At 37.7% G+C, this 115,343-nt stretch carries 95 protein-coding genes, 1 tRNA gene, 1 pseudogene, 1 riboswitch and 2 other annotated features (1 of these 100 running past the window's edge); of the genes and pseudogenes, 62 read left to right on the forward strand and 35 right to left on the reverse strand.

The genetic code is table 11. The features are described 5' to 3' along the window. Positions 1 to 50: 50 nt before the first annotated feature. Positions 51 to 122, forward strand: a tRNA-Glu gene (locus MWJ95_RS11050). Positions 123 to 272: 150 nt separating this feature from the next. On the opposite strand, the gene MWJ95_RS11055 is transcribed toward MWJ95_RS11050, so the two are convergent. Next, positions 273 to 911 (reverse strand): NAD(P)H-binding protein, encoded by a 639-nt coding sequence (locus MWJ95_RS11055; protein ID WP_249105580.1) that lies wholly within the window; start codon positions 909 to 911, stop codon positions 273 to 275. Between the two features lie 157 nt (positions 912 to 1,068). Here MWJ95_RS11055 and MWJ95_RS11060 point away from each other — a divergent pair, with 157 nt between their 5' ends. The 4 genes from MWJ95_RS11060 (at position 1,069) to MWJ95_RS11075 (ending at position 4,784) form a co-directional block, all read left to right on the forward strand. Beyond that, the gene (locus MWJ95_RS11060) at positions 1,069 to 2,280 is read left to right on the forward strand and encodes a diaminopropionate ammonia-lyase (RefSeq protein ID WP_249073020.1); all 1,212 of its coding nucleotides are present in this window, start codon (positions 1,069 to 1,071) and stop codon (positions 2,278 to 2,280) included. Between the two features lie 178 nt (positions 2,281 to 2,458). After that, entirely contained in the window at positions 2,459 to 3,220 is a 762-nt protein-coding gene (locus MWJ95_RS11065) for a MerR family transcriptional regulator (RefSeq protein ID WP_249105583.1), read from the forward strand. A gap of 139 nt (positions 3,221 to 3,359) precedes the next feature. Then, the gene (locus MWJ95_RS11070) at positions 3,360 to 3,809 is read left to right on the forward strand and encodes a TraR/DksA C4-type zinc finger protein (RefSeq protein ID WP_249073018.1); all 450 of its coding nucleotides are present in this window, start codon (positions 3,360 to 3,362) and stop codon (positions 3,807 to 3,809) included. 48 nt (positions 3,810 to 3,857) lie between these two features. Beyond that, on the forward strand, positions 3,858 to 4,784 hold the full coding sequence (locus tag MWJ95_RS11075; RefSeq protein WP_249105584.1) for a dipeptidase: 927 nt from the start codon (positions 3,858 to 3,860) through the stop codon (positions 4,782 to 4,784). A 13-nt stretch (positions 4,785 to 4,797) separates the two neighbouring features. Here the strand turns inward: MWJ95_RS11075 and MWJ95_RS11080 are convergent, their stop codons facing one another. Further along, the gene (locus MWJ95_RS11080; protein WP_249105586.1) at positions 4,798 to 5,718 is read right to left on the reverse strand and encodes a 1,4-dihydroxy-2-naphthoate polyprenyltransferase; all 921 of its coding nucleotides are present in this window, start codon (positions 5,716 to 5,718) and stop codon (positions 4,798 to 4,800) included. An 834-nt stretch (positions 5,719 to 6,552) separates the two neighbouring features. Here MWJ95_RS11080 and MWJ95_RS11085 point away from each other — a divergent pair. The 6 genes from MWJ95_RS11085 to MWJ95_RS11110 all read left to right on the forward strand — a co-directional run bounded on the left by MWJ95_RS11085 (position 6,553) and on the right by MWJ95_RS11110 (position 13,320). Further along, the gene (locus MWJ95_RS11085; RefSeq protein ID WP_249105588.1) at positions 6,553 to 7,938 is read left to right on the forward strand and encodes an isochorismate synthase; all 1,386 of its coding nucleotides are present in this window, start codon (positions 6,553 to 6,555) and stop codon (positions 7,936 to 7,938) included. Further along, the gene (gene menD, locus MWJ95_RS11090; RefSeq protein ID WP_249073014.1) at positions 7,931 to 9,655 is read left to right on the forward strand and encodes a 2-succinyl-5-enolpyruvyl-6-hydroxy-3-cyclohexene-1-carboxylic-acid synthase; all 1,725 of its coding nucleotides are present in this window, start codon (positions 7,931 to 7,933) and stop codon (positions 9,653 to 9,655) included. Before MWJ95_RS11085 ends, menD begins: the two co-directional genes overlap by 8 nt. Next, a complete protein-coding gene (menH, locus tag MWJ95_RS11095) occupies positions 9,643 to 10,467 on the forward strand; it encodes a 2-succinyl-6-hydroxy-2,4-cyclohexadiene-1-carboxylate synthase (protein WP_249105589.1) in 825 nt (274 codons plus the stop codon). The genes menD and menH overlap by 13 nt, the downstream gene beginning before the upstream one ends. Before the next feature lie 228 nt (positions 10,468 to 10,695). Beyond that, entirely contained in the window at positions 10,696 to 11,514 is an 819-nt protein-coding gene (menB, locus tag MWJ95_RS11100; RefSeq protein WP_249073012.1) for a 1,4-dihydroxy-2-naphthoyl-CoA synthase, read from the forward strand. A gap of 98 nt (positions 11,515 to 11,612) precedes the next feature. Then, positions 11,613 to 11,813 (forward strand): hypothetical protein, encoded by a 201-nt coding sequence (locus MWJ95_RS11105; protein ID WP_249105591.1) that lies wholly within the window; start codon positions 11,613 to 11,615, stop codon positions 11,811 to 11,813. Positions 11,814 to 11,892: 79 nt separating this feature from the next. After that, positions 11,893 to 13,320 carry an o-succinylbenzoate--CoA ligase gene (locus MWJ95_RS11110; RefSeq protein ID WP_249073010.1) on the forward strand — a complete coding sequence of 476 codons (1,428 nt, stop codon included), beginning with the start codon at positions 11,893 to 11,895 and terminating at the stop codon, positions 13,318 to 13,320. 40 nt (positions 13,321 to 13,360) lie between these two features. Here MWJ95_RS11110 and MWJ95_RS11115 read toward each other — a convergent pair whose 3' ends face one another. Then, positions 13,361 to 13,534, reverse strand: a complete 174-nt coding sequence (locus tag MWJ95_RS11115; protein WP_249105593.1) for a hypothetical protein — start codon at positions 13,532 to 13,534, stop codon at positions 13,361 to 13,363. A 472-nt stretch (positions 13,535 to 14,006) separates the two neighbouring features. On the opposite strand from MWJ95_RS11115, the gene MWJ95_RS11120 reads away from it, so the two are divergent. Further along, positions 14,007 to 15,206 (forward strand): transglutaminase domain-containing protein, encoded by a 1,200-nt coding sequence (locus MWJ95_RS11120; protein ID WP_249105595.1) that lies wholly within the window; start codon positions 14,007 to 14,009, stop codon positions 15,204 to 15,206. Here the strand turns inward: MWJ95_RS11120 and MWJ95_RS11125 are convergent. The 4 genes from MWJ95_RS11125 to ytzI form a co-directional block, all read right to left on the reverse strand. Beyond that, entirely contained in the window at positions 15,169 to 16,164 is a 996-nt protein-coding gene (locus MWJ95_RS11125) for a metal ABC transporter solute-binding protein, Zn/Mn family (RefSeq protein WP_249073008.1), read from the reverse strand. The genes MWJ95_RS11120 and MWJ95_RS11125 overlap by 38 nt on opposite strands. Before the next feature lie 107 nt (positions 16,165 to 16,271). Continuing rightward, positions 16,272 to 16,505, reverse strand: a complete 234-nt coding sequence (gene yidD / locus MWJ95_RS11130) for a membrane protein insertion efficiency factor YidD (RefSeq protein ID WP_053485074.1) — start codon at positions 16,503 to 16,505, stop codon at positions 16,272 to 16,274. Continuing rightward, positions 16,502 to 16,663 carry a hypothetical protein gene (locus tag MWJ95_RS11135; RefSeq protein WP_249073007.1) on the reverse strand — a complete coding sequence of 54 codons (162 nt, stop codon included), beginning with the start codon at positions 16,661 to 16,663 and terminating at the stop codon, positions 16,502 to 16,504. The genes yidD and MWJ95_RS11135 overlap by 4 nt, the downstream gene beginning before the upstream one ends. Before the next feature lie 70 nt (positions 16,664 to 16,733). Then, a complete protein-coding gene (ytzI, locus tag MWJ95_RS11140; RefSeq protein ID WP_249073006.1) occupies positions 16,734 to 16,880 on the reverse strand; it encodes a YtzI protein in 147 nt (48 codons plus the stop codon). 140 nt (positions 16,881 to 17,020) lie between these two features. Here ytzI and MWJ95_RS11145 point away from each other — a divergent pair, with 140 nt between their 5' ends. The 4 genes and pseudogenes from MWJ95_RS11145 (at position 17,021) to MWJ95_RS11160 (ending at position 19,872) form a co-directional block, all read left to right on the forward strand. Next, positions 17,021 to 17,338 (forward strand): transposase, encoded by a 318-nt coding sequence (locus MWJ95_RS11145; RefSeq protein ID WP_249105597.1) that lies wholly within the window; start codon positions 17,021 to 17,023, stop codon positions 17,336 to 17,338. Positions 17,339 to 17,629: 291 nt separating this feature from the next. After that, positions 17,630 to 18,094 carry an NUDIX domain-containing protein gene (locus tag MWJ95_RS11150; protein WP_249073004.1) on the forward strand — a complete coding sequence of 155 codons (465 nt, stop codon included), beginning with the start codon at positions 17,630 to 17,632 and terminating at the stop codon, positions 18,092 to 18,094. After that, positions 18,078 to 18,854: an alpha/beta hydrolase family protein gene (locus tag MWJ95_RS11155; RefSeq protein ID WP_374110116.1), complete on the forward strand. Its 777-nt coding sequence runs from the start codon at positions 18,078 to 18,080 to the stop codon at positions 18,852 to 18,854. Before MWJ95_RS11150 ends, MWJ95_RS11155 begins: the two co-directional genes overlap by 17 nt. A gap of 70 nt (positions 18,855 to 18,924) precedes the next feature. After that, a pseudogene (locus MWJ95_RS11160) lies at positions 18,925 to 19,872 on the forward strand (MBL fold metallo-hydrolase). A gap of 84 nt (positions 19,873 to 19,956) precedes the next feature. Here MWJ95_RS11160 and MWJ95_RS11165 read toward each other — a convergent pair. Then, positions 19,957 to 20,913, reverse strand: coding sequence for an alpha/beta hydrolase (locus tag MWJ95_RS11165; RefSeq protein ID WP_249105601.1), 957 nt, complete (start codon positions 20,911 to 20,913; stop codon positions 19,957 to 19,959). A gap of 624 nt (positions 20,914 to 21,537) precedes the next feature. Next, a complete protein-coding gene (gene pckA, locus MWJ95_RS11170; RefSeq protein ID WP_249073000.1) occupies positions 21,538 to 23,124 on the reverse strand; it encodes a phosphoenolpyruvate carboxykinase (ATP) in 1,587 nt (528 codons plus the stop codon). 659 nt (positions 23,125 to 23,783) lie between these two features. Next, a riboswitch (SAM riboswitch) is annotated at positions 23,784 to 23,902 on the forward strand. Positions 23,903 to 24,236: 334 nt separating this feature from the next. Between pckA and metK the strand changes: the two genes are divergently transcribed. Then, the gene (metK, locus tag MWJ95_RS11175) at positions 24,237 to 25,433 is read left to right on the forward strand and encodes a methionine adenosyltransferase (protein ID WP_249105603.1); all 1,197 of its coding nucleotides are present in this window, start codon (positions 24,237 to 24,239) and stop codon (positions 25,431 to 25,433) included. A gap of 183 nt (positions 25,434 to 25,616) precedes the next feature. Here metK and MWJ95_RS11180 read toward each other — a convergent pair whose 3' ends face one another. Next, positions 25,617 to 26,135 carry a gamma carbonic anhydrase gene (locus MWJ95_RS11180; RefSeq protein ID WP_249072998.1) on the reverse strand — a complete coding sequence of 173 codons (519 nt, stop codon included), beginning with the start codon at positions 26,133 to 26,135 and terminating at the stop codon, positions 25,617 to 25,619. Positions 26,136 to 26,270: 135 nt separating this feature from the next. On the opposite strand from MWJ95_RS11180, the gene MWJ95_RS11185 reads away from it, so the two are divergent. The 3 genes from MWJ95_RS11185 (at position 26,271) to MWJ95_RS11195 (ending at position 29,883) form a co-directional block, all read left to right on the forward strand. Continuing rightward, positions 26,271 to 27,077: an alpha/beta hydrolase gene (locus MWJ95_RS11185; RefSeq protein WP_249072997.1), complete on the forward strand. Its 807-nt coding sequence runs from the start codon at positions 26,271 to 26,273 to the stop codon at positions 27,075 to 27,077. Between the two features lie 126 nt (positions 27,078 to 27,203). Then, entirely contained in the window at positions 27,204 to 28,712 is a 1,509-nt protein-coding gene (locus tag MWJ95_RS11190; protein WP_249072996.1) for an alanine/glycine:cation symporter family protein, read from the forward strand. A gap of 532 nt (positions 28,713 to 29,244) precedes the next feature. Continuing rightward, positions 29,245 to 29,883, forward strand: a complete 639-nt coding sequence (locus tag MWJ95_RS11195) for a superoxide dismutase (RefSeq protein ID WP_249072995.1) — start codon at positions 29,245 to 29,247, stop codon at positions 29,881 to 29,883. 291 nt (positions 29,884 to 30,174) lie between these two features. On the opposite strand, the gene mnmM is transcribed toward MWJ95_RS11195, so the two are convergent. Both mnmM and mnmL read right to left on the reverse strand, forming a co-directional pair. Next, positions 30,175 to 30,753 (reverse strand): tRNA 5-(aminomethyl)-2-thiouridylate-methyltransferase MnmM, encoded by a 579-nt coding sequence (mnmM, locus tag MWJ95_RS11200; RefSeq protein ID WP_249072994.1) that lies wholly within the window; start codon positions 30,751 to 30,753, stop codon positions 30,175 to 30,177. Next, on the reverse strand, positions 30,750 to 31,706 hold the full coding sequence (mnmL, locus tag MWJ95_RS11205) for a tRNA modification radical SAM protein MnmL/YtqA (protein WP_223556943.1): 957 nt from the start codon (positions 31,704 to 31,706) through the stop codon (positions 30,750 to 30,752). Before mnmL ends, mnmM begins: the two co-directional genes overlap by 4 nt. Positions 31,707 to 31,921: 215 nt before the next feature. Between mnmL and MWJ95_RS11210 the strand changes: the two genes are divergently transcribed. The 6 genes from MWJ95_RS11210 to MWJ95_RS11235 all read left to right on the forward strand — a co-directional run bounded on the left by MWJ95_RS11210 (position 31,922) and on the right by MWJ95_RS11235 (position 39,896). Continuing rightward, a complete protein-coding gene (locus MWJ95_RS11210) occupies positions 31,922 to 33,100 on the forward strand; it encodes an MDR family MFS transporter (protein WP_249072993.1) in 1,179 nt (392 codons plus the stop codon). A gap of 142 nt (positions 33,101 to 33,242) precedes the next feature. After that, complete coding sequence (locus MWJ95_RS11215; protein WP_283164619.1) at positions 33,243 to 33,620, forward strand: ArsR/SmtB family transcription factor; 378 nt, start codon at positions 33,243 to 33,245, stop codon at positions 33,618 to 33,620. 50 nt (positions 33,621 to 33,670) lie between these two features. Further along, complete coding sequence (locus MWJ95_RS11220; RefSeq protein ID WP_249105605.1) at positions 33,671 to 35,437, forward strand: SulP family inorganic anion transporter; 1,767 nt, start codon at positions 33,671 to 33,673, stop codon at positions 35,435 to 35,437. Between the two features lie 189 nt (positions 35,438 to 35,626). Continuing rightward, positions 35,627 to 35,838, forward strand: a binding site (T-box leader). Between the two features lie 93 nt (positions 35,839 to 35,931). Continuing rightward, positions 35,932 to 38,349: a leucine--tRNA ligase gene (gene leuS, locus MWJ95_RS11225; RefSeq protein ID WP_249105606.1), complete on the forward strand. Its 2,418-nt coding sequence runs from the start codon at positions 35,932 to 35,934 to the stop codon at positions 38,347 to 38,349. A 103-nt stretch (positions 38,350 to 38,452) separates the two neighbouring features. Next, positions 38,453 to 38,974: a sigma-70 family RNA polymerase sigma factor gene (locus MWJ95_RS11230; protein ID WP_249105608.1), complete on the forward strand. Its 522-nt coding sequence runs from the start codon at positions 38,453 to 38,455 to the stop codon at positions 38,972 to 38,974. Next, a complete protein-coding gene (locus tag MWJ95_RS11235; RefSeq protein WP_249072988.1) occupies positions 38,961 to 39,896 on the forward strand; it encodes a hypothetical protein in 936 nt (311 codons plus the stop codon). The genes MWJ95_RS11230 and MWJ95_RS11235 overlap by 14 nt, the downstream gene beginning before the upstream one ends. 39 nt (positions 39,897 to 39,935) lie before the next feature. Here the strand turns inward: MWJ95_RS11235 and MWJ95_RS11240 are convergent, their stop codons facing one another. The 7 genes from MWJ95_RS11240 to MWJ95_RS11270 all read right to left on the reverse strand — a co-directional run bounded on the left by MWJ95_RS11240 (position 39,936) and on the right by MWJ95_RS11270 (position 47,795). Next, a complete protein-coding gene (locus tag MWJ95_RS11240) occupies positions 39,936 to 41,132 on the reverse strand; it encodes an MFS transporter (RefSeq protein WP_249072987.1) in 1,197 nt (398 codons plus the stop codon). 10 nt (positions 41,133 to 41,142) lie between these two features. Further along, positions 41,143 to 42,411 carry a TRAP transporter large permease gene (locus MWJ95_RS11245; protein ID WP_249072986.1) on the reverse strand — a complete coding sequence of 423 codons (1,269 nt, stop codon included), beginning with the start codon at positions 42,409 to 42,411 and terminating at the stop codon, positions 41,143 to 41,145. Continuing rightward, positions 42,392 to 42,889 (reverse strand): TRAP transporter small permease, encoded by a 498-nt coding sequence (locus tag MWJ95_RS11250; protein ID WP_249072985.1) that lies wholly within the window; start codon positions 42,887 to 42,889, stop codon positions 42,392 to 42,394. Before MWJ95_RS11250 ends, MWJ95_RS11245 begins: the two co-directional genes overlap by 20 nt. Before the next feature lie 237 nt (positions 42,890 to 43,126). Then, positions 43,127 to 44,170: a DctP family TRAP transporter solute-binding subunit gene (locus MWJ95_RS11255; protein WP_249072984.1), complete on the reverse strand. Its 1,044-nt coding sequence runs from the start codon at positions 44,168 to 44,170 to the stop codon at positions 43,127 to 43,129. A 57-nt stretch (positions 44,171 to 44,227) separates the two neighbouring features. Next, a complete protein-coding gene (locus MWJ95_RS11260) occupies positions 44,228 to 45,100 on the reverse strand; it encodes a DctP family TRAP transporter solute-binding subunit (protein WP_249105610.1) in 873 nt (290 codons plus the stop codon). A 542-nt stretch (positions 45,101 to 45,642) separates the two neighbouring features. Further along, positions 45,643 to 46,311, reverse strand: a complete 669-nt coding sequence (locus MWJ95_RS11265) for a response regulator (RefSeq protein ID WP_249072982.1) — start codon at positions 46,309 to 46,311, stop codon at positions 45,643 to 45,645. Beyond that, the gene (locus MWJ95_RS11270; RefSeq protein ID WP_249072981.1) at positions 46,308 to 47,795 is read right to left on the reverse strand and encodes an ATP-binding protein; all 1,488 of its coding nucleotides are present in this window, start codon (positions 47,793 to 47,795) and stop codon (positions 46,308 to 46,310) included. The genes MWJ95_RS11265 and MWJ95_RS11270 overlap by 4 nt, the downstream gene beginning before the upstream one ends. Positions 47,796 to 48,746: 951 nt before the next feature. Here MWJ95_RS11270 and MWJ95_RS11275 point away from each other — a divergent pair. Further along, on the forward strand, positions 48,747 to 50,018 hold the full coding sequence (locus tag MWJ95_RS11275; RefSeq protein WP_249072980.1) for an L-lactate MFS transporter: 1,272 nt from the start codon (positions 48,747 to 48,749) through the stop codon (positions 50,016 to 50,018). 435 nt (positions 50,019 to 50,453) lie between these two features. After that, complete coding sequence (locus MWJ95_RS11280; RefSeq protein WP_249072979.1) at positions 50,454 to 51,146, forward strand: AIM24 family protein; 693 nt, start codon at positions 50,454 to 50,456, stop codon at positions 51,144 to 51,146. Positions 51,147 to 51,323: 177 nt separating this feature from the next. On the opposite strand, the gene MWJ95_RS11285 is transcribed toward MWJ95_RS11280, so the two are convergent. Beyond that, complete coding sequence (locus MWJ95_RS11285) at positions 51,324 to 52,574, reverse strand: BaiN/RdsA family NAD(P)/FAD-dependent oxidoreductase (RefSeq protein ID WP_249072978.1); 1,251 nt, start codon at positions 52,572 to 52,574, stop codon at positions 51,324 to 51,326. 228 nt (positions 52,575 to 52,802) lie between these two features. Here MWJ95_RS11285 and MWJ95_RS11290 point away from each other — a divergent pair, with 228 nt between their 5' ends. The 5 genes from MWJ95_RS11290 (at position 52,803) to MWJ95_RS11310 (ending at position 59,400) form a co-directional block, all read left to right on the forward strand. Next, positions 52,803 to 52,976, forward strand: a complete 174-nt coding sequence (locus tag MWJ95_RS11290) for a hypothetical protein (protein WP_249105612.1) — start codon at positions 52,803 to 52,805, stop codon at positions 52,974 to 52,976. 165 nt (positions 52,977 to 53,141) lie between these two features. Next, positions 53,142 to 54,989 (forward strand): asparagine synthase (glutamine-hydrolyzing), encoded by a 1,848-nt coding sequence (asnB, locus tag MWJ95_RS11295; protein ID WP_249072977.1) that lies wholly within the window; start codon positions 53,142 to 53,144, stop codon positions 54,987 to 54,989. A gap of 406 nt (positions 54,990 to 55,395) precedes the next feature. Further along, positions 55,396 to 57,009, forward strand: a complete 1,614-nt coding sequence (locus MWJ95_RS11300; protein WP_249072976.1) for a putative polysaccharide biosynthesis protein — start codon at positions 55,396 to 55,398, stop codon at positions 57,007 to 57,009. A gap of 9 nt (positions 57,010 to 57,018) precedes the next feature. After that, positions 57,019 to 57,732, forward strand: a complete 714-nt coding sequence (locus MWJ95_RS11305; RefSeq protein WP_249105614.1) for a pseudouridine synthase — start codon at positions 57,019 to 57,021, stop codon at positions 57,730 to 57,732. A 153-nt stretch (positions 57,733 to 57,885) separates the two neighbouring features. Continuing rightward, entirely contained in the window at positions 57,886 to 59,400 is a 1,515-nt protein-coding gene (locus MWJ95_RS11310) for a GGDEF domain-containing protein (protein ID WP_249105616.1), read from the forward strand. Positions 59,401 to 59,540: 140 nt separating this feature from the next. Here the strand turns inward: MWJ95_RS11310 and MWJ95_RS11315 are convergent, their stop codons facing one another. Further along, a complete protein-coding gene (locus tag MWJ95_RS11315) occupies positions 59,541 to 60,716 on the reverse strand; it encodes an MDR family MFS transporter (protein WP_249105618.1) in 1,176 nt (391 codons plus the stop codon). A 772-nt stretch (positions 60,717 to 61,488) separates the two neighbouring features. Beyond that, positions 61,489 to 61,710 (reverse strand): DeoR family transcriptional regulator, encoded by a 222-nt coding sequence (locus tag MWJ95_RS11320; RefSeq protein WP_049667439.1) that lies wholly within the window; start codon positions 61,708 to 61,710, stop codon positions 61,489 to 61,491. 355 nt (positions 61,711 to 62,065) lie between these two features. Here MWJ95_RS11320 and pepV point away from each other — a divergent pair, with 355 nt between their 5' ends. The 7 genes from pepV (at position 62,066) to MWJ95_RS11355 (ending at position 69,974) form a co-directional block, all read left to right on the forward strand. Further along, positions 62,066 to 63,472 carry a dipeptidase PepV gene (pepV, locus tag MWJ95_RS11325; RefSeq protein ID WP_249105621.1) on the forward strand — a complete coding sequence of 469 codons (1,407 nt, stop codon included), beginning with the start codon at positions 62,066 to 62,068 and terminating at the stop codon, positions 63,470 to 63,472. A gap of 28 nt (positions 63,473 to 63,500) precedes the next feature. Next, positions 63,501 to 64,355, forward strand: coding sequence for a D-amino-acid transaminase (gene dat / locus MWJ95_RS11330; RefSeq protein WP_249072971.1), 855 nt, complete (start codon positions 63,501 to 63,503; stop codon positions 64,353 to 64,355). A 303-nt stretch (positions 64,356 to 64,658) separates the two neighbouring features. After that, positions 64,659 to 65,663 carry a nuclease-related domain-containing protein gene (locus MWJ95_RS11335; protein ID WP_249072970.1) on the forward strand — a complete coding sequence of 335 codons (1,005 nt, stop codon included), beginning with the start codon at positions 64,659 to 64,661 and terminating at the stop codon, positions 65,661 to 65,663. 3 nt (positions 65,664 to 65,666) lie between these two features. Then, a complete protein-coding gene (locus tag MWJ95_RS11340; RefSeq protein ID WP_249072969.1) occupies positions 65,667 to 66,605 on the forward strand; it encodes a diacylglycerol/lipid kinase family protein in 939 nt (312 codons plus the stop codon). Between the two features lie 83 nt (positions 66,606 to 66,688). Next, positions 66,689 to 67,336 (forward strand): tRNA (guanosine(46)-N7)-methyltransferase TrmB, encoded by a 648-nt coding sequence (trmB, locus tag MWJ95_RS11345; RefSeq protein ID WP_249105622.1) that lies wholly within the window; start codon positions 66,689 to 66,691, stop codon positions 67,334 to 67,336. A gap of 12 nt (positions 67,337 to 67,348) precedes the next feature. Then, entirely contained in the window at positions 67,349 to 68,212 is an 864-nt protein-coding gene (locus tag MWJ95_RS11350) for a YtnP family quorum-quenching lactonase (protein ID WP_249072967.1), read from the forward strand. A gap of 535 nt (positions 68,213 to 68,747) precedes the next feature. Further along, entirely contained in the window at positions 68,748 to 69,974 is a 1,227-nt protein-coding gene (locus tag MWJ95_RS11355; RefSeq protein WP_249072966.1) for a carboxylate--amine ligase, read from the forward strand. Between the two features lie 847 nt (positions 69,975 to 70,821). Here the strand turns inward: MWJ95_RS11355 and MWJ95_RS11360 are convergent. Continuing rightward, on the reverse strand, positions 70,822 to 71,136 hold the full coding sequence (locus MWJ95_RS11360) for a hypothetical protein (protein WP_249072965.1): 315 nt from the start codon (positions 71,134 to 71,136) through the stop codon (positions 70,822 to 70,824). Positions 71,137 to 71,448: 312 nt separating this feature from the next. Between MWJ95_RS11360 and MWJ95_RS11365 the strand changes: the two genes are divergently transcribed. From MWJ95_RS11365 to MWJ95_RS11400, 8 genes are all read left to right on the forward strand, one after another. After that, entirely contained in the window at positions 71,449 to 72,525 is a 1,077-nt protein-coding gene (locus MWJ95_RS11365) for a M42 family metallopeptidase (protein WP_249072964.1), read from the forward strand. A 72-nt stretch (positions 72,526 to 72,597) separates the two neighbouring features. Beyond that, positions 72,598 to 73,119, forward strand: coding sequence for a DUF84 family protein (locus MWJ95_RS11370; protein ID WP_249072963.1), 522 nt, complete (start codon positions 72,598 to 72,600; stop codon positions 73,117 to 73,119). A gap of 467 nt (positions 73,120 to 73,586) precedes the next feature. Further along, positions 73,587 to 74,411: a DUF1444 domain-containing protein gene (locus MWJ95_RS11375; protein WP_249072962.1), complete on the forward strand. Its 825-nt coding sequence runs from the start codon at positions 73,587 to 73,589 to the stop codon at positions 74,409 to 74,411. Further along, positions 74,408 to 75,022, forward strand: a complete 615-nt coding sequence (gene ytpR, locus MWJ95_RS11380; RefSeq protein WP_249072961.1) for a YtpR family tRNA-binding protein — start codon at positions 74,408 to 74,410, stop codon at positions 75,020 to 75,022. Before MWJ95_RS11375 ends, ytpR begins: the two co-directional genes overlap by 4 nt. 412 nt (positions 75,023 to 75,434) lie before the next feature. Beyond that, the gene (locus MWJ95_RS11385; RefSeq protein ID WP_249105624.1) at positions 75,435 to 78,776 is read left to right on the forward strand and encodes a DNA translocase FtsK; all 3,342 of its coding nucleotides are present in this window, start codon (positions 75,435 to 75,437) and stop codon (positions 78,774 to 78,776) included. 227 nt (positions 78,777 to 79,003) lie between these two features. Further along, a complete protein-coding gene (murC, locus tag MWJ95_RS11390; protein WP_249072959.1) occupies positions 79,004 to 80,317 on the forward strand; it encodes a UDP-N-acetylmuramate--L-alanine ligase in 1,314 nt (437 codons plus the stop codon). A gap of 109 nt (positions 80,318 to 80,426) precedes the next feature. Next, positions 80,427 to 80,933 (forward strand): DUF948 domain-containing protein, encoded by a 507-nt coding sequence (locus MWJ95_RS11395; protein ID WP_249072958.1) that lies wholly within the window; start codon positions 80,427 to 80,429, stop codon positions 80,931 to 80,933. 133 nt (positions 80,934 to 81,066) lie between these two features. Next, entirely contained in the window at positions 81,067 to 81,567 is a 501-nt protein-coding gene (locus MWJ95_RS11400; protein WP_249072957.1) for a YtxH domain-containing protein, read from the forward strand. Positions 81,568 to 81,619: 52 nt separating this feature from the next. Here the strand turns inward: MWJ95_RS11400 and MWJ95_RS11405 are convergent, their stop codons facing one another. Further along, positions 81,620 to 83,773 carry a cell division FtsA domain-containing protein gene (locus MWJ95_RS11405; RefSeq protein ID WP_249072956.1) on the reverse strand — a complete coding sequence of 718 codons (2,154 nt, stop codon included), beginning with the start codon at positions 83,771 to 83,773 and terminating at the stop codon, positions 81,620 to 81,622. A gap of 181 nt (positions 83,774 to 83,954) precedes the next feature. On the opposite strand from MWJ95_RS11405, the gene MWJ95_RS11410 reads away from it, so the two are divergent. Both MWJ95_RS11410 and ccpA read left to right on the forward strand, forming a co-directional pair. After that, entirely contained in the window at positions 83,955 to 85,040 is a 1,086-nt protein-coding gene (locus MWJ95_RS11410; protein WP_249072955.1) for a bifunctional 3-deoxy-7-phosphoheptulonate synthase/chorismate mutase, read from the forward strand. Between the two features lie 364 nt (positions 85,041 to 85,404). Next, positions 85,405 to 86,409, forward strand: coding sequence for a catabolite control protein A (gene ccpA / locus MWJ95_RS11415; protein WP_049667456.1), 1,005 nt, complete (start codon positions 85,405 to 85,407; stop codon positions 86,407 to 86,409). 106 nt (positions 86,410 to 86,515) lie between these two features. Here ccpA and MWJ95_RS11420 read toward each other — a convergent pair whose 3' ends face one another. The 3 genes from MWJ95_RS11420 to MWJ95_RS11430 are packed head-to-tail and all read right to left on the reverse strand — an operon-like array spanning position 86,516 to position 88,980. Continuing rightward, positions 86,516 to 87,676, reverse strand: a complete 1,161-nt coding sequence (locus tag MWJ95_RS11420; protein ID WP_249072954.1) for an acetoin utilization protein AcuC — start codon at positions 87,674 to 87,676, stop codon at positions 86,516 to 86,518. Beyond that, positions 87,676 to 88,323: an acetoin utilization AcuB family protein gene (locus MWJ95_RS11425; RefSeq protein ID WP_249072953.1), complete on the reverse strand. Its 648-nt coding sequence runs from the start codon at positions 88,321 to 88,323 to the stop codon at positions 87,676 to 87,678. The genes MWJ95_RS11420 and MWJ95_RS11425 overlap by 1 nt, the downstream gene beginning before the upstream one ends. 24 nt (positions 88,324 to 88,347) lie before the next feature. Beyond that, the gene (locus MWJ95_RS11430) at positions 88,348 to 88,980 is read right to left on the reverse strand and encodes a GNAT family N-acetyltransferase (protein ID WP_197144858.1); all 633 of its coding nucleotides are present in this window, start codon (positions 88,978 to 88,980) and stop codon (positions 88,348 to 88,350) included. A gap of 343 nt (positions 88,981 to 89,323) precedes the next feature. Between MWJ95_RS11430 and acsA the strand changes: the two genes are divergently transcribed. Beyond that, a complete protein-coding gene (gene acsA / locus MWJ95_RS11435) occupies positions 89,324 to 91,051 on the forward strand; it encodes an acetate--CoA ligase (protein ID WP_481817351.1) in 1,728 nt (575 codons plus the stop codon). A gap of 80 nt (positions 91,052 to 91,131) precedes the next feature. Here the strand turns inward: acsA and MWJ95_RS11440 are convergent, their stop codons facing one another. Further along, positions 91,132 to 91,503 carry a hypothetical protein gene (locus MWJ95_RS11440; protein ID WP_249105627.1) on the reverse strand — a complete coding sequence of 124 codons (372 nt, stop codon included), beginning with the start codon at positions 91,501 to 91,503 and terminating at the stop codon, positions 91,132 to 91,134. Between the two features lie 203 nt (positions 91,504 to 91,706). On the opposite strand from MWJ95_RS11440, the gene argC reads away from it, so the two are divergent. From argC to MWJ95_RS11460, 4 genes are all read left to right on the forward strand, one after another. Then, the gene (gene argC, locus MWJ95_RS11445) at positions 91,707 to 92,741 is read left to right on the forward strand and encodes an N-acetyl-gamma-glutamyl-phosphate reductase (RefSeq protein WP_249072951.1); all 1,035 of its coding nucleotides are present in this window, start codon (positions 91,707 to 91,709) and stop codon (positions 92,739 to 92,741) included. 21 nt (positions 92,742 to 92,762) lie between these two features. Then, the gene (gene argJ, locus MWJ95_RS11450) at positions 92,763 to 93,995 is read left to right on the forward strand and encodes a bifunctional ornithine acetyltransferase/N-acetylglutamate synthase (RefSeq protein ID WP_249105628.1); all 1,233 of its coding nucleotides are present in this window, start codon (positions 92,763 to 92,765) and stop codon (positions 93,993 to 93,995) included. After that, entirely contained in the window at positions 93,958 to 94,728 is a 771-nt protein-coding gene (argB, locus tag MWJ95_RS11455) for an acetylglutamate kinase (RefSeq protein WP_249072949.1), read from the forward strand. The genes argJ and argB overlap by 38 nt, the downstream gene beginning before the upstream one ends. Before the next feature lie 74 nt (positions 94,729 to 94,802). Further along, the gene (locus MWJ95_RS11460) at positions 94,803 to 95,933 is read left to right on the forward strand and encodes an acetylornithine transaminase (protein ID WP_249105630.1); all 1,131 of its coding nucleotides are present in this window, start codon (positions 94,803 to 94,805) and stop codon (positions 95,931 to 95,933) included. A gap of 472 nt (positions 95,934 to 96,405) precedes the next feature. On the opposite strand, the gene MWJ95_RS11465 is transcribed toward MWJ95_RS11460, so the two are convergent. Together MWJ95_RS11465 and MWJ95_RS11470 are read right to left on the reverse strand one after the other, a co-directional pair. Beyond that, entirely contained in the window at positions 96,406 to 97,287 is an 882-nt protein-coding gene (locus tag MWJ95_RS11465) for an NAD-dependent epimerase/dehydratase family protein (protein ID WP_249072947.1), read from the reverse strand. Between the two features lie 93 nt (positions 97,288 to 97,380). After that, the gene (locus MWJ95_RS11470; RefSeq protein ID WP_249072946.1) at positions 97,381 to 100,470 is read right to left on the reverse strand and encodes a transglycosylase domain-containing protein; all 3,090 of its coding nucleotides are present in this window, start codon (positions 100,468 to 100,470) and stop codon (positions 97,381 to 97,383) included. 102 nt (positions 100,471 to 100,572) lie between these two features. Then, positions 100,573 to 100,776, forward strand: a binding site (T-box leader). A gap of 73 nt (positions 100,777 to 100,849) precedes the next feature. Between MWJ95_RS11470 and tyrS the strand changes: the two genes are divergently transcribed. Next, complete coding sequence (gene tyrS / locus MWJ95_RS11475; protein WP_249105633.1) at positions 100,850 to 102,118, forward strand: tyrosine--tRNA ligase; 1,269 nt, start codon at positions 100,850 to 100,852, stop codon at positions 102,116 to 102,118. 356 nt (positions 102,119 to 102,474) lie between these two features. On the opposite strand, the gene MWJ95_RS11480 is transcribed toward tyrS, so the two are convergent. After that, positions 102,475 to 103,284 (reverse strand): cobalamin-binding protein, encoded by an 810-nt coding sequence (locus MWJ95_RS11480; protein WP_249106046.1) that lies wholly within the window; start codon positions 103,282 to 103,284, stop codon positions 102,475 to 102,477. A gap of 226 nt (positions 103,285 to 103,510) precedes the next feature. After that, entirely contained in the window at positions 103,511 to 104,716 is a 1,206-nt protein-coding gene (locus MWJ95_RS11485; protein ID WP_249072943.1) for an iron-containing alcohol dehydrogenase, read from the reverse strand. A gap of 540 nt (positions 104,717 to 105,256) precedes the next feature. On the opposite strand from MWJ95_RS11485, the gene MWJ95_RS11490 reads away from it, so the two are divergent. Together MWJ95_RS11490 and MWJ95_RS24630 are read left to right on the forward strand one after the other, a co-directional pair. Then, the gene (locus MWJ95_RS11490) at positions 105,257 to 105,844 is read left to right on the forward strand and encodes a TetR/AcrR family transcriptional regulator (RefSeq protein ID WP_249072942.1); all 588 of its coding nucleotides are present in this window, start codon (positions 105,257 to 105,259) and stop codon (positions 105,842 to 105,844) included. 2 nt (positions 105,845 to 105,846) lie between these two features. After that, positions 105,847 to 106,719, forward strand: coding sequence for a CPBP family glutamic-type intramembrane protease (locus MWJ95_RS24630; RefSeq protein WP_249072941.1), 873 nt, complete (start codon positions 105,847 to 105,849; stop codon positions 106,717 to 106,719). A 502-nt stretch (positions 106,720 to 107,221) separates the two neighbouring features. Here MWJ95_RS24630 and rpsD read toward each other — a convergent pair. Beyond that, the gene (rpsD, locus tag MWJ95_RS11500) at positions 107,222 to 107,824 is read right to left on the reverse strand and encodes a 30S ribosomal protein S4 (protein ID WP_132357222.1); all 603 of its coding nucleotides are present in this window, start codon (positions 107,822 to 107,824) and stop codon (positions 107,222 to 107,224) included. Positions 107,825 to 108,273: 449 nt separating this feature from the next. On the opposite strand from rpsD, the gene MWJ95_RS11505 reads away from it, so the two are divergent. Beyond that, positions 108,274 to 110,160 (forward strand): sensor domain-containing diguanylate cyclase, encoded by a 1,887-nt coding sequence (locus MWJ95_RS11505; RefSeq protein WP_249105635.1) that lies wholly within the window; start codon positions 108,274 to 108,276, stop codon positions 110,158 to 110,160. Positions 110,161 to 110,302: 142 nt separating this feature from the next. Here the strand turns inward: MWJ95_RS11505 and MWJ95_RS11510 are convergent, their stop codons facing one another. Further along, positions 110,303 to 110,782, reverse strand: a complete 480-nt coding sequence (locus tag MWJ95_RS11510) for a GAF domain-containing protein (protein ID WP_249072939.1) — start codon at positions 110,780 to 110,782, stop codon at positions 110,303 to 110,305. Positions 110,783 to 110,806: 24 nt separating this feature from the next. Beyond that, positions 110,807 to 111,601, reverse strand: a complete 795-nt coding sequence (hisJ, locus tag MWJ95_RS11515) for a histidinol-phosphatase HisJ (RefSeq protein ID WP_249072938.1) — start codon at positions 111,599 to 111,601, stop codon at positions 110,807 to 110,809. Between the two features lie 189 nt (positions 111,602 to 111,790). Here hisJ and ezrA point away from each other — a divergent pair, with 189 nt between their 5' ends. The 3 genes from ezrA to MWJ95_RS11530 form a co-directional block, all read left to right on the forward strand. Continuing rightward, complete coding sequence (gene ezrA, locus MWJ95_RS11520; protein ID WP_249072937.1) at positions 111,791 to 113,494, forward strand: septation ring formation regulator EzrA; 1,704 nt, start codon at positions 111,791 to 111,793, stop codon at positions 113,492 to 113,494. A 93-nt stretch (positions 113,495 to 113,587) separates the two neighbouring features. Then, positions 113,588 to 114,052, forward strand: a complete 465-nt coding sequence (locus MWJ95_RS11525) for a GNAT family N-acetyltransferase (protein ID WP_249105637.1) — start codon at positions 113,588 to 113,590, stop codon at positions 114,050 to 114,052. 478 nt (positions 114,053 to 114,530) lie between these two features. After that, positions 114,531 to 115,343 carry the 5' portion of a cysteine desulfurase family protein gene (locus MWJ95_RS11530; RefSeq protein ID WP_249105638.1) on the forward strand. It continues 342 nt past the right edge of the window, so 813 of the gene's 1,155 nt are visible here — the first part of the coding sequence; its start codon is at positions 114,531 to 114,533; its stop codon lies beyond the right edge, outside the window.

A 115,343-nucleotide genomic window follows, 5' to 3' on the forward strand; every position in this document is an offset into this window, starting at 1 on the left:
GTAGGTCGGGTAACCGGCGCGAGGGTTCAAATCCCTCCTTCTCCGCCATTGGCCCGTTGGTCAAGTGGTTAAGACACTGCCCTTTCACGGCGGTAACACGGGTTCGAATCCCGTACGGGTCATACTAAAATGCAGTAGATGGTAACTACATCTACTGCATTTTTTTTTTGATACTTTATCAAACTATGTGCTAAGGTGTTATTATATTTTCCACTAAAGGGATTTTTAGCATTCACAAAGAAAGCTTTTCTCATTTATCTCCCATAACACCACTAATGGGAGATAAACGGTGCTTTGTGCACATATTTTGAATGATCTATATGATCAATGATAAAGGTAGCTATATCTTGATTCGTTATTTTTGTACCAGGCATATCCGTGAGGTTTTCTTTTATCTGATTGGATGTTAAGCTATCTTTTACAAACGGCAATCTAATTAGTGTCCAGTTAATCTGTTTATTATTTAATAAAAATTCCCATTCCAATTTCTTATCTTGCAACATTTTCGAAAAGAAAACTTCAAACATCTTTGCGCCAAAACGATTCATCATGCTTTTTTTGTCCTCTTTAATCGTTAAAGAGCCTCCGGAAACTCCTATATAGCGACTAATGTTTTGATCTTCCATCACATTAAAGATAGTAGTAGTAACTTTGCTATAAATAGGTTCCTCTTTAGATGGTTGTCCAAATGTATTAATAACAACTTGGCAATCTTTAAGTAGTTCTCGGATGTTTTCTATATCCTGTACTTGCCCTTTTACGATTTCAATTGCATCATTTTTATACAGTAACTTTTCCGGATTTCTAACAAGCATTCGAACGTGATATCCTTTTTGAATTGCTTGCGTTGCTATATGCCTTCCTACTTTTCCTGTTCCTCCAATGATCGCTATCTTATAGGGGTTATCCATTATATACCTCCAAATAAATATAATGGTATATATACGAGTGATCTCATCAAAAAGATTCAAATTTTTGCTTTTTACTAAAGTTTGTAATATTTGTGGTATTTTGTTTTGTGATTCTATAAGCTAAGATGAAAATAGAGCAAAAACTAGGGGGATATGGATGGGAAAATTATTATGGACGAACAACCAACAATATTTGTTACAGAAGAACGTGGAACAAGCAGTATCTTTACTACATAACTTTTCACTGGAACAAGTGAATTGTGTTGGTAGATTTCAGCGTACATATGAGAAATTTGAAAGCACACCATTACATAATTTAAATGCTTTTGCATCGCTTGTTGGAGTACAAGGTATGTTTGTTAAAGATGAATCTTATCGATTTGGTTTAAATGCATTTAAAGTATTAGGTGGCGTATATGCAATTGGTCAGTACGTAGCGAAAAAGTTAGATAGAAAAATTGATGAGCTATCGTTTGAGCAGCTTAAATCACCAGAAGTAAAGGAGCAGCTAGGGGACTTAACCTTTATTTCTACGACAGATGGTAATCATGGTCGTGGAGTAGCTTGGGCTGCTAGAGAGCTTGGTTTGAAAGCACGCATTTATATGCCAGCCGGTAGTGCAGAGGAGCGCCTCCAAAATATTAAAAATGAAGGTGCATATGCTGAAATAACGACAATGAATTATGATGATACAGTTCGTTATACTTCACAGTTAGCAGCAGAAAATGACTGGGTCATTATTCAGGATACGATGTGGGAAGGCTATGAGGAAATTCCGTTATGGATTATGCAAGGCTATACAACTCTAATAAAAGAAGCTACCCTGCAGTTGGAAAAAGCACCTACCCATGTATTTTTACAGGCTGGGGTTGGATCTTTTGCAGGGGCAGTTGTAGCTTTTTTACAACAGTATTATGAGCAAGAGATTACAGTTGTCTTGGTTGAGCCTTTTGTAGCGAATTGCTATTATGAGAGCTTTAAGGCAGGAACTGAGCATTTTGTAACGGTTGGTGGAGAGATGCAAACAATTATGGCAGGTCTTGCTTGTGGTGAGCCGAATCCACTTGCTTGGGATTTATTGAAGACTTATACGAAGGTGAGCATTTGCTGCGATGAGGAAGTTGCAGCTACAGGTATGCGCATTCTTGGAAATCCATTAGCAACAGACCCACGAATTATTGCTGGGGAATCGGGAGCTGCCCCGGTTGGATGTTTTTATGAATTGATGACAAATGAGCACTATACAGAGCTGAAGGATACACTACAATTAGATGAAAATTCTCGGGTATTGTTTATTAATACTGAAGGTGACACAGATGTAGGTAACTATAGAAATATTGTGTGGCATGGCAAGTATGCAAAAAGGTAATTGAAGAAATAGAGCAAACTAGTGATTTAAAACGTTCTAGTTTGCTTTTTTCATTCATTCCATAGGTGAGCACTTAGTCGGAATGGAATCAATTCAACAATGAGTCAATTTTTTTTATTTTTTTCTTGACCTTCACGTTGCGTAAAGATTTACAGTAGTTTTACTGGAGGTGAAAAGTATGGAATATACAATTCAAGAGCTCGCTCAATTATCCGGAGTTAGCACAAGAACACTTCGTTATTACGATGAAATTGGACTACTGAAACCGGCAAGAACCAATGAGGTAGGCTATCGTTTTTATGGACAGTTTGAAGTTGATATGCTTCAGCAAATTTTATTTTATAGAACATTAGATATGAAGTTAGCAAACATTAAGGAAATTATACAGGCACCTGATTTTCAACAAACTGAGGCACTCAAAACTCATCGTGTCGTTTTACTGAAACGCAAGGAGCAGCTGGAAAAAATTTTACAAACAGTGGAAAAAACTATTCAATCTATTGAGGAGGAACAACCAATGACAAACGAAGAGAAATTTAACGGTTTAAAAGAGAAACTAATCGAGGAAAATGAAAAGCAATATGGTCAAGAAATTCGTGCAAATTATGGTGACAAGACTGTTGATGCATCGAATGCTAAGTTGATGAATATGACCGAGGAACAGTATGAGGCTATGCAGCAGCTAGAACAGCAATTATTTGCCCGTTTAAAAGAGGCGATGGCAATCGGTGATACAACCAATGATGTGGCGATGGAGGTAGCAGAGCTTCATAAACGTTGGCTTAGCTTTTCATGGTCACAATATTCTAAGGAAGCGCATGCAGGTATAGCACAGAGGTATGTAGCGGATGAACGTTTTTCAGCTTATTACGATGAACGTGTTACGAAAGGAGCAGCACAATTTTTACATGATGCCATTCTCAATTTCACGTTGGCCTAATGATAGCTCGCTTCGCTTTCGCTACAGAAAACATTTGTGAATAAATAATTATACAAAAAAATAAGTGATTCCTTCTCATGCTTTAATGTTTTAGAAATATTAATTTAGGAAAAAATGAAAGCATGAGGAGGAGATTTTTTTGGACCCACAAGTATTAGAAAAATTCAGAAGGCAATTAGAGCAAGAGCTAAAGGAAATAGAACAACAAATTGAAGAATCAGAGCGTCCAGTAGCGACAGAGCTTTCTAATTATGACAATCACCCAGCTGACAATGCAAGTGATTTAACGGATAAGCTTACGGAAATGGTGATTGATGAGCACCGCGGTGATCATGCTGAAGAAATAAAACATGCATTGCAGGCGATGGAGGATGGTACTTATGGCAAATGCGCTATATGTAGTGAAGAGATTCCTATTGGTCGCTTAGAAGCTAAGCCGGAAGCATTGACATGTGTTGAGCATGCAGAAAAAATGGATGACGATTTAAGGCCGGTTGAGGAAGATGTGTTGTCTTCTACGCCAAAATCAGATGATTTCATAGAACTTGAGGAGTTTGGCTCTTCTGACACACCTCAAGATAAAAGTTAGTAAGCATTTTCACTCACAGGCAGTATAATAGCTGTATGAGGTGAGAGTATGGATATAATTGATTTACACTGTGATGCGCTATTGAAATTAACAACTTTAGAAGCAGCGAAATTTGAAGATGATGCTCGATTGCAAGCTAATCGGGAGAGATTACAATTAGGGCTTGTGAAGGCACAAGTATTTGCTATTTTTATTAATCCTAAAACCCCGCAAAGTATGCAGTTTTTAGAGGCAGTGCGGCAAATTGAAGCCTTCCATACGCATGTATTACAAACTGAGGGTATGGTGCATATTACGGATTGGTCGCAATTAGATACTTTAGCGCCGCATGAAATAGGTGCAATTTTAAGCTTAGAGGGCTGTGGTCCAATCGGAGAAGATTTAGCAAAGCTCTCTGCGATATTAGATGCAGGTGTGAAGCTTGTTGGTCTAACGTGGAATGAAGAAAATGCTGCGGCCCACGGTGCTGAACAGGATGCAAGCCTTGGTTTAAAACCATTTGGTAAAGAGGTTATAAACTTGCTCAATGAGAGAGATATTATTATTGATGTCTCACATTTAAATGAGCAGAGCTTCTGGGATGTCTTGCCATTAGCGAAGCATATTATTGCGAGCCATAGTAATGCACGTGCAATTTGCGATCATCCAAGAAATTTAACGGATGCGCAGGCAAAAGCGCTTGTCGAGCATGGAGGGCATATTCATGTCGTTTACTACCCGCATTTTATCCATGACAATGCTACGATAGATGATTTAGTAGCGCATGTGAAACATCTAGCGAATATCGTAGGGGTAGAGCACCTAGGAGTAGGTTCTGACTTTGATGGAATAGATGCAACTGTAAAAGGATTAGCACACGCTGGAGAGGCACAGAATTTGTTAGAGGCATTACGTGAGCATTTTTCAAATGAAGAAGTTCTTGGTATTGCAAGTAATAATTTTCGACACTATGTAAAAAATGTAGCAACCTGTTAAGGTTGCTACATTTTTAATAAAAGAAACATTGAATTAACAAACCAATTCCTAAGAGGAAGCCGAAGAATGTATTTGTTTGCGCTGTAAATTTCATCGCAGGCATCACTTCTTTCGCTTCTTTTTTATCGCGGAAAATTTGAATCGCACGAAGTGGCTTTGGAACACTTAAGAAAATGATTAGAGCCCAAAAAGTAATACCATCAATGGCTACAAGAGCAATGACCCATAAGTACGAAACGATAAAAAAGCCAGATAGCACAGAAATGGCATTATCTCGGCCTACTAAGATAGCAAGCGTTTTTCGACCACCCTCTGTATCGCCAACGATATCTCGGATATTGTTGGACAGCATGATAGCCCCTACTAAAATCATACTTGGTATTGAAAGTAAAACAGCATCAAGTGTCACAGTAAGCGTTTGAATATAAAAGGCGATTAAGACAATACCCATTCCCATAACAGCGCCGGATACTAGTTCTCCGAATGGTGAATAGGCTATTGGATAAGGTCCTCCAGTATATAAAAAACCAATTAGCATACAAACAAGTCCGACAGCAGCAAGCCACCAAGAGGTTGAGGCACATATGTAAATGCCAAGTAGCATGGCAATTGCATAGAAGCTTAAGGCAATCATCATAATTGTTTTTGGTTGAACACCGTGACGTACAATCGTTCCGCCGATACCGACAGAATTTTCATTGTCTAATCCTAGTTTGTAATCGTAATATTCATTGAACATATTTGTTGCTGCTTGTATAAGCATACTCGCAATGAGCATAGCAAAAAATAGTCCAAAATCAATTGGTTGTTTTTCAATTGCTAGGGCAATTGCTGTTCCTAAAAATACTGGAACGAATGAAGCGGTTAAAGTATGTGGACGTGTTAAATGCCACCAAACTTTAAAACCCCTATCAGCTTCAATGACTTTGGTCATAAGGTCTTTCTCTCCTTCAAATGTTGTAGACTATTCTTATTTTATACGAAGAATGAGAAATTGGGTAGGTTCACAGCTTATTACATACAGTTCAAGTGAAAAAAATGATACAATAGAACATGCATTTATGAACTGAAAATAATAATTAAGATAATAGCAACAGTACGAAGAATAGGCTAGCAATAAAAAAATGACGGCTATATTAAGAAAAAAATATGATGTGAAAAAGTACAAATGCTTATGTCAATATGCAAAGTTTTGGTCAATTTGTTTTAAAGAAAAGGTTCATCACCAAAAGTTTGGATTAAAACGTCTACTTTGTAAATAAGTTGATCTTCGTTACGACTGGGCGCCCCCAGGAAGCTCTGCTTTGTGCGACAGCAACAAATGTTTTATCTGTAGCGAAAGCTAAGCGTCAGCAGCAATGTTTTATCTGTAGCGAAAGCAAAGCGGCAGCAACAAATGTTTTAACTGTGCGAAAGCGAAGCGGCAGCAACAAATGTTTTAACTGTGCGAAAGCGAAGCGGCAGCAACAAGTGTTTTAACTGTGCGAAAGCGAAGCGACAGCAACAAATGTTTTAACTGTGCGAAAGCGAAGCGACAGCAACAAATGTTTTAACTGTGCGAAAGCGAAGCGACAGCAACAAATGTTTTAACTGTGCGAAAGCGAAGCGACAGCAACAAAGTGCCCAGTTGGAATGGAAATCAACACACGTTTTGGTGATGATCCAAAGAAAAGCCAAAGCAGTTGATATTTATGAGAAAGTGTAGAACGAGTACAAAACATAACGTGCGTCATTCATTATGTACATTGCAACAACGGAGGTAATTTTCATGCAACAGAAGTGGTACCAAGCCACAGAGGTAGAAGTGGACTCTTTGGGCCAAAGCCTTCATTTTTATATGGAAACTATTGAGGTAAGTCGCTTATCGGCGCTTGCATTTTATGCGGCGGGTGAGGAGCACTATAAAGGTGAACGATTTTATTGGCAAAATAGAGAAAAAACAATGACATTAGTCGGGCTAGGACATGCCTATACAATTCAACATAACGCCAAAAATGATCGCTTCGATGCAGTTGAAGCGGAATGGAAAAATTTAACGAAAAACTGTGTTAAGGGACAAAGTGAGCTACAACCGATTTTGTTTGGCGGATTTACATTCGATCCACAAAATGATGTAACTGGGGAGTGGACAGACTTTCCAGAGGCTTATTTTGCACTTGCAACCTATCAACTTGTCATCCGTGATGACAAAGCGTTTGTAAGTATTCACCTTATTTCAAAAGATGGGCAGGCAGAATCTCAATTTGAAGCGCTTCGTAAAGAGCGAGATCATTTAATTCATGCTGCTCAGGTAAAAGAAGTAAAAACATATTCAAAGCCTGAAATCACAAGTTATTTTGAGCCATATAAAGAGCCATATTTAGCTTCAATCGAACAAGTAACAGCATTGATTAAGCAAAAGAAGGCAGATAAAGTTGTAATTGCACGCTCACTAGCATTGCAATTTAAAGAACAAGTTTCTTCACCACAGGTACTATCACAAATTATTCACGAGCAGCCAGAGAGCTATTTATTTGGTTTAGAGCATCAAGAATTATTGTTCTTTGGTGCGTCCCCTGAACGTCTTGTAAAAGTAGAAAAGGGCCGCGCCTTTTCATCTTGTGTTGCAGGCTCTATTAAACGTGGTAAGACAGCAGAGGAAGATGAAGCTTATGGACAAAGCTTATTAAATGATTCGAAAAATGGCGGCGAGCATCAATATGTGGTCGATATGATTGCGGAAACTTTCCGTAAAAATTGTGTCGAGATGACAATACCGGATAGCCCTCGTCTACTAAAAATTAGAGATATACAACACTTATATACACCTGTTGAAGGTCAGTTAAATAGTGAGGCGACAATATTACAACTGACAAAATCTTTGCATCCAACACCAGCTTTAGGTGGTGTACCAAGAATAGAGGCAATGGCAGCTATACGTAAATACGAGCCTATGAATCGTGGGCTTTACGCTGCTCCAATTGGTTGGGTAGATGCTGAAGGTAATGGGGAATTTGCAGTGGCCATTCGTTCGGCTGCTTTACTTAATGATAAAGCTTATTTATATGCAGGTGGCGGTATTGTAGCAGATTCAGAGCCACAATCTGAATATGAGGAAACATTAGTGAAATTCCGTCCAATGCTTCGTGCGCTAGGAGGACAATTACATGAGTGAACGAAAAATTTTAACGGACTATGTTTATAAAATGGTAGCATCGCTAGTGCAAGCTGGTGTTGAAAACGTTGTTGTCAGCCCTGGCTCACGTTCGACACCTTTAGCGTATGCATTTGCTTCAACAAAGCAGCTCAATATGTATCGCCAGGTTGATGAACGATCTGCTGCCTTTTTTGCGCTAGGGATTGCAAAGGCTACAGCAAAACCTGTTGTTCTTTTATGTACATCGGGAACTGCTGCTGCAAACTATTTCCCTGCTATTGTTGAGGCAAGCTATGCCCGTGTGCCGTTAATTGTCATGACAGCTGATCGTCCACATGAATTGCGAGAGGTGGGAGCACCACAGGCTATTAATCAACCGAATTTATATGGGTCACAAGTCAAATGGAGCGTGGATTTCCCGTTGGCAGATGGTGCAGCCCCAACATTGCCGTTTATCGAGCGCCATATTGCACGTGCAGTGGCAGTGGCAATGAGCGCACCATTTGGACCCGTGCATATTAATGTACCGTTCAGAGAACCTTTGTTGATTGATTTTCGAGAGGAACTTCCAGAAGCGACATTCAAGCATAGTAGTATGGGGCAGTTAATACCTTCAATGGAAACTCAACAAGAGTTATCGAAGATTTTAAGTTCAACCAAAAGAGGCTTTATTATTATTGGTGAGTTAGCACTCGGTACAGATTTAACCGTTATGTGGGAGTTTGTTCGTCAATTAAAATGGCCGGTCATTGTCGAGAGTTTATCCAATATGCGCTCAGCTGTCCCAGAGGATTGTCTGCCATATGTAATTACGACGTATGATGCCATTATGAAAAGTGAAGATTTTAAAAAATTAGTTGAACCAGAGACGGTACTACGTTTAGGAGCACAGCCCGTTTCTAAATTTATCATGCAATTTATTACTAAATCTCAGCCAAAAGCTTATATTGTTGTCGATGAGGATCCAATGTTCCGTGATGCTACAGGTGTGTCTACTCATTTTGTGCATGCAAGTATTGGGGAGTGGCTCACGCAATTAGAAATCTCTGAAACAGCTCTAGAATCGGAGTATTTAGCTGAGTGGCAGGATGCTAATGATATTGCACTTGAATATATTGAACATTATGCTGAGGGTGCGATTGATGAGGGAGCAATGGTAAGTCGATTACTAAAAATGATTCCTAATGGCAGTGATATTTTTGTTAGTAGCAGTATGCCAGTGCGTGATATTGATACGTTTTTAATGGCAACACCAAAAGATATTCGTATAATTGCGAATCGTGGAACGAATGGTATTGATGGTGTCGTATCAACTGCCATGGGCTTTAGTCAAGGAAATAACCGAGAAACCTACTTGCTGATTGGTGATTTAGCCTTTTTACATGATGTCAACGGTCTCATTGCTTCAAGATATCAGGAATGCAATTTGACAGTTATTGTTATGAATAATGATGGCGGCGGTATTTTCTCTTATTTACCACAATCTACAGTTGAGGCACATTATGAAGATTTGTTTGGTACGCCAACTGCCCTGAAATTCCATGATATTGCCAATATGTACGATATGGACTATCTACGCGTAGATGATATTTCAGAGCTATCAGTAAGATTCACTACTATGAAAAAACGACCAATGCGCTTAATTGAAATTTTCACGAATCGAGAGGAAAATGTGTATGCGCATCGGGCACTATGGAATCGAATTAATGCAGGGTTAAAAGCATGGCAAAGCTAAGGATTCGAGGGCTTGAAACATACGTAGAAATCTGGAATGAAGAAGCGGAGCAAACGCTCGTTGCATTGCATGGTTTTACAGGTAGTTCGGCTACATGGCGAAATTTGGCGAAAGCTCTACATAGTGTACGGGTTATTGCTATTGATTTAATTGGGCATGGTCAAACTGCAATACCTCAGCAAATAAGCCGTTTCTCTATGCAAGAACAAATCCGAGATTTGGAAGAAGTTTTTTGCCAGCTGCAGCTCAAAAAATTTACGCTGCTAGGTTATTCGATGGGAGGAAGAGTGGCATTATCGTATGCAATTTCTTACCCTGAACGCATTGAAAAGTTAATTTTAGAAAGCGCTTCGCCAGGTTTACGAACTTCAAAGGAACGTTCTGAACGTTGTGAGAGGGATAACGCTCTAGCTGAAAAAATAATGAATAACGGTTTGTTATCATTTGTTCATGCATGGGAAAACATTCCTTTGTTTGAATCTCAAAAGCGTTTACCAAACAATGTACAAGAGGCGATTCGGTTAGAACGTCTTTCTCAGAAGGAGGAAGGCTTGGCAGGTAGCTTACAAGGGATTGGTACAGGCAGTCAGCCATCAAATTGGATGTCGTTGGAGAAGCTTGAATTTCCTGTTCTTTTAATAACAGGTTCACTGGATGCGAAATTTTGTAAAATCGCACAAGAAATGAAAGCGTTATTAAAAAATGCCAAGCATACGACAGTAATTGACGCAGGGCATGCAATTCATGTGGAAAATCCCGCTGAGTTTGCTACAATAGTAGAGGAGTATTTAACTTCTTTCAACAGTAGCTGAAAGGGGAACTCAGGCTAAGAACTTCACATCCTGTGAAAACGCCTGAGTGACCAGCATCATGCTGGCCTAAAGCCTCCGGCGGATGTCACGGAATCGGAAAGGAATTCTCTGTGCTTGAACAAAGCCGATTCCAGACGCAATTATGCCGAGGCATAATTGTTGTAATAAAATTTTTACGTTATCGCCTCGATTTAGAACGAGACGAATTTATGATTAGGGGGCAATTCAATGACACGTCAATGGACTAGTTTACATACTTATGAAGACATTAAGTATGAGTTCTTTAACGGTATCGCAAAAATTACGATTAACCGTCCAGAAGTGCGTAACGCATTCCGACCAAAAACGGTTATGGAAATGATCGACGCTTTTTCACGTGCACGTGATGACAAAAATGTTGGAGTTATCATTTTAACTGGTGAAGGTGAACATGCCTTCTGTTCAGGTGGAGACCAAAAAGTACGCGGTCATGGCGGCTATGTTGGTGAAGATGAAATTCCACGTTTAAACGTTCTTGATTTACAACGTTTAATCCGTGTTATTCCAAAACCTGTAGTAGCGATGGTAGCAGGTTATGCAATCGGTGGAGGACACGTATTACACGTTGTCTGTGACTTAACAATTGCAGCTGACAACGCTCGTTTTGGACAAACTGGACCAAAAGTTGGTTCATTCGATGCTGGGTATGGCTCAGGCTATCTTGCACGTATTATTGGTCACAAAAAGGCGCGTGAAATTTGGTACCTTTGCCGTCAATATGATGCACAGCAAGCACTTGATATGGGATTAGTTAATACAGTTGTTCCTTATGAGCAATTGGAAGATGAAACTGTACAATGGTGTGAAGAAATGCTACAAATGTCACCAACTGCCCTACGCTTCTTAAAAGCAGCAATGAATGCAGATACAGACGGTTTAGCAGGTCTTCAACAAATGGCTGGCGACGCAACTCTTCTTTACTACACAACAGATGAAGCTAAAGAAGGTCGTGACGCATTTAAAGAAAAACGTCAACCAGATTTCGGTCAATTCCCAAGATTCCCTTGATTATCTGAAACGTTCAACGGCTCGTATCTTAATGAGATACGAGCTTTTTGTATATCTAAAGGGCCGAGACGGGTAGACTCTTTAGAGTGATGAACAGAATGTTTAAAGCGGCGGAACAACATGGTTTGGCGCCGGAATATCTGGCTTTAGCGGCGGAAGCACCGGCTTTAGCGGCGGAAGATCTTGCTTTAGCGGCGGAACAACCTGCTTTAGTGGCGGACCACCCTGTTTTGACGGCGGAACATCATACCGAAACGACAGAACCCATGCAAAGCAAACGGATTGCCTCATCGGAGTAATAAATAAATTTCGTAACTGACAGATAGACGGATGCTGTCATGAAACGGTAAGATTAAGGCTGATTGGAGGAAAAAATTGATGTATCTAAATTGGATTTTACAGCGAGCATATTTAACACCTTTACGAAATGGTTTAACATATAACGGGCAGACTTGGACATTTCAAGAATTAAATGATTTATCTTTAAAACGTGCTCGTCAACTTACAGCACTAGATATTAAGCAAGGCGATCGTATTGCAATAATGGGGCCGAGTAAGCCAACTCTTGTCATTATGATGTATGCATGTATGCATTTACAATGTGAAATGGTTATGCTAAATCGTAGGTTAACACAGGATGAAATTGCCTATCAGCTAGAGGATTCGGGGGCTATGGCAGTATTAATTGCGGACGAGGATATTGAAAAATTACCACCACATACATCTTATTATTTGTTTTCTACTATAGAAAAAAGTACAGAAACGGCTATTAATATAACGAAAGAATGGTCTTTAAACCAAACAACATCGATTATGTACACATCTGGTACGACTGGTTTTCCAAAGGGCGTTTGTCAAACAGTAGGAAATCACCAGGCAAGTGCAACTGCCTCCGTTTTAAATTTGGGTTTACATGTGGATGATACTTGGTTATGCGCTGTCCCACTTTTTCATATTAGTGGCTTTTCAATTTTAGTGCGTTCACTGTTGTATGGCAATAAAGTGCATTTATATGATCAATTTGATGCAGAAGCCATTTCTAAAAATATAATAGATGGCGAGGTTACGCATATGTCAGTAGTCGGTGTCACATTGGAAAGAATTCTACATACCCTTGAACAGAAACACGCACAAGCCTCACCGAAGTTTAAAATGATGCTAGCGGGTGGTGGACCTGTGCCAGTAGATTATTTAAAGAGAGCTCATGCATTAAATTTAGCTGTAGCTCAAACGTATGGTATGACTGAAACATCGTCACAAACTGCAACATTAGCAAATGAAGATGCGATGCGGAAAATTGGTTCAGCCGGAAAACCTTTATTTTTTAATCAAATTCGCATTGCTGAGCCAAATGACAATGGTGAAGGAGAAATTTGCATACGTGGCCCACATGTTACACCAGGGTACATTGGTCGTTTTGCCCAAAAAGATGCAACGATTGATGGCTGGCTCCATACTGGGGATATTGGCTATATAGATGAAGAAGGTTATTTGTTCGTCATTGATCGTCGGGCTGATTTAATTATTTCAGGTGGTGAAAATATTTACCCTGCTGAAATTGAAAATGTGCTACTTACCCATCCAGCTGTTAAGGAAGCAGGAGTGTGCGGCATCGATGATGATAAGTGGGGACAGGTACCAATCGCCTTTGTTGTATTAAAAGAAGAAACACAGGTGGACCAATTACAAGCATTTTGTCAAAAGAAGCTAGCGAAATATAAAATACCAAAAGAGATTATTGTTACGGACGAGCTCCCACGAAATGGCGCCAATAAGCTACTTCGTAGAAAATTAATGGACAAATAACAAAATGATTATGAACGTCTAGGCGATTTCCGTTGCAGGGCTACTCACTTTGTAGCTGACGCTTCGCTTTCGCTACAGAAAACATTTGTAGCTGACGCTTCGCTTTCGCTACAGAAAACATTTGTAGCTGACGCTTCGCTTTCGCTACAGAAAACATTTGTAGCTGATGTTTCGCTATCGGAACGAAGGCTAAGTGCGTCACGTCCTGTGACAATGACTTCGTGGGCGTAGAATTTTTAATTTGTGCAATTAAGAAAGAACGCTATATGAAAAAGTAAAGGGATTCACGCACAGTTTTGTGTGTGAATCCTTTTTGCTCTTTGGAAGGTGGATGTCGATAAAAATTAAAAGTTAGGTGATAAAACGTGAAAGTTGGTCGATAAAATTCAGAAGTTGGTAGATAAAACGTGAAAGTTGGTAGATAAAATTTAAAAGTTGGGCGATAACTCCTGAAAGCGAAGCGACAGCAGCTATAAAGCGCCCAGCCGGAACGGACATCAACTGCTCGTTTTGCATCTAAAAAATAGTTTTTTTCAACAGAATAAAGGGAAGCCTTCATTTATAAGAAGGCTTCTTTTATTCATTTTAAGAGTCATTTTTAGTAAACTTTTAGGATTAAATTAATCATTCATTAACATAATAAAAAATGACAGGCATAAACTAGTTAGTAAAGGAGAATGACTCAGATGAGAAAATATATATATAATGTTGTCATTATAGTATTTGTTCTACAAATGAGTCATGTGCAAGTATTCGCAAACTATGAAGAAAAGAATATTGCAACTGCCAATTCAATAGAATCACTACAATATCTAATTCAAGAACAAGTCATACAATTATCTACTAAATTTGACATTCGTTATACTGGTAAAACATCGGAAATAGAAGATGAACTATCAGAGCTTATTAAACATGCGATTCAGGATCCATATATTTATGCCAATATTTCTAGTTTTAAATGGAAATATGATGGCTATGCAAATAATATTGTCATTAGATTTGAGTTTACCTATCATATTTCACAAGAAGAGGAGGCAATTGTAGAACAGACTTTGACGAATATTATTGCGCCTATGCATGGATTAAGTGAATTGCAGAAAATACAGGCTGCACATGATTTTATCGTTTTAACTACTGAATATTCTAAGGAAACCAAAGGAAGTCAATATTCTCCCTATACATTACTTACAGAAAACAAGGGAGTTTGTCAGGCATATGCCCTAGTGCTTTATCGAATGTTAGAGGTGCTAGGCTTAGAGGTACAATATGTGCCAGGAAAAGTAGGGGAACAACTGCATGCCTGGGTGTTGGTGAAGCTTGACAATGCATGGTACCATATCGATGTTACTTGGGATGATCCATTACCTGATCGTAAGGGTGAGGTACGTTATAATTATTTTTTAGTTTCTGATCGCCAACTAGCACAGGATCACACTTGGGACTATACGAGTTTCCCAGCAGCTACAAGCGAAGCCTATATGGATTTACAAAAAACGAATAAGGTTGATGTTCTTTCTAAACCAATAATAGGTAGTCATTTTACCTTTGATAAAGGGCTAGCTGTTTTAAGTAAAAATAAACAAACAGTAAAACAATTAATAGAACAGCCTAGATTGTTTTTCAAAGGTAATAAAAGCGATTATCCTGTTCAGGTCCATTTAAATGAATGGGATCCAATTATTTTAGAAAGGAATATAGCCCAAGTAAATCGAAGGATCATACAACATGCTATCGATAAGAAAAATGGGCTTAGTAGTATTTATAGAACGGAAAAACGAATGCCGCAAGAAAAGTACGTCATAATAAAGGAGGTACCCCAAACGATTTTCGGGGTACCTCCTTACTCATTTATTTGTGAGCGTCTAATGCGGTATTTAAAGTGTTAATATTTTTTTTCATAAGCGTGAAGTAAGTTTCATTATTCTTTACATCGTCTGCTGTTAAAACGCTTAAATTGTGTAAGACAAGAGACTCTGCTCCAACCTCTTTTTGGATAACCTCAGCTAGTTTAGAAGAGACATTTTGCTCGAATAAAATGTAGTGGACATGCAAATCATTTGCTTTATCAACAATCGCCGTAAGTTCTTTTTGAGAAGGCTCATTTTGTGAGTTTAAACCTGCTATTGGAACTTGTTTTAAGCCGTATTGTCCTGCGATATAGCCAAATGCTGCATGTGATACGAAGAACGTCTTCTCTTGCGCTTTATCCGCCATAGCTTTAAATTCGCTGTCTAAATCCTGTAGTTCTTTTACCAATGCCTCATAGTTAGCTGTAAATGTAGCTTTTTGTTCTGGCATTTTTTCAACTAGAGTGTTTTTAATGGAAAGTGCTAAGTCTTGACTGATAGTTGGTGATAACCAAACATGTGGATCTACATTACCGTGATCATGATCATCATGCCCATGTCCGTCTTCGTGATCATGATGTGCTTCTTCTTCATCATCATGTGTGTGACCAGTGCTTATAGCTAATTTTTCATCTGAAACCTGATCTGCAGTTGCCACCATGGTTACATCTTCATTTGCTAGAGTTTTTTTGGCATTTTCAACAAAGCCCTCTAGCCCTAAGCCGATATAGAAAAATATATTAGCATCTGCTAATTTCATCATATCCTTTTGTGTTGGCTCGAATGTGTGCTCATTGGCGCCGGCAGGGTAAATAGAAGAAACCTCTACAAAATCGCCACCGATTCGTTGTGCAAAATAACTTAATGGATAAACAGTTGTGTAAATTGTTAATTTATCCTTTGTCTCTGACTGTTTGGATGTAGATGATTTATCCCCACAGGCAGCAGTGAATAGGGCAAGAACTGCAACTAAACATAACAACAATACTTTTTTCATTTAATAGTTTACCTCTTTCAAATAGTAATCATTACGATTTATTATTTAGAACATTTTCTATGATAGCGCACATCTGAAAAAAGTACAAGAAAAATGACCTTCGAAAATTAATTCTTTTTCGAAGGCCACTTTTCAGGTACTGGATCAAAGCCTCCAGGATGAAATGGTTGGCATTTTGATATACGTTTAATCGTTAAATAGAATCCTTTAATGGCACCGTGTTTTTGAAAAGCTTCAAGTCCATAGGAAGAGCATGTAGGATGGAAGCGACAAGATGGAGGTGTCATGGGTGATATAAATTTTCTATAAAACTTAATGAGCCATATAAAGGGATATTTCATATTTGTTTATCCTTTTGTTGAGTATTTATTTGCTTAGGCTTCGCATCGATAGTTTGTGTAAAGAAATTGCTTTTTTTCTTTAACAAGACAATGACAGAAACGCCAAACATAAGCATCATCATTGCAATCATAATGATTATTGGTAATGGTACTCCCATTGTGTTCACTCCAAATTCTATTTGTTAATAATATTATAAAAGAATATCTTAAAAAATTGTAGAAATTGAACTAGTCATCATCTTGATGAAAACTTTGCTGAGGTTTTTCATCAACTGTATGTTTAAAAGCATACGCACGATTAACACTAATAATAGTCGCAACCGTTACTAAAATAACGATAATTGCAGCTACTATTAAAAGCGTGATTAAACTCATGGGCATTCACTCCGTTCCTTATTCATCACTACCTATTATAAATTAGATAATATGACTTAGTTGTGAAGGAAGTTTGACATTCCAGCGAATAAAACAGCACTTTTACCACCATACTATGGTAAAAGGAGTGTTTTGTAGAGATGGATCGTCAGCGTGTATATTTTTCACTTGCCAATAGAACCTATTATACAAATCCATATGCAGGACCGTGGAACTTTGAACTCAACATCGATCGCCAAGCATTAGATGTATTTGAAAAGATTTTTCAGCAAATGCAGATGTTGGAGATTGCCAATGCATGGCGTGCACAATTGCCATATATACAATATCATCTTGATCAGGAAAATGATGAAATTGATTTACGATTAAAAAAAATCTATGCACTTGTTCATGAGTACGGGGATAGTGATACGAAAGCATTTGTTGAACAACTTCCGTATTTCAATAAACGTGTCTAAAAGTAGGGTCACTGAAAACATCAGTGACTCTTTTATTATGGATGAAAGCGAATTTATAAACTGATTAGCGATCACTCAATGGATTAACCATTGTCATTTGCGCACGTTGAAGTAGAGAAATTTCAATTTGTTGCGCTGTTGCTGTTTGTCATCGAATAAACATACTATTAGGTGTTTATGCTTTCTATTGCACTGGGGTTGGAAATAAGTGATTTTATTTGTTGATTGTAGCTATATGATTCCACTATAGTGAAATAAAAGAATATCGTTGTAATGAAGGAGTTGAAGAGCATGTTTTCATTTACAGATTTAAATGGTTTACAAGTGGATTTAAGTTTTAAAAGAGGGGAATTAGACATTGAGCCTAAGCATGTACTTGTTTTATTAAAACATGAAAATAAATGGTTATGTACGATTCATAAACGACGCGGTGTTGAGGTTCCAGGCGGAAAGCAAGAATCTGGAGAAACATTGGAGCAGGCAGCGATCAGAGAAGTATTCGAGGAGACCGGTGTTCATGTGAAAAAACTTAGATGGTTTGCAGAGTACGCAGTTTATGATGACATCTTATTTTGTAAAACGGTCTTTACCGCACAGTTTGCAGGGCAGGAGGACATTGACTTCGATTTAGAAACTTCAGGGATGACTTGGCTAACGGATGAAGAATTTACGAATCACCCAAATTTAAGCTTTCATATGAAAGATGAAGGTATGCAGAAAATGCTTGAGGAGTTGAAGCATTATGACCAATGGTAAGATCGTTGAAAAGCGTCCTTATCCATCTCCTAATCCAGCTATTCGTTTAACGGAAATCACGTATATGTCACAGGGGTTACGTGTAAAGGGATTACTAGCGGAGCCTAGGGCAGAGGGTACATATGATGGCTTTTTATATTTACGAGGAGGTATGCAAAGCATTGGTATGGTTAGACCTTCACGTGTCGCACAGTTTGCAGCTCAAGGCTTTATCGTGTTTGCTCCGTATTACCGCGGCAATCGTGGTGGAGAAGGTCGAGATGAGTTTGCAGGAGCTGATCGTTATGATGCTGTATACGCCGTAGACGTGCTAAAACAGTTTTGTAATGATAATATTCATGTCTTTGGTTTTTCACGTGGTGGTATTATGGCACTTTGGACTGCCATCTTACGCAGAGATATTACATCAGTTGTGACGTGGGCAGGAGTATCGGATGCTACAGCTACATATTGGGAGCGGACAGATATGCGTAGGATGATGAAGCGTGTTATTGGTGGAACGCCTAATCGTGTACCAGAGGCTTATGATACGCGAACACCACTTTTTGAGGTAGAGCATATTACAGCTCCAGTATTAATCATTCATGGATATCGTGATGAAAATGTAGATATAGAACATGCAAGACAGTTAGAATTCTATTTAAAGGATGCAAATAAAATATATGAGACATGGTATGATCTTCGCTATGCCCATCAGTATCCACCGGCTAAAAATAGAGCAACAGTACATGCACTTTGTGAGTGGATGAAACGTCAATAAAATATGAGAGGGGAGTAATGTGAAATACATAAGTAAAAGAAGCAAGATTATTATTATAGGATTCGTATTGATGATCTTCGCTTCCACCTTTGTTAAGTATTTTACACCTTCAGCAGATATTCAGCAATACAAGGCATATTACGCTCCAAAAACACAGCAAAAAACAATAAAGCAAGGTGAGATAAAGGTCACATTTTTAGGAACATCCTCTTTATTATTTGACGATGGTCACACACAATTAATGATTGATGGTTTTATTTCTAGGCCGCCTTTATTAAATATGTTGCCTTTCAGTACTGTAAAAACGGATGCAGATACTGTCAATAAAGCCTTTAAGAAAATGGGGATTGAAAATAATAAGCTTCGGGGATTGTTTATCGCTCATACACATTATGATCATGCTTTAGATTTAGCGTATATCGCTAAACAAACTGGGACGCATGTATATGGTTCGGGATCCGCAATTAATATAGGACTTGGTAATGGTATAAATATGAAACAGATGTCTGTGTACGAAGTAAATACGGCTATGCAGTTTGGTGATTTTACTGTTACTGTTCTTCAATCGAAGCATTCACCAACCTTTGACGAAGGAGAAAAAATTAAGGAACCACTTAAACAACCAGCAAAAGCTCTAGATTATCATGAAGATTCTTCATACGATTTTTTGATTACGCACAACAATAAAACATTCTTTGTTAAGCCAAGTGCTAACTATATAGAAGGGGCATTAAATGACATTCATGCTGATGTTTTATTTTTAGGTATAGGAGTATTAGGAGCTCAAGCTCAAGATTTTCAAAATATGTATTATGAGCAAACCGTGCGGAAAGTATAACCGAAGCTTATTATTCCAATACATTGGGATAACTTCAACAAACCTTTAACAGATGCTCTTGAAGCATTGCCTAAATTTGCAGATAACACAAAAGAAGGATTAGATTTTATCATTCAGAGAACAAAAGCAGATAAAATTGATTTACAAATACTTCAAGGTTTCCAGAGTATTTATTTCTAGAAATTTCACTCCATTATTTTGTTTGAAAAAACCGTTTAGGTGCTTTATGGAAGGCACCTAAACGGTAGTAAAAAGGATATTTATTTATTTTATATATTTTGCTAAAAAGTTATTAATAGTTTTCCAATAAGCGTCTCCAGCAACGCTTTCAGCATCACCATGTCCGGCACCTTCAACTATAAATTTCTCCTTCGGTACATTGGCTGCCTCATATACTTCGTTAAGCATCTCAGATGGAACAAATGTATCATTACTTCCATGAATGAATAGCATAGGTGTTTTCGATTTCGCTACTTGCTTGACGCTATCGGCTTCACCAAGTGTAAAGTCAGCTCTTAACTTCGTAACAATTGAAGAAAAGTGCATTATAGGAAGTTCAGGTAAATTAAAGATTGCTTGCAATTGATAAGAGAATTCATCCCAAACTGAGGAATAACCGCAATCCTCAATAATAGCCTTAACATTGCCAGGTAGATCCTCTCCTGAGGCCATCATCACTGTAGCACCTCCCATGGAAACACCATACAAAACAATTTCGGCGTTTTTATCAGAATGGATAACATTATTAATCCAAGAGACTACATCAAGCCGATCATGCCAACCCATACCAATATAGTCACCCTCACTTTTTCCATGAGCCCTTGCATCAGGTACGAGAACATTATAGCCTGTATCATAAAAATGCTTAGCATACTTTGTCATTTGAGAACCTTCAGATGAATATCCATGGAAAACAATTGCCCATTTATTTGTTTCATTTGTATTTTTAAGCGTATAGGCATGTAATTTCAAATCATCGAAAGACTGTATATAAGAGTCCTTGTATTTCTCTTTAAACCACTTTTCGCGTTCTTCTTTTTCTTTCGCATCCTTAGGACTCTCAGCAATGGAATTGTGAGGAGCGTCAAGCACAGCGGATTTATCTGTATTAGGATTTAAGGCTAGGTTATAAAAATAATTCCCTGCAAAAAATCCGACCCCAACAAACAATACTAATAGAAGACTGATAATGATAATAATCACTTTAAATTTTCTTTTCATATATTTCCCCCTAAAACTACTATTATGAATTATACACAAAGTTAACAATATGGAAAGTAGGCTTTTCTAAAATAGGGGAAGAGTAGGAAAGGGAGTGACTTAAAAAGTCCAATTTTATAGTGTTAAAAATATGGTAAAAAGATATCTTTGGATTGTTGGACATGTTAAATGGGGAGATTTCCGTTCCAGGCTACTCGTAGCTTCAGAGCAAGGCTTCCTGTGGGCGAGCCGCTTCCTCCGCTAAAAGAACGAAGGCTAAGTGCGTCACGTCCGGCTTCAGATCTCGCCAGGTAGCCCTTCCACTCCAATTTGTGCGATTAAGAATGAACGCTATAGAAAGGGATTCACGTACAGTTTTGTGTGTGAATCCTTTTTGCTCTTCGGAAGATGGATGTCGATAAAAATTAAAAGTTGGGCGATAACTCCTGAAAAGGTCCCGCTCAAACTAAAAAGTTGGATGTCATTTTTTAAAACGTAGTCGCGATAGGGGAAAGAAGGCTAAAACCATCACGGAAATCAACCCCTCGCTTTGCTGAAGAGCCATACTTTATTTGAAATAGAGGGTAATATTCTTTCAAAACAAAAAAAGGGAACGATTGAAATCGTTCCCTTTGTCTTAGTAAATTATTTTAATGGACCGCCAAGTTTAGTGATGGCTTCAGAAACATTTGAGAATTTCTTGAAGTTTTCGTTGAATAGTCCAGCAAGTTCAGCAGCTTTTTTATCATAAGCAGCTTTGTCCGCCCATGCATCACGAGGGTTAAGCACTTCGGATGGTACACCTTCAATAGAAGTTGGAATGTTTAAACCGAATACTGAATCTTGAGTTGTTTCGACATTAGCTAATTTGCCATCAATTGCAGCACGTACCATTGCACGAGTATAAGAAAGCTTCATACGGCTACCAGTACCATATTCGCCACCAGTCCAACCAGTGTTCACTAAGAATACTTGTGCACCGTGCTCGTCAATTTTTTGACCTAACATTTCAGCATAAACTGTTGCTGGAAGTGGAAGGAATGGAGAACCGAAGCAAGTTGAGAATACTGGTTCTGGCTCTGTTACACCACGCTCTGTACCAGCAAGTTTAGATGTGAAACCGCTTAGGAAGTGGTACATTGCTTGCTCTTTTGTTAATTTACTGATTGGAGGTAATACACCAAATGCATCAGCCGTTAAGAAGATGATTGTTTTTGGGTGACCTGCAACAGATGGATCAACAATATTTTCAATGTATTGGATTGGATAAGCTACACGTGTATTTTCTGTTAATGAACCATCATCATAGTCACAAATGCGAGTTTCTGGATCAACCGCTACGTTTTCTAAAACAGAACCGAAGCGGATTGCGTTGTAGATTTCTGGTTCTTTTTCAGCAGAAAGGTTAATTGTTTTTGCATAGCAACCGCCCTCAATGTTGAATACACCGTTATCAGACCAACCGTGTTCATCGTCACCGATAAGCTTACGGTCAGGGTCAGCTGATAAAGTAGTTTTACCAGTACCAGACAAACCGAAGAATAATGCAACATCACCAGCTTCGCCAACGTTTGCTGAGCAGTGCATTGATAGGATGCCTTGTTGTGGTAATAAGTAGTTCATAATACCGAAAATAGATTTTTTGATTTCACCAGCGTATTCAGTACCACCGATTAGGATAATTTTCTTTTCAAGTGATACAATGATGAATGTTTCAGAAGCAGTACCATCAACGACAGGGTCTGCTTTAAAGTTAGGAGCAGAGATAACTGTGAAATCAGCAACATGAGAAGCTAATTCTTCTTTAGTTGGACGGATAAATAATTGATGAGCGAAAAGGTTGTGCCAAGCATATTCATTGATTACTTGGATGCTTAATTGTGAATCTTTGTCAGCACCAGCAAAGCCTTTGAATACGAATAATTCGTCACGTTCTTTTAAATATTTTACTACTTTTACATATAAGTTATCGAACACTTCAGAAGAAATTGGTCGGTTAACTTTACCCCAGTCAATTTTATCCTTTGTGCTTTCTTCTTCTACCGTATATTTATCTTTAGGTGAACGACCAGTGTATTTGCCAGTTTCTGCACGAACTGCGCCATCTACTGTTAACATAGCTTCACCACGAGAAGTAGCTTTTTCAGCTAATTGTGGTACTGAAAGTTGAACATTAATGTTACCGCCGCTTAATAATTCCTTCAGTTCGTTTGCAATTTCTACTGAATTCATCGATTAAATACCATCCTTTTTTATAGTATTCCCTTGAGTCTGAGGGAGATTTTCTTAATTTCAAAAATAGTATAACACAATTGCTTAAATAATCTATACTAATTAAGAAATTATTTTTTAGATTTTATTACTTTTCAAGAAAACGACAAAAAGTATATTCATTCGTTTTGATCATGCTTTTTACCCTATATATATTAAGTGATCACACATTCACTTTCGACACAGCAAAATTGTGTTTAGAACATGAGGTTCGCACAGGATGTGAAGTAATTAGCGTGTTTTTAGTTGGAGCTTGTCTTCGACTGAAAAGGGGCTAAAATATCATATTCATCCACCACATGTTCTGTAGCTGATGCTCTGCGTTCGCTACAAAAAATGCTGTAAGGGGTTACACATATGTTAACACATGATGTGAGGTGGAGAGTAGGGATTATTTTGTTTAAATTTACAGCATAATCCAAATTAATTTCTTGATAAATCTCATAGTTTTTTTATATGAATACAAACAATTATGCCTCAGCAATTTTGCCAGGAATGTCTTTGTGCTTGCCTTAGGTGTTTTTTGCGCGAAAGCGTAGTGCAGACATAGCGGTAGTGCATAAGTGAAAAATATTTGACAATGTTCGACCTTTTACGTATTATGAGATATTGAACGGATACTCTTATCCCGAGCTGGTGGAGGGTCAGGCCCTGTGAAACCCGGCAACCTGCATGAACTATTTCACGACATGCGTTGGTGCCAACCTGATGCAAGGGGATACCCCTTGAACGATAAGAGTGAAAGGTTACGAAGTCATTATTCCTTTCCTCATGTTAAGTAAGCGTGAGAAAAGGATTTTTTTATTGTTAAAAACGAATTAAAGGTAAGTATATAGTCCTTTCCTTATTATAATGACGGATCTTTCGAAATCCTCGTGTTAAAAGCAGAGCTGTTTATTTGTGCGAAAGTGTAGCGACAGCAACAAATGTTTACTGTGCGAAAGCGAAGTGCAAACGTAGCGACAGCAACAACGGCTTGAGGGTTCAATTCCTTAGGAGTGAACTTGACATGGGTAATGAGTACCGTATTAATTCGCAAATATTATTTGTAAAAGTAATAGGAGGAAAACCAAATGACAAACCGTCGACTGTTTACATCAGAGAGTGTAACAGAAGGACATCCAGACAAAATTTGTGACCAAATCTCGGATGCCATTTTAGATGCTATTTTAGCAGAAGATCCAAACGCACGTGTAGCGTGTGAAACAACAGTAACAACAGGCTTAGCATTAGTATCAGGAGAAATTACTACTTCTACTTATGTAGATATAAAAGGCATAGTTCGTGATACTGTAGCCGAAATTGGTTATACACGTGGGAAATATGGCTTTGATGCAGAAAATCTAGCAGTACTTGTTGCGATCGGTGAGCAATCACCTGATATTGCTCAAGGTGTTGATCAAGCATTAGAGGCGCGTGAAGGCTCAATGACAGACGCTGACATTGAAGCAATTGGCGCTGGTGACCAAGGTTTAATGTTCGGTTATGCATGTAACGAAACGCCAGAGCTTATGCCATTGCCAATTAGTTTAGCCCATAAATTAGCTCGTCGTTTAACGGAAGTACGTAAGTCAGGTGAATTAGCATATTTACGTCCAGATGGAAAAACTCAAGTAACGGTTGAATATGATGAAAATAATGTACCAGTGCGCGTTGATACGATTGTCATTTCAACACAGCATGATGAAGAAGCTACGCTTGAGCAAATTCAAGCAGACTTAAAAGAATTTGTAATTGCTCCAGTTGTTCAAAAAGAATTACTAGATGCCGATACTAAATATTTCATCAACCCAACAGGTCGATTCGTCATTGGTGGTCCAAAAGGGGATGCTGGTCTAACTGGACGTAAAATCATCGTTGATACATACGGTGGCTATGCACGTCATGGTGGAGGTGCTTTCTCAGGTAAGGACGCAACTAAGGTTGACCGTTCAGCAGCATATGCAGCACGCTATGTGGCAAAAAATATCGTAGCAGCTGGTTTAGCAGATCGAGCTGAAGTACAACTAGCTTATGCGATTGGTGTTGCTCAACCTGTATCTATTGCTGTTGATACATTTGGGACAGGAAGAGTTACGGAAAGTGAAATTGTAAAATGGGTACGCGACTTATTTGATTTACGCCCTGCTGGGATTATTAAAATGCTTAACCTTCGTCGCCCAATTTATAAGCAAACTGCAGCATATGGTCATTTTGGTCGTACTGATTTAAATGTACCTTGGGAACAAACTGACAAAGCTGACGCATTAAAAGAAAAAGCAGGTTTATAAACTATTCAGCTAAAGTGATGAAGTAGCTAGGAAACTATATTAAAATACTAATACAGAAAGGGGCTCAACATTGTAAGCCCCTTTCGCTGTTTTTTTTTACGAAAAAAAATAAACTCCTACTCCTAATCATGGATGGCTCGGTTGCCCAAGCAAACGTGGAGCTACTTAGTTTAGAAATAGCTATTAATGTTTTGGTTGAAGAGATTTATAGTATTGGCCTTTTTCTACATATTCACGTATGATGCGTTCCATATCTTCTTTATCTTCTTCATTTAATTCTCTTACAACCTTTGCGGGCCGACCAAGTGCTAAGCTATTTGGAGGAATGACTTTTCCTGGAGGTACAAGGCTACCTGCCCCAATGAATGCACCCTCTCCAATCTCCGCTCCATCTAAAACTATTGAGCCCATACCTATTAGGGCTTTTTTTCGAATCGTACAGCTATGTAAAGTTACTTGATGTCCTACTGTTACTTCATCTTCAATAATTAGTGGATATTTTGGGCTTTGATGCAAGCAACAGAGGTCTTGAATACTAACTCTTTTTCCGATAATTGTTGGTGATACATCCCCACGAATAACTGTGTTAAACCAAATTGTTGTTTCAGCACCTATTGTAACGTCACCAGTAACGGTTGCATAATCGGCAATAAAAACAGAAGGATCGATATTTGGTGTTTTCCCTTTAAATGGATAGATCATTAGAATCGCCTCTTTTCTTTCTATGATGTAATATTATCGTATCAAATACACAACTTGATGGAAATATAAAATTAAAATGATCAAGATATTCAGATATAATCAATGTGTAATTATTTTTTAGGAGGACTGTGTGAAATGTGGAAATGGGAAGCTGATGGACAAGCAAAGGCTGTGGTTGCTATTCTTCATGGTGCATATGAAAATCACCGTTGGTATGCATGGCTAATAGAAAAACTTAGGTTGGAAGGCTTCCACATAGTCATGGGGGATTTACCTAATCATGGAGTAAATATAGGGTTTTCTCGTGTTCACGATGAAGATTTTAAAGAATACAACAAATATACAAGGCATCTAATGGAGAAAGCTTTTTCGTATAATTTACCTGTCTTTTTAATAGGACATGGGCTTGGTGCAACACTAATACTACATACCATGCAAAAACGAAAATATGAATGTGCGGGAATTATTTTAACTTCACCGTGGCTTCATTTAAAGCTTTTGCCAGGTAAACTATCAAATGCTTTAACTAGTTTAAGTGCCCTGACGGCAAATGTGAAACTGACTCATGAAATCACATTAGAGTCTTTAACGCGTAGTTTAGAAGGTAAAGATGAAATGAAGGATGAGGTCCCTTTTTCGTCAGTCGTTTCAGTGAAATGGTACCGAGAGCTACAGCAAATGATGCGCAATTTAGTGTTGTTGCCTAAGGCTGAATTCCCTAATATGCCGATGTTAGTGATGACAGCTGAAAAAGATAATATTACTGAAACTAAACAAACGCGTAATTGGCTACATCAGATGGAATTTACAGAGTTTCAATTCAAAGAATGGGCAAACTGTTATCACAATCTATTCCATGAAGTAGAGCGTGACGAGATTTTTGTTTATATACGTGATTTCATTAACAATGCGCTTCGAAGAATTGGCTATATAATTGAATAGTGATTTACCTCTCCAATTAACTAGAAAATTACTAACTTTTTGTTACTTGAATATAATGTTGTAATTTTCTGAAAAGTGTAATACTATAATGACTTGAAGTAAGTTTTTTTAAATTGGAGGGGTAAAATGGAAACAATCGTTGGGAAAATTAATGAGATTTTATGGGGACCTTGGTTTATTTATGGCATTTTGTTAATTGGGCTCTTTTTTTCAATCATTACAAGGTTCCTACAAGTAAGACACATTAAAGATATGTTTGTTTTAATGTTTAAAGGTGAAAAGTCGGAAAAGGGGATTTCATCTTTCCAAGCGATGTCTATCGCATTATCTGGACGGGTAGGTACAGGTAATATTGCCGGTACTGCTACAGCAATCGGGATGGGGGGACCTGGTGCTGTTTTTTGGATGTGGGCAATCGCATTTATCGGGGCAGCAACTGCTTACGTTGAGTCGACGTTGGCTCAAATTTATAAAGAAGAGAAAGATACAGAATATCGTGGCGGGCCAGCTTTTTACATAGAAAAAGGAATGGGGCAAAAGTGGTTTGCAGTTATTTTTGCTGTTGCCGCATTAGCTGCCATGTTAATTTTAATGCCGGGTGTTCAATCGAATGCAATTGCGACAGCAGTTGAAAACGCTTTCGATGTTAAGACTTGGATTACAGGACTTATTATTGTTGTATTATTAGGTGCTATTATTATCGGTGGGATTAAATGGATTGCCAATGCTGCACAGATCATTGTACCGTTTATGGCATTAGCATATATTCTGATGGCCATCATCATTATTGCAATGAATATTAAAGAAGTACCAGCTGTCATCTCATTAATTTTTTCTAGTGCATTTGGCGCGCAAGAAATCTTTGGTGGTATTATAGGCTCCGCCATTGCATGGGGGGTTAAACGCGGCATTTATTCAAATGAAGCAGGTCAAGGAACAGGAGCGCATCCGGCGGCAGCAGCAGAAGTATCACATCCTGCTAAACAAGGTATCGTCCAAGCAGCTTCTGTGTATATTGATACTCTATTAATTTGTTCAGCTACAGCATTTATGATTTTATTTACAGGTATGTTTAATGTACAAGATGAAAAAGCAGCAGAAGGTACTGATCCATACGTTTATGTTGGTGAATTCAATAAAGGTGGATTAACTGGGGAAGAGCAAATCACATTTGCGAAAAGTATTAAAGAAGGTGCAGCATACACACAATATGCAGTTGATTCTTCATTACCAGGTTTTGGTGGACCATTCGTAGCGATTGCATTATTCTTCTTTGCTTTTACGACAATCATGGCGTATTACTACATTGCCGAAACAAACGTGGCTTATTTATTCTCCGGCACTTCAGAAAAAGTCGTCATATGGCTGGCTAAAATTGCAATTTTAGTTTCTGCATTTTATGGTACAATCCGCACATCCGATCTTGCTTGGGCAATGGGGGATGTTGGGTTAGGACTAATGGTTTGGATTAACGTTTTAGCGATTTTAATTATAATGAAGCCTGCCATAGTTGCATTAAAGGACTATGAGAAACAGAAAAAGGAAGGAAAAGATCCTGTTTTTGATCCTCGTAAACTAGGCATTAAAGGTGCAGATTTCTGGATAGATTATAATGAAAAACGTAAAAATAAATAGACAATAAAGAGAAAGCTATCTAATAGATTTTAATATTCTATTAGATAGCTTTTTTATTTCTATAAAAAAGGCTCATCATCATAACGTGTGGTTGATTTCTGTTCCGACTGGGCGCCACTTCGCTTTTGCGCGAAAGCATAGTGCTAACGTAGCTGCAGCAAAAGGTTTTCATATGTGCGAAAGCGGAGCGTCAGCAACAGCATCGATGTTGGTTACGAAGGCGTTATCACAGGATGTGATGATTTTAGCTTTCGTTCCCCTATCGCTAATCCCCAAGGAGTCGCCCAGCCTCCACTCCAATCAACTTATATACAAAGCATATGTTTTAATAAGTGTCATCCACAACTTTTGGCGATGGGCAATAAAAAAGATTAATACTCTGTTCTTGTTTCCCGTTCAGTCGTTTACATATTTCGGTAAAGAGCTAAAAAAGAAAATAAAATTTTTATTGACGGCAATAGAAAAAGAAGGTATATTTTGTCTAAAGGAAATTAATTTTCCTTTAAGAAACATTTTGGGAGGGGGTGAAAAAATGACTGTGTTCCATTTACCGAAACTATCATATGATTATGATCAGTTGGAGCCATATATCGATGCTAGAACGTTAGAAATACATCATTCTAAGCATCATGCTACGTATGTAAATAATTTAAATGTGGCCTTAGAAGATCATCAGGATTTACAAAATAAGTCGTTGGAAGATTTATTAAGCAACCTGGATTCGCTTCCAGCTGACATACAAACAGCTGTACAAAATAATGGTGGAGGTCACTATTGCCACAGTTTATTTTGGGAATTGATGAGTCCCAGTGGCGGTGGTGAAGCAAATGCTGATGTTGGAAAGGCGATTGATTATTATTTTCAAACGTTCGATCATTTTCAGGATCAGCTTTCTAAAGCAGCGATTTCCCGCTTTGGTAGTGGATATGGCTGGCTAGTGCTAGATGGCGAACAATTATCCATTATGAGTACTGCTAACCAAGACACACCTTTAAAAGAAGGGAAAATTCCTTTACTCGTTATTGATGTATGGGAGCATGCCTATTATTTGAAATATCAAAATCGTCGACCTGAATTTGTTACGAATTGGTGGAATACTGTCGATTGGGATAAAGTCAATCAGCGATATGTGGATGCAATGAAACAACAAACACTTTTAAAATCTAACTAAGCTAAGTTAATAAAGGTAATTTGACATGAAAGTAATAATTAAGTACTCCTTCCTATCCCCCGCGCCATCGGGGGATATTTTCTTTTTACTAAAAAAGCATGATTCCAATAGCTATTGGAATCATGCCTTATATAAATTTAACTTCTTTTAGCAGAAGTCTCCCATCTCTAAAAGTGGTGAGAAAATGCGGTTTTAAGTCACTTTTCAGCAGGTGTCCAAACATCTGCTGAAAGAAGAACATTCTGGACGCAATAATGCCCCGAGGCATTATTGAATATGGAAACAATCTAACTAACTTAATGAATAATCTTTCATTTTTTCTAAAGCAATCACAAAGGGAGGGTCATTTTGTTGATTTAGAAACTCGTATTTTAATACATGGACATATTTTTGGGGAAGTTGACTAACATATTCTATCACTGCATCTCGTTCTTCCTTGCCACCCGGATGACCGTGATAAATGACAAGGACAATAAGTCCACCGATTTTGAGCAGCTTTAGCAAATCTTCAATTGCTTGAATCGTTGTATTTGGTTGTGTGACGATGTCGTGATCACTGCCAGGCAAGTATCCAAGATTGAAAATGGCAGCAGCTACCGGCTTGTGAACATAGTTGGCGACTTCTTGATGCCCCCTATGTAAAACAAGTGCACGGTGCTCTAATCCATTATCTAAAAGGCGATGGAGAGTTGCATCCACAGCGCTCTTTTGAACATCAAATGCGTACACTTGACCTTCATCGCCGACAAGCTGTGCTAAAAATAATGTGTCATGGCCGTTCCCTGCAGTGGCATCCACTACAGTGTCGCCCTCTTCAACTGCATCTTTTATTAGCTGCTGTGCATATTGTAAAACACGTTGTAGCTTCATTTGGCAACCTCAGCTTTATAAAATTTCCCTTGCCAGCTTCCACGGCGTTCAAGTTCAGCATCAATTCCATTTAAAACTTCCCATTTATTAACGCTCCACATCGGCCCAATCATTAAATCAATTGGTCCATCTCCTGTAATACGATGAATAACCATATCTGGTGGTAAAATTTCAAGCTGATCTGCTACTAGCTTTGTATAAACTTCCTGATCTAAAAATTCTAACATACCCTTTTCATATTGCTTCACCATTGGTGTACCTTTTAAAAGGTGCAGTAAATGAATTTTAATGCCTTGTACATCAAGCTTTGCGACTTCACGAGCAGTTTCCATCATCATGTCATAGTCTTCAAGTGGGAGACCATTAATAATATGCGAGCATACGCGAATGCCGTGCTTGCGTAGCTTTTCAACACCTTCAACATATGTTGCATAATCGTGGGCACGGTTGATAAGATTTGCTGTTTTTTCATGCACAGTTTGAAGGCCGAGCTCAATCCATAAATAGGTGCGCTCGTTTAATTCAGCTAAGTATTCAACGACATCATCTGGCAGACAATCTGGGCGAGTTGCGATTGATAAACCAACAACACCCTCTTGAGCCAATGCTGCTTCAAATTTTTCTTTTAATACAGGTAGCGGGGCATGTGTATTTGTATATGCTTGGAAGTAGGCCATGTATTTGCCGTCCTTCCATTTTTGATGCATTTTGTCACGAATTTCAGCAAATTGTACCTCGATAGGATCCACTTTGTTACCTGCGAAATCACCTGAACCGGCAGCACTACAAAACGTACATCCTCCAAAGGCAACGGTACCATCACGATTTGGGCAGTCAAAGCCTGCGTCTAGTGCTACTTTAAAAACTTTATGACCAAATTGCTCACGTAAATAACGATTCCATGTATAATATCTTTTCCCATCTGAAGGAAAAGGAAAGTTTGTTTCTGTCATTTGTTTCACTCCTCTAGCGTTATATTTTATCATGTGCTGGTGTTTCCGTCATGAGGGAAGAATTTAATAATATGACAATGTACGAAACGAAAGCGGAGTGAATCATGAGGAGGACGAAAAATATATGTAAAAAGAGTAAAATTATTTTTCTTGTGCTTTTGTATTTTTCAACATAAACTAACTATTTAGAGTAGCGAAATAATGGAGGTCATTCAATGCCAAAAAGTGTTTGGTTTTTAATTATCGGAATGCTTGTGAACACGACGGGCAATTCATTTTTATGGCCTTTAAATGCCATTTATATGCACGATTATTTAGGGAAGTCACTTGCGATGGCTGGCTTTGTGTTGATGTTGAATTCTGCTGCTGGCGTATTAGGGAATCTCTTAGGTGGTTACTTATTTGATAGAATAGGTGGCTATAAATCAACAATGTTTGGCATTCTTCTGACCATTGCCTCATTAATGGCTTTAACGATTTGGCACGGCTGGCCACATTATGTGTGGATTTTAACGATACTCGGCTTTAGCGGGGGGATTGTATTCCCAGGAATGTTTGCATTAGCTGGAACTGCATGGCCTGAGGGTGGACGAAAGGCATTTAACGCAATTTATTTAGCGCAAAATCTAGGAGTAGCAATTGGTCCTGCACTCGCCGGTGTTGTGGCTGCATACCAATTTGACTACGTCTTTAAGGTCAACTTAGCCATGTATATTGTGTTCTTTTTTATAGCGTTTTTTACTTTTAAACGATTAGAAGCGGGGAGCATTGCACCGAAAAATGTCATAAGTGAAAGTAAGCGCATAATTAATAAAGCACCTTTTTATGCATTATTAATTATCAGTTCTTCCTCTATACTATGCTGGGTAGCATATTCACAATGGAGTGCGACTATTTCTTCCTATACGCAAGACCTAGGTTTAGGATTAAAACAGTACAGCTTACTTTGGACTATTAATGGGCTACTTATTGTTTTAGGGCAACCCCTAATTGCACCACTAGTGAAACGTTGGGAAAATAAATTGAAGCGTCAATTAGTATTTGGTGTAACACTTATCGCAATATCCTTTGGAATCATTGCATTTGCGAGTGATTTTAAAATGTTTGGAGCAGCAATGGTTGTGCTAACTTTTGGTGAAATGTTTTACACACCTGCGTTACCTACCATCGCTAACCAGCTTGCACCTAAAGGGCGTCAAGGCTTTTATCAAGGGATTATTAATAGTGCAGCAACAACAGGTCGTATGATTGGCCCTCTGTTTGGTGGTATTATGGTCGATCAGTTTGGCATGATTGCACTTGTATTAATCCTCGTCATTATCGTATTGTTTGCGATTATTCCATGCCTTATCTATGATTATCCTTTACGAAAAAATAAAACAGTGACAGATTAATAGATTGAATTAACAGAAATATTTCCGAAACGAGCAATAAATGTGTGAGAAGCACGTTTTTGCTCGTTTTTTTTATGTTTGATATTGAAAGTTAGCCTATAGTAGCGTACAATCAATCGTACATATTCAAATATTTGAATATATGAATTCGAAGGTCTGTGGAGGGATTTATGTGGAAGAGGGCTTGCAGCAATTTAAGGCAGATTTTTTTAAAGCTTTAGCACATCCATTACGAATAAGAATATTGGAATTACTAGTAGACGGTAAGAAAAATGTCAATGAAATTCAAAGCTGCTTAGAAAAAGAGGGCTCAGCTGTTTCTCAGCAATTAAGTGTATTACGAGGCAAAAATATTGTGTATGGGACGAAAGAGGGGAAAAAAGTTTACTATTCTTTAAGCGATCCGATGATTGGAGAATTACTTGGTGTAGCAAAAGATATTTTCAACAATCACTTAATAAATACAATTACAAGATTAGAAGAAATGACTAGTAATGAAGATCAAGAAGAGGATATGTAAACTGGGGGTTTGATGAACCTTGCTTATTATTTTGAAGGGAAGATTTATAGATGAAGTCACTGTTTACAGGGCGATTTGAAGGATATTCTATTCATCATTTGAAGAAAGATTTAATTTCAGGGACAATTGTCGGGATTGTAGCAATACCACTGGCAATGTCCTTTGCTATTGCGTCGGGTGTTAAGCCTGAGTATGGAATATATACAGCTATTATTGCTGGAATACTAATTTCCCTTTTGGGTGGCTCGAAATATCAAATCGGGGGACCTACAGGTGCGTTTGTACCAATTTTATTGGGGATAGTCATTTCGTATGGCTACGAAAACTTACTTGTCGCAGGATTAATGGCAGGGATTATTTTATGCTTAATGGGTATGTTTAAACTTGGCTCATTAATTAAGTTTATACCTCGTCCCGTGACAATAGGTTTTACAGCAGGGATTGCTGTTATTATTTTTACCGGTCAAATCGCTAATTTCTTAGGTTTGACAGCTATGAAAAGACATGAGTATTTTATTGACAATGTAAAAGAAATTGTTATGCATATTGGTACGATCAACGCTTATAGTGTTTTAACGGCAGTCATTAGTCTTATCATTATTTTAATAACACCGAAAGTTTTACCCAAAGTGCCTGGTGCGTTAGCTGGTATTGTTGTTTCTACACTAGTTGCAACGTTCTTTTTTTCTGGACAAGTTGCCACAATAGCAACTGCCTATGGTCAAATTCCAAATACATTACCTAATTTCGCTATTCCTGAGATCACATTAGAGCGAATTCAGCTCCTTATTGGACCGGCATTTGTCATCGCGATGCTCGGTAGTATTGAATCACTTCTATCAGCAGTAGTAGCGGATGGAATGACAAATACAAAACATAATAGTAATCGAGAACTTGTTGGGCAAGGCATTGCTAATATTGTCACACCTTTCTTTGGAGGGATTCCTGCAACGGGTGCTATTGCCCGTACAGCGACAAATATTAAAACAGGTGCAGTATCGCCATTATCCGGTGTTATTCATGGTGTATTTGTATTAGTCACTTTATTATTATTAGCACCTTTTGCTTCACATATCCCATTAGCAAGTATGGCTCCAGTTTTAATGGTTGTGGCTTGGAATATGAGTGAGCAAAAGCATTTTGCGCATATTATAAAGTTAAAATCAGGCGATTCTCTCGTTTTAACCATTACGTTTCTTCTAACCGTTTTTACAAGTTTAACATTAGCTGTAGAGGTTGGGCTCGTGTTAGCAGTCGTATTATTTGCGAAGCGTATGAGTGAAAAGCTTATCGTAACAAAAGTATTACCAGACCATTCGTTAAAGAGTGGAAAAGTGCAATCGCATGTTGTTCATCAGAAGCGTGACTGTCCTCAAATTAGTATTTATACAATTGAAGGTCCGCTTTTCTTTGGTGCAGCCCAAAATTTTGAGCATGTAATTGTAAGCTCTATTCAGCAACAACAAAAAGTTTTAATATTACGTATGAGTAAAGTGCCCTTTATGGATTCAACAGGAGAGGCATATTTTAGCAATATCATTCAAAATTTTAAAACACAGGGAGGTACTATTTTAGTTACGGGTGTTCAAGATGAATTGAAATCAGCGCTACAAAACAATGGCTTATATACTGCCATTGGTGAAGAGAATTTCTATCATCATACAGGAGATGCGATTAATAAAGCTTTAAGCTATTTAGATACAAATAAATGTATTGGTTGTTCGCATTTTGCTTTTCGTGAATGTCAGAAGTTATCCTCCTTACCAGAGGAAAAAGCGGATTTAATTTCTTTCAGCAAAAGTCTTCCACCTCTATAGTTGATAGATGAATGCAGATGAATACCAGTACCTGTCGCTACGCTTTCGGTACAGAAAACACTTGCTGAAGGAAATGAAAGCCTCCGAACGTAATTATGTAGGGGCATGATTAATTTGTTCAATAATGGGTAGTATGTAAACAAAGTCTTGTGCTTTTTAGTACTTTCCATTAGAATAAATGCAATACATGTAAAGACAGTGATGAGGAATAGTAAATTTGTAATTCTTTTTAGAGAGCTAGCGGTTGGTGGGAGCTAGTAAGAAAGCAAATTGAACTCGCCTTCTGAGTCTGCCCGCGTGAAACAGCGCGTGCCGTTACTTCCGCGTTAAGGAAGCTAGAGCCGAGTGTGATCACTAATTTGGGTGGTACCGCGGGAGATACGAATTCTCTCGTCCCTTTCTGATAAAGGAAGGGGCGAGTTTTTTTATTTTTTAAATATTTTGTCAATTACTACTGAAGTGAAAAGCATGACACATTTAAAGGAGGAATAATCATGAGTTTTAATCATCAACAAATCGAAAAAAAGTGGCAGCAATATTGGGCTGATCATAAAACTTTCAAAACTGAAAATGAAACAGAAAAACCAAAATTTTATGCGTTAGATATGTTCCCATACCCATCTGGTGCAGGTCTTCATGTAGGACATCCAGAGGGCTACACAGCGACAGACATTCTTTCACGCTTTAAACGTATGCAAGGCTATAACGTTCTTCATCCTATGGGCTGGGATGCATTCGGTTTACCGGCTGAACAATATGCACTTGATACAGGAAATGACCCAGCAGAATTTACAGCGAAAAATATCGCGACATTCAAACGTCAAATCCAAGAGCTAGGCTTTAGCTATGATTGGGATCGTGAAATTAACACAACAGATCCAGAATATTATAAATGGACACAATGGATCTTTATCCAACTTTATAAAAAAGGCTTAGCTTATGTAGATGAAGTAGCTGTAAACTGGTGTCCAGCACTTGGAACAGTACTTGCAAACGAAGAAGTTATTGATGGAAAGTCAGAGCGTGGTGGTCATCCTGTAGAACGTCGTCCGATGAAGCAATGGATGCTTAAAATTACGGCCTTTGCTGATCGTTTAATCGACGACTTAGAGGAAGTGGATTGGCCAGAGTCTATTAAGGATATGCAACGCAACTGGATTGGTCGTTCGGAAGGTGCAGAAGTAACATTTAGTATAGATGGTACAGATGAAAACTTCACGGTGTTTACAACTCGTCCTGATACATTATTTGGTGCTACATATTGTGTTATTGCACCTGAGCATAAATTAGTGGAGCAAATTACAACTGCTGAACAACGTCAAGCTGTAGAAGCTTATTTAGATAAAGTAAAATTGAAATCTGATTTAGAGCGTACAGATTTAGCAAAAGAAAAAACAGGCGTATTTACAGGTGCTTATGCAGTTAATCCGATTAACGGTAAGAAAATGCCAATTTGGATTGCAGACTACGTATTAGTATCATATGGTACAGGTGCAATCATGGCGGTTCCCGCACATGATGAGCGCGACTATGAATTTGCAAAAGAATTCGGCCTAGAGATTATTTCTGTCCTTGAAGGTGGAGACATTAGCAAGGAAGCATTCACAGGGGATGGTAAGCACATTAACTCTGACTTCCTTAATGGGTTAAACAAAGAGGACGGTATTGCTAAAGCAATTGAATGGCTTGAGGAAAAAGGTGTAGGAGAGAAGAAAATCTCTTACCGTCTTCGTGACTGGTTATTCTCTCGTCAACGTTACTGGGGTGAGCCAATTCCTATGATTCATTGGGAAGATGGTACAACGACGCCAGTACCGGAATCAGAATTACCATTAGTGCTACCTAAAACGGATAATATTCGTCCTTCAGGTACTGGTGAATCGCCATTAGCAAATATTGCGGAATGGGTAAATGTTGTTGATCCTGAAACAGGTAAAAAAGGTCGTCGCGAAACGAATACAATGCCACAGTGGGCAGGTTCTAGCTGGTACTTCTTACGCTATATTGACCCAACAAATAAAGAAGCAATTGCAGATCCTGAGTTACTAAAACGCTGGTTACCAGTTGATATTTATATCGGTGGGGCAGAGCATGCAGTATTACACTTGCTTTACGCTCGCTTCTGGCACAAAGTTCTATACGATTTAGGCGTTGTACACACGAAAGAGCCATTCCACAAATTATTTAACCAAGGGATGATTCTTGGTGAAGGTAATGAAAAAATGTCTAAATCAAAAGGCAATGTCGTTAACCCTGATGAAATTATTGCTTCACACGGTGCTGATACACTACGTTTATATGAAATGTTTATGGGTCCACTTGAAGCCTCTGTTGCATGGTCAACAAATGGTTTAGACGGGGCACGTCGCTTCTTAGATCGTATTTGGCGTCTATTTGTCAATGAAGAAGATGGTACAATCGCTGCAAAAATTCAAGCTTCTGATGATAAAACACTTGAAAAGTCATATCATCAAACTGTGAAAAAAGTAACAGAGGATTACGAGGGTATTCGCTTCAATACTGCTATTTCACAAATGATGGTATTCATCAATGATTGCTACAAAGCGGATGTTATTCCAACAGAATACGCTGAAGGCTTTGTGAAAATGCTAGCTCCAATGGTTCCACACCTTGCTGAAGAACTATGGCAGATATTAGGCCATGATGAAACACTTTCATATAAGGAATGGCCATCGTATGATGAGGCTAAACTTGTTGATGATGAGGTTGAAATTGCCGTACAAGTGCTTGGCAAAGTACGTGCAAAAATCATCGTAGCGAAAGATGCTTCAAAAGAAGAAATCGAAAAAGTAGCACTTGCAGATAGCAAAGTACAAGAGTATACGGCAGGCAAAAACTTAGTAAAAATTATTGTCATTCCAGGCAAGCTTGTTAATATCGTTGTTAAATAATAATGTAAAAAGTGTCCAATATTTGGGCACTTTTTTCTTTTCTACTGAAACCAACTGAGATTTCGATACGACTATAGTGTGAATGGGAACAGGAGGTGTTTGTTTGAGTGAGCATTTAGCAAGGGTTATGGAAGAGCATGGTGAATATTGTCTTCGAGTAGCTTATCTATATGTTAAAGATTGGGCTATTGCAGAAGAAATTGTTCAAGATGTATTTTTTGCTTATTATCGGCAACAGGAGCACTTTGAACAACGATCCTCACTAAAAACATATTTAGTCAAAATAACAGTACATAAAAGTCATGACTATCTACGAAGCTGGAAAAATAAGCGTCATATTTTATTTGAAAAGCTGCACATTGGAGTCAGTAAACGATCGGCTGAAACAAATTTACTTGAAAAGGATGAGCGAAGAATTGTAACAGCAGCTTTGCTTGAGCTTCCAATCATCTATCGAGAAGTCATCATTCTTTATTATTACCAAGAATTAAAGGTGCGAGAAATAGCAGAGGTTCTGGCATGTACAGAAAATACAGTGAAAACAAGATTGCGTAGAGCTAGACAAATTTTGCAGGAAAAACTGGACAAAAGCCATTGGGAGGTGCTAGAAGATGACATCTTTTAAGGATAAACTGGATAAAGAGCTTGGAGAAGCCCCGCGTTTCTCACAACAATTGCAGGACCGTATTTTGCTAAATGTATCTCAGGAAGATAAACAACCTCGTAGTTGGCAATATCCAACGATTTTCATTGGAGCAGTCGTGACAATCCTCTTCTTGATGGTAATTGGCCCGTGGAAGCAAGTAGATACATCTAGGCATGCGACGATTGTTGAGCTAGCTCAACATGAGGTTAAACAGTTTACGAGTGCGTATAATTGGGATGAAGATTCCTTTAAGGCTGGAAGAACTGGGTGGATCTTAGGGCAACAAACTTATAAAAAAGAGTCGGAAACAACGCTCATTGCAAATGCACTTCAAAAGGCAGTAATATCGAAGAAGGATAATGATTATTATGCATTTCGTGATGTATGGGTGGAGTTTGACAACGGGCAAGTTGTGCGGCTAAAAGTGTTCTTAAACGATGAGCAGCTAGCTTTTAGCGATCGACATACAAATCTCTTTTACAAAGTGGAAGATGGCGATACTGCGTCGTCATTTATTGCTCTTATGCAAAAAGATAAAAAAAATATTAGTTTCGGTGAGATGCTTACATTTTTATTAATTGTTCTCTTTCTAGGTTGGCTTTTAGAAAAAGCAATTCGGAAAAAGTATAGCATTCCAGAGGATCCGAAGTATATAAATACAGGCCATCAAAGTACAACGTATATTGCTAAGTTTATACAAGGATTGGCTTTAATTTTAGCTAATATATATGGGTGGTTTATATATACAGCTGCAATAGTCGGATTTTTAGCTGTCTCCATGATCAGCAAAATTGCCATTGACTATTATTATGGGCGTGAGGAAAAAAGACATTATACATCAATTGGTTTATTTATTGCACTAGTTCCACTAATCATCATTGTATTTATTATTTATTTTTAATGAAAAGGAAAGAGATGCTCGAATGATTACAGAGCATCTCTAATTTCTACCTTTCTTACGTAATGTGTAATGTAAAAAAATTATATACACGATAGGAAGAAAAACTGTAATAAAGACAATTCCCTGCCATTTGAAGAGTGGCCATATCGGACTGAGTAATGTACTTCCAGAAGCAACCCCAACATAATAGGATACAAGATACAAACTGGAAGCACTTCCCTTTTGATGGCTGGCTGTTTGACTAACTGTTGCAGAAGTTAAAGCATGCGCGGTAAAAAAGCCTAAGCATGCAATACAAAGCCCGACAATAATAATGAAAAGGGACGTACTTAATGTTAATAATATGCCACTAACTAATAACAACACCCCAAATGTTTGGATTACATTTATCCCCACTTTACCCGCGAGTGAATTAGCAATCGGTGAACCAATAATTCCTAACCCATACGCTAAAAAAATAAACGATATCGTTTTTAATGAAAGTAAGAATGGAGGTTCAGTTAAATAGTATGGAATAAATGACCACATGCCAGTAAATGATAACTGCAAAATAATACCTAGTCCAAAAAGAATAATTAAATTTGGATTTTTTAAATGAAGCCAAAATCCGTATAAATCGTTATGGATCGTACGATTACTCTTCGAAAAGTTTCGAGATTTTGGTAAGGTAAGCCAAACTATTATGAAAATAATAAAACCGAATAGCGCTAATGAGAAAAACGCTGTTTCCCAAGAAAATTGTTCTGTTATATAGCCCATCATGAGCCGTCCAATTGTCCCACCTAATGCATTACAAGAAATATAAAGGGCAGTAGCAAGACCCATTGATTGGTGATTGACCTCTTCACTAATATAGGCGAGTGCTGCTGCGGGAACACCGGCTATTGCAAAACCTTGGATAAAACGTAAAAAAATGATGAAATAAAAAGAATCTGTTAAAGGCATAAATAGAAACGGAATAATCGTTAGAATAACAGATAAACGAATAAATAATAATCTTCCGTGTCGGTCAGATAGAAATCCTAAAACGATTAATCCAATGATTACTGATACAGTAGTTACGGACATGGACAGACTTGCGTAAGAAACAGAGATTTGAAAGTGCTCTGTAAAGAAGGGGAGTAGGGGTTGTACCGAGTACATTGCTGCGAATACAAACACCGAAGCTCCTCCTAGACTAGTGACAATTATCCAAAATTGACGGTCTTTAATCGAATAGCCCTTTGTAAAGTCCATAAATAATCCTTTACTTCATGTGTTCTGGTAACCAGAGTGATAATTGAGGTATTAAAACAACGATTGCTAAAAAGATAATCATTAATACGATAAACGGAATTACACCTTTCACAACTTCTCCTAGCTTCTCTTTGGCAATCCCACTTACAACAAAGAGGTTTAGTCCAACAGGTGGTGTAATCATGCCAAGCTCCATGTTAATCGTCATAATAATCGCAAAGTGAAGTAGGTTGATATCGAAATGTGCAAGTATTGGTAAAAGGATAGGTAAGGTAATTAATATAATTGATACAGCTTCTAAGAACATACCCATGAAAAAGAATAGAATATTAACGATAATCATGAAGATCCACTTGTTTAAATCGCTTTCTGCAATCCAGGCACCAACTTGTTGTGGTACTTGTGCATTCGTTAAGTATAGTCCAAACAGGGAAGCGGCACCGATGATTAAGAATATCATCGCTGTAATGTTAATAGATTCTACTAAAACTTCACGGAAGTCTTTTAACTTCATTTCACGATAGATGAAAAGTGAAACGATTAAACCGTAGAATACGGCAATAACTGCTGATTCCGTTGGTGTAACAACGCCTGAATAGATGGTTCCTAAAATTAAGAATGGTAAAAAAGCGCCCCAAATAGCTTTTAACGATTTACGACCACGTTCACTCCAACTAGCTGGCTTATCTCCTTTAAAGCCATTGCGTTTAGCGTAAACAATTGCTGCAACAATTAAAATCCCTGTTAATGCTAGTCCTGGAATGATACCAGCAATAAATAATTTACCAATGGATTGCTCTGAGGTAATACCGTAAATAATTAACGGAACACTCGGTGGAATTAATATCCCTAGTGTACCACCAGCAGCAACAAGTCCCATCGAATAACGTTTTTTATAGCCAGCAGAAATCATAGCAGGGATCATGATAGAACCAATCGCTGCAGCAGTTGCAGGTGAAGAACCAGAAATCGCTGCGAAAATGGCACAGGCAATGATTGTCACAACCGCAAGTCCTCCTGGAAGATGTCCGATCCATGAACGTAACGCTTCAATCAAATATTTAGAAATCCCACCACGCGCCATTAGTACCCCTGCAAGGACGAATCCTGGAATCGCCATCATCGGGAAAGAGTCGAGAGCCGTAAAAATACGTTGAGGAATCATATTCATATTGAAATCGATTTGGAAAAACACAAGGATTGTCGATAGTGCCAAACTTATTGCAACAGGTACTCGTAAGAATAGTAATAGAAAGAAACTAAGTAAGAGGATTAGCATATTCTTCGTCCTTTCCTCGTAGAATATTGACTAATCTTTCTACGAATCTTAGTAAAAATAAAGCCCCTGAAATAGGTAGAACTAAGTAAACGATCCACATGGGTATTCCAATATCAAGTGATATCATGCCTGATGTATAACGATTTTCCACTAAGATAAAGCCGTAATACGTATAAATTAAACAAAAAACAATACTTAGTCCTGTGGCTACTAAATCTAATACACGTTTCATTGAAGGTTTTAATTTATCATATAAAATATCTACTTGAATATGTTGATTGTGACGAAGGGCTAAGCCAAATCCAAAAAATGTACCCCAAATTATAGAATAACGTGCTAATTCTTCTACCCATGCCTGTGGTTCATTAAAAATGTAACGCATGATGACGCCGTAAAAAATAAGAGAAACACCTGCTACAAAAAAAGTTCCCGCAAGAATCTCTTCTAAGTAGCCCCATACTTTATGCAAGGCTTTCATTCTTTTGCCTCCTTCATTTGATGCATGTACAAAAGGGTACGATTTTCTACTATAAGTGCAGATGAATTTTAAAGTGCATCCAAGCACCCATTTGTACAGGTTCAATGTTCAATGTAAGTAATTTACGTATTTTTATTAAAAAGAATCTGCGAGAATTCTGAGGGAGCTTGCGGCATACCCATAGGAATGAGCAGATTCTTTTTGTTTGAGTTATTCAATTCTTACTATTTAAAAAATTTATTTTAAATCTCGGATACCATTGATTAATTCTTCTGTAATAGAATCACTGAACTCTTCATAAACTGGTTCAAGTTTTGTTTTAATTGCTTCTTTTTGAGCGTCATCTAACTCAATTACTTCAATACCAGAGTTTTTAATGTTCTCAAATGATTTGGCATTTTCTTCAGCGGCTAAATCCCAAGCTAATTTTGTTGCCTCATCTAAGGACTCTTCAACTGCTTTTAATAAATCTGCAGGGATTTTGTCCCAGAAAGATTTGTTAACAAAGATTGCGTAGTCAAGGCGACCATGTTGAGATACTGAGAAGTACTTTTGGACTTCTTGATATTTTTGAGTATCAAAGTTATTGAATGTATTTTCTTGTCCATCAACTGTCCCTTGTTGTAGAGCAGCGTATGTTTCGCCGAACGCGATTGTTGCAGAACCAGCATTTAAAGCTTTGAATTGTGCTTCTAGCACTTTACCAGCTTGAGCACGGAATTTTAAACCTTTAAAATCTTCAACATTTACAAGTGGATGCTTATTGTTTGAGAAATGTTTAAAGCCATTTTCCCAGAACACTAAGCCTTTAATATCATTAGCTGCTAACTGATCAGATTCCAGAATTAATTTAGCAACGTCAGATTTAAAGAATTTACGTACATGTTCGTCGCTTTCAAAAAGATAAGGCATATCAACATATTGCCAACGTGGATCGATTTTCACCATTTTTGTTACCGAAGGGGCGATCATATGAACATTCCCAGATACTAGTGCATCTAGCTCGTCATTATCCCCATATAATTGTGATGAAGGATACACCTCAACTTTAACTTTACCCTCTGTCTTTTCATCTACTAATTTAGCGAAAGCATCTGCAGCTTTTCCTTTAACACTATCAATAGATGTTACATGTGAAAATTTAATGATAAGAGGTTTTTCTTTTGTATATCCACCGTCACCTTCTACTGGAGCAGAAGCGTTCCCTTTTTTGTCGCCACTACAAGCTGCAAGTGCGAGAACAAGAACAGCCATAAGTGACATAAAAAGCCATTTTTTCATTACATATCCCCCTAAAAAGTTTAATTATAGTTAAAAGGACAACCTTTTGAACCCAAGTTAATGATGTGTTTGATATTTAGGAAGTGCCTGTATATATTTTTCCCCGAAACTGTCTGTGTAATAGTCATAGACGGGATCAAAGGCAGACGCCCATTTCTCAATATCTTCATCAGATAAGTAGTGGATTTTAATACAATTGCAAGCTTCCATTTCTTTTAGCCACTGTGCCGTTAATTCTTCTGCAAGCTGCCATTCCCACTCCTGCACTTCCTCAAGTGTTTCGATGAGTAGAATTTGCACATCCTTTGGTAGAGAGTTCCAAAATTCGTGGTTCATCAGTGGTAAATAACCGAGATAGCCATGATTACTTATCGTTAAGTAGTCTTGTAAAGAGTATAAATTTTTGCTTGTAATATTAGTGAGCGTGTTTTCCTGACCATCTATTTTGCCTTTTTGTAGCTGATTGAAAACTGTATTGAAATCAATGCGTTTTGGGATGGCTCCAACGCTAGAGAATTGTTTTGCTAAAATATCACTTGGCATAATCCGCATGCGTAAGCCATTCAAGTCGCGGACATTTTCAATAGGGTGGATATTGTTGCTAAGCTGTTTAAATCCACTATCCCATATGCCCATAGAATACAAATTGTGTGCATTTAACTTTGTCATTAAAGATTGACCAATCTCACTTTCGACATATGTATGAACTTCGTCTGCGTTTTTAAATGCATACGGTAAATCCATGACTGACCATTCTGGTACAAGCGTTGTAATTTTTGAAATAGCAGGTGCAATCATTTGGATATCACCACGTAACAGTGCATCCATTTCTTCACCATCTTTATAAAGAACACCATTTGGAAACACCTGAATTTCGACGTACCCACGACTCCGTTCTTTAATTAGCTCTGCAAATTTTACAGCTGCCATTCCTTTAGGTGTATTTTCACCAACTACGTGTGAAAAACGAATAACGATTTGTTCCTCGTGACTTAGCTGCTCATTGTCGGTAGGGTAAACCTGTTTCTTGGCATGAAGCTAACAGAATTGTTAGGAAAATGAGAGCGCTAACAAAATTGAGCTTGAAACGATTACTTCCTATACAAATTCACTCCTGACCTTATAAGATATGAACGCTTATCATTGTAATTCATCTGAATAAATAAACAATATTTTGGTTTTAATGGACATTTTGGTATTTGTGGTATATAACAATTTATTATTTCAATAAACTGTTGCAAAACAGATGGCGGAGTAATATAGGGGATAAAATAGAGGGCATATCAGCATAACAACGGAATGATTTCCGTTCCAATTGATACTAGCAGATGATGAAATAAAAGAAAAAATCTGCCCTATTCCTTTAAAGAAGTTTTGAATAAGCTTTCAAGCCATTAGTATCTTTAAAGGAGGCAGATTCTTGATATTTAATTTAGGGAAGTTTAACTTATCTGTTTGGGTACAGCTGCATTTTATTTAATAGAATAGTATTTAGTTGGACGACCAACTGTCCCATATTGTAATTCGATTTTGACAGTTCCTTTAGTAGCTAAAAAGTCTAAATATTTCCTTACAGTTACTCTTGCCATTCCAACATTTTGTGCAAGTTGCTCTGATGTAATAGATGCTTGATGGGCTGTTAAATATGTAAGAATTTGTTGCATAGTTATCGTGTTAAGTCCTTTTGGAAGTTCTGTTGATTCGTGTTGAATGCCAAGCCACTTATCGATGTCCTCTTGCCTAAAAGCTTCTGAATTTGGTAGCTTCTTTGTTGAGTTTTTATATTGCTGTAAAGCCTTTTCGAAGCGTTCAAAGCGAAATGGCTTTATAAGATAATCGATTGCTCCAAGTCGAAGTGCCTCCTGTACGGTTGGTGCATCTTTTGCCGCTGTAATCATGATAATATCTGAAGGAATACGGTCTGCTCGAAGCTTTAAGAATAATTCCATTCCGGTCATATCAGGTAAAAACATATCAAGTAAAATCAGATTGGGTTTTTTGTTTTTAATTTTCTTATAAGCATCACGTCCGTTAACGGATTCACCTACTAGCTGAAAACCATTCAATTTATTTAAAAAACCTTTATTTACTTCAAGTACCATTGGATCATCCTCTACGATAAAAACTGAAAGATTACTCATTGTTCTCCAGTCACCCCTACTTCTATTGTAATAATTGTCCCAATATCAACTGTTGATTCTACTTGAATAACTCCGTTATTTGACTCTACAAGCTGTTTAACAAGGGCAAGACCGATCCCATGACCTTCTTTTTGTTTCGTACTAAAACCATAATCGAAAATTCGCTGTGGCATCCCATCAATCCCTTTACCACTATCCTGTACTTCAATAAATAAATGATGGTTATTGCCGATTATAGTTAAGTGAACATCTTTATGAACACATTCGAAACATGCCTCCATAGCGTTGTCCAATAAATTACCGATAATGGTTACTATATCGCCACTTGAAAAACCACTCTTAAAATCGATTAAGTTCGAGTCCTCGTCAATCGTTAGCTCTACTCCGAGCTCCTTTGCTCGAGAAAATTTACCAAGCAATAATCCTTGAATTGAATAATCATGAATTTTGTCATGTAAGCTTTGAATAATTTCTTCCTCAACAGTTATCTCATCAATTATAAGACTCAAGGCGTCATCATTACGCTCCAACTGAATAAGTCCTGCAATGCTATGTAGACGGTTCATATATTCGTGTTGCTGTGCACGTAAGGAATCTACGAGTATTTTAATGCCTGTTAATTCTTCGGCTAACATATTAGCTTCTTTCCGATCGGTTAGCATAATAAGGTAGCCAGCATTTTGCTCCATTATGCGAATCGGGAAGGTGCGTACTAAGTACATTTGCTCAAACAACAAAAGTGGTCGATATACTTCATGCTGTTGCAGGGTATCCTCTGCAAGCCAAGTCCCTTTAAACAAAGTTTTTCGTGTAATCTTTTGTCCGAAGAAATGAGTATACTGCCTTGCTAGTCGATTAATGAATGAAACATTTCCACTTTCATCTGTAGCTAATATTCCAATGTCCATCGCCTGGATAATGCCTGAGCGTTCTTCCAACAATCGTGCTATCTCAAATGGTTCCAAGTTAAATGTCTGCCGTTTTAAGTGATTAGCAACTAAAATGGAACCACCTAATCCAATGGCTAAACCCGAAAAAAGAGATATTAATATATCGAATTGATATTCGCCTAGAAGGTTGTACCACTTTGGTGCAAGTAGTCCAACAGTTATGACGCCAACTTGCTTTGTCCCTTCTTCATTCATAATAGGTGCAAACGCTCGTATGGAATAGCCAAGAACGCCATGTGCTTTCGATATGTATTCGTGCTGTGAAAAAGCTTCAATTTCGTCTCCACCTTCAAACACTGTGCCAAGCTTACTTTCAGATGGATGAGAATAACGAATTCGATTCATATCAATAATGACTATATAATCGACATCTGTTGATAAACGAATGCGCTCTGCAATAGGTTGAATAATTTCAAATCCCGATGGTTTGCCTACATTATTTTGAACATCGGTAAGCTGTGAGACAGTTCGCGCAATAGCGAGGGCATGTGCACCAAATTCTTTTTCTAATGCCCCTGCCAAATTATGAATCATAATGGCTCCACTTGTTGCGATTGAAAAAATAACAATAATGAATGAAAAAATAAACATTTTTAGACGTAGAGAAATATTTTTCATAGCAACGTAAAAGGAAAGACATATTAAGCTTCCTTCAATTAAATTAACACCTCTTTAATTAAGAAAATTTTGAATAATCATCTTCGAATTGAATAATAGCCGTATAAGAAAGCATCGAAAGTTACTTAAGTGACGACACTGGGAATTTCTCTCTATTATAAATTATTAGTTTACTGTAATACAATATGGTTAAATATTACTGTTTTTATTTGTGAACCATAGTAAATGTTTAATATAACTAATTGGTTTAGTTAGTTATACATTTAAAAAAGGTCTATTTAAAATAAAAATATATATATTTGAATAATAAAAATGAGAAGGTAATGATTATTCGCTTTTTAATATGCAAAATATATATTGGGTTTATTTAATTGGTTATCCATTAAAAGCAAGATATATCATTTGGAGGTGTTTTTTGATCACTTTTTACACGAAAGAAATTCGTTGATTTAAGTTTTAAAATTCTCTTTTTCTCAAGAAATTTCTACATAATGAATATTTGTTTGTAATCTTTTAAAGAAACATAAAAAAATAAGTGAGTTAGAAAGATCGGAATATACATTGATTGCATGTGAAAATATGCACAAAATTAATTATATCGAAATAATTTATGTAGAGTTTGATAATAGAGTAGAAAAATAATATTAGCTAAAAAATGTTGTGGTTTTCGTATAATAAACGGCTATTTACTTAGAGAGAGTAAGGTTTTCGTTATAAGATTATTAGGATGGAAAATAAAATACTTTTTCGAGAAATAATATTTTTTGAAAAAACATCTTGCATTTGAATAATTCTAAGTGGTAAATTATTTTCATGGACGTTCATAAAACTTTCACAGGTAGCAAAAGAGGGGAGAAAAGAGAATTTATGAATAAAAATAGATGGTTAATTGCATTATCCGCAATCGCTATTCATCTTTCGATCGGTGGAGCATATGCATACAGTGTATATAAGCTACCGATTGTCACAGAAATGGGATGGAGCGAAACAAATGTAACGGTTGCCTTTACAATAATGATGGGGCTTGCTGGTTTTTCCGCAGCATTATTTGGTAACTTAGTAGAAAAGATGGGACCACGTAAATCCGCGATGGTAGCAGCTGTTCTATTTGGAGCAGGACAAGCTGGTGCGGGTGTAGCGATTTCAATGGATTCCGTAACAATGTACTGGTTAACATATGGTTTACTAAGTGGATTGGGTATGGGTATTGGTTATATTGCGCCTGTATCGACATTAGTAAAATGGTTCCCGGATCGCCGCGGATTAGCAACAGGTATGGCTGTACTTGGATTTGGTTCAGGAGCACTTATTACAGCACCAGTCGCAGCTAACTTAATGGAGGCTGTTGGTATTTCTACAACGTACTTTATTTTAGGGGCAAGTTATTTCACGTTAATGATTTTAGGGGCTTCATATATAGCACCGCCTAAGCCTGGTTATATGCCAGCGAATATGAAGGCTGCTGCAGATAATGGTAAAGAAGTAGTGAAGAAAGATTTAGCTGTCATGTCAGCACGTGAAGCTGTAAAAACTAAGCATTTCTGGATGCTTTGGTCGATGCATTTAGTAAACGTAACAGCAGGTATTATGATGATTTCTGTTGCATCTCCAATGGCTCAAGAAATTGTAGGATTATCAGTTGCGGGAGCCGCAGCAATGGTAGGGATAATGGGATTATTTAATGGTGGTGGTCGTTTAGTATGGGCTGCTGTGTCTGACTATATTGGTCGTTCGAACGTCTTTGTAATTTTCTTTATCGCACAGCTAGTTACATTTATCGTCTTACCGCATACAACAAACGTTATTATTTTCCAAGCACTTATTTTCTTAGTTGTTAGTTGCTATGGTGGAGGTTTCTCGAATCTACCAGCATTTGCAAGTGATTTATTCGGTACGAAACAACTTGGAGTTATTCATGGTTATTTATTAACGACTTGGTCATTAGGTGGTATTTTTGGTCCGCTTTTAGTAAGCACTATTAAAAACTCTTATGGAAGTTATATTCCAGTATTCTATGTGTTTACAGGGTTAATTGCTGCTTCATTAATTATTTCATTAACTTTACGTGCAGATGTACGTAAACGAACAGCATTAAAAGAAGCTTCTGAAAAGGTTGGAGACGTCTCCGCAACACAATAAATTATACTTTCAATTCGCACTTGAAGGTATTGGCCATATGAGTGTCATTTCGCACATGACGCTTGTATGGTCTTTTTTTGTGCAACTGTTGTTATATAACACTTGATCAATCTCTGTTTAATGTATAACAGTTGGTATCGGATGTCAATATCATTACTGGAAATAAAGTGATTTCGCTACTAAAAGAGAAATTTTGTAACGGAAAGCAAATGCGAGGTTCATTAATTGATTTTCAAGAGGGTGACCGAACAACTGACGTTTTTAGTCATTTCGCCATGAACGAAACGATTCATAATGAAAGCGTAAATTGGTTACCGTTTCATGAATAAAAGATTCAACTGTTTTATTCAATTATTCGTTTTTTTACTTCTTTGATTTGATTGAATCTTTTCGAAAATTAAAACGTATATAAAATAAATAAGGAGGCAATGTGATATGGGGAAATTTTCTTTAAACGATTTTATTAATAAAACACAGCAGGACGACAACGAAAATGAATATTTCGAGTTAGAAACTGAGCGTGTATTAGAGGTCAACCTAAATGGCGAGGTTTGGTCGAAAATGGGCGCAATGATTTCTTATGTAGGAGATATTAAGTTTGAGCGTGAACGTGTACTGGAGCATGGCCTTGGTAAAATGTTCAAAAAGGCATTAACAGGTGAAGGTACGCAACTTATGAAAGCGAAAGGTAAGGGACGACTTTATTTAGCGGATCAAGGGAAAAAAATAACGGTCTTCGATTTAAAAGATGAAAGCATTTGCGTAAACGGTAATGATTTACTTGCCTTTGAGCCAAGTATTGATTGGGATATTCACTTAATGCGTAAAATGGCAGGCGTCATGTCAGGTGGATTGTTTAATGTAACTTTACAAGGAAAAGGAAAGGTAGCCATTACAACTCATTTCGAACCGTTAACATTGTTAGTGAAGCCTGGTGAAACGGTCTATACTGATCCGCATGCCACAGTAGCATGGTCAGGTAATTTGGCACCAGAGTTTAAAACAGATATTAGCTTCCGAACATTTATCGGTCGTGGTAGTGGTGAATCCATTCAAATGGCATTTTCAGGTGAAGGATTTGTCATCATTCAACCATACGAGGAAGTCTATATGTCTAAAGAAGGCTAAAAAAAGCGTGTCCTTATTTTCGGGACACGCTTTTTATTAGAATCGCTGATAATTCGTTGAATATCGCTGATAAAGGACTTAGAATCGCTGATAAGCCATTGGAATCGCTGATAAGCCGTTCAATATCGCTGATAACTCCCGAAAAATCGCTGATAAAATTCTGAGATACCGAGTATATTACAGTCCTGCGTTCATCCCTGCAATTCGTCCTGTCACAAGAGCAGATGTTATATTATAGCCACCTGTGTAGCCATGAATATCAAGAATTTCTCCGCAGAAAAATAAACCAGCCTTTTTCTTTGAAGCCATTGTCTTTGGTTCAATTTCTTTAACAGAGACGCCGCCTCCAGTGACGAATGCTTTTTCAAGGGACTGCGTACCACTAACTGTCATCGTGAAATTAACGAGAAGTTTAGCTAAATTGCGGATTTTTTCCTGTGATAATTCAGTACCTGTCAATTGTACATCGATGTCTGCGCGCTCACATAAAAATAGAAGCCAACGTTCAGGTGTTATTCCTTTCCAAACGTTTTTTACCGCTTTTTTGGGATCTTCTTTAATGAGTCTGTTTAAATATTGCAGACATGTTTCTTCATTATAATCAACAAGTGCTTGAATACGCATTGTCACAGGCTCGTAACCTGTTTTCATTAATTCTTTCACGACAAATTGACTACAGCGTAAAACAGCAGGACCGCTTAATCCAAAATGAGTAAAGAGCATGTCCATTTGATGTGTTACGAGCACTTTGCCTTTTTTGTTTAAAACAGAGACAGCGACATTCCGTAACGCAAGTCCCTGTAGCTCACGTGCTTGAATAAAATCTTCTTTCGATAGAACAGGAACCTCAGTAGGGAATAGTGTAGTAATTGTATGGCCAGCACGCTCTGCCCATGGATAACCGTCTCCTGTTGAGCCAGTTTGTGGAACAGCTTTCCCACCAACTGCCACGATTACTGCTTCACTACGAATTTCTGTACCATCCGAAAGGCGTACCCCGAGAATTTTTTCCTCATCCATTAGCAGTTTATTGACGGGGGTATTTAAGCGTACTTCTACATGCAGCCTCTGAAGCTGACGAATAAGTGCATCTACAACATCTTGCGCGCGGTTCGATACAGGGAACATACGCCCATGATCTTCCTCTTTTAATGCTACACCGAGTCCTTCGAAAAATGTGATAATATCCTCATTATTGTAAACTGTGAATGGGCTGTAAAGAAAACGGCCATTTCCAGGTATGTGTTTAACTATTTCTTCAACTGGCAATCGATTTGTGACATTACAGCGACCGCCGCCTGAAATGGCTAATTTTTTGCCGAGCTTCGTCCCTTTTTCTAATAATAATACTTTCTTTTTACGCTCTCCAGCAGCGATAGCAGCCATTAAACCAGAGGGGCCACCACCGATAACGATAACATCGTACATATATTTAAACTCACTTTCTTTTCAAATTAGGAATCTTTCCTATTATACATGAAGTCTATATAGAGGGGCTTCTTTCACATTGAAAATACAACAAAAGTATTTTATAATTTCTTATCTTCTACTTTAAGTAGCTCGTCACCATAACGTGGAGTTGATTTCCGTTCCGACTGGGCGCTTTGCCGCTGACGCTTCGCTTTCGCGCAGAGCAGAGCTTCCTGGGGGCGTCCGATGAGCCGCTTCGCTTCGCTGCAGGGTCTCATCTGTGACGCTAATCCCCAAGGAGTCGCCCAGTCTCCACTACAATCAACTTATACACATGACATACTTTTTATCACAATGTCATCCAAAACTTTCGGTGATGAGCTATCAGGTGTGAATTTTAGATGGAAGATTGAAAATTGAAGTGTTTTTAAGAGAGATAAAGTGCTCATTGGTTGGACGAATAATCAGTGTTGAATAACCTCACTGATGAAAGTTTTGCTTTATCTATATTGTCAGTATGAAATGAATGTCTTTTCATGCTATTATGGTAAAGGTTATGCACTAAATTATGAGGTGAAAAATAGAATGTGCGGATTTATAGGCTATATTAATGGAACAAATGTCATCGATCATCATCAAACGATCGAAAATATGATGAATACAATTATTCACCGTGGACCTGACAGCGGCGGGATTCACAGTGATGATACAGTAACGTTAGGATTCCGTCGATTAAGTATTATCGACTTATCAGACGTGGCAAATCAGCCATTGTACAGCGCTGATGGTAACATCGTTCTCGTATTTAACGGAGAGATTTTCAACTTCCAAGAGCTACGTGCTGATTTGGTTGAAAAAGGTCACAACTTTAAAACTCAGTCTGATAGTGAAGTTATTATTTATGGTTATGTTGAATACGGTGTTGAATTTGTGAAAAAACTACGCGGAATGTTCGCATTCTGTATTTGGGATAAAAAGAATGATTTACAATTTATCGCTCGTGATGGCTTTGGTATTAAGCCGCTGTATTACACAGAAAACACAACGGATGGTACTTTTATTTTCGGTTCAGAAATTAAATCATTTTTACCACACCCATCATTTATTAAAGAGTTAAATAAAGATGCGTTGCGTCCATATTTAACGTTCCAATATTCTTCAATGGATGAAACTTTCTTTAAAGGTGTGTACAAATTACCACCAGCACACTATATCCTTATTAAAAATGGACAAAAGCAAATTGTGCAGTATTGGGATAAAAAATTCCATGCAAAAGAAGCTCCAATTGAAAAATATGTTGAAGACATTCGTACGACAGTGAAAGAATCTGTAGAAGCTCATCAAATAAGTGATGTAAAGGTTGGTTCTTTCTTATCAGGTGGTATTGATTCAAGTTATATTACTTCATTATTACGCCCTGATAAATCCTTCTCTGTTGGTTTCTCCGACTACGAGGATATGTTTAATGAAACAAATCTAGCAAAAGATTTATCTGATACATTAAATATTCAAAATGAGCGTAAATATATTTCGGCAGATGAGTGTTTTGAAGCATTACCAAAAATTCAGTGGCATATGGACGAGCCGCAATCAAACCCATCTTCTGTACCACTTTACTTCCTTTCTGAGTTAGCATCGAAGGATGTAACCGTAGTACTTTCAGGTGAAGGTGCGGACGAAATATTCGGTGGCTATGCATGGTATCAAAACTCTGGCAAAATGCAAAAATATGAGAAGGTACCTTTTGGTATCCGTAAAGCGTTACGTGGCCTAGCAGAGGCGTTACCTAAAAATCAATATACGAACTTCCTTGTTAAAGGTGGTCAAACCGTAGAAGAACGCTTCATTGGGGAAGCGGTTGTATGGGATGAAGAAGATGCATTAAATGTCTTGAAGCCAGACTATAAAAATGGTCCATCTGTAAAATCGATTACTAAACGTATTTACGATGAAGTTCCAGGTGATGATGATGTTACTAAAATGCAGTATCTTGATTTAAATCTTTGGATGCCTGGCGACATTTTATTAAAAGCGGATAAAATGAGTATGGCTCATTCGATTGAATTGCGTGTACCGTTTTTAGATAAAGAAGTGATGGAATTAGCGAAAGACATCCCATCAAGATATCGTGTCAATGATATTGATACGAAATATGTTCTTCGTCAAGCTGCACATCAGGAATTACCTGAAGAATGGGCAAAACGTCCAAAGCTTGGTTTCCCAGTGCCAATTCGTCACTGGTTGCGTGAAGAAAAGTATTATAAGTTGGTAAAAGAAATGTTTACAACTGATTTTGCCAATGAATTCTTTGATACAAAACAATTAGTAGGCTATCTAGATGAGCACTATGAAGGTAAGGCAAATCGTGGACGTTATATTTGGACAGTCTATGTGTTCCTAGTATGGTATAAACAATTTTTCGTAGATATGTAATAAAGAAGTAGCTTTAATCGGTGGGGGTTTTCTTAATCTCCACCGATTATTTTAAGCCTTCTATTTCCGTAGGGGACATAACCGTTATTTTTATTGATTCTCTAGAACTTTTTCATGTATTTATGCGTCTGTTTACCTATAAATATGTTAAGATTACAGTTGGTTTACTTATTTAATATTTTACTAGGAAGTGCTTTTCTTGCTGCTTTGCTGAATTTGGTTAAGATAGTGCGGTAGTTTTAACAATGAATAAGAACCGTTTTTTATATGGCAGCGTTTGCAAGTTCTTAAAAGGGCCCAGGTAGTAGAAGAAACCTCAGAGGCGCCTTTTAAACGGAAAAGTTTTACAATTTTTCCTAAGTGTTACGATAATGAAAATTGATTTTACGATGAATGGATGGGTACAATGTCCAATTTAATGAAAGGTACTGCGATATTAACAATGGGGATGTTTTTATCGAAGGTACTCGGATTAATTTATATTTTTCCGTTTTATGCGATTGTGGGTGAGGAAAATGTTGCCCTCTATCAATATGCATATATTCCCTATTCTATAATGCTAGCAATAGCTATCTCGGGTGCACCAATTGCTGTATCCAAATTTGTTTCTAAATACAATGCATTGGGTGATTACCAATCAGGCCGCAAGCTAATGAAATCTGGCATAGTTATAATGATGTGTACTGGGTTCGCGGCGTTTATTGCTCTCTTTATACTAGCTACGCCAATAGCGGGTCTAGTGATAAAAAGTGATGAACAGGCATTTACGGTAGCGCAAATAGCCTCAGTTATTCGCTGGGTTAGCTTTGCATTAATTGTTGTGCCATTTATGAGTCTTTGGCGGGGCTTTTTCCAAGGTTATGACAAAATGGAGCCTACAGCGGTTTCTCAGTTAGTTGAGCAAATTGTTCGTATTGTTGTGTTATTGGGTGGTTCTTTCTTAGTTGTGGTAGTTTTCAAAGGGAAACCAGAAACAGCTGTTTCCTTTGCAGTATTTGCTGCATTTATTGGGGCAATTGGTGGGTTGCTAGTACTTTACTATTATTGGAAGAAGTATCAACCTGAATTTGATTTACTGCGCAGTCAAAGTGTGACGTCTACACAGCTACCAATGTCCAACATATATAAAGAAGTAATTACGTATTCAATTCCGATGGTATTTGTAGGCGTAGCCAATCCGTTGTTCCAATTAGTGGATATGCTAACATTTAATGGAGCTATGATATCTATAGGCTTAGCTGAAGTAACGGATAAGTATTTATCAATGATTAACTTTACAACACAAAAGGTTGTCATTATCCCAGTAATGTTAGCTACAGGTTTTTCGTCGGCACTAGTACCAACGATTACAAAGTACTTTACGCAAGGTGAATATTTATCGCTACGACATGCAATGGATAAAACATATCAAATATTAATTTTTATTACATTGCCTGCGGTAGTTGGAATTTCATTATTATCGAATGAAATTTACTTTATGCTCTATACTGAAAGTGAGATGGGGGCTATGATTTTAGCCCATTATGCACCTGTTGCTATTTTATTTGCTTTATTCCAAGTGACAGCAGCTCTTTTACAGGGCATTGACTTCCAAAAGTGGATTGTCTTAAGCTTATTAACTGGAATTTTCGTCAAGCTAGCGATTAACATTCCGTTAATTCGTTGGATGGAGGCAGATGGCGCACTTCTTGCTACAGCTATTGGCTATAGTGTTTCAATTATCATTAATATGCTTGTGTTACGACATACACTGAACTACAAATCAGAAATGGTTATTCGTCGTGTCATGCTCATTTCTCTTTTGACAGCGGCAATGGCGGTAAGTGTACTAATCGTTCATAAACTTTTAGAATTATTAATGGGTCCTGTAGATGGTAAATTCTCTGCATTAGTGTATTCTGTTATTTGTGCTGGAGTAGGTATAGCAGTGTATGGCTTCTTGTCTTTACGTCTAGGCTTAGCACAAAAGCTTCTCGGTGAACGCTTAACAAGAATTACGAACAAACTGGGATTTAAATAGGAGGTACGAATGCGATTAGATAAATTACTGTCGAATATGGGTTATGGGTCACGCAAGGAAGTTAAGCAGCTTCTAAAGCAAAAAGCAGTGACAGTGGATGGTGCGTATGTGAAGGATGCAGCATTACATGTTGATCCTGAAAAGCAGGAGATCTCCGTATTTGATGAACGTGTGATGTATACAGAATTTGTATACTTCATGATGAACAAGCCTCCTGGGGTTATTTCTGCAACGGAAGATTTACGAGATGAAACGGTCATCGATTTATTAGATCCTTTACATCAACACTTCCAGCCTTTCCCTGTTGGTCGTTTGGATAAAGATACAGAGGGATTATTGTTGATAACAAATGATGGCGTTTTAGCACATAATTTATTGTCTCCTAAAAAACATGTACCGAAGGTTTACTATGCTCAAATAGAAGGAATTGTGACTGAGGACGATTGTGAAAAATTTGCTCAGGGTGTTGAGCTTGACGATGGCTATGTAACAAAACCAGGAGAGCTTATTATATTAAAATCTGCTCAGCAATCAGAAATTGAGTTAACGATTCAAGAAGGTAAGTTTCATCAGGTGAAGCGTATGTTTGAGGCAGTAGGAAAACGTGTAACCTATTTAAAACGCCTATCGATGGGCAGCCTAAATCTAGATGACAGTCTAGAATTAGGTGAATATCGAGAATTAACTGCTGAAGAGCTAGCCTACTTAAAAAATAGGGAGTAATGGATGCCTCGATGCTAACGAAGATTAGCATCGAGGCATTTTTTATATACATACATATACCAGTAACGGTATAATTAAAATAGTCTATCATACTAATTAATCTCTAAATGTTTCTGAAAAAAATGATGGTGAAAATAAGTAGAGGACAAGTTAATGAAAAACTTAAGAATTAAATTACTAATATCTTTAATTGCTTTTGCATTAATACTCGTTGCTGTAATTTCTTATGTCAACAGGCAAATACTCGTAGCTGATATAGAAAAACAAGAAGTTTTGAATAGAACATTAATAGAAAATCATATTCTGACAGATATGCAAACAGTAGATAATGCCCATTCTTATTTTGATAAGAATCTTTCTAACAAAATGGAAGAAGTACTACAAAAATTAATTACATCATATGAAGAAAATCCATATTTAGCAAAGTGGGATTTACAGAAAATAAAAAACGAGTATGAAATGGATGTATATATACTCGATCAATCAAATACCGTAATTTATACAACCTTTGAAAAAGATAAAGGCTTAAATTTTTCCCAATGCTGCCATCGTTTTTCTGCTTTATTAGACGAACGTCGATCAAGTGGGGAATACTACACTGATGGTATTGATATTTCAACAACTACTGGGGGATATCGGAAATTTGGATATTTGGCAACTCCTGATAAGAAATATTTATTTGAGGTTGGTATAGATTTACTAGAGGATCCTGTATTTCAAACCTTTAACTTCGGAAAGACGGCTGACTATCTAATTGATAAATATCCTGATTTATTAGAAGTACAAACGATAAATGCGGGAGGGGTTTTCTTTGACGATTCTCGTAAAAAAACTGTAAATGATCAATCTGAAATATTTCAAGAACATTTTATGTTAGCAAAAAAAACGATGAAGCCAACGGAATATCAAAAGAAGTTTAAAAATGGCTATATCGAGAGATATCGTTTTTTACCATATCAAGCAGAAGAAAATCGAGGAGAGTCCTCTAAAAGGATTGTTTATGTAAAGTATGGCAATTTAACAGAGGTGAGAGCGCTAACTAAAAATACAAAGCAGTTTCAGATCCTGCTTTGTATTGCCTTAGCAACTTCTTTCATCATGCTATTAGTCATCAACAAACTTCTATCCAAAACATTTCAACTCGCAACTTATGATCCATTAACGAATGTTTATAATCGTGCTACCTATATTAGAAAAATGGATGATTTAATAAGAAAAAGGAAGACAAATCAACCTGGCTTATTGCTGCTAGATTTAGATAATTTTAAACAAGTAAATGATCAGTTTGGCCATGTTGAAGGGGATAAGATCCTTATTGAAACAGCAAAAATTTTAAAACAAGAAGTAGGGACAAACGGCTTTGTTGTTAGATTTGGAGGGGATGAATTCGCAATTGTTTTATACGATACGAGAGATGAATATATGGAAAAATTAGCGAATTCGATTTTGGAGAAAATTCATCACTTGAAATATGCGGATCAAGTTTCTATTGATAGTTGGTCCGTACTTTCAGTTAGTATGGGTGGTGCCAATTGCATACATCCAGATGAGACAGAAAGAAGCCTATTTGAACGTGCAGATAAGGCGTTGTATCAATCAAAGAATGCGGGTAAAGACCAATATACTAGTTATAAAGAGATTGCTGAAGAAAAAAGCAAAAGCTATTAAAAAAGTTTAAAAAAATTATATGTTCGCTCCATTCCTACTAGTGAGACTAAGCAAGTATTTCAAATGCTTGATGTCGCTGATGGAAATGGAGCAATTTTTTTGTCTGCAAATAATGCCTGGAAAAACGCATCGGGTACACTTTATGTTTGTTGCGGCTTAAGCTTTGATCTATAAAATATACAACTGCATAAAACAAGAACAGCTATAACCGCAAACATTGCGTTCATATAATGTGTTAGTAACCACCCACCAATAATTGGTCCAATAAAGCCACCTAGATTTTTAAATTGAGCTGCTCCCAAATAGATTCCCTTTTGTGTATCAGGGGCAATCTCATCAATCATGATACTCATAGTCGGAAAGGCGAAGATTTCACCAATCGTGAATATAATCATAGCGATCATATATAGGGGATAGTTATTGGAGAAGCCGAATAATAAAAGACCAAATGCCAAAAACAGAATCCCTACTAATAGAGTAGCTGTCGATGAAAAACGTTCAGAAAGTATACTTATCGGTAATTGTAGTAATAACACAACTGCTGCATTTAGCGAAATGAGGAGAGAATAGAGCTTCGCACCATCTTCAATTTTAAGTTCAATGATTTGTGGCAGTGTTGAGTCAAATTGAGAGTAACCAATATTTATTATAATCGCCCCAAAAATAAAACTTAGTAGTACACGATTCGTCAATAGAATCGTAAAGGTTTGCAGTATTTTAGTTGGGGCTGAAGCTTTTTGTTGTTGCATTTCATAGCGATTTAAAACGAAAAATAAAAATACGGCATAAATAATATACATTGCCCCTGTCAGCATGAATGGAATATTTGGACTGGACAATTGAGAAATATAAACACCAATAATAGGACCGATTACAGCCGCTATGTTAATCGCTGTGTAACGAAGTGAAAACAATCTTTTTCGATTTTCGGCAGGAGTAAAATCAATCATTAATGCTTGTGTCGAGGGTTCAAAGAAGGAGCGACATAAGCCATTCAGTGCGTTTAATATGACGAAGAACCAAACTGTATGGGCTGTTGCAAAGCCAAAGAACACAAAGCTCCAAACAACAATAGTCAGTAAAATGACGCTTTTCCTACCAAATCGGTCAGTCAAATAACCCCCAAAGAACCCTCCAACAGTGGAGATTAACGGTGCAATACCAATTGTCAAACCTATTTGTAAAGGGGATGCTTCAATTTCATTATGTAAGTAAATTGCTAAAAAGGGCATTGCCATTAAACTTGCAATACGAGTGAAAATAGTCCCCCCTAAAATAATCCAAACTAGGGGATGAAACAGTTTAGGAAGTTTCATAGAAAATCCTCCTCTCAAAAAGTAGAATGTTTCGATTTTAACGGATTGTTAATGAATTGTAAATAGTCGGAAAATATCTGGGGAATGAATGTTATAAAAATGAATTTAGCAAATATAGGGGGATTTAGGGAGATGCTTAGTGTAAATAAGGTTAATCACCATAACGTGGGGTTGATTTCCGTTCCGGCTGTGCGCTTTCCTGGGGGCGTCCGATGAGCCGCTTCACTCGCTTTGCTCGCTCCAGGGTCTCATCTGTGACGCTAATCCCCAAGGAGTCGCCCAGCCTCCACTCCAATCAACTATCTCAAAGCATACGCTTTAATAAAAATCATTCCTAGTTTTAGTGATGAGCAAAAAATGATTTCATCAATATAGTAATATAGTTCATAACAATAACGTGGGGTTGATTTCCGTTCCGGCTGTGTGCTTTGTAGCTGCCGCTTCGCTTTCGCTACAGAAAACATTTGTTGCTGTCGCTACGCTTTCGCACAGATAAAACATTGTAGCTGCCGCTTTGCTTTCGCGCAGAGCAAAGCTTCCTGGGGGCATAGCATAAGTTTTAACAAATGGCATCAAACAACGAAAGATTAATTAATGCAAAAGGTTAAGTCATCAAAAAATTGAATGACTGAAATGGAGGAACAGAATTTTATAAGAAACTAATGACAATTAAACATAATGCCTACAAAATAGTAGAGAACAAAAAAAGAATGACCACGACGAAAGGTCATTCTTTTCCCATTCAAAATGCTTTACGTATTATACGTAAAAACTAAGACGTCAATTTTACTTTTTTCTTCGTCGTTGTCCATTTGCCTCGACTTGGACTCATCACCAAATCGTTAAAGGCTAACACGTTCAAATCTCTTTGAACGGTGCGAGGAGTGATACTAAACTCTTCGACTAAATCCTGTGTAGACACGGTTCCTTTGTCTAAAATAAACATGTACACATCTTTAATACGATTAAGCATTCGATCAGTAGTTGGTTTCATAAATGAACCACTCCTTCATCTTAATTCTCTTGGCAAAGACTAGCGGACGACAATATGTGCGGAGTGCACTTAGGCTAATAAGTAGCTGCCTTAGACATCCCCTTTTCTAATTTTATATTCAGAAAAATTATTCTGATGACTTCATTATATAGAAAAGCTAGCCATTTTTCTAGTGAATGCAAGGGAAATTTACAATTAAAACATAAAATTTATACTGTATTTTGTGGGAATAAGTGAAAAACGTGCTATATGTGGTAGCGTTAGTAATATGATTTTGAAAAGTTGTAAGAAAGACGATTGTAATTTATGTTGTAAAGAGTAGAATAATGTTAATACATTGAAGGAGGTCCATCGTATGGATTGGTTACAAGCTGCAAAGGAAAGGCAAGATGAATTAATACAAGAGTTACAGGAGCTTGTGCAAATTAATAGTGTTCTCGATGAGAATACGATTACTACTGAAGTACCTTTTGGGGATGGTCCACTGAAGGCTCTTGAATGGTTATTAGCAAAGGGCCAAGCTGAAGGACTGCAAACTAAAAATATCGATAATTATGCAGGTCACATACAGATGGGTGAAGGTGATGATTTATTAGGTATTTTATGTCACGTTGACGTAGTACCAGTTGGTGATGAAGCAGATTGGACATACCCACCATTTAGCGGCACTGTAGCAGATGGTAAGCTATTTGCTCGTGGCGCAATAGATGATAAAGGCCCAACAATTGCGGCATGGATGGCCATGAAACTTGTCAAAGATGCAGGCATTGAGCTTAATAAAAGAGTGCGTATGATTATCGGGACAGATGAAGAAACAGGCTTCCGCTGTGTCGACCACTATTTTAAAAATGAGGAAATGCCGGCGATTGGATTTGCACCAGATGCGGATTTCCCGCTCATCAATGCTGAAAAAGGCATTGCAGAGCTAGTGTTCTCTCAAAATAAAACAGACGATGCTTCGAAAGAACAGCTATTACTATTTAATGCTGGAAAGCGACCAAATATGGTACCTGATTTTGCAAAAGCAACAGTGCAGTTCGTTTCCTCACAATTCGAACAGAATTTTCACACATTTTTAAGCAAAAATCAGCTAGAAGGCTCTTTATTAATCGAGGGTTCTCGCTATATAATAACTATCAAAGGTAAGGCAGCCCATGCAATGGAACCGGAGAAAGGTGTCAATGCCGCTGTTTATCTTACAGCATTTTTACAACAAGAGTTGACGACAGAGGTAAGTAAACAATTTGTCGACTTTACCGCAGATGTTTTTTATCAAGACCATTATGGTAATAAGCTTGATTTACAATTTGAGGATGAAATGTCTGGTAAAACTACATTGAATCCAGGCATTGTAAACTATGATGTCTCTAAAGGCGGCAGCATGGTTATTAGCATGCGCTATTCTGTCACATATCCGTTTGATGAAAAAATCACGGAAGCACAACGTTTAGCTGTGGCAAAAGGATTTTCATTGGATATTCAAGATGACTCAAAGCCTCATTATGTAAGTGAGGATGATGCATTTATCCAGACTTTAGCAGGTATCTATAGACGTCAAACAGGAGATTATGAAACGCCTTTACTTTCTACAGGTGGTGGTACGTATGCACGTGTGATGAAAAAAGGTGTGGCATTTGGCATGCTGTTCCCGGGTGAACCTGACGTGGCGCATCGTGCGGACGAGTTTGTCGTCATTGAAAATCTCATTAAAGCAACAGCTATTTATGCTGAAGCAATTGTTGAACTTGCAGGAAACAAATAAATTAAATATGAAAAGGATGAATTTAAATATGGCATATTCATTATGGAATGATCAAATCGTTGAAGAAGGATCAATCGCAGTATCTCCAGAAGACAGAGGTTACCAATTTGGTGACGGTATTTATGAAGTGATTAAAGTTTATAACGGAAACATGTTCACAGCACAAGAACACATTGATCGTTTCTATGCAAGTGCCGAAAAAATTCGTCTTGTTATACCTTATACTAAGGATGTATTACACAAATTATTACACGAACTTATCGAAAAAAATAATTTGGAAACGGGCCATGTTTACTTCCAAATCACACGTGGTACAACTGCTCGTAATCATATTTTCCCTGATGCAAGTGTTCCAGCTGTATTAACAGGAAATGTTAAAGCTGGCGAGCGTTCATATGAAAATTTCGAAAAAGGTGTTAAGGCTACCTTCGTAGAGGATATTCGATGGTTACGTTGTGATATTAAATCATTAAACTTATTAGGTGCTGTACTGGCAAAACAGGAAGCATCTGAAAAAGGCTGCTACGAAGCTATTTTACATCGTGGTGACATCGTAACAGAATGTTCATCAGCAAATGTTTACGGCATTAAAGATGGTAAGCTTTATACACACCCTGCCAATAACTTCATTTTAAACGGTATTACACGCCAAGTTATTTTAAAATGTGCTGAGGAAATTAATTTACCAGTTATTGAAGAACCAATGACTAAGGCTGATGTATTATCAATGGATGAGGTAATTGTCTCATCTGTATCTTCTGAAGTAACACCTGTTATCGATGTTGATGGAAACAAAATTGGTGCTGGAGTTCCAGGAGAGTGGACTCGTAAATTACAACAAGCGTTCGAAGCGAAATTACCGCTTTCTATTAATGCGAAATAAGAATCTTCTAAGAGAACTACCTTAAACTTGGGTAGTTCTCTTTTTCTATAGAACAAATTATGGATGTTTTCTCCTGAAACGTCATGTAAAATAAATAAGATGGACTACAGAATAATTACTATCGGGATTTAAAGAAAAAGTCCAAATGTCGATGTAATGAATGCAAATGTCTATTTATCTATAATTCAACAACGCGACAGCTATAAGGCGAAATTGATATTGCGATTGGTTTGCCTTCCAAGCAATAGTGGCAAAATAAGCAAATTAGATATAGGGCGAGTAAGATTGGAGTGACCAAAACACATGGCACAATTGGTGAAATTACAAGATTATATTTCACGCTATCAAATTGATTTAGCAAGATACCCAACACAATTTGTACGCTTAAAGCAAAGTCAATGGGAGCGTGTTAAGCGACAGTGGGAGTTGGGAGAAGAAATTAGTGAGTGGCAACATACCGACGACGATTCAGAAAATGATTCTTTCGCAGAAAAAAAGAGATTCTCTTTATTCAAAAAAATATTCGCTGGTCGTCAGAAGGAAGAAAATGAAGACGTTGAACAGATAGAAATATCGAATGAACTAGTGAGTGATGAAGATATCATACCGGAGGAAGAAACGACTTTAACATTTGAACCTAAAATTGTCTATACACCGCAATCTATTCATGAATTAAAACGAATGTTTATCGATCAATTTTTCCATTTCCAAATGAAGTGGGCAAGTTCAACACTACGTGAAAAGTCGTATGTAGATCCTCGTTTTATGCGTGATCCCTTACTACGAAATTTGTTGCAAAAATTACCAGATAACTATTTGCTTTTTTATTATCCTATTTTACAAATTAGAAAAGCGCCTATAGAGCTTGATGTTGTGCTAATGTCACCGACAGAATGTATTTGTATAACAGTGCTACAAGCGGAAAATCAAGCAGTTTATGTGGGAGGCAGTGAACGATTCTGGATTAAAAAAGTAGGGACGAAGGATACGAAAGTCCTTAATCCGATGATAAGTTTAAATCGAATGGAGTCTGTTTTAACTCAATTATTTAAGCAGGACAATATAGATATGCCGATACGGAAGGTTATTTTAACACAGAATGGCTATTTCGATTATCCAGGGTCTCCTTACGGAATTCAATTTGTTGATCGTCGAAATTATGGAGAGTGGATGGAGCAATTAAGGAAAGTTTCCTCTCCCATGAAGCATATGCAAATTCGTGCTTCTCAAACGATTTTAAACAATGTACAAACAACATCCTTTAATCGTGATATTTGGAAGCAATCTTCTCAAACAGCTGGGGATTAGTGAATGCAAGTATTATTTATTGTGAATGAAGCAGCGGGACATGGAAAAGGTAAGAAAGTTTGGTATCGCCTTCAACAGCATTTAACAATTAACTATGAAGTTGCTTTTACAGAGTATGAGGGACATGGACAGGAACTTGCAAAAAATTGGGCGCAAGATGCTCAAACAAAAAAATTAATCGTTATTGTTGGCGGTGATGGCACAATACATGAGGTTGTTAGTGGCATTGTACATAATAAATTTATAGTGATTGGTGTAGTCCGTGCTGGCTCTGGGAATGATTTCGCACGATACTTTACTACATTTAAAAATGCTTCTCAAATTGAAAGCTATCTTTCAAAAGAAATGGCTAGCCTCCCGATGGATGTTGGTACTGTTCAGTTTGAAGATCTACAGCAGGAGATATTTGTCAACAATGCTGGTGTGGGCTTTGATGCGTATGTTACAAAACGTATTAATAAATCACGTTTGAAGTTTTACCTCAACAAAATAGGGCTCGGTAAGCTATCCTATGCAGCGGCTGTTGTAAGAGGGCTATTTAGCTTTAAATGCTTTAATGTTACTATCCGTACTGGCAATCAAGAATGGCAATTTCAACAGGCGTGGTTTGTTGCGATGAGCAATCAACCTTTTTTCGGAGGAGGGATGAAAATTTCTCCCTCTTCAAAACCTGACGATGAACAAATCGAAATAACAATCGTTCACGGTATTTCACGCCTCAAATTGCTACTAGTTTTTGTTACAGTGTTTTTTGAAAAGCATACAAAATTTAAAGAAATTACTTTTTTGCAAGGCAATCAATTTACTATTTTCATGCACGAAGATGACGTGGATTGTCATACGGATGGTAACTATATTGGAGAAATTAAAGAGCGAACTAGGATTCATTGCGCAGTGCAACGTAATGCTTGGCAGGTTAAATCAGAGGAAAATATTGAATGAAATTATTTCATGCGAATTTTATGGTAATAAGTTATACTATAAAAAATCAATAATATTTCACAAGAAAGAAATGAGGAAAAAAATTGAGATTAAGAAATAAGCCTTGGGCGGAGGAAATGATTACGAATCATCCAGAGGTGATTGTTCCAAATCCTGAAGACTTTAAAGGAAATTGGAAGGCTGTTTTCGGAAATGACAACCCACTACATATTGAAGTAGGTACTGGGAAAGGACAATTTGTCACAGGTATGGCCTTACAAAATCCGGATATAAATTATATTGGTATTGAGCTTTATGACAGTGTCATTGTTTGTGCTTTGGAAAAAGTTTTAGAGGCTAAATCTCCAGCGAATTTACGACTATTAAAAGTAAATGGCGCAGATTTAAATAAATTTTTTGAAAAAAATGATGTAGATCGTGTGTATCTGAATTTCTCAGATCCTTGGCCAAAAACGCGCCATGCTAAGCGACGTTTAACGCACGGGGATTTTTTGAAATTATATGAGTCGATTTTAGTGGATGAGGGGGAAATCCATTTTAAAACGGACAACCGTGGTTTGTTTGAGTATTCGTTAATGAGTATATCTGAATATGGTATGTTACTTAAGTATGTATCACTCGACCTACATGCGAATATGCCTGAGGATAATGTTATGACTGAATATGAGCAGAAATTTTCAGCTAAAGGACAGCCAATTTATCGTCTAGAATCGCAATTCTTATCTAAATAGGGGGAGTATGGGATGGATCAGTTAAAATTTCACAGTATGTCATTATCATGGCTAAACGGGGGTGTCACTTGCCTTGATGGCGGTGCTATGTTTGGCGTTGTACCAAAACCACTTTGGTCACGCAAATATCCAGTCAATGAAAAAAATCAAATCGAGTTACCAACTGAGCCGATTTTAATTCAATATGGAGGCAAAAACTATATTGTTGATACAGGCGTTGGCTTTAACAAATTAAACGAAAAACAATTACGTAATTTTGGGGTAACTGAAGAATCAACATTAGCGGCTAGCTTACAGGAGCTAGGATTAACAACAGCAGATATTGATGCAGTATTAATGACGCATTTACATTTTGATCATGCTGGAGGTTTAACGCAATGGGAAGATGATGTGCTTGTCCCAACATTCCCAAATGCTAAAATCTTTGTAACGAAAATCGAGTGGGACGAAATGCGCGAGCCAAATATTCGCTCGAAAAATACGTATTGGAAAGAAAACTGGGAGCCAGTTCAGCACTTAGTAGAAACGTATGAAGGTACATTAGAGGTAGCGCCAGGCATCGAAATGATCCATACGGGTGGTCATAGTGATGGACATGCCATTATAAAACTGACTCAAAATGGTGAGGTATTATTGCATATGGCGGATATTATGCCAACACATGCCCATCAAAATCCACTATGGGTTTTAGCGTATGACGATTATCCAATGACGAGTGTCTATGCGAAGGAACGTATAATGAAAGAAGCACTTGCGAATGGCTACGGCTTTATCTTCTACCATGATGCCTATTACCGCATGATTAAATGGGATGAAACAGGTAAAGAAATTGTAGATAAGCTAGAACGCAGTAGACAAGCTGTTATTACATTTTAATTAATAGAACGTGTGAACCGTATGTGTTCGCACGTTTTTTTATTGCTGTGTAGAAAATTATTGAACAATGAAATTAAGGTAATGAAACAGGTGTATTTATTGGTAAAATATAGGTTTATTATTGACTGATAAAAGGGATACTTTTGATATTTTGTTAATGTATGATTATTTTAACTGATTGTAGCGTAGGGCTACTCGACTCCCGCGGGAAAGCGAGACAGACGAGACCCTGGACAGAGCGAAGCGGAGGAAGCGGCTCGACGCTCGCCCGCAGGAAGCTTTGCTCTGTGCGAAAGCGAAGCGACAGCAACAAAGCGAGTAGCCCGTAGCGGAAATCAGAGCCTTTTAACTAATTAGAGTAGATAAAAATGGTTAATCAACAAGCTTGGTAATTAAATAAAGTATGGTACTTTGGCAAAACTCTGTTATGGTTTATAGCCTAATACCCCATTTTTTTGTCACTTTTTTCGTGAACATTTTGCAAAATATGATACACTAAAAGCTATACTAAAACACAAAAGAGAGTTGAAATTACATGGCAACTGAGCAACCATTTTTACCAGTATTACTAGGATCAGATATGAATGCATATGGTATGGCACGTGCATTTTATGAGGCATATGGCATTAAACCACTTGTATTAGGGCGTTCACATTTAACGGCAACGCAAGACAGTCATATCATAAATTTCCAAGAGATTGATCGCTTAAATGAACAGGATGTGTTTGCACCTGCACTTGCAAAGGTAGCAAAACAATATTCTGATAAAAAACTATTATTGTTAGCTTGTGGAGATGATTATGCAAAGCTTATTATCAAAAATAAGCCAGCACTACAGGAACATTTTACAGTGCCATATATTGACGAATCACTAATGGATGAAATTTTATTAAAAGAAAATTTCTATAAAATGTGTGATAAGTACGATTTTAAATATCCGGGTACGACGACTGTAACAGCAGACAATTACGAAAACTTTACACCACCATTTGATTACCCAATTATTTTAAAGGCTTCGAATTCGGTAGAATACTGGGCATGTAAATTCCCAGGTAAGAAAAAAGTGTTCATTGCAAATGATGAAGCTGAAAAAACAGCTATTTTAAAAGCAATCTATAGTTCAACTTATCAGGATACTATGATTATTCAAGAATTCATTCCAGGTGATGATTCGTATATGCGTGTATTAAACGCGTATGTAGGGAAAGATGGCAAAGTGAAGCTAATGTGTCTTGGAAACCCGATCTTAGAAGAACATTCCCCTGAAGGAATCGGTAGTTATGCAGCAATTGTTACAACATACGATAAAGAATTAATGGATCAAGTACGCTTCTTCTTAGAGGATATCGGTTATACAGGATTTGCTAACTTCGATATGAAATATGATATGCGTGACAAACAGTATAAGCTGTTTGAAATTAATTTACGTAATGGACGTTCTAGTTATTATGTAACAGCAAGTGGTCATAATTTAATGAAATATGTAGCTGATGACCATATGTTAAATATTGAACAGGAAGTAACTTATGTTCAGGACAAGCATTTATGGATGGTTATTCCTAAGGGTGTCCTATTCAAATATGCATCCAATGAAAAGCTTAAGCTAGAAGCAAAAAAATTGATTCGTGAAGGGAAATACACAAACTCACTTTACTATAATCAAGATATGAATGCGAAACGTTGGATGAAGCTAACGTTAAATAATTTAAATTATTATCGAAAGTATAAAAAGTACTTTAACAATAAAGGATTGACTGAGTAAAACAAAGAAGCCATCTCCAATAACAGAGATGGCTTCTTTCTTATGGTGTCAATGAGATTAACAAGTATATTAAATATAGCTATGGTTATTCGGCAAAGCGAGAGGGTGATTTCCGTTCAAGGCTACTCGCTTTGGCTGACGCTTCGCTTTCGCACAGAAAACATCTGCTCCGTGCAGGGTCTCGCCTGTCTCGCTTTCCCACGGGAGTCGAGTAGCCTTCCACTCCAATTTGTGAATGAACGCTATATGATAAAGTAAAAGGATTCACGCACAATTTTGTATGTGAATCCTTTTTGCTCTTCGGAAGGTGGATGTCGATAAAAATTAAAAGTTAGGTGATAAAACGTGAAAGTTGGTAGATAAAATTCAGAAGTTGGTAGATAAAATTCAAAAGTTGGTAGATAAAATTTTAAAGTTGGGCGATAACTCCTGAAAAGGTCCCGCTCAAACTAAAAAGGTAAATGTCATTTTGTTAAAACGTATGTCACGCGGATAAGTTGATTGGAGTGGAGACTGAGCGACTCCTTGGGGATCAGCAATAGAGGAACGAAGGCTAAAACCATCACATCCTGTGATAACGCCATCGTGACCAAATCCTGCTGCTTCCGCTGCGCACCTGTTGGCCCAAGCGGCTCATCGGACGCCCCCAGGAAGCTCTGCTCTGTGCGAAAGCGAAGTGACAGCAACAACAAAGCGTCCAGCCGGAATGGAAATCAACCCCTATTGCAGAAGGACCAACTTTAATGTGACCTTAATTTGATTGAAATAATAGTCTTTCAACAACATGAAAGAAACCATCTCAAATAACTGAGATGGTTTCTTTTATATCGCTTATTACTGAGTAAGGTTATACTTCTTGTAGATCTACTACTACTCCAGAGCGAGCGTCAGCGGCAAATTCAAATGTTTGCATTTCGCCCTCATTCATACGAGAGATACCTCCACGGTATACTGGAATATTCATAATGCCGTTTGAGAAATTGTCTGTTTTCATAAAAATCCAAGAACCGTCAATCGGTGAATCTTTTTTAAATTCCTTTTTTATGTTTTCGAGTACTTGTCCTGCAGGTACATACGGAGAAACCTTTTCACTTGCTTCTTTAACAATGACTGCGGCAGCTAAGCCAGTAGCAACACCAATTAAAAAATCGCGTAATTTCATGCTTTTTTCCTCCTTTTTCTATAGCTTCATTTTACCATAGCATACAGAGTGAATGCACGTTCACACTTTAGTACTTTTTAGGAAAGTATCAATATTTTGAATGTAGAACTCAATTCCTCCTTCTCTAATTTGCTCTGGTACGTCGCTTTCGTATAATAAATATTTCAGCAAATTTAGGATAACCTTTGAAGATGAACGATACTCGCATTTATCTCGCTAGTCATTGGAAAATGGGAGTTTTCTGCTGAATATAGATAAATATGTTACAATTGGGCAAGGAAGAATATTCTACTTCGTGGGGAGAGAGTCATCATGAATGAGGAAACATTACAATTATTTAAAACATTAACAGAATTACCGGGCGCGCCGGGTAATGAACATGCGGTACGTGCGTTCATGCGTTCTGAATTGGAAAAGTACTCGGATGAGATTGTTCAGGATAATTTAGGGGGTATTTTCGGTGTGAAGCATAGTGAAGTTGCTGATGCACCAAAAGTGTTAGTTGCTGGTCATATGGATGAAGTGGCATTCATGGTTACATCTATTACCGATAACGGGATGATCCGCTTTCAAACATTAGGTGGCTGGTGGAACCAGGTTATGCTCGCGCAACGTGTTGAAGTATTTACTAAAAATGGTGCGATTCCTGGTGTGATTTCATCAATACCACCACATTTATTAACAGATGCAGAACGTTCTAAACCGATGGATATCAAAAACATGCTAATAGATGTAGGTGCAGACAATAAAGATGATGCTATAGCACTTGGCGTTCGTCCTGGTCAATCAATTATCCCTGTTTGCCCATTTACACCAATGGCCAATCCGAAAAAAATTATGGCCAAAGCTTGGGATAACCGCTATGGTTGTGGATTGGCAATTGAATTGATGAAAGAAGTAAAGGATGAGAAGTTGGCTTCACATTTATATGCAGGTGCGAATGTTATGGAAGAGGTTGGTTTACGTGGCGCACAAGTGTCTGCCAATATGATTAAACCGGATTTATTCTTTGCTCTTGATGCATCACCTGCAAATGATATGTCAGGTGAAAAAAATCAATTTGGTCAGCTTGGAAAAGGGACATTATTACGTATTCTTGACCGTACGATGGTTACGCATAAAGGCATGCGAGAGTTCATCTTAGATACTGCCGAAACGAATCATATACCGTATCAATATTTTGTATCACAAGGTGGTACGGATGCCGGACGTGTACATACGTCAAATGACGGTGTTCCTAGTGCAGTAATTGGAATTTGCTCACGCTATATTCATACATCTGCTTCTATTATTCATATTGATGACTATGCTGCTGCAAAAGCATTAATTGTGGAATTAGTGAAAAAAGCAGATCGTTCGACATTAGCAACGATTCGCGCAAACGTGTAAAGTATACCGCCAAAAGAAGTTAAAAGGTGCCTTTAGGGGCATCTTTTTCTATGCGAAGAAAGGGGGATAAAAATGAACATCGCTATTGGTACAACAAACAAAGCAAAAACAGAGGCAGTTGAAGTTATAGCTAGAAAATATTTTGATAAACCAAATTTCACGCACATAAAGGCTGCCTCACAAGTATCTGATCAGCCGATTACTCATGAAGAAACGCGATTGGGAGCAATAAACCGTTCGAAAAACGCTATCAAAGAGACGGGTGCGCAATTATCGTTTGGGTTAGAGGGTGGTGTGACTGAAATTGATGGTGTTATGTACGTCTGTAATTGGGGAGCACTTTCAGTTTCAAATGGCACAACTTTTACAGCTGCTGGCGCACAAATTATATTACCAGAAGAAATTGCCCAGGAAATAAGAGCTGGGAAGGAACTTGGGCCCGTAATGGAGCACTATACACAACGCCGAGATATTCGACAAGGTGCGGGAGCTGTGGGTGTTTTCACACAAGGGTTAGTAAGTCGTCAAATGATGTTCGAACATATAGTTTCGCTTCTTATTGGCCAATATTTATTCGCAGTAGCACATGAGTAGTATCTATTGATTCATGAGAATGGCATAGTGAAGTTGCAACTTTAAAAAAATTTTTTTAAAATAGAAAAAGCAAGGGACTATATCTTTGCACTTTCGATAGGTCTTATATGCTCAATTTTAGAACTTGCTGTAATCAAACGATCAAATAAACAAGAACGTCCTTTTCAGACGAATAAATGAAGATAATTTACGCAAGATGACGAAAGTCGATCATTCGGTTAAGATTAAATAATTGGATAGTTTTGAACAGAACGGTTCACAAACATGTGAGCCGTTTTCTCTTCATTCAACAAATTTTACGCTACAATGACTTCTACCTTAATGGTGGGCTGAAAAAGGTGTTATTTATTTTCGAAAGGCTTAAAACTGTTGGAATAGTGGTACGTCACGACCAGTAACAATATATCTCTGAACGATTCAAAAATTATACCAAAAAAAGTTAATTTAGAAGAAAGGATGTGAGCTAGGTGAAACAAATTAAATCAGAACAACTTGTGTCCCTATTAAAACAACAATTAAATGAGGAAAAGTTTGATTTTGAGTTTGATAAAAAGCACGATAAATTACGCCTAAACCATAAAAAAATTGGTAAAGGAATGGAGCTATCACTACCAGGCATTTTAGCAAAATATAATGATAAGCAAGGGGCTGCAATCGATGATGTTGTTTATACAATCGAGCAAACCTTTAATGCTATGGAACAAGAGATGGAGCAAGGATTCCAAACGACTACACAAATTTATCCAGTTATTCGTGCAACATCCTACCCCCAAGCCTCAAAGGAGGGGCATGCATTCATCACAACTGAACATACAGCTGAAACACGTATTTTTTATGCACTTGATTTAGGAAAAACCTATCGTTTTATTGATGAATCCATGTTAGAAGTACTACAATTAACAATAGAGCAAATTCGTGAAATGGCACGATTTTCTGTAAAGCAACTACCAACAGTTTATAAGAAAGATGAAGTTGCAGGGAATATTTTTTATTTTGTTAATGCAAATGATGGCTATGATGCAAGTCGCATTTTAAATGAAAGCTTTTTGAAGGAAATGCAGACTAACATTGAGGGGGACATGACGTTATCTGTGCCGCATCAGGATGTATTAATAGTAGGTGATATTCGTAATGAAACAGGGTATGATGTATTAGCACAGATGACGATGCATTTCTTCGCTGTCGGTACCGTACCGATTACGTCATTATCTTTTATTTATGAAGATGGAGAGCTAGAACCAATCTTTATATTAGCAAAAAACAGAGTTAAAAAGGAGCAAGAGAAAAAATGAATGTATTTTACAACAAAGAGCATGTAGGAGATGTATTGCTAGTACAATTAGCAACAGAATCAATCGTGAAAACAAAGGTGGAACGCGCGGGTGATATTGCTATTTTAAAGGAAGCCCAAACAGGAGAAATTAAAGCATTTAATTTATTTAATGCCAGCAACTATATCCAAACTGATGCAAAAGGTCTAGTTGAAGTTACACCAGAATTAGTAGCACAGCTAGATGCTGCTATTGCAAAAAACGGAGCTGAAATCAGCCTTGATGTAGATTTTTCTCCGAAATTTGTCGTGGGCTATGTAGAAACAAAGGACAAGCATCCAAATGCTGATAAATTAAGCATTTGTTCTGTAAACGTAGGGGAAGAAACATTACAAATTGTATGTGGTGCACCAAATGTAGAAGCTGGTCAAAAGGTTGTCGTAGCAAAAATCGGTGCAGTAATGCCTTCTGGAATGCTTATTAAAGAAGGTAATTTGCGAGGTGTTGAATCATACGGTATGCTATGTTCGGCACGTGAACTAGCAATACCAAATGCTCCTTCTGAAAAAGGAATTTTAATATTATCAGAAGATGCGATCACTGGTAGTGCGTTTGAGACGCCAACTAAATAAAAGCTCTCTGGAAGCACTGTCTAGCTGTTAGACAGTGGTAATTAACACCAAGACTAAATTGATTATATATACTTACAATCGTTATGCTACTAATATGCTAGTAACATAACGATTTTTTTGTCTAGAATGAGCCTCTAAATGCAAGTTTCTATAACATTTTTATGGTATGCTTTTTATTATAGACATTTAACTTCTTCAGCAAGTGTTTTCTGTAGCAAACAGCGACAGCAACACACGGTTTTATCTGTGCGAAAGCGACAGCAACAACACTTGACTGAGTGACCAACTGCCGCTGTGTTAGCATTACGCTTTCACACAAAAGTTGGACAAAGTCTCCGGACGCAATTATGCCGAGACATAATTGAATTAGTTAATGCTATAAATGAAGTGTAAGAGAAATGAGTGAAACAATGTGAATTGGTTAAAAAAACAAATGAATAAATTTTTAAATAAAGATGAATATGAGTATGAAGAGTTTTATGAAGAAGAACAATCTGCACAACAGGACTCATTTAAAGAAGAAACTGTAGCAAAACAAAAAACTTTTCGTTTTCCGTTAATTGAGGATGAGGAAATTTCAGCTCCACCAGCAAAAGAAGCATTCCATCAAACGGACGATGCGTACTCTGGACAAATTGAAGATTTATCGCTACCGAGGCATTTAAATAATCATATTGTGGATTCGAGTGTTTATGATATTGAGGTTTCAGGTATTCGAGATCTATTGGCAAATCGATCGAAAAGAACCGGAAGAACGACAATTACAAGAAGTCAGCCTGAACAGGTGAATCGTTCAAAAGCCAGTCTTGTTTTTCGAGATGCCAAAAATGAGCAACCGCCTTCGCATAAAGATACGAATTATCAATCCAAAAAAATAGAAGAGCCAACAATTGAAAATAGTTTATCTGAAAATCGCAAGCGTTTTGTACCAAGTGATGTTCCGTCACCTGTCTACGGTTTTGCCAAGCCGAGCCCGATTGAGCAATTATTAGAGAAACGGCAGGAAGAGCACGGCAAGAAAGAGTTAGAAATACCTGCAGCTTCTAAGCCATTAAAAGAAGCGACAACAAATGAGGCTATTGAAAATATACTAGAAGAAAAAGAGCCTATTAGTGCCGTTCAGAAAGATGAACCTGAACAGCTTGAAGTCATTGAAACAATTGAAGTACCTGTAAAGCAACCGATTACTTTTGATGATCAAATAACAGACGAAACAAATCACCCTAGTGATAAAATGACAACTGAATTACCTGTACCGCAAACAACTTCTTTTGCTGTAGAATTCGAAGATCAGGTGAAAGAAGCTGTTCAGCATGAGTTGAATGTAGAACAACTTTCAGCCGAGCAATCAGACATCCATGTAAAAGAAGTAGTGGTCGAACAAGTACAAATCGAAAATTCTACCATCCATATTGGTGAAGTGACAGTAGTTCAGCCGCCAGTGAATGCAGATGACCAGCAAGAACAGTCTTTAGAGGAACTTTCGATGGAAGAACAATCTGTAGAAAAGAAAGAAAAAAGTGGCATTCCATTTAATGTTCTAATGCTAAAAACTGATAAAGAGAAATGGAAAATCCAACAGCAATTCAAAAATATGAAGCCGACATCAACAATTGTTGAAATAGACCAAGAGGAACAGGAGCCCTCTTCTGAGCTTATTATTTCGGAAGCAGAACAACAACTAGCGCCATCCGAAAAAGAACATATCCAACAATCAGTAGAATCAGAGATTAGCGATTTAGAGATGGATCATGAAACAACGCCACAGTTGGCGGAGGAAAACGGGGTTTCTATTCAAAATATTGCACCATCCGAAAAAGAACACATTCAACAATCAGTAGAATCAGAGATTAGCGAGTTAGAAAGGGATCATGAAACAACGCCACAGTTGGCGGAGGAAAACGGGGTTTCTATTCAAAATATTGCACCATCCGAAAAAGAACATATTCAACAATCAGTAGATTTAGAGATTAGCGAGTTAGAGATGGATGATAAAATAACGCTCCAATCGACGGAGGAAAACGAGGTTTCTATTCAACAAAATACTGCTCCATTTAAAGATGCAACAGAAAGTGTATCGGTCATTACAATGGCACCAGTAACATCGATGTCTAACGTTTCTACATTAGAAAAGACAGTGATTGATATCGATAGCGCCGATGAAATTTCAGCAACTACCGAAATGGAAGTAGAAGCAACTACTGAACAAGAGCTTACTACCGAAAATATAGTTGTTCCTGAGGAGAATTTTATTGATATAGAGAAACTCCCCGAGCAACCTTCTATATCAGATAAAAAAATAGTGGAAGACCAAGTAGAGGAACTACCTCAAAAACCTGTTCATGTGTATCAAAAGCCAGATGATGAGTATTTAGAGCCACCTGAGGAAAAAACACAGGATACTGAGTGGATGGAGCAACAGGGAGATACGTTGGTCGAAGCTTTGTCTTATTTCCAAGTCTCAGCTCAAATAGAATCCATAATGCAAGGACCTGCCGTGACACAATTTGAAATTACAGTGAGTCATGGTACAAAGGTTAGCAAAATCCGCAATCTATCAGATGATTTAAAACTTGCATTGGCAGCGAAAGACATCCGCATCCAAGCACCGATTCCTGGAAAGAGCTCAATTGGCATTGAGATACCGAACCGTGTATCTCGCGCTGTTCGATTATCGGAAGTGACAAATAGTGCTTCTTTCCTCGAGTCAGATTCACCGTTAGAAGCAGCATTGGGTCTGGATTTAACAGGGAAGCCTGTAACCATTGATTTACGAAAAATGCCACATGGTTTAATTGCCGGAGCTACAGGTTCTGGTAAATCAGTTTGTATTAATTCAATTTTGGTTAGTTTATTATATAAAGCTGCACCACATGAATTAAAGCTGATGCTTATCGATCCTAAGATGGTAGAATTAGCACCGTTTAATCATATTCCACATTTAGTGAGCCCGGTCATCACAGACGTTAAGGCTGCTACAGCTGCATTGAAATGGGCAGTGGAAGAAATGGAACGTCGTTATCAGTTATTTGCACATGCGGGTGCACGCGATATTACACGTTATAATGCTATAGCGGATAAAAATAATGAACATAGCTTAAAATTACCGTATATTCTCATTGTCATTGATGAATTGGCAGATTTAATGATGATGTCTCCTGCAGATGTAGAGGAGGCGATTTGTCGTATTGCGCAAAAGGCACGTGCTTGTGGTATCCATTTAATTGTTGCAACGCAAAGACCGTCTGTTGACGTAATTACAGGGCTTATTAAATCAAATATTCCTACACGTGTTGCCTTTGCGGTATCTTCACAAATCGATTCACGTACTATTTTAGATGGGCAAGGTGCGGAAAGATTACTTGGACGAGGCGATATGTTATATTTAGGTAATGGTATGTCTGCTCCGGTGCGTTTGCAAGGTACATTTGTGACAGATGATGAAATTGAAGCGATTATTGAGCATGTTCGAGAGCAAGGAGAGCCTGATTATATTTTCGATCAAGAGGAACTTTTAAAGAAGACAGAGGTTTCTGCTGAGCAAGATGATCTGTTCGAAGATGTATGTCGATTTGTTTATGAGCAAGGAGGAGCTTCAACTTCCTTGATTCAGCGCAAATACCATATTGGCTATAATCGTGCTGCTCGTTTAATTGATATGTTGGAATCACATGGCTTTGTTTCTGAGGCAAGAGGCAGTAAACCACGAGAAAGTTACATTACCGAAGAAGATTTAATCGCTATGTTTGAATAAGAATTACATTGTTTTCGTATAGATTATCTTATTCACGTCAAAATTAGTATTTTTAGAAAAGTTACACATTTATCCTTATGCATAAATAGTGCTATAATAGACGAGATGTGTTGATTAGTACGTATTTTTTAGTACTTACAAAGGTATTAATACCTAATAATTAGTGAAAAATACGATACACCTAATAGATGATAGAAGGGATATTGAATTCCCGGGGGGTTTAATTAATGACAGTTTTTCATTTCACAGGCATTAAAGGTTCTGGCATGAGTTCACTTGCACAAATCTTATTTGATGCTGGTGAACAAGTACAGGGCTCAGATATTGATAAATACTTCTTCACGGAACAACCGTTACGTGAGCGTAATATTTCAATTTTTTCATTTAATGCAGATAATATTAAAGAAGGTATGACAGTTATTGCAGGGAACGCATTTCCTGATGATCATCCTGAATTAGAGCGGGCTCGTGAAATCGGTGTAGAAGTGATTCGCTACCATAAGTTTTTAGGTGAATATATCGGTAATTATACGTCGATTGCTATTACGGGTGCACATGGTAAAACATCTACAACAGGCTTAATGGCTCATGTTGTAGGAGGTTATAAACCAACTTCTTATTTAATCGGTGATGGAACAGGTGCTGGGCATGAAAATGCTGACTTCTTTGTGATGGAAGCATGTGAATACCGTCGACACTTTTTAGCTTACAATCCCGATTATGCTGTAATGACGAATATTGATTTTGACCATCCAGATTACTTTGCAAACATAGAGGATGTTTATTCAGCCTTTCAATCATTAGCTTTGCAGGTTAAAAAAGCAATTATTGCTTGTGGTGATGATGAACATCTACAACGTATTCAAGCGAAGGTACCAGTTGTATATTATGGATTTGGGGCTGAAAATGATTTTGAGGCTCGGAATGTTGAAAAAACAACAAAGGGTACAAAATTTGATGTATTTGTTCGCAATGAATTTTATAGTACATTCTTTATCCCATTGTTTGGAGATCATGCAGTATTAAATACTTTAGCTGTTATTACACTTTGCCAATATGAAGGTATTTCACCAGACATCATTCAAGAACGTTTAAACACATACAAAGGTGTAAAAAGACGTTTTACAGAAACGGATATTGGGAATAATGTTTTAATAGATGACTATGCGCACCATCCAACTGAAATCCGTGCAACTGTGCAATCAGCACGACAAAAATTCCCGGATCGTGAGCTAGTAGCTATTTTCCAACCACATACATTTACACGTACGCAAGCTTTTTTACAGGATTTTGCAGATAGTCTAAGCCTTGCAGATACAGCTTACTTATGCGATATTTTTGGCTCTGCAAGGGAAACACAAGGTGCACTTTCAATCCAAGATTTAGCGTCTTTAATTGAAGGCAGTGCAGTGATTACCACTGAAGGAATTGAAGTGTTAACAAAGCATGAGGGCGCAGTATTTTTATTTATGGGCGCAGGCGATGTTCATAAATTCCAAGATGCTTTTGAAGACGTGCTAAAGAACAACGAAACAGCTTAATCCGCAAGGAATAAGCTGTTTTTTCTCAAAATGAGGAGGAATTCAGTTTTTTTTGTCGAAAATAAGGTAAAGAATAGTAAAGAGAATTTTACTTGCAGGAGGACTAGTTATGGAAGTTATTTTGTATATTGCAGCAATTATCGCAGCAATCGGTTTTTTAATTTTTTGTGTGAGCGTTGGCATGACATTATTTTCGCTTAAACCAATCCTTAAAAGTTTAGCTGGCACATTATCGGGTATTGAAGGACAAATGGAAGGCATTACACGTGAAACGACTTCCTTACTAGAAAAAACAAATAGCTTGGCAGAGGATATTCAAGAAAAATCTGAACAGTTAAATTCTGTTGTTCATGCAGTCAAAGGGATTGGCGACTCTGTGAATGGTTTAAATACATCTGTACAGCAAATTACTTCTTCAATTTCTCATAGTGTGGAACAAAATGAAGAAAAAATTGCACAAGTTGTTCAATGGAGCAATGTCGCAATGGGCATTGCAGATAAGTGGAAGAAACGTAAAATTATCGATCAGGCCAATGAAGTGATCCATGATGATGCTTATTCTTTTGAATCAGAGCAATCGGAAAAACCGAGAAGAAAATGGGGCCGTAAAAAATAATAATTGTTCGGTAGGCATTCAATGTCAACGGAATAAAAATAAAGTCTTAAGCATATGTTGTAGAATGCATCCGCGAAAGCAGATGGACAACCAGTCTAGGTAAATTAGATAACAAAATGGGGAGGAATTGTGCATGACAACAAAAAAGCCAAATTTTAATGAAGTGAAGGAACAACAACTTGAAAGTTCATTGCCACAGCTTTATCATCCGCAGGAATCGATTTATGAAGAGGAGCGAGTGAACATGAAGGATTTTGTTATTGGTGCATTAGTTGGGGGTATAGTAGGTGCAGCAGCAGGCTTATTACTAGCTCCGAAATCAGGCAAAGATTTACGCAGCGATGTAGCTGTACAAGCTGTTAACTTAAAAGATAAGAGTGCAGATTTCTCGACATCTGCTAAAGATAAAACGGTTCAATTATCTAAACAAATTCAAGAACAATCTACACAATTAGTAGAGAAAGTAAAAACATTAAAATCAGCAAAAGCACCAACTGTTTTTGACGATGGTACCGTTTCTTTTGAGGGTGAAGAGCCACTAGAGGATTTCATTCCTAGTGAAGAACCTAAAGCAGAGGATGCTAGTGAAGAAAAGGGACAAGCTGAAGAAAAAAGTGAAGAAGTTCGCGCATAATAGATAAAAGGGATACGCTACATCTTACTAAAGATGTAGCGTGTCCCTTTTTTTAAGATATAGGTGCATTTTCAAGTAAAATCTCTAAATGATCCCCGCCGAAAATCTCCATATCGAAGCTTGCTGGTTCACCATTTCGCAAAATCGTAAAATGTCCTTTAAATGTAGTAGGTAGTTGCCAATTCGAGAAGCGGAACACATCCTGATATATCCAACGACTTTGGTCTTTTTCTTTAAATGAAATAATGGCTCCATTTGGAACAGTTGAAAGCGGAGATACCACTACATGATTAACGAGAACTTCGTTGGCCATCTTTTTCAGCTCTAACACCTCGTTTTGAAAATGGATGATGATTTTATCCTCAAGTAAAACATTCATTTGGTCAGCAATCCTTTGAACAGTAGGGAGTGTTTGTTGCTGAAATGTAAGTACATCACCATCTTGGACAGTATATGACATTTTAGATGGTTTACCATTAATCATTAATTGAGCAGAAAACTCAGGTAAATAAAGTGGTTTGCCGTCCACTTGAATATAAAAAGACTCGAATTGTTTTAATAGCTCCCAATTATTTGTGTGTTTAAATATAGCCTCAACAGTTTCAGCTATGTCAAACAACACAACATCTCGATCATTTAATGCACTATCGAGTGATGAAGGGGAACCATTAACAGTTATTTGTGGTTCAATCACATATTTAGTCTGTTGAATTGTAATTGTTTTAATGGCAGCATCATCTACAATATCTCTTACCGTAGCATTAGCTGGCTGACCGTCTTGGCCTTCAATTAGCTGGATGGCATCGCCTGTTTTAATCATCGTTTTTGTAGATGCCTGATGACCATTCACTAAAATCTCCGCCGGTTGCCCGTGTCCACCAGGGATGAAAATATCTTGTCCATTAACATTCACTGATAAACCATGCCCTGGTTTTCCATACAACTGCTTTGCTCGAATATTGGCTGCTAAAAATGCATCGGCAACAGTCATTTCTTTTAATTCAAATAGGCGAACTACTTGTTCATTGACAGTTAGACTCATATATTGAATAGGCATTTTTTTTGCCGCGATAGCGATACCGATAGGGGTTACCAATTCAGGAGTTGCTTTAATATGATCTTCCCTCGTTAAGTTTTGAATGGCGTCAATCCCTCGAACAGCAATGCGATTAGCAGGCAAATCTAGTACTAGTCCAAGTTCAGTTGTTAGATTTGGTGTTAAGCTACCCCCACCAACAAGCATTACCGCCTTTGGAGCTGTTTGATTATTAAGACGTAAAATTTCTTCCCCAATAGATTTTGCAAGTTGCTTCACAGCAGGATCAATTGCTTGAAGAACTTCCTCTTTCGGATAATATTGATCAAAGCCTAAAATATCGCGAATTAAAATGTCTTCTTCTGTTTGTAGTTGACGCTTCGCTTCTTCGGCAACCGGGAAGTCGAGTAAGTAGTGGTCACTTAAAGCCTCTGTTATTTCATCACCCGCTGTTGGTACCATGCCATATGCGACAACAGTGCTTTTATCGGTAATGGCAATATCAGATGTACCTGCACCAATATCAACAAGCGCCACATTTAAACGACGCATAGTTGGAGGGATCAAGACATTAATAGCAGCAATAGGTTCCAATGTTAGTGCTTCCATTTCTAAATCCGCGCGTTTAAGAGCTGCAATAAGTGATTCTACGACAACTCGTGGCAAGAATGTAGCAATAACTTCAATCTGTGCTTCATCCCCTTGCTGATCAAGGAGGCTGCCGATTTCTTCTCCATCTAAACGATAGTATAAAACTGAATAGCCAACACAATAATAGTGGCTTATTTTCGCGTCTTCTTTGTGCTGAAGGAGCTGTTGCTGTGCCTGTTGAACAGCTTGTAGTTCTAAACGGCTTATATCTTCTTCAGTAAAGATTGGTCGATTACGTATATTGACTGTCACACTTGCTTGTTCTGTTTTCAATGAGCGGCCAGCCGCAGCGACACTCACTTTTGTTAAAGGACCATGCTTCTCTTCTAGTTCATGTTTAATTTCATTGATTAAATCTGCCACATACATGACATTATGTATTTGTCCATCAACCATGGCACGTTCTTTATGTTCTTTTACTAAAATGTCTTCCACGTGAAAGCGGTCATTATCTTCTGCTAAAATAATGCCTACTACAGAACGTGTACCGATATCAAGTGCAAATAATTTTGAACTCAATGTACTCGCTTCCTTTCTCGAAGTATGTTAATATAATAATACAATTTAGCGAGTTGAAGCGCTAAATTAAAAATGCGTGACATTCTGTACAACATTGATTATAATGTTGCTAATATCTAAAAATGTAACATACATTTCAGAGTTCTGAAAGTGTCTGTCATGGGGAGAGGAGCAAGAAAGCATGAGCCAAAAAGATTTAGAAAGCTTACGTAGTCAAATAGACGGTTTAAATTTAGAAATTCTTCGTCTAATTAACGAACGTGCAGCAGTAGTTGATGAAATCGGTAAGATTAAAGAAAAACAAGGTGTGAATCGCTATGATCCATTGCGTGAACGACACATGCTTGATCTTATTAAAGAGCACAATCAAGGTCCATTAAACCAAATGACGGTTGATTATATATTTAAGCAAATTTTTAAAACAGCTTTAAAACAACTTGAAGCGGATAAGAAAAAAGAATTACTTGTATCTCGTAAGAAAAAATCAGAAGATACTGTCATTAATGTAAATGGTGAGCTAATTGGCCAAGGAAAACCATCTTTCGTATTTGGACCTTGTGCTGTAGAATCATACGAGCAAGTTGCAGCAGTAGCAGCATCTATTAAAGCAAAAGGTGAAAAATTAATTCGTGGCGGTGCTTATAAACCACGTACTTCTCCATATGACTTCCAAGGTCTTGGTTTAGAAGGACTTAAAATTTTAAAACGTGTATCAGAGGAATACGGTCTTGGTGTTATTACGGAAATCGTTACACCAGGTCATTTAGAAGAAGCATTAGATTACATTGATGTTATCCAAATCGGTGCACGTAATATGCAAAACTTCGAATTATTAAAAGCTGCGGGTGCAACAAACAAACCTGTACTTTTAAAACGAGGCTTAGCAGCGACAATTGATGAATTCATTCATGCAGCAGAATACATTATGTCTAAAGGAAATGAGAACATCATTCTTTGTGAGCGTGGTATTCGTACTTACGAAAAAGCAACTCGTAACACATTAGATATTTCTGCTGTACCAATTTTAAAACAAGAAACGCATTTACCAGTATTTGTAGACGTAACGCATTCAACAGGTCGTCGTGATTTATTATTACCATGTGCTAAAGCAGCAATTGCTATTGGAGCTGATGGCGTCATGGCAGAGGTGCATCCAGATCCATCTGTAGCACTTTCTGATTCACAACAACAAATGGATATTCCAACATTTGATGCTTTCTACGAAACACTACAAAATTTCATGAAGAGCCATGAAATTAATGCTTAACTTCTTTCAGCAATTATTTTCTGTACCGAAAGCGTAGCGGACGGTACAGAAGTCTCCCACCTCTATAGGTGGTGAGATGAATGTAGATTTAAGTTACTCTTCAGTGGGTGTCCAAACACTCGCTGAAATAGAGGAACTCAGTCTAAGAACGCCACGTCCTGTGGATAAGGGTATAATTGATGATGTGTTGATAAACACCGCTTGCTTTAACCAGCAGGCGGTGTTTACTATATAGTGACAAAATAATGTCTAGAATAGTACTATTAGTACTTGGTTTTTCTTTTCATGTACATACTGCTTCTTGAAAAGAATATTAAAATTATCGTATGATAAGGCTATAAAAGGAAAAAGGGAGGCACGTACGATGACTGTTACAATTTATGATGTTGCAAGAGAAGCAAATGTTTCTATGGCAACAGTCTCTCGTGTAGTCAATGGTAATCAAAACGTAAAACCGGCAACACGAAAAAAAGTATTAGAAGTAATTGAACGATTAGAATACCGTCCAAACGCAGTAGCGCGTGGATTAGCAAGTAAGAAAACAACAACAGTTGGCGTGATTATCCCAGATATTGCAAACAATGTTTATGCGGAGCTGGCACGTGGTGTAGAGGATATTGCAACCATGTATCGTTACAATATTATTTTAGCCAACTCAGACCAGCATGAAGATAAAGAGCTTCAGCTACTGGATACAATGCTAGGAAAACAGGTTGACGGTATTGTTATGATGAGTGATGAAGTGACTGAAAAAATGCAACAAACTATGGATCATTCACCTGTACCGATTGTGCTTGCAGGTTCAGTAGATGAATCGCAAACAATTGCGACTGTTAACATTGATTATTACCAGGCAGCTTATGAGGCCATTACATTACTCATTCAAAATGGTCATAAGCGAATTGCTTTCGTAACAGGTCCGCTTACGTACACTATTAATGGAAAATTCAAACTTGAAGCGTATAAAAAAGCTTTACAAGACGCAGGTTTACCTATAGATGAATCACTAATCGCTGCAGAAGAATCAAGCTATGATATGGGCTTAGAGGCGTGGGAAACATTATCCTCACTTGAAAACCCGCCAACTGCATATTTTGCAGGGAGTGATGAACTAGCAATTGGATTGATTCACGGTGCACAGGATGCAGGGAAAGATGTACCTGAGGATATTGAAGTAATCAGCTTTGAAAATTCAAAATTAGCACGCATGGTTCGCCCACAGCTAACAAGTGTCGCGTTACCACTGTATGATATCGGAGCTGTCGCAATGCGCTTGCTAACAAAATTGATGAACAAAGAGCCTGTTGAGGATGAAGCGGTTATTTTACCTCACCGCATTGAACATCGACAATCTGTCAAAAGTAAATAACGATACTTCACACGTAAATCTGTTCAAGGTTTACGTGTTTTTTATCTAGACGGATAAATGACCAAGAACAAACAAAAATACCTCACGATTGTCGTGAGGCATTTGGTTAAGCGCGGTTCTCATTGCGAATAATATGTAGCGCTTTGGTTAGCATTTGCGTGTTTTTTTCTTCAATTTCAGTCTTTCTAGGGATTGGCTCATACAATGGATTCGGATCCTCCCATGTTGGGATGAAAGGCACTGGTGCTTCAGGCTGCCATCGATCTAACCATGCCTGAGGGAGAGGGCCTGTCGGTAATTGCTGCTCTGTCATTTCAAGCCATAGCATAGACCATGCGCGAGGTACAACACGCCAAATATCGTAACCGCCACCACCAACGGCAATCCATTTCCCTCCACAATATTCATGTGCTAATTTATGGGCAAGCTTTGGAATTTCTCTATAAATTTTCATTGTTCCATATAAATGTGTTAATGGATCAAAATAATGTGCATCTGCACCGTTTTGCGTTAGCACAACATCCGGCTTGAAAAATTCAAAGACTTCTCGCATAGCCTTTTCATATATTTCTAGAAAACTCTCATCTTCTGTAAAAGCATCAATTGGAAAATTAAAAGAAGTGCCATAGCCTTGTCCATTTCCACGTTCCGTAATGTTACCAGTTCCAGGGAAAAGATAACGACCTGTTTCATGAATAGATAATGTACAAACATCTGGATCTTCATAAAAACTCCATTGCACCCCATCACCATGATGGGCATCGGTATCTACATAAAGTACACGAGCATTGTACTTTTCCTGTAAATACCGAATAGCTACTGTACTATCGTTATAAATACAAAAACCTGATGCACGGCCACGGAAGCCGTGATGAAGCCCCCCGCCTAGATTGAGGGCGTGCTCGGCTTTTCCTTCCATAACATAATCGACAGCTGTTAACGTTCCACCAACAAGCTGTGCACTTGCTTCGTGCATATTTTCAAAAATGGGTGTATCTTCGGTGCCAATGCCGTAGCTTTCACACTGTGCCTCTGAAAGCTCACCATGCCCTGCTCTTTTAACGATATCAATATATTTTGGATCATGTGCAAGTAAAAGCTCTTCTTCTGTTGCGACACGAGCTGGAACGATATCCACATCATCAAGAGCATCAATATTCTTTAACAAATCCATTGTAAGCGTCAAGCGTTTATGATTGAAAGGATGGGTATCTGAAAATTTATATCCGAGTTGCTCTGGCGAGTACACAAATACTGCTTTTTTCATTATAATGAAACACCTGGTAAATTAGGCCATAATACATCAAAGCCCTCTTTACGAAGTTCTTCAATCATAGCTAGTGGATTCAGAGTTTTTACTCGGATACTTAAAATTTTATTTTGTGTATTTTCAGAGTCGGGATAAACTAAGACGCTTTGGACATTTGCATGATGTTCACGGAAGATTTTCGTAATTTCAAATAATATTCCTGGCGTATCGGATACACGAATTTCAATTTTTGAGCCAGGTTCAGTGGCACCAGTTAACTCTATGTATGTATAGAGTAAATCTGTGGTAGTGACAATCCCAACTAATTTTCCTCCGGAGACAATTGGTAAACAGCCTACTTTGGATTCATAAAAAGTAAGAGCTACTTCTTCTACGAAATCAAGTGGATGCCCGACAAGTGGATTTTTAACCATAATCTCTTCCACTTTTGCGTTAAAAACTGGAGAATTAGGCTCATCCCGTAAAGAGGAGGGCAATGCCTCCTTAATATCTCTTTCAGTGATAACCCCAAGAACATGATGCTCCTCATCTATTACTGGTAAATGACGAACTTTTTTCTCACGCATTAACTTCAGCGCTTCAACTACTGTATTTGTTGGAGCTAGCGTGTAAGGCTCATCATTCATAATTTCTTCTACGATCATATACTCATCCCCTTTGTGTTGATATTAATACATGAAGCGATTTCTAAAGCGAAGTCTATCAAATCTTTCCATTGTCTCAGGAGGTACGCGTTTTCCTTCACGTGCCATCAGGCAGTTTGCAGGATGTGAAGTAATTTCAGGGTCATCGGTAGCGAAATATTCGAAGTTGGCAGAGCCCATCATTTTCTCCATCATTTTGCGATAGTCCCAAACATTTAAACCAGTACCTTTTAGGTCCCAATGCCAATAATATTCGGTAGTGATAACAAGATAGTCTTCCATTTCATCCCCCATAAAAGACACAGCTAATAGTGCTTTACCAGCACCTGTACCACGATATTCAGGAATGACTTCAATAGCACCTAGTTCAATCATGTTATCAATTCGATCCTCTGCCCAACGTTCGAGTGGATCAGGATATAGATAAGTGACGTAGCCCACAATTATGTTTTCATTTCGAATAATAATTATTCGTCCTTCAGGAAGTCCTGCAATTTCTATGATGGCTTGCTGCTGTTGCTTTGGGGGCCTAAAAGCAACCAAGCCTTCGTGGAATGAATATGTAGCTAATTTTTCTGGAGGAACAGGTCCTTCCACATACACAGTACCATGCTTAGTTTCCTTTGTGACAGAAAAAAAAGTTTTTTTATGTTCCATAATTACACCACCTGAGTTTAATAATTCCATTATAGCTGATTTCCTGCGGAAAAACGCTATCTTTTGCAAAATATACCTGTGTTTTTGGAAAAATAAAAATATTAAGACATTCTTGGTGAATTCATGTAAAATATAGTTATATTGCATCTGTTATTAAACAGATAAATGTAGTGTGGGTAGGAATTCACTAATTCCGTACTAACTAAACTGTTCTATAACAATTGCTGCAAAACGTATTTGTCTTTAGAGAAAGTGGCGGATTTTGAAGGGGGAAATAATGAAATTACAATTTGAAATTTGCTTACTAATATACTAAAGCAATAGCAAAGAGAGGGGTAGTTTCATGGGGATGAAAATGTTGGAGAAGTTAAATGCTGTAGCGGGGCAATACAATTTGCCTGATTATGAGGAAGCTGCGGCGACACATGATTGGGCAGAAACAGAAAAGGGATTTAGTTGGTATGATACAGGACTTGTGAATATGGCATATGAGGCAATTGATCGTCATGCAGAAACGCATCGAAAAAACAAAATTGCACTTTATTTTAATGATGGAAAGCGCAAAGAGGCGTATTCTTTCAATGAAATGAAAAAACTGACGAATAAAGCAGCAAATGTGTTTAAGGCAGCAACAAATTTAGAAAAAGGTGATCGATTATTTATTTTCATGCCGCGTTCACCTGAGCTTTATTTTTCTTTATTGGGCGCATTGAAAATGGGTGTTATTGTAGGTCCGTTATTCGAGGCATTTATGGAAGGTGCTGTTTATGACAGACTTGCAGATAGCGAAGCTAAAGTATTAGTCACAACACCAGAGTTACTAGAGCGTGTACCTTTAGAAAAGCTACCACATTTGCAGCACGTCTTTTTAGTAGGGTCAGATATAAAGGAATCACCACAAATTTTAGATTTTAATAGACTCTTGAAAGAGGCATCTTCTCAATTTGATATTGAATGGGTGGACAGAGAGGATGGCATGATTCTTCATTATACTTCTGGATCGACAGGAGCACCAAAGGGCGTTTTGCATGTTCATAATGCAATGCTTCAACAATATCAATCAACGCAATGGGTACTTGATTTGCGTGAAGACGATATTTACTGGTGTACGGCTGACCCAGGATGGGTAACAGGCACAGCGTATGGCATTTTTGGTCCATGGTTGAATGGCGTCACAATGTTAATTGTTGGTGGTAGATTCTCCCCTCAAGCTTGGTACCAGGCAATTGAGGATTATAGTGTAACAGTTTGGTATAGTGCACCAACAGCTTTCAGAATGTTAATGGGTGCTGGTAGCGGTATGCTTGAAAATTATGATCTATCTTCGTTACGTCATATTTTATCTGTAGGTGAGCCGTTAAACCCAGAGGTAATTCGTTGGGGAATTGATGAACTAGGTCACCGTATTCATGATACATGGTGGATGACAGAAACGGGGGCACATATGATTTGTAACTATCCTTCTATGGATATTAAGCCAGGATCAATGGGGAAACCATTACCAGGTGTTCATGCGACGATTGTTGATGATGCTGGCAATGAAGTACCGCCTTTTACAATGGGAAATCTAGCAATTCGACGTGGTTGGCCAGCGATGATGCGTCAAATCTGGGGAAATCCCGAGCGTTACGAATCCTATTTCTTAAAAGGTGAATGGTATGTGTCCGGGGACTCTGCCTATATGGATGATGATGGTTACTTCTGGTTCCAAGGACGTGTGGATGATGTGATTATGACAGCTGGTGAACGAGTAGGTCCATTTGAGGTAGAAAGTAAGCTATTAGAGCATCCTGATATAGTCGAGGCGGGGGTAATCGGAAAGCCAGATCCTGTACGAGGTGAAATTATTAAGGCCTTTGTCTCATTACGTGAGGGTGTAGATCCTTCAGAGGCATTGATTGAGGATATTCGTAATTTTGTGAAAAAAGGCTTATCTGCACATGCTGCACCACGTGAAATCGAATTTAAGGATAAGCTACCAAAAACACGCAGCGGTAAGATTATGCGTCGTGTGTTAAAAGCGTGGGAATTAAATTTACCAACTGGTGATTTATCTACGATGGAAGATTAATTTGTAGTATAAAAAGCAGGAATTTATTCGGTCGACGAAAAATTCCTGCTTTTTTAATGGCCAGTTATCTCGGGTTAGGATTAGCCCTCAACAAGCGCCGTATATAATATTTGTTTACCATCTATTACGGCAATAATCGTGTAAGTGTCATGATCATTTGTAGCGAAAATTTCAGATCCAACGGGCAATTTAGTAGCATAAAAATCTTTGAAAAATAAAGTGGAGGTTGTCGTCTTTTTAATTTCTCCGATTTTGTCTTCTTTTATAAAATCACCCTTTTTTAGAGATTCTTGATTCGACGCTTTTATATAGATTAATTGATCCATTTGTAAAATATCTGCTTGGGAATTTTCTTTAAGGATAGTTTTTGATGTTGGATTTCCCGGAATAGCTGTAGAACATCCTGCTAGTACTAATAAAAACAGAAAGGAATATACTAAAACTTTCTGCATAATAAAACAACTCCTTTTAAAGAACATCTTACTTTTTATATTACTAGAAAAAATCGTATTGCTATCCGTTTAGTTATTCGAACTTTTCTCGAAATCTATGAATCAATGAAGTTTGCGAAAAATTTGAATATAAATAAAAATTCAGTTGACTTAATAAATATGCAGACGTATACTAATTTTAACTTATTTCAGAGGTGAGAGCATTGAAAGTAGGAATTGTTGGTGCAACTGGTTATGGTGGATTAGAGCTTATTCGATTTTTACATAATCATAAAGCGGTGGAGCGGATTGATTTATTCACATCTTCAGAAGAAGGTGTTATTTTTTCTTCTAAGTTTGGTCATCTCGTTCATATTGCCGATACACCTTTACAAAAAATTGATTATGGGACTTTAGAGCAATTTGATGTTGTTTTTACAAGTACACCTTCAGGGGTGACAAGTGAGCTTTTACCTCCATTGGTAGGGAAAGGTCCTAAATTAATAGACTTGTCTGGTGACTTCCGTTTACAAGATCCAGCAAGCTATGAAACATGGTACGGTAAAAAAGCGGCGCCACTGGAAATCATTCAACAAAGTGTATATGGCTTAACTGAATGGAATGCAGAAAATGTTCAACATGCTCCTCTTATCGCAAATCCAGGATGCTATCCAACAGCCGTATTACTTTCGTTGTTACCATTACTAAAAGAACAATTGATTGATCCGAGCTTTTTGGTGATTGATGCGAAAAGCGGGATTTCCGGAGCAGGAAATAAACCATCGCAAACTACGCATTTTAGTGAGGTAAATGAAAGCTTTTCAATCTATAAAACGAATACACATCAGCATATACCAGAAATCGAGCAGGCCATTTCAATGTTTGCGGGAGTCGATACAACCATTTCTTTTAATACTCATTTAGTACCAATGACTAGAGGAATCTTATCTACCTCTTATGCACCTGTTATGTCTGGTGTTACAGAACATCAGTTAGTAGCATGTTTACAGAGTGCCTATGAAAAGCATCCGTTTGTACGGATTGTTACAGATGTAAATAGTCTAGGTACTAACCGTGTTAAAGGTTCGAACTATTGCGATATTTTTGTGAAAATGGATCACCGTACGAATCGTGCCACAATCGTTGGTGTCATCGATAATTTAGTCAAAGGGGCTGCAGGGCAAGCCATTCAAAATATGAACGTTCAATTTGATTTACCACAAACGACAGGATTAGATGTCGTTCCGTTCTTTATTTAAAAACAAAGGAGGAAAGATTTTATGACATTAATAGCATCCGCAAGCATTATGAAAAAATTATCAAGTAAAAATATTGTTTCACCAAAGGGCTTTAAAGCTGCGGGTTTACATTGCGGTTTAAAGCATAAGAAAAAAGATTTAGCTGTATTAGTTAGTGAGGTGCCGGCGAGTGTAGCAGGTGTTTTCACAACGAATGCCGTGCAGGCAGCACCGTTAAAAGTTACGAAAGAGGTTGTGTACACAACGAAGAAAATGCAGGCGATGATTGTCAACTCTGGAAATGCTAATGCATGTACGGGGAAGCAAGGGGTGAAGGATGCCCAAACAATGCAAGCCCTAATGGCAGAAAAGCTGGGCATTGAGGCAAATTTAGTTGGAGTCTGCTCAACGGGTGTCATCGGTGAAATTATGAACATGGAGCCATTAACAAATGGGATTAATCAATTAGAGCCAAAGGATAATTTGGAAAGTGCGATTGATTTTGCCCAAGCGATTTTGACAACAGATACGGTTATGAAAAACACAAGCTATAGCACAGTCGTTGATGGCAAGGAGATTATTATCGCTGGAGTTGCAAAAGGTTCAGGTATGATTGAACCAAATATGGCTACGATGCTAGGTTTTATTACGACGGATGCAAATATTGAATCAGATATCCTACAGGCTACATTAGCTGATATAACAAATATGACTTTTAATGCAATTACGGTAGATGGGGATACATCTACAAATGACACAGTTGTTGTGATGGCAAACGGCTTAGCGGGAAATGAAACTCTGACCTTTGACCATCCGGATTGGCAAAACTTCTTCTTAACATTGAAAACAGTAGCTCAAGATTTAGCAAAAATGATAGCTAAAGATGGTGAGGGTGCAACGAAGCTGATTGAGGTTGAAGTTGAAGGAGCAATTTCAGATGAAGAGGGGCGAAAAATTGCTAAAACAGTAGTTGGTTCACCGCTTGTGAAAACGGCAGTATTTGGCTGTGATGCAAACTGGGGACGCATTATTGCCGCTGTAGGCTATAGTGGCGCAACGGTTGATCCAGAAAAAATTACGATCCAAATTGGCGGTGTCACTATGGTTGAAAACGGTGAGCCACTTCCATTCCCTGAGGATGAGTTAATTCAAATTTTAAAAATGCATGAAGTGAAAATCTATGTGTCACTTGGTATTGGGGAAGGCAAGGGGCATGCTTGGGGATGTGATCTAACTTATGACTACGTTCAAATCAATGCCTCGTACCGCTCGTAAAAGAATGGTCATTAAGCTTGGTGGAAGTACACTAGAAGGCTTAGATGAATCGTTTTTTAAGAATTTTAAAAACCTGCAAGAGAGCGGAGTTGAGCTTATTATTACCCATGGTGGTGGACCGGCCATTAATCGTGAACTTGCGGCGTACGGGATAGAATCACATGCTTTAAACGGTATTCGTGTAACGAATGAAGCGGCTATTGATATTGTACAGTCTACGTTAATAGGAAAGGTCAACCCTGCGCTTGTTCATGAATTAACTACTGCGGGAATTGCTGCCATTGGATTAAACGGCTTCGATGGTCAGTTAATTGTAGCGGATTATCTAGATAAAGATGTATTCGGTTTTGTTGGTGATATAAAAAAAGTCAATACATCTTTGCTGGAAGCATTAATAAATGCCGGGGTTGTACCGGTTATTGCTTGCGTCGGGGTGGATGAATTTGGTCAGGCATTAAATATTAATGGGGATACTGTAGCAAGTGAAATAGCACTAGCTCTAGATGCAGATAGTTTATTACTTGTAACGGATGTAAATGGAATCCGCATTAATGATGAATATCAATTGAAAGCAACACCTGCCATCATCCAACAATGGATTGAGGACGGTTATATTTATGGTGGGATGATACCAAAAGTTCAAGGAGCTCTCGAATGCTTAAGGGCAGGTATTCCATCCGTACAAATTGTTGGGGGATCTTTAGAAGGTACAACGATTTTAGCCAAGGGATGAAGTAATGGCATAAAGGTAGCAATATAGTTGTTTAGAAAAGAAGATTTAAGTTTTACTCTGGAGGGGTTGAAAAAATGAGTGCTTTATTTGAAAACTATGGCAAACGACGCGCCAAAATTGTCAAAGGGCAAGGAACGGTAGTAGAAGATTCTGCTGGGAAAAAATATTTAGATCTTACAAGTGGAATCGCTGTTGTGAGCCTTGGTCATGCGCATCCGGCCATTGTGAAGGCAATTCATGATCAAAGTCAAAAGCTTTGGCATATTTCTAATTTATTTGATATTCCCGGTCAGGAGAAGGTTGCGCAAAAATTAATAGCAAATACACATTTCTCTTATGCATTTTTCTGTAATAGTGGTGCAGAAGCGAATGAAGCGGCTATAAAGCTTGCGCGTAAGCATACAGGGAAAAATCATATTATTACTTTTGAAAACTCTTTTCATGGGCGTACTTTTGGAGCGATGTCTGCAACAGGTCAGGATAAGGTACATAATGGCTTCGGTCCACTTGTTGAAAAATTTACGATTCTTCCTTTTAATGATGTGGCAGCACTTGAAACAACGATTGATGATTCTGTCGCAGCAATTATGCTGGAAATGATTCAAGGTGAAGGCGGTGTTAACAGTGTATCACCAGAATTCGCAGCAGCAATCGCTAAAGTCTGTGACGACAAAGGAATATTACTAATTATCGATGAAGTTCAAACCGGTATTGGACGAACAGGAACAAAATATGCTTTTGAGCAAACGATTTTAAAGCCAAATATTGTGACATTAGCAAAAGGGCTAGGTGGTGGTTTCCCTGTCGGTGGGATGCTTGGAACAGCCGAGTTATATGAGACATTTAGTCCAGGCACACATGGCACAACATTCGGTGGGAACCCGCTTGCGATGAGTGTTGCTGAAACCGTGCTTGATCATGTCTTTGCAGCGCCTTTTTTACAAAATGTACAGGAGCTATCTACGTATTTTGTTAAGCAATTGAAAACGCATCTTCCTTCAACGTATACAGTACAGGGCCAGGGCTTACTTCTTGGTATTGGCTGTGGGGATATTGAGGTAGCCTCGTATATAGCAGCAGCGGAGGAAAAGGGCTTATTATTAGTGGGTGCAGGACCTAACGTTATTCGCCTATTACCTCCATTAACCGTGTCAAAAGCAGAAATCGATGAAGCAATTGCGATTTTAAAAACGATACTGCTGTAGTATCTGATCAATTAAATACGATAAAAATGAATCTGCTAGATTTCTTGCTAAAAAAATCTAGCAGATCTTTTAATGCTTATCTGTAAAAATTAAGATGAAATTTTGGGGGAATATGCCAAGTATATTAGTTGATTGGAGTGGAGGCTGGGCGACTCCTTAGGGATCAGCGTCACAGATGAGACCCTGGAGCGAGCAACGTGAGTGAAGCGGCTCATCGGACGCCCCTAGGAAAGCGCCCAGCTGGAACGGAAATCAACCCCACGTTATGTTGATAAGTCTATTAGTATAGTAAAATCTTGTCCCGTATTAATGGGCAGTAATTTATCTGTATCAAAAGAGAAGCGTCAGGTCCTCCCGCTTTAAATTCAATGAGAGCAAAGAAATTAGGGGAGGCAAACTGCCCGTAAATACCCGATTGGTGAAGACTAATAATCAGTGGGGTAAAGAACACCACACTGATTAAAGTTTCGATTTATCGCAGCTCATTTACTAATGTTTTCACTAGAGAAGGGAGCCAATCATGGAGTTGACTGAATGTAAAGCCTGCTGATTCTGCCTTTGTAGTGGACATATACCAATCTGCTGGAACCCCATATGGCGACTGCGACTTGTCATCGCCACCTACAAGGGAAATTTTTGCATGCTTTCCGGTTGTTTCTTCAATAAGACCTAGTAAATCTTTTAATGAAATTGCACCTGCTGCTGTTGCATTATAAGGTCCTTCAATAGGTGTAGTGCCTGCAAAATACAAAAATGCAGCTGCTTCATCGTCCGTAATAAAGCTCATCTTTGCATCAATATTTGGTAATGAAATAGGCTGTTCTTGTAAAATTCGTTCAACATGGAAATGTAAACGGCGTGTATAGTCGTTCTCCCCCATAACAATCGGGAAACGTACAGCGACAACAGGGAATGTGGCCTCTTTGAAAAGTACTGCCTCTGCTTGACGCTTACCCTCACCGTACGAAAAATCTTCGCGGTTTCCCATCCGAACTTCATAATTATATGGATTAAAATCTTCTTCTGTTTTGATAATGCCGTCTATTTCGTAGGTTGATAGAGTAGATGTAAAAACGAGCTTTTTCGTTTTACCTTCTAAAATTTCACATATGTTGAGAGCTTCGTTAGGAGAATAGCAAATATTATCATAGACAATATCCCACGTAGTGCTTGCTAGTGCCTTCGACAACGAATCAGCGTCGTCTCGATTAACAATTAGCTGCTTCACTTTAGTACCAAAAGGATTTCCACTTTGTCCACGTGTTAATATAGTTACGCTATGGCCATTTTGAAGACAGAGTTCTACAAGCTTTTTACCAAAAAAACGGGTACCTCCTAAAACTAAAACGTTCATAATATTTCCACCCCTTTAAATTAGTAGTCCTCTTAATAATGACAAAAAAACAGGCATACTACAATTCAAAAATAATTGTAGTATGCCTGCATATTATCGGGTAGGTGGATTAGGCGGTGGAGTTGTATTTCCGTTTTCTCCTCCGTTAGAGCCGCCATTCTCAGTGTTTTCGGAACCGTTTCCGTTATTTGAGCCATTTTCGTTATTTCCGGTACCATTCCCGTTATTCGAGCCGTTGTTCCCGTTATTAGAACCATTTCCGTTATTTGACTCATTTCCAGTGTTTCCAGAACCGTTGCCGTTATTCGAGCCATTCCCGTTATTTCCACCAGTCCCATTGCCATTTTCTGTGCCGTTTTCATTATTGTTCGGCTCATTGCCGTTAGTAGGTGGTGTAGTTGGTGGAACTTTTTCTTCTTGTTCTTTATCAGGTTGTTTTTCATTCGCACTGCCACCAGTAGAAACGATATTGGATTGCGCTGAAGTTAAACCTGTAATATCTACTGCAACAACAGCATAGGCTTGACCACTTGCTACCGTCATACTTTGGGATGATTCAAGCACTGATCCAACAAGAGTCTTACCACCGTTTGTTACTTTATATATTCTATAACCAACTACATCATTTGAAGACCCTGTCCAAGATAATGTATTGCCATTAATAGAAGCTGTTACTGCTGCTGGTGCACTGTTATCAGCTGGGAAATCAACAGCTGATACCGATGAATTCGATAATGACGAATTTTTCGGTAATAGGCTAGCAGGGTTACCGCCAAGTGGGCCAAGCATTCTTTTTATAAATGCCTGATTAATACCTGCACCACCTGCTTTTACAAATTCTGACGGTGTGCTAGGAAGTGCATTATAAGTTTTACCTTTTATCGTCACAACACTTGAAGAAGCTAAGCTATCATCAGGTTGTGAAGGTAAAAATACTTTCGCGTTAAACAAATCAGAGCGCACGAGACCAGCATTAGCACATGCTGCAGAAGGCGCTAAACCAGAAATACCACAGAATGATGCAGTCACAACGTTTTTCGGTTGCTTAAATCTAGTTTTAGGGGCAATTAATTGTGGATCGACATCATACACAGAATTCATTAATTTTCCCCATAGCTTGTTAATTCGCTCACTTGGCTGTTGGTACGTATTATTAAATGCATTAAGTGATTGATTTTTATCATAACCTATCCATACACCAAGAGAAACATTCGGGTTATAACCAACTAGCCAAGCATCTTTGTAATCTTGTGAAGTACCTGTTTTAGCAGCAAAGTCAGCAGAGAATTTTAAAGTATTTCTTGCAAGTGTACCTGTTCCTTTTGTTAACACATCTCGTAACATATCTGTAATGATATAAGAGGTTTCAGGACTAAATACTTGTTCAGGTTTAACTTCGTGTTTATAAATGATATTGCCATTTTGGTCTTCAATTCTATCAATCATATAAGAGTCTATAAATTGTCCACTATTTGCAAAAGTTGCAAAGGCATTGGTGTTCTCTTCAACCGTAATACCATCTTCTACCGCCCCAAGACTAGCAGAAGGGTTAGTGAAATCATTAGGCTTTAGGGTTGTGATTCCCATCTTTACTAAATAATCGGCAGGACGTCTGTTAAGAATACTATAATATAGACGTGCAGCTGATAAGTTTTGTGAACTCGCTAATGCCTCACGTGCCGGGATAAGCCCTCGTTCATCATTAGTATTATAGTTTGTTGGGCTCCATCCGGGAATAGAGAATTTTACGTCAACTAATGGGCTTCCGGCACCGATTACACCGTATTCTATTGCAGGTGCATATACAAGTAATGGCTTCATAGTTGAGCCATTTGAGCGTTTTGCCTGTGTAGCATAGTTATATTTTTTTAATTCAAAGTCACGACCACCGACAAAGCTTAAAATACGTCCAGTATTATTTTCAATTAAAATACTACCAACCTGTACAGGCATTTGAACATCAACTTGTTCACCTGTTGTAGGATCCTTTTCTTTAACTGTATAAGTATGACCGTAATTTTTAAAGTTGTCCGCTGCTTTTTGCATCGAATCGTACATATCTTTATTAATAGTTGAATAGATACGATAACCTTTTGAGCGGACATCGCGATCTGCTAGAATCGTATACTTTTCTTTTAATTTTTTCTCATTTTTTAAGCGTTCTGGATCAATACCATCTTTTTCTGCTAGTTTTTCTGCAATAATATCTTTCGCTCGACTTTCAAGCTCATATGTTAGCCATGGGTAGCGATCTTCTGCACGCATCTCTGGTGAACGGAAGTCAGCAGTGATATCGTAAGCAACTGCTTCTTTATATTGAGCTTCGTTAATATAACCAGCGTCTTTCATACGATAAAGTACAGTTTTCATACGATCAATACCCGGTTTCAGAGCTTCTTTACTTTTAAGTACACCTTTATTTGTGAAAGGTGTGTAAGCGAAAGGTGATTGCGGTATACCAGCTATATACGCTGCTTGAGGAAGCGATAAGTCCTTTGCTTTTACATTGAAAATACCTTCAGCAGCTGTTTCAACTCCTGCAATGTTTCGACCGGAAGCATTACGGCCATAAGGTATTATGTTTAAATAGGCCTCTAAAATTTCTTCCTTTTTCATAAAATGCTCTAAACGCATAGCAAGTAAAAGTTCTTTTGCTTTTCGTTCATAAGATACTTCGTTTGTTAATACTTGGTTTTTAATAAGCTGTTGTGTTAATGTAGAACCACCAGTTTGGGTGGAAGAGTTTGCTACGTCTTGAAGTAGCCCACGGACAACAGCCTTTGGAACTATTCCGTTATGTTCGCGGAAATACTCGTCCTCTGTTGCTAATACTGCATTAATAACATTAGGTGCGACCTGATCTAATGTGGTTACTCGACGGTCTAAATCTGTCCGTAATTTTCCGATATAAATATCGTTGGCAAAATAAATCTCACTTGTTGAATCGTAGTTGAAAATTTCTGTCCTTAATTCTTCCTTTGAGCGAAGTGGCTCTTCTTTTACAAGCGAAGCAAAATAGCCAGCGCCCACTGAACCGGCAAATACAGTCCCAACCAATGCAAAGACTAAAAATAGTAAAAATAAGTTCCAGGTAACACTTCCTGAAATACGTAATTTCTTCATCCATTTTTGTTGAATTAAATCATCGATCTTTGCATTGATTTTCTCAATCCAATCTTTCAATGTATCGACCTCCTAAAATCTTGTCTATTATAGCACATATTGATTTAGGTCGAACATAGTTATTGACAATGAAAAAGAATCGTTTAGAATAATGCTTATAGTTTTCTAGTGATGAAGAGCTTGCAGTAGTATCTACATTCCCTGTTTAGAGAGCCAGCGGTTGGTGAAAGCTGGTCATAATGTAGAAACGAATTACGTGCTTGGAGCTTAGACGTGCGCGCCTGCGATAAAGGCGGTTGAATGAAGAGGAAGATGGATGACATCTTCAAGCCGGGTGGTACCGCGTTAGTTATTAACGTCCCTGCATGCAATGTTTTTGCGTGTAGGGACTTTTTTATTTCTCCCTACACGAAATATTAAACACTTAGGAGGAATTAAAATGACGAACGAATTATTACAAGACTTAGAATGGCGTGGATTGTTATACCAACAAACTGATGCTGAAGGTATGGCTAAATTATTGGATGAGCAATCTGTATCTTTATACTGTGGTGTTGATCCAACTGCAGATTCTATGCATATTGGGCATATTGTGCCTCTTTTAACGCTACGTCGATTCCAAAAAGCAGGCCACCGTCCAATTTTGTTAGTTGGTGGTGCAACGGGTATGATTGGAGATCCATCTGGTCGCTCTGAAGAACGCCAATTACAAACAGTTGAGCAAATTGATAAAAATGTTCAAGGTATCCGTGGTCAATTAGAACGTATCTTTGATTTTGCAGAAGATGGTAATGGTGCTCAGTTAGTGAATAACCGTGACTGGATTGGCAATATAAATACGATCGAATTTTTACGTGATTATGGGAAATTAATTAATGTAAACTACATGTTAGCAAAGGATACAATTGCATCACGTCTTGATACAGGGATTTCATTTACTGAGTTTGCATATACTTTAATTCAAGGTATTGATTACAATCACTTATACGACCATTACAACTGTCGCATTCAAGTAGGTGGTTCTGATCAGTGGGGGAATATTACAACTGGTTTAGAAGTTATTCGTAAAACACATGAGGAAGAAACGAAAGCTTTTGGTATAACAATTCCTTTAGTAACGAAAGCAGACGGTACGAAATTTGGTAAAACGGCAGGTGGTGCTGTATGGCTAGATGGTAAGAAAACATCTCCATACGAGTTCTACCAATTCTGGATTAATGCTGCGGATGCTGACGTTGTGAAATACTTAAAAATCTTCACATTCCTTTCTCGTGAAGAGATTGAAGCTTTAGCAGTATCTGTTGAAGAGGAGCCACACTTACGTAAGGCACAAAAAGCATTAGCTGAAGAAATGACACGCTTAATTCATGGTCAGGAAGCATTAGACCAAGCAATCCGCATTACAGCTGCTTTATTCTCTGGAGACTTAAAAGCACTTTCTGCTGATGAAATGAAGGATGCATTTAAAGATGTTCCTTCTATTGAAATGGCGAAAGAAGATAAAAACATCGTGGACTTACTTGTGGAAGCGGGTATCTCTCCTTCAAAACGTCAAGCTCGTGAGGACGTAACAAATGGTGCAATTAGCGTGAATGGTGAAAAGGTTACTAACTTAGAATATGTCATCGACGGCAAAGATCGTTTAGAAGATGCATTCAGCATTGTTCGACGCGGCAAGAAAAAATACCATATGGTGAAGTTTGTTTAACTCAGACGTATACAACAAGACATCCCCTCAATATTAGAGGGGATGTCTCTTTTGGATGGAAAATAAAATGGTTTAGGAAATCTCTAGCCGCTATGTTAGAAGATACAAGATAAGTAAAACGGTTGATTGGAGTGGAGGCTGGGCTACTCCTTGGGGATCAGCGTCACAGATGAGACCCTGGAGCGAGCTACGCGAGTGAAGCGGCTCATCGGACGCCCCCAGGAAGCTCTGCTCTGCGCGAAAGCGAAGCGTCAGCGGCAAATGTTTTCTGTAGCGAAAGCAAAGCGACAGCAACAAAGCGCACAGCCGGAACGGAAATCAACCCCTCTCTTTGCAGAAGAGCCATACTTTTATTTTTAACTATCTAAAAAACTTGGAAGCTTGATGTGCTCATATTTTTTGGGGTGAAGCATATTTGCAAGCTTTAATGCACCCTCTATGAGGCGTGGTGATGGACGACAATAAAGCCATTCCTCCATTACGTGAAGCTGTTTCATTTTAACAGCTCGTAGCTCCTGCGCATCCGACCGTTTTAATAAATTTGCCGGTTGAATTCGCTCAAAGGCAACACCTACCCAAGCCATCATTATATAGTCTGGGTCACGCCTTACTACATCAGCCCAATCAGTTTGCACACTTGCTAGTTCTACATCTTGAAACAGATTTTGCCCACCAGCAATGGCACTAATTTCAGTTAACCAATTAATTTTACCTGGTGTAAAGATAGGGTTTGGCCACCATTCCCAATAAACAGTAGGTTTTTTAGGAATTGTTTGAGCAACTTTGTATAGACAATCAATACAATATAAATATTCCTCGGAAATTTTTTTAGCACGCTCCTCAACTCCACAAGCTTTACCTAAAATATGAAGGTCCTGTGCGATTTCCTCTAAAGAATTGGCATTAAAAACAATATGAGGAATATTTCTAGCTTGTAAAGCTTCAATATTTTTTTCCATGCCAGGGACACTTAACGATGCAAGTACAAGATCTGGCTGCAATGCTTCTAATGCATCCATATCAATTGATAAATCTGGGCCAAGCTGAGGCAAGTCTTTTACGACTAATGGCCAATCTGAAAAATCATCGACGCCCACAAGGTGGTCAGTCAGCCCTAAATAAGCAACAAGTTCTGTATTACTAGGACAAATTGAGATTAAACGCATTTTCTTATCTCCAATTCTTTTTAAGAAAAGTATAGCGAGTGTTCGAGTGACATACAATGACTGAATGCTCTTTAGCTTTAACTTTGTTGCTGCCGCTGCGCTTTCGCACAAAATAGCATCTGTTGCTGTCGCTACGCTTTCGCACAAAAACCACTTGTTGGCTCAAAACCTCTGGCAGTTATCAATTAAAAAAGGCATGCCACGAGACATGCCTTTTGATTATCTATTAAGAAAGTGCGATAGCTTCGAGTGACTCTTCTTTTTTCGCAACAGGACCCATTGCATTTGTAATAATTTGTTTAATGTCCTCTAAAGTTGCTTTACGTGGGTTTGTTGCAGCACATACATCTAACATTGCATTTTTCGCTAAGATTTCAATATCCTCATCCTTCGCGCCTAATTCGCGGAAGCCACTTGGAATGTTTAAATCACTAGAAAGGTTTTCAATTGCTGTAATTGCTTTTTCAGCAGCCTCACGTTTACTTAACCCTTCAACGTTTTCACCTAACAATTCAGCGATTCTTGCAAAACGGTCAGTTCGTGCTGTTAAGTTGAAGCGGCAAACATGTGGTAAAAGAATAGCATTACATACTCCGTGTGGTAAATTATAGAAACCGCCTAATTGATGCGCAATTGCATGTACATAGCCAAGTGAAGCATTATTAAACGCCATGCCTGCTAAAAATTGTGCGTACACCATTTGCTCACGTGCCTCTAAATCTGCACCGTTTGCATAGGCGCGTGGTAAATATTCAGGAACTAGCTGAAGCACCTTTTCTGCGCATGCATCAGTAATTGGTGTTGCTTCTGTCGACACAAATGATTCGATTGCATGTGTTAATGCATCTAAACCAGTTGCCGCAGTTAGAGCAGGAGGTAAGCCAACCATTAACTCGGGGTCATTAATTGATAGAAGTGGAGTAACATGTTTATCCACAATGGCCATCTTCACTTTACGAGAGGTATCCGTAATAATTGTGAAGCGAGTCATTTCACTTGCTGTACCAGCAGTTGTGTTAATAGCGATTAATGGCACTAGTGGGTTTTGTGATTTGTCAACGCCCTCGTAATCATGAATGCGTCCACCATTCGAAGCAATAAGTCCGATACCTTTTGCTGCATCGTGTGCGCTACCCCCTCCAAGAGATACAATGGAATCACAGTTTTCAGCATGATACACTGCAATCCCGTCTTCAATGTTTTGATCTGTTGGATTCGGTTCTGCTTTCGGGAAAATGGCTACATCAATTCCAGCAGCTATAATGATGTTAGCAATTTGTTCAGAGAGACCTAATTTGTGTAAGCCCTCATCTGTTACGATTAATGTCTTTTTCACTTCTAAATCATTTAAGCGTTTACCAACTTCTTGAATTGCTCCAGGTCCAAATAAGTTTGTTTTCGGCATAACAAATTGCTTTAGAACGTCTGACATATTTCCAACCCCTTTAAAATAATTGTTATTGCTTGAATGATGGCGAACCACCTTTCGAAGTTCATGTTATTCTATTATTTGTAAAAGTTCAACACGTATTTTTATTAAAATTGTTAATTTTAATTATGTTATTATTTTACAAAAAAGTTAGGTTGGCTTTTGATATAATGAAAGGTTGTGTTGCTGAGGATTATTGATATAAAAACGTTTTGAAAATTGTTTTCCTATGAAAGTAAAATATATTTTTTGGAAATGTGTTCTATTTTATAGAAGTGTTGAATAGTAAATAACTGATATTTTGTTCTTAATATATTAGTAGTGAATATGTTGCTTTTTAATTGTGTAATTACTATTTTAAAGTACATAAAATCGTCATAATTTATGTGAATATTCTAATTAATCAAACGGATGAAAATATTTGTTAAAATATGGGTATTCGGGCTGATAAACAAAAAATTTTTTTAGGCACTTTTCAGGACTATTTGCAATTTTATTGAATAATATTTCAATGAGAATATTTTCAATAAAGGGGTGGGAGAAATGTCGATTAGACATGAACAAAAAGAACAACGAAGAGCTTTAATTTTACAAACAGCATTAGATTTGTTTATTCGTAAGGGGTATGGTGAAACAAAAGTTGCTGATATTGCTAAAGCTGCTGATATGAGCATGGGGTTGCTTTTTCATTATTTTGGCTCTAAGGAAAAACTTTATGAAGAATTAATTCGCATAGGCTGTGAAAGACTTAAAATAGATTTTGATGTTATGAATGAATCATCATTGGCAATCTTTACAGCGGTTGCTGAGGAAATATTTAGCATGATCAGTACAAACCCGTCTGCTGCAAAAATGTTTGTGCTAATGGAAAATGCGCAACATCTTGATTCCTTGTCGGAAGATTTAAAAGAAATGCTTACAGAAGCGGATAAATTAATTAAAAAGAGTATTCCATTAATAGAGAAGGGGCAATTGCTGGGTGAATTTAAACAGGGGAATGCTGAAGCACTTGCGGTAGCATTTTGGTGTTCTATACAGGGTATCGCTCAATACATTGCACTGCATCCCGAAACACCTTGTCCCGATACAATGTGGGTTATTTCAATCCTTGAAAACAGGAAGGCGGATTGAAAGTGAAAACTACACGGAATGTAATAATCTTTATCGTTGTTGTTTTGCTATGTGGCTGGCTTGGTGTTTTCGTAGATCGTTTCATACCTGAACAACCTAAAGGCGACACGCTTGGGATGGGAATTTGGCTAGTTTTACCGTTGCTGATGACTATCTCGTTACGTGCCTTTGCAGGAGATGGTTGGCACGATATAGGCTTATTACCTAATTTGAAGGGTAACGTAAAATGGTATGTTGTTTCGCTCCTAGTCTATCCTGTAATCACTTCTGCAGTTTTGTTAGTAAGCTATATTTTTAGCTGGATGGATTTTTCGGATTTTCATTTAGATGCAATCGTTTCAGTTTTCATGGGTGGCTTACTGATCCAATTTGTTAAAAACTTTTTTGAGGAATCCGTTTGGAGAGGCTATTTGACAAGTAAACTATCATCATTAAAAATAAATGATTTTTGGTTGTATTTTATTGTTGGTGGTGTTTGGGGAGCTTGGCATATTCCATATTTTTTAGTGTTCTTATCAGAAAGTGATATCTTCAGTGTGCTTCCTGTAAATAGGTGGCTTTTTGCGTTAATAGGTATCGTGACGATGATCTGTTGGACAGTAATGTATACAGAAATTTATTTAATGACGAAAAGTATTTGGCCACTTGTCCTTATGCATATGACAGAAGATGCACTTGTGAATCCGCTTATTCTGGATGGCTATATTAAAATTGCTTCGGGAAAAGAATTTCTTGTTTCCCCAACGGCAGGCATTATTACTACATTGCTGTACCTAATTGTCGGGCTTGTATTGCGAACTAAACGAAAAAAGTTAGAGGAAGGAAATAAACCAAAAAACGGGGAGCCCCAGGATATTGAAAAGATAATAAAATAAAAAAATCCCTGAGTCAATATTCAAGAATATGAGAAATCCAATCTTTTGAATATATTTCCTTTTGCGAGTTTGTAAAATTTATGGGTAATGAAAGGGATTGCAATTTATCAGGTAGGATGTTTATCTTATTTCGTATTACTTCATTATTAATTGATTCATTATCAATAAAGAATATGTATCGACCTTCGATTTTTTCTTTATATACCGACGAGCAGTCCAATGACTTATAAAATCTTGTAGAAAAATTATTACCATTTAAGTTAACATCGAAATGTTAACAAACTAAACATCTCCTGGTTATTCTTTAACTCCATTATTAATTAAGTAATCTCCAAGCTTCATTCATTTCACTCCGTATTAATAATTTGCCCCAACATCAGCCCCAAAACAATGATATTTAATGTATTATTGTGCATTGTCGATAACAAGCAAAAACCCTAGAGAGCCTTGATATAAAAGGCTTTCTAGGGTTTTCTAAACTACTCTTTGCAGAGTAATTTAATTAACGAGAGTAGTACTCTACGATGAATGCTTCGTTGATTTCAGCTGATAATTCAGAACGCTCTGGAAGGCGAGTGAATGTACCTTCTTTTTTGTCAGCATCAAATGTTAAGTAGTCAGGTACGAAGTTGTTTACTTCGATTGCTTCTGCTACTACAGCAAGGTTTTGAGATTTTTCACGAAGAGAAATCGTTTGACCTGGTTTTACGCTGTATGAAGGAATATCAACGCGTTTGCCATCTACTAAGATGTGGCCGTGGTTTACTAATTGACGAGATCCACGACGAGTACGAGCTAAACCTAAACGGTAAACTAGGTTGTCAAGGCGAGTTTCAAGAAGGATCATGAAGTTTTCACCGTGAACACCTTTCATTTTACCAGCGCGGTCGAATAGAGTACGGAATTGACGTTCGTTCATGCCGTACATGTGACGAAGTTTTTGTTTTTCTTGAAGTTGTAAACCGTATTCTGATAATTTTTTACGTTGGTTTGGACCGTGTTGACCTGGTGCGTAAGGGCGTTTTTCGATTTCTTTACCTGTACCGCTTAGTGAGATACCAAGACGACGTGATAATTTCCAAGATGGACCTGTATAACGAGACATATTGTTGTCTCCTCCTTTAAATTTGGTTTTTTTGTTGTAAAACAAAAACCAGTAGTACCCATTCCTATACGCATTTTATTTTCATGTATTTTCGCCTATGCAGCCGTTAGGTTACGCGATACACCATCTATTGAATCTGTTTACAATAAAATAGAGGAATAAAATACAGTAATAAGCTCATACCACTGCTGCGTTTATTTTACACAAACTTCATTGTAACTGCTTATTACATAGACGTCAATTATTAGGCTAACTATTTTTAAAAAGGTGATATAGTAAAAATTTCCTTTATATACATATTTCGATATTCGATGATAGTTAATGATACAGTGGGAAATGTAAAATGTAAAAGTAAAATAGAATAATATAGTCAAAATGACACAAATTATGTATACTATATTATAAGTTAATAGTAATTGATTTGGACGTTATATAGAAAAGGTGATTTCATGACAGACCATTTACAAACGCTAAAATATATAAAATCAGATGTTTTGAGCATTTGGGTGAGTTCTAAAGAACAAGCCGGTTTTAATGAGTATTTTTCCTCATTGAAACAGTGTCTAAAGAAGCGCTTTGGAGTTGTAAATGTGGCATTTCTCGGTTTCGAAGGTAATTCTTTAATACCTGTTGAAGAGATGGCTAATTTAACAATTGAAACAAAACTAAATGCTGTGTCATGGTTAATGATTGAAGCCAACTTTTATCAACAGAAGTTGGTGAAAGTTCCTTATATATTAAAAGAAAAAGACGTATATACGATGATGACAGATATGGTGCTCTTCCAAGCGGAAGGCAAAAATCCAATTGGTGTGCTGCTCGTCGAGGCAACCGATGCTTGGACAGACTTTATGACTACGGATTACGGCGAAGAGCTAGTCGAAACGCTTACGAAGGTTCTTCAAAGGATTAGAGAAAATTGTGAAGTAAAAGTGAATGAAGACCAATATCGAAAATTGTACAATATGACAGACTTATTTCATTCCACTATGAATATTGATTTAATTTTAGAAAATGTCTTGAAAAACATTAAGGATAATTTCCCGAAGTTTAATGTGGAGCTTATACTATCGAATGATCAAGACCGTCATACGACAATTGATATTAAGCTTTTTGATTATTTATCTGAAAGGCCTGCGACTATTGAGGCTTTTGTCTCGGGAGAGCTAACAACAGAGCTTGCTAGCGATTTGAATTGTCGAATATTAAATGCCCCTATAAAGGGGAGACAAGCTATTTATGGTATTTTACAAGTAAGTGCACCTACAACATATCTTTTTTCAACAACTGAAAAAGATTTTATACGAATACTCGCACAAACATCTGGAAATGCGCTTGAAAATGCAAAGTTATATCATCAATCACATCGCCTTGTTAGTGATTTACAACTTATCAATGAAACATCGCATCGTTTGAATATGAGGATTGATATTAATGACATGTTACTTTTCCTTCAAAAACAATTAATGAAATCCTTTCAACCAATGGAAGTTTGCTTCGCTTTTAAACAGAATGATACCTTTGAAGTGACGGATGCAAGTACATCTTTATTCCATGCAGAAAAGGGTCAAACCTATATAAAACATGTTGAACAACATTTTGAATATACCGATGATCCACTATTTATTGCTGATTTCAGCCGATTAACCCCTAATCAAATGGAATATCGTTCAATTATGGCAATCCCGATATTAATGGAAGAAAAAATTAATGGCTTTAGTATCGTGTTACACAAGGAGCCGTATTTCTTTTCATTTGATAGCTTTAAATTAATGCAATCATTAATCCATCATTCTTCCTTAGCCATTGCAAACTCAATATTACGTAATCAACTTCAAGAAATGGTAGATTTGGATCATTTAACGAAATTGTACGCAAGAAGTTATTTAGACCAGTATGTAGAAAAGTCTCTTAAAGATGATCAATCAGGGATGTTCTTACTCATTGATATTGATAATTTCAAACGCGTTAATGATACGTATGGACATCAAATTGGTGATAAGATTCTTATGCAAATTGCAGTACAATTAAAAGAAATGATTGGAGCTCGTGGCATTTGTGCACGCTGGGGTGGAGAAGAAATGTCTGTGTATATCCCGAATATTGCTGAAAAAGAAGCAATCGACTTAGCAGCAACAATCGTTGCAAGAATTCCAAATACAACAGATCCTCAGGTGACAATTTCAGCAGGTCTCATCACGTGGGATGAACAGTACCGTCCGGCGTTTCAATCTGTTTTCCTACACGCAGATACAGCGCTTTATGAAGCGAAAAATAGTGGTAAAAATCGATTTTGTATTCATGATCGATTTTATCTAAACAATTTGCAAAAATAAAACATCGGCCTTATACGCTTTAAATGCCCTGAAATGATACAATAAATCATTTCAGGGCATTTTTTTATCTATATCAAAAGAGAAACGTCGGGTTCTCCCACTTAGAAATAGGGAGGTGCGGCGTACTAATTAAAGTTTCACCTTATAAATGAAGAAGTAAGGTTTTTACGAATAGCTCTAACCCATCTTGATCTTCTTTAGAAAAGCGATTTACGATTGGACTGTCGATATCAAGAACACCGAGGACTTGTCCTTCTTTTATTAAGGGAATAACGATTTCGGATTGGGACGCTGCATCACAGGCAATATGGCCTGGGAAGTCATGAACGTCTTTTACCACAATTGTTTGTTCTTTGCCTACAGCTGTTCCACAAACGCCTCGTCCAATTGGTATTCTAACGCAGGCAGGTAAGCCTTGGAATGGCCCTAATACAAGTTCCTCCCCCTGTAATACATAAAAACCAACCCAGTTAATGTTTGGAAGAAATTGATTTAGTAAAGCAGAGGCGTTGCTTAAATTAGCAATACGATCGCTTTCTCCAGTAAGGAGGGCATCTAACTGTTTGGCTAAAGTATGATATTGCTCGGCAACTGGCCCTTCATAATTAATGTTTGTAAACATCATAACACCTCGTTTGTAAGTTATTTATTTCGGATATATAGCGTTATAGTGTTGATGTAAATCAGCAACACTATGTGCATCTGAACCAAATACAATGGGTAGTCCAATAGATTTACTATAATCGATAAAGGAAAATGGTGGATAAGGTTCCTGACAATATGTTTTACTTATACCAGCGCTATTTACATCTAGTTCATAGCCTTCTTCCTTCATTAAATCTAAAACTTCTCGAATCCGCATAGAATCATCAATTTTCACCCTATGTGCTAATTGAAATTTGTGAATAAGTGAAGGATGTCCAATGCGCTTAGGCTTGTACTGCCCTAAATTTGCTTTAATGGACTGTAGGACGGTATCATAATATAAATTATACACTTGTTCGATTGAGCCCACTTTTTTTGCAAAAGCCATAAAATTTTCTGGGGAAAAGTCTATGCATTCAAAGTGATTTTGCCATTGTAAAAAATGGACTGATAAAATAGAGTCATCTAAAAAGTGTCCATATGTATCAAGAAATTGACGAGTTTCTTGTTCAAAGCCTTGAATATAGTCAACCTCCAGACCGATATGAATGCGGATGTCTTGTGCGTACTCCTTTTGAAGGCACTGTAAATCTTTAAAATAGGGCATTAAAAATTCTGGATTCATACCACTATCTTGCTGTGGTGTAGGGTCAGCAAAATTTAATGGTAAAGGTGCGTGTTCTGTAAAGGTGATATCTGTAAAGTTGTAAGAAATTGCTTTTTCAATGTATTGCTTAAATGAATCAGAAGTACCATGTGGACAATATGGACTATGGATGTGACCGTCATATTTCATAAAATTACCACTCCTTTAACTTTAGGATAAAACACTTCTATTTGCGCAAATTGTTCAAAACTTAGTAAGTGTTATTCTTGAAACGCATAAATACATAAAAAACACTCAAATTTTAGTACAAAAGGCGATAACATAGTATATAATAAATACAACTAGCCAATTCGTTTATTGTAGAATAGGAGGCTTACGATGGAGTATATCATCATTCCGGTTATCCTACTATTAATTTTAGCGATAGTAGGATTTATGATGCGACGAAAACATACAACAATCATTGCTAAACTTGAAAATGAAAAATCACAAATACAAAACAATCCCATAAATGAGGAAATTTCAAAAGTTAAATCTTTAAACATGAACGGTGAAACAGAAGAGATGTTTGAACGATGGCGTAATAGCTGGGATGAAGTCATCGATGTACATATGACAAAAATTGATTCACTTTTATTTGATGCAGAGGATCAAATCAATAGACTCCGTTTTAAGAAAGCAACTTTAATTGAACGTGAGATAGAAGATTACATTCAAAAGTGTGAAGAAAGTAAAGATAAAATCTTAGAAGAATTAAATGAATTAATTGGCAGCGAAGAAAAAAATCGTATTGAAATTGAACAATTAAAAGAATACTATCGCTCAGCACGTAAAACATTGTTAGCTCACCAACATTCATTTGGTGTAGCATTACCTTCACTGGAGAAAAAGCTCGAGACATTTGTTCAAAAGTTTGAGGAATTCGATGTGCTTACTAGCGAAGGGAATTATTTGCAAGCGCGAGAAATTGTTATTGGTTTGAACCAGGAATCACAGCAGACATTTGAATATATTAATGATGTCCCATCGATTTTGACTGAATTGCAAGTAAAGCTCCCAGGAGCGGTACAAGAATTACGTAGTGGCCAACGTGAAATGGAGGAGCAATCCTATTATTTACAGCATTTAGAGTTGACCGAGGCGCTTGATAAATTTGAAGAAGAATTTGCGACACTAAAAAATGAATTAGCAGAGCTAAACTTAACAGCTGTTAAACCACGGGTTGCTGAAATAAACGAAGAGATTGATCGTTATTACGATCTGCTTGAAAAAGAAGTTATGGCTAAAAACTATGTTGACCAAAATTGTGATCGTTTATTAAGCTCAATCAATAATGTTATTAGTTCAACAAAATTAGTAAGTGATGAAGCAACTTTTGTGCAGCAAAGCTACCGTTTAAATGAAAAAGATGCAGAAGTTCCAAAAGCTGCATTAAAGCAATTAGAGGCTTTACAACGTCGTTATGACCTATTAGCGATGCGTGTTAGAGAGGAAAAATCTGCCTACTCAAGTTTGCAGGAAGAATTGATTGAAATTAACGAAGAACTTGAACAAATTCATGAGGAGCAAGGTCATTTATCCAATACGATGAAGAAGCTTCGAATTGATGAGAACAAGGCTCGCACACAAGTAGAAAACTTAAAGAAAACATTACAAGAAACAGATCGTATGTTGAATAAGGCGAATATTCCAGGTATTCCTGAGGAAATGGATGCACGTCTAGATGAGGCAGCAGAGCATATTTATTTAGTAATGCAAAGCCTTCAAGAGGTACCACTCAATATGGGAACAGTTCATAATAATTTAAATGCAGCAACACTTTGTGTAGAGGATGTAAAAGCGAAGGCGCATGAATTAATTGAAAATGTAATGCTGATTGAACGAATTATTCAGTATGGTAATCGCCATCGTGGAACAAACCCAACATTGAATACTCGTTTAAAAGAAGCAGAATCCTCTTTCAATCAATTCCGTTATTCCAAAGCATTAGAAGAGGCTGGAACGGCAGTGGAAGAAATGGAGCCAGGTGCTTTAAAACGAATTCAAGAACTTGTAGCAGAAGAAACAATATCGAGTAAATAAAAAATGACATCAGCTGTCTAAAAGGTATCGTTATTACTTTTTAGACAGTTTTGTTATTTAATGAAGAAATGATGAAGTATAGGGAGGTTCATAATGCAATTTTATATTCGGGAAATGAATGAAATGTATGCAGCTGACATTTTGAATTGGAAGTATGAGAAACCATATGATTTTTACAACAATGGTCTTTGCGACGAATCTTTGAAAGAATTTCTTGAAAATCCGTATTATGCTATTGTCAATGATCAAGACGAGCTAGTCGGTTTTTTCTGTACAGGAGTATCTGCACAAGTACCTAAAGGACATGATCATGGTGCATATTTAGACGAGTGCATTGATGTTGGGATAGGGATGAAGCCTGAACTAACAGGAAAAGGTAGTGGCTCAGAATTTTTTTCATTTATTTTAAATCAGCTACAACAAGAAAATGCTAGTCCACTTCGTTTAACAGTAGCTACATTTAATAAAAGAGCCATTCATTTATATGAAAAATTAGGCTTTAAAAAAGTCATGAATTTCACAGCTTCAACTGAATTTATAACAATGAAGAAAGATTAAAAATAAGCGTGTTGACTAGGGTTTATTATGTTGAAAATTGATTTCACAGTTTGGGATGATATTTAATTTAAAACATATGTCATTTGTATAAGTTGATTGGAGTGGAGACCGGGCGACTCCTCGGGGATCAGCGTCACAGATGAGACCCTGGAGCGAGCAACGCGAGTGAAGCGGCTCATCGGACGCCCCCAGGAAGCTCTGCTCTGCGCGAAAGCGAAGCGTCAGCGGCAAAGCGCCCGGTCGGAACGGAAATCAACCCCACGTTATGGTGACGAGTCTAACAATGCAAAAATCAAATTTTTATGCTGCTTAATTTTTAGCTATCATAGCAAGCTTTTAAGATGCCACTCTTTAAAGGGTAGTTTTTTAAACAATTAGTGATTAAATTAGAATAATTGTTAAAGTTAGTAGTCAATTGCTGAAGATTGCGTTATGATAAATACCGTTAAATCAACGTTTTGAAAGTGTGTGAATAATAATGGAAGTTAATACAATCTATTTAGACAACAGTGCAACAACTAAACCTTTAAAAGAGGTTATGCAAGCATTTATGGCAGTGAATGAGCAGTATTATGCCAATCCTGCTTCCATTCATGCAATGGGTGTTGAAGCAAACGACTTGTTAATGCGTGCACGTGAGCAAGTAGCAGATATTTTGCAGACAGAAGCAAAAAATGTGCTATTTACTTCAGGTGGTACCGAATCCAATAACACGGCTATTTTTGGTTTAGCACGTAGTAATACACATAAAGGAAAGCACATTTTAACAACTGAAATTGAACATCCATCTGTTCTAGAATCTGTTAAGCAACTTGAGCAAGAGGGTTTTGATGTAGAATACTTGCAAGTAGATCAAAATGGAGTAATTTCTTTAGAGGAGCTTCGCACAAAAATACGCAAGGATACCATTTTAGTAAGTATGATGCATGTAAATAATGAAATGGGTGCCATCCAACCAATTTTTGAAGCTGCGAAAATTATTCACGAATCAAGTCGTGCAGCTTTTCATGTAGACGCGGTACAAAGCTTTGGAAAGTTACCGATTTCATTTAACGATGATGAGGGACCAGACTGTATATCAATTTCTAGTCATAAAATTCATGGCTTTAAAGGTTCAGGTGTACTGGCATTCCGTAAAAAAATGAAATGGCAACCATATGCACTTGGCGGAGGGCAGGAGTTTGGTTTACGTAGTGGGACAGTAGCTGTACCGCAAGCAGTAGCCCTATCCAAAGCAGCCCGAATCGCAGTCGAGATGATGAATGAACGTGCGAAAAAATACCGTCAATGG

The sequence above is a fragment of the Lysinibacillus sp. Bpr_S20 genome (assembly GCF_023337835.1).
GTDB lineage: Bacteria > Bacillota > Bacilli > Bacillales_A > Planococcaceae > Lysinibacillus.

Coding starts and splice junctions, on each gene's coding strand:
- MWJ95_RS11055 (WP_249105580.1), bottom strand. CDS start 911: ATGGATAACCCCTATAAGATAGCGATCATTGGAGGAACAGGAAAAGTA.
- MWJ95_RS11060 (WP_249073020.1), top strand. CDS start 1,069: ATGGGAAAATTATTATGGACGAACAACCAACAATATTTGTTACAGAAG.
- MWJ95_RS11065 (WP_249105583.1), top strand. CDS start 2,459: ATGGAATATACAATTCAAGAGCTCGCTCAATTATCCGGAGTTAGCACA.
- MWJ95_RS11075 (WP_249105584.1), top strand. CDS start 3,858: ATGGATATAATTGATTTACACTGTGATGCGCTATTGAAATTAACAACT.
- MWJ95_RS11080 (WP_249105586.1), bottom strand. CDS start 5,718: ATGACCAAAGTCATTGAAGCTGATAGGGGTTTTAAAGTTTGGTGGCAT.
- MWJ95_RS11085 (WP_249105588.1), top strand. CDS start 6,553: ATGCAACAGAAGTGGTACCAAGCCACAGAGGTAGAAGTGGACTCTTTG.
- menD (WP_249073014.1), top strand. CDS start 7,931: ATGAGTGAACGAAAAATTTTAACGGACTATGTTTATAAAATGGTAGCA.
- menH (WP_249105589.1), top strand. CDS start 9,643: ATGGCAAAGCTAAGGATTCGAGGGCTTGAAACATACGTAGAAATCTGG.
- menB (WP_249073012.1), top strand. CDS start 10,696: ATGACACGTCAATGGACTAGTTTACATACTTATGAAGACATTAAGTAT.
- MWJ95_RS11105 (WP_249105591.1), top strand. CDS start 11,613: ATGTTTAAAGCGGCGGAACAACATGGTTTGGCGCCGGAATATCTGGCT.
- MWJ95_RS11110 (WP_249073010.1), top strand. CDS start 11,893: ATGTATCTAAATTGGATTTTACAGCGAGCATATTTAACACCTTTACGA.
- MWJ95_RS11120 (WP_249105595.1), top strand. CDS start 14,007: ATGAGAAAATATATATATAATGTTGTCATTATAGTATTTGTTCTACAA.
- MWJ95_RS11125 (WP_249073008.1), bottom strand. CDS start 16,164: ATGAAAAAAGTATTGTTGTTATGTTTAGTTGCAGTTCTTGCCCTATTC.
- yidD (WP_053485074.1), bottom strand. CDS start 16,505: ATGAAATATCCCTTTATATGGCTCATTAAGTTTTATAGAAAATTTATA.
- MWJ95_RS11135 (WP_249073007.1), bottom strand. CDS start 16,663: ATGGGAGTACCATTACCAATAATCATTATGATTGCAATGATGATGCTT.
- ytzI (WP_249073006.1), bottom strand. CDS start 16,880: ATGAGTTTAATCACGCTTTTAATAGTAGCTGCAATTATCGTTATTTTA.
- MWJ95_RS11145 (WP_249105597.1), top strand. CDS start 17,021: ATGGATCGTCAGCGTGTATATTTTTCACTTGCCAATAGAACCTATTAT.
- MWJ95_RS11150 (WP_249073004.1), top strand. CDS start 17,630: ATGTTTTCATTTACAGATTTAAATGGTTTACAAGTGGATTTAAGTTTT.
- MWJ95_RS11165 (WP_249105601.1), bottom strand. CDS start 20,913: ATGAAAAGAAAATTTAAAGTGATTATTATCATTATCAGTCTTCTATTA.
- pckA (WP_249073000.1), bottom strand. CDS start 23,124: ATGAATTCAGTAGAAATTGCAAACGAACTGAAGGAATTATTAAGCGGC.
- metK (WP_249105603.1), top strand. CDS start 24,237: ATGACAAACCGTCGACTGTTTACATCAGAGAGTGTAACAGAAGGACAT.
- MWJ95_RS11180 (WP_249072998.1), bottom strand. CDS start 26,135: ATGATCTATCCATTTAAAGGGAAAACACCAAATATCGATCCTTCTGTT.
- MWJ95_RS11185 (WP_249072997.1), top strand. CDS start 26,271: ATGTGGAAATGGGAAGCTGATGGACAAGCAAAGGCTGTGGTTGCTATT.
- MWJ95_RS11190 (WP_249072996.1), top strand. CDS start 27,204: ATGGAAACAATCGTTGGGAAAATTAATGAGATTTTATGGGGACCTTGG.
- MWJ95_RS11195 (WP_249072995.1), top strand. CDS start 29,245: ATGACTGTGTTCCATTTACCGAAACTATCATATGATTATGATCAGTTG.
- mnmM (WP_249072994.1), bottom strand. CDS start 30,753: ATGAAGCTACAACGTGTTTTACAATATGCACAGCAGCTAATAAAAGAT.
- mnmL (WP_223556943.1), bottom strand. CDS start 31,706: ATGACAGAAACAAACTTTCCTTTTCCTTCAGATGGGAAAAGATATTAT.
- MWJ95_RS11210 (WP_249072993.1), top strand. CDS start 31,922: ATGCCAAAAAGTGTTTGGTTTTTAATTATCGGAATGCTTGTGAACACG.
- MWJ95_RS11215 (WP_283164619.1), top strand. CDS start 33,243: ATGAATTCGAAGGTCTGTGGAGGGATTTATGTGGAAGAGGGCTTGCAG.
- MWJ95_RS11220 (WP_249105605.1), top strand. CDS start 33,671: ATGAAGTCACTGTTTACAGGGCGATTTGAAGGATATTCTATTCATCAT.
- leuS (WP_249105606.1), top strand. CDS start 35,932: ATGAGTTTTAATCATCAACAAATCGAAAAAAAGTGGCAGCAATATTGG.
- MWJ95_RS11235 (WP_249072988.1), top strand. CDS start 38,961: ATGACATCTTTTAAGGATAAACTGGATAAAGAGCTTGGAGAAGCCCCG.
- MWJ95_RS11240 (WP_249072987.1), bottom strand. CDS start 41,132: ATGGACTTTACAAAGGGCTATTCGATTAAAGACCGTCAATTTTGGATA.
- MWJ95_RS11245 (WP_249072986.1), bottom strand. CDS start 42,411: ATGCTAATCCTCTTACTTAGTTTCTTTCTATTACTATTCTTACGAGTA.
- MWJ95_RS11250 (WP_249072985.1), bottom strand. CDS start 42,889: ATGAAAGCCTTGCATAAAGTATGGGGCTACTTAGAAGAGATTCTTGCG.
- MWJ95_RS11255 (WP_249072984.1), bottom strand. CDS start 44,170: ATGAAAAAATGGCTTTTTATGTCACTTATGGCTGTTCTTGTTCTCGCA.
- MWJ95_RS11260 (WP_249105610.1), bottom strand. CDS start 45,100: ATGGCAGCTGTAAAATTTGCAGAGCTAATTAAAGAACGGAGTCGTGGG.
- MWJ95_RS11265 (WP_249072982.1), bottom strand. CDS start 46,311: ATGAGTAATCTTTCAGTTTTTATCGTAGAGGATGATCCAATGGTACTT.
- MWJ95_RS11270 (WP_249072981.1), bottom strand. CDS start 47,795: ATGATTCATAATTTGGCAGGGGCATTAGAAAAAGAATTTGGTGCACAT.
- MWJ95_RS11275 (WP_249072980.1), top strand. CDS start 48,747: ATGAATAAAAATAGATGGTTAATTGCATTATCCGCAATCGCTATTCAT.
- MWJ95_RS11280 (WP_249072979.1), top strand. CDS start 50,454: ATGGGGAAATTTTCTTTAAACGATTTTATTAATAAAACACAGCAGGAC.
- MWJ95_RS11285 (WP_249072978.1), bottom strand. CDS start 52,574: ATGTACGATGTTATCGTTATCGGTGGTGGCCCCTCTGGTTTAATGGCT.
- MWJ95_RS11290 (WP_249105612.1), top strand. CDS start 52,803: ATGAGCCGCTTCGCTTCGCTGCAGGGTCTCATCTGTGACGCTAATCCC.
- asnB (WP_249072977.1), top strand. CDS start 53,142: ATGTGCGGATTTATAGGCTATATTAATGGAACAAATGTCATCGATCAT.
- MWJ95_RS11300 (WP_249072976.1), top strand. CDS start 55,396: ATGTCCAATTTAATGAAAGGTACTGCGATATTAACAATGGGGATGTTT.
- MWJ95_RS11305 (WP_249105614.1), top strand. CDS start 57,019: ATGCGATTAGATAAATTACTGTCGAATATGGGTTATGGGTCACGCAAG.
- MWJ95_RS11310 (WP_249105616.1), top strand. CDS start 57,886: ATGAAAAACTTAAGAATTAAATTACTAATATCTTTAATTGCTTTTGCA.
- MWJ95_RS11315 (WP_249105618.1), bottom strand. CDS start 60,716: ATGAAACTTCCTAAACTGTTTCATCCCCTAGTTTGGATTATTTTAGGG.
- MWJ95_RS11320 (WP_049667439.1), bottom strand. CDS start 61,710: ATGAAACCAACTACTGATCGAATGCTTAATCGTATTAAAGATGTGTAC.
- pepV (WP_249105621.1), top strand. CDS start 62,066: ATGGATTGGTTACAAGCTGCAAAGGAAAGGCAAGATGAATTAATACAA.
- dat (WP_249072971.1), top strand. CDS start 63,501: ATGGCATATTCATTATGGAATGATCAAATCGTTGAAGAAGGATCAATC.
- MWJ95_RS11335 (WP_249072970.1), top strand. CDS start 64,659: ATGGCACAATTGGTGAAATTACAAGATTATATTTCACGCTATCAAATT.
- MWJ95_RS11340 (WP_249072969.1), top strand. CDS start 65,667: ATGCAAGTATTATTTATTGTGAATGAAGCAGCGGGACATGGAAAAGGT.
- MWJ95_RS11350 (WP_249072967.1), top strand. CDS start 67,349: ATGGATCAGTTAAAATTTCACAGTATGTCATTATCATGGCTAAACGGG.
- MWJ95_RS11355 (WP_249072966.1), top strand. CDS start 68,748: ATGGCAACTGAGCAACCATTTTTACCAGTATTACTAGGATCAGATATG.
- MWJ95_RS11360 (WP_249072965.1), bottom strand. CDS start 71,136: ATGAAATTACGCGATTTTTTAATTGGTGTTGCTACTGGCTTAGCTGCC.
- MWJ95_RS11365 (WP_249072964.1), top strand. CDS start 71,449: ATGAATGAGGAAACATTACAATTATTTAAAACATTAACAGAATTACCG.
- MWJ95_RS11370 (WP_249072963.1), top strand. CDS start 72,598: ATGAACATCGCTATTGGTACAACAAACAAAGCAAAAACAGAGGCAGTT.
- ytpR (WP_249072961.1), top strand. CDS start 74,408: ATGAATGTATTTTACAACAAAGAGCATGTAGGAGATGTATTGCTAGTA.
- murC (WP_249072959.1), top strand. CDS start 79,004: ATGACAGTTTTTCATTTCACAGGCATTAAAGGTTCTGGCATGAGTTCA.
- MWJ95_RS11395 (WP_249072958.1), top strand. CDS start 80,427: ATGGAAGTTATTTTGTATATTGCAGCAATTATCGCAGCAATCGGTTTT.
- MWJ95_RS11400 (WP_249072957.1), top strand. CDS start 81,067: ATGACAACAAAAAAGCCAAATTTTAATGAAGTGAAGGAACAACAACTT.
- MWJ95_RS11410 (WP_249072955.1), top strand. CDS start 83,955: ATGAGCCAAAAAGATTTAGAAAGCTTACGTAGTCAAATAGACGGTTTA.
- ccpA (WP_049667456.1), top strand. CDS start 85,405: ATGACTGTTACAATTTATGATGTTGCAAGAGAAGCAAATGTTTCTATG.
- MWJ95_RS11420 (WP_249072954.1), bottom strand. CDS start 87,676: ATGAAAAAAGCAGTATTTGTGTACTCGCCAGAGCAACTCGGATATAAA.
- MWJ95_RS11425 (WP_249072953.1), bottom strand. CDS start 88,323: ATGATCGTAGAAGAAATTATGAATGATGAGCCTTACACGCTAGCTCCA.
- MWJ95_RS11430 (WP_197144858.1), bottom strand. CDS start 88,980: ATGGAACATAAAAAAACTTTTTTTTCTGTCACAAAGGAAACTAAGCAT.
- acsA (WP_481817351.1), top strand. CDS start 89,324: ATGGGGATGAAAATGTTGGAGAAGTTAAATGCTGTAGCGGGGCAATAC.
- MWJ95_RS11440 (WP_249105627.1), bottom strand. CDS start 91,503: ATGCAGAAAGTTTTAGTATATTCCTTTCTGTTTTTATTAGTACTAGCA.
- argJ (WP_249105628.1), top strand. CDS start 92,763: ATGACATTAATAGCATCCGCAAGCATTATGAAAAAATTATCAAGTAAA.
- argB (WP_249072949.1), top strand. CDS start 93,958: ATGACTACGTTCAAATCAATGCCTCGTACCGCTCGTAAAAGAATGGTC.
- MWJ95_RS11460 (WP_249105630.1), top strand. CDS start 94,803: ATGAGTGCTTTATTTGAAAACTATGGCAAACGACGCGCCAAAATTGTC.
- MWJ95_RS11465 (WP_249072947.1), bottom strand. CDS start 97,287: ATGAACGTTTTAGTTTTAGGAGGTACCCGTTTTTTTGGTAAAAAGCTT.
- tyrS (WP_249105633.1), top strand. CDS start 100,850: ATGACGAACGAATTATTACAAGACTTAGAATGGCGTGGATTGTTATAC.
- MWJ95_RS11480 (WP_249106046.1), bottom strand. CDS start 103,284: ATGCGTTTAATCTCAATTTGTCCTAGTAATACAGAACTTGTTGCTTAT.
- MWJ95_RS11485 (WP_249072943.1), bottom strand. CDS start 104,716: ATGTCAGACGTTCTAAAGCAATTTGTTATGCCGAAAACAAACTTATTT.
- MWJ95_RS11490 (WP_249072942.1), top strand. CDS start 105,257: ATGTCGATTAGACATGAACAAAAAGAACAACGAAGAGCTTTAATTTTA.
- rpsD (WP_132357222.1), bottom strand. CDS start 107,824: ATGTCTCGTTATACAGGTCCATCTTGGAAATTATCACGTCGTCTTGGT.
- MWJ95_RS11505 (WP_249105635.1), top strand. CDS start 108,274: ATGACAGACCATTTACAAACGCTAAAATATATAAAATCAGATGTTTTG.
- MWJ95_RS11510 (WP_249072939.1), bottom strand. CDS start 110,782: ATGTTTACAAACATTAATTATGAAGGGCCAGTTGCCGAGCAATATCAT.
- hisJ (WP_249072938.1), bottom strand. CDS start 111,601: ATGAAATATGACGGTCACATCCATAGTCCATATTGTCCACATGGTACT.
- ezrA (WP_249072937.1), top strand. CDS start 111,791: ATGGAGTATATCATCATTCCGGTTATCCTACTATTAATTTTAGCGATA.
- MWJ95_RS11525 (WP_249105637.1), top strand. CDS start 113,588: ATGCAATTTTATATTCGGGAAATGAATGAAATGTATGCAGCTGACATT.